117 protein-coding genes, 3 pseudogenes and 3 riboswitches (1 of these 123 cut by a window edge) are annotated in these 115,343 nt (G+C 35.4%); of the genes and pseudogenes, 35 read left to right on the forward strand and 85 right to left on the reverse strand.

What is annotated here, in order from left to right:
- Window positions 1-621, reverse strand: a 621-nt coding sequence (locus tag ACIP9G_RS09010) for an NEAT domain-containing protein (RefSeq protein WP_401018859.1), incomplete at its 3' end; no start/stop codon positions are given.
- 615 nt (window positions 622-1,236) lie between these two features.
- Between ACIP9G_RS09010 and ACIP9G_RS09015 the strand changes: the two genes are divergently transcribed.
- From ACIP9G_RS09015 to ACIP9G_RS09025, 3 genes and pseudogenes are all read left to right on the forward strand, one after another.
- A complete protein-coding gene (locus ACIP9G_RS09015; protein WP_340825388.1) occupies window positions 1,237-1,812 on the forward strand; it encodes a LysE family translocator in 576 nt (191 codons plus the stop codon).
- 25 nt (window positions 1,813-1,837) lie between these two features.
- Window positions 1,838-2,614, forward strand: coding sequence for an AraC family transcriptional regulator (locus tag ACIP9G_RS09020; RefSeq protein WP_401018861.1), 777 nt, complete (start codon window positions 1,838-1,840; stop codon window positions 2,612-2,614).
- 104 nt (window positions 2,615-2,718) lie between these two features.
- A pseudogene (locus tag ACIP9G_RS09025) lies at window positions 2,719-3,126 on the forward strand (DUF2000 family protein).
- Window positions 3,127-3,450: 324 nt separating this feature from the next.
- On the opposite strand, the gene ACIP9G_RS09030 reads toward ACIP9G_RS09025, so the two are convergent.
- From ACIP9G_RS09030 to ACIP9G_RS09040, 3 genes are all read right to left on the reverse strand, one after another.
- Entirely contained in the window at window positions 3,451-3,681 is a 231-nt protein-coding gene (locus tag ACIP9G_RS09030) for a hypothetical protein (protein WP_340825392.1), read from the reverse strand.
- A gap of 24 nt (window positions 3,682-3,705) precedes the next feature.
- Window positions 3,706-4,170, reverse strand: a complete 465-nt coding sequence (locus ACIP9G_RS09035; RefSeq protein ID WP_340825394.1) for a hypothetical protein — start codon at window positions 4,168-4,170, stop codon at window positions 3,706-3,708.
- Between the two features lie 690 nt (window positions 4,171-4,860).
- Window positions 4,861-5,223 (reverse strand): hypothetical protein, encoded by a 363-nt coding sequence (locus tag ACIP9G_RS09040; protein ID WP_340825396.1) that lies wholly within the window; start codon window positions 5,221-5,223, stop codon window positions 4,861-4,863.
- 390 nt (window positions 5,224-5,613) lie between these two features.
- Between ACIP9G_RS09040 and ACIP9G_RS09045 the strand changes: the two genes are divergently transcribed.
- On the forward strand, window positions 5,614-6,903 hold the full coding sequence (locus tag ACIP9G_RS09045; RefSeq protein ID WP_401018864.1) for a hypothetical protein: 1,290 nt from the start codon (window positions 5,614-5,616) through the stop codon (window positions 6,901-6,903).
- Between the two features lie 148 nt (window positions 6,904-7,051).
- Here ACIP9G_RS09045 and ACIP9G_RS09050 read toward each other — a convergent pair whose 3' ends face one another.
- The 3 genes from ACIP9G_RS09050 to ACIP9G_RS09060 all read right to left on the reverse strand — a co-directional run bounded on the left by ACIP9G_RS09050 (window position 7,052) and on the right by ACIP9G_RS09060 (window position 8,642).
- A complete protein-coding gene (locus ACIP9G_RS09050) occupies window positions 7,052-7,435 on the reverse strand; it encodes a type II toxin-antitoxin system HicB family antitoxin (RefSeq protein WP_340825400.1) in 384 nt (127 codons plus the stop codon).
- Between the two features lie 50 nt (window positions 7,436-7,485).
- Window positions 7,486-7,659 carry a type II toxin-antitoxin system HicA family toxin gene (locus ACIP9G_RS09055; RefSeq protein WP_401018867.1) on the reverse strand — a complete coding sequence of 58 codons (174 nt, stop codon included), beginning with the start codon at window positions 7,657-7,659 and terminating at the stop codon, window positions 7,486-7,488.
- Window positions 7,660-7,907: 248 nt separating this feature from the next.
- A complete protein-coding gene (locus ACIP9G_RS09060) occupies window positions 7,908-8,642 on the reverse strand; it encodes a hypothetical protein (RefSeq protein ID WP_401018869.1) in 735 nt (244 codons plus the stop codon).
- Window positions 8,643-9,296: 654 nt separating this feature from the next.
- Between ACIP9G_RS09060 and ACIP9G_RS22695 the strand changes: the two are divergent.
- Window positions 9,297-9,623, forward strand: a pseudogene (locus ACIP9G_RS22695) (Ltp family lipoprotein); the annotation flags it as partial.
- A 321-nt stretch (window positions 9,624-9,944) separates the two neighbouring features.
- Here the strand turns inward: ACIP9G_RS22695 and ACIP9G_RS09070 are convergent.
- A complete protein-coding gene (locus ACIP9G_RS09070; protein WP_401018872.1) occupies window positions 9,945-10,685 on the reverse strand; it encodes a hypothetical protein in 741 nt (246 codons plus the stop codon).
- Between the two features lie 373 nt (window positions 10,686-11,058).
- On the opposite strand from ACIP9G_RS09070, the gene ACIP9G_RS09075 reads away from it, so the two are divergent.
- The gene (locus tag ACIP9G_RS09075; protein WP_401018873.1) at window positions 11,059-11,721 is read left to right on the forward strand and encodes a CatB-related O-acetyltransferase; all 663 of its coding nucleotides are present in this window, start codon (window positions 11,059-11,061) and stop codon (window positions 11,719-11,721) included.
- A 335-nt stretch (window positions 11,722-12,056) separates the two neighbouring features.
- Complete coding sequence (locus ACIP9G_RS09080; RefSeq protein WP_401018875.1) at window positions 12,057-12,872, forward strand: hypothetical protein; 816 nt, start codon at window positions 12,057-12,059, stop codon at window positions 12,870-12,872.
- 87 nt (window positions 12,873-12,959) lie between these two features.
- On the opposite strand, the gene ACIP9G_RS09085 is transcribed toward ACIP9G_RS09080, so the two are convergent.
- The gene (locus ACIP9G_RS09085) at window positions 12,960-13,109 is read right to left on the reverse strand and encodes a hypothetical protein (RefSeq protein ID WP_401018876.1); all 150 of its coding nucleotides are present in this window, start codon (window positions 13,107-13,109) and stop codon (window positions 12,960-12,962) included.
- Between the two features lie 280 nt (window positions 13,110-13,389).
- Between ACIP9G_RS09085 and ACIP9G_RS09090 the strand changes: the two genes are divergently transcribed.
- The 5 genes from ACIP9G_RS09090 to ACIP9G_RS09110 all read left to right on the forward strand — a co-directional run bounded on the left by ACIP9G_RS09090 (window position 13,390) and on the right by ACIP9G_RS09110 (window position 17,747).
- Window positions 13,390-13,983, forward strand: coding sequence for a hypothetical protein (locus tag ACIP9G_RS09090; RefSeq protein WP_401018877.1), 594 nt, complete (start codon window positions 13,390-13,392; stop codon window positions 13,981-13,983).
- A 343-nt stretch (window positions 13,984-14,326) separates the two neighbouring features.
- Window positions 14,327-15,754 carry a recombinase family protein gene (locus ACIP9G_RS09095; RefSeq protein ID WP_401018878.1) on the forward strand — a complete coding sequence of 476 codons (1,428 nt, stop codon included), beginning with the start codon at window positions 14,327-14,329 and terminating at the stop codon, window positions 15,752-15,754.
- Window positions 15,738-15,911, forward strand: a complete 174-nt coding sequence (locus ACIP9G_RS09100) for a hypothetical protein (protein WP_340826544.1) — start codon at window positions 15,738-15,740, stop codon at window positions 15,909-15,911. The genes ACIP9G_RS09095 and ACIP9G_RS09100 overlap by 17 nt, the downstream gene beginning before the upstream one ends.
- 381 nt (window positions 15,912-16,292) lie before the next feature.
- Complete coding sequence (locus ACIP9G_RS09105; protein WP_340825417.1) at window positions 16,293-16,829, forward strand: helix-turn-helix domain-containing protein; 537 nt, start codon at window positions 16,293-16,295, stop codon at window positions 16,827-16,829.
- A 57-nt stretch (window positions 16,830-16,886) separates the two neighbouring features.
- On the forward strand, window positions 16,887-17,747 hold the full coding sequence (locus ACIP9G_RS09110; protein WP_401018880.1) for a YitT family protein: 861 nt from the start codon (window positions 16,887-16,889) through the stop codon (window positions 17,745-17,747).
- A gap of 51 nt (window positions 17,748-17,798) precedes the next feature.
- Here the strand turns inward: ACIP9G_RS09110 and ACIP9G_RS09115 are convergent, their stop codons facing one another.
- Window positions 17,799-18,977, reverse strand: a complete 1,179-nt coding sequence (locus ACIP9G_RS09115; protein WP_401018882.1) for a YbfB/YjiJ family MFS transporter — start codon at window positions 18,975-18,977, stop codon at window positions 17,799-17,801.
- Window positions 18,978-19,082: 105 nt separating this feature from the next.
- Here ACIP9G_RS09115 and ACIP9G_RS09120 point away from each other — a divergent pair, with 105 nt between their 5' ends.
- A complete protein-coding gene (locus ACIP9G_RS09120; protein ID WP_401018883.1) occupies window positions 19,083-19,997 on the forward strand; it encodes a LysR family transcriptional regulator in 915 nt (304 codons plus the stop codon).
- A gap of 170 nt (window positions 19,998-20,167) precedes the next feature.
- The gene (locus ACIP9G_RS09125) at window positions 20,168-20,479 is read left to right on the forward strand and encodes a hypothetical protein (RefSeq protein ID WP_401018884.1); all 312 of its coding nucleotides are present in this window, start codon (window positions 20,168-20,170) and stop codon (window positions 20,477-20,479) included.
- A gap of 30 nt (window positions 20,480-20,509) precedes the next feature.
- Here the strand turns inward: ACIP9G_RS09125 and ACIP9G_RS09130 are convergent, their stop codons facing one another.
- On the reverse strand, window positions 20,510-21,004 hold the full coding sequence (locus ACIP9G_RS09130) for an NUDIX domain-containing protein (RefSeq protein ID WP_401018885.1): 495 nt from the start codon (window positions 21,002-21,004) through the stop codon (window positions 20,510-20,512).
- A 284-nt stretch (window positions 21,005-21,288) separates the two neighbouring features.
- Between ACIP9G_RS09130 and ACIP9G_RS09135 the strand changes: the two genes are divergently transcribed.
- The 5 genes from ACIP9G_RS09135 to ACIP9G_RS09155 all read left to right on the forward strand — a co-directional run bounded on the left by ACIP9G_RS09135 (window position 21,289) and on the right by ACIP9G_RS09155 (window position 25,725).
- Window positions 21,289-22,185 (forward strand): hypothetical protein, encoded by an 897-nt coding sequence (locus ACIP9G_RS09135; protein WP_340825428.1) that lies wholly within the window; start codon window positions 21,289-21,291, stop codon window positions 22,183-22,185.
- Between the two features lie 55 nt (window positions 22,186-22,240).
- The gene (locus tag ACIP9G_RS09140) at window positions 22,241-22,969 is read left to right on the forward strand and encodes an ABC transporter ATP-binding protein (RefSeq protein WP_401018887.1); all 729 of its coding nucleotides are present in this window, start codon (window positions 22,241-22,243) and stop codon (window positions 22,967-22,969) included.
- Window positions 22,966-23,982 carry an ABC transporter permease gene (locus tag ACIP9G_RS09145; protein WP_401018889.1) on the forward strand — a complete coding sequence of 339 codons (1,017 nt, stop codon included), beginning with the start codon at window positions 22,966-22,968 and terminating at the stop codon, window positions 23,980-23,982. Before ACIP9G_RS09140 ends, ACIP9G_RS09145 begins: the two co-directional genes overlap by 4 nt.
- 146 nt (window positions 23,983-24,128) lie before the next feature.
- Entirely contained in the window at window positions 24,129-25,007 is an 879-nt protein-coding gene (locus ACIP9G_RS09150) for an ABC transporter ATP-binding protein (RefSeq protein ID WP_401018890.1), read from the forward strand.
- A gap of 16 nt (window positions 25,008-25,023) precedes the next feature.
- Window positions 25,024-25,725: an ABC transporter permease gene (locus ACIP9G_RS09155; protein WP_401018891.1), complete on the forward strand. Its 702-nt coding sequence runs from the start codon at window positions 25,024-25,026 to the stop codon at window positions 25,723-25,725.
- Between the two features lie 56 nt (window positions 25,726-25,781).
- Here the strand turns inward: ACIP9G_RS09155 and ACIP9G_RS09160 are convergent, their stop codons facing one another.
- Both ACIP9G_RS09160 and ACIP9G_RS09165 read right to left on the reverse strand, forming a co-directional pair.
- Window positions 25,782-26,855: an Rpn family recombination-promoting nuclease/putative transposase gene (locus tag ACIP9G_RS09160; RefSeq protein ID WP_401018892.1), complete on the reverse strand. Its 1,074-nt coding sequence runs from the start codon at window positions 26,853-26,855 to the stop codon at window positions 25,782-25,784.
- 115 nt (window positions 26,856-26,970) lie between these two features.
- Window positions 26,971-28,164, reverse strand: coding sequence for a YbfB/YjiJ family MFS transporter (locus ACIP9G_RS09165; protein ID WP_401018893.1), 1,194 nt, complete (start codon window positions 28,162-28,164; stop codon window positions 26,971-26,973).
- Between the two features lie 692 nt (window positions 28,165-28,856).
- On the opposite strand from ACIP9G_RS09165, the gene guaD reads away from it, so the two are divergent.
- Together guaD and ACIP9G_RS09175 are read left to right on the forward strand one after the other, a co-directional pair.
- Window positions 28,857-30,227 carry a guanine deaminase gene (guaD, locus tag ACIP9G_RS09170; protein WP_401018894.1) on the forward strand — a complete coding sequence of 457 codons (1,371 nt, stop codon included), beginning with the start codon at window positions 28,857-28,859 and terminating at the stop codon, window positions 30,225-30,227.
- Between the two features lie 111 nt (window positions 30,228-30,338).
- Window positions 30,339-31,691 (forward strand): uracil-xanthine permease family protein, encoded by a 1,353-nt coding sequence (locus tag ACIP9G_RS09175; RefSeq protein ID WP_340825447.1) that lies wholly within the window; start codon window positions 30,339-30,341, stop codon window positions 31,689-31,691.
- A gap of 454 nt (window positions 31,692-32,145) precedes the next feature.
- Here ACIP9G_RS09175 and ACIP9G_RS09180 read toward each other — a convergent pair whose 3' ends face one another.
- Window positions 32,146-32,490: a winged helix-turn-helix transcriptional regulator gene (locus ACIP9G_RS09180; protein ID WP_340825448.1), complete on the reverse strand. Its 345-nt coding sequence runs from the start codon at window positions 32,488-32,490 to the stop codon at window positions 32,146-32,148.
- A 136-nt stretch (window positions 32,491-32,626) separates the two neighbouring features.
- On the opposite strand from ACIP9G_RS09180, the gene ACIP9G_RS09185 reads away from it, so the two are divergent.
- Window positions 32,627-33,253: a nitroreductase family protein gene (locus tag ACIP9G_RS09185; RefSeq protein ID WP_401019087.1), complete on the forward strand. Its 627-nt coding sequence runs from the start codon at window positions 32,627-32,629 to the stop codon at window positions 33,251-33,253.
- Between the two features lie 266 nt (window positions 33,254-33,519).
- Here the strand turns inward: ACIP9G_RS09185 and ACIP9G_RS09190 are convergent, their stop codons facing one another.
- The 8 genes from ACIP9G_RS09190 to ACIP9G_RS09225 form a co-directional block, all read right to left on the reverse strand.
- Window positions 33,520-33,891: a hypothetical protein gene (locus tag ACIP9G_RS09190; RefSeq protein WP_401018895.1), complete on the reverse strand. Its 372-nt coding sequence runs from the start codon at window positions 33,889-33,891 to the stop codon at window positions 33,520-33,522.
- Window positions 33,892-33,920: 29 nt separating this feature from the next.
- Window positions 33,921-34,355 (reverse strand): hypothetical protein, encoded by a 435-nt coding sequence (locus ACIP9G_RS09195; RefSeq protein WP_401018896.1) that lies wholly within the window; start codon window positions 34,353-34,355, stop codon window positions 33,921-33,923.
- Between the two features lie 133 nt (window positions 34,356-34,488).
- Window positions 34,489-35,844 carry a sensor histidine kinase gene (locus tag ACIP9G_RS09200; protein ID WP_401018897.1) on the reverse strand — a complete coding sequence of 452 codons (1,356 nt, stop codon included), beginning with the start codon at window positions 35,842-35,844 and terminating at the stop codon, window positions 34,489-34,491.
- Entirely contained in the window at window positions 35,841-36,548 is a 708-nt protein-coding gene (locus tag ACIP9G_RS09205; RefSeq protein WP_401018899.1) for a LytR/AlgR family response regulator transcription factor, read from the reverse strand. The genes ACIP9G_RS09200 and ACIP9G_RS09205 overlap by 4 nt, the downstream gene beginning before the upstream one ends.
- Before the next feature lie 171 nt (window positions 36,549-36,719).
- On the reverse strand, window positions 36,720-37,283 hold the full coding sequence (locus tag ACIP9G_RS09210; RefSeq protein WP_401018900.1) for a 5' nucleotidase, NT5C type: 564 nt from the start codon (window positions 37,281-37,283) through the stop codon (window positions 36,720-36,722).
- Window positions 37,284-37,299: 16 nt separating this feature from the next.
- A complete protein-coding gene (locus ACIP9G_RS09215) occupies window positions 37,300-38,385 on the reverse strand; it encodes an FAD-dependent monooxygenase (RefSeq protein ID WP_401018901.1) in 1,086 nt (361 codons plus the stop codon).
- Entirely contained in the window at window positions 38,382-39,491 is a 1,110-nt protein-coding gene (ribD, locus tag ACIP9G_RS09220) for a bifunctional diaminohydroxyphosphoribosylaminopyrimidine deaminase/5-amino-6-(5-phosphoribosylamino)uracil reductase RibD (protein ID WP_401018903.1), read from the reverse strand. The genes ACIP9G_RS09215 and ribD overlap by 4 nt, the downstream gene beginning before the upstream one ends.
- Window positions 39,492-39,511: 20 nt before the next feature.
- Window positions 39,512-40,237, reverse strand: a complete 726-nt coding sequence (locus ACIP9G_RS09225; RefSeq protein ID WP_340825460.1) for a GTP cyclohydrolase II — start codon at window positions 40,235-40,237, stop codon at window positions 39,512-39,514.
- A gap of 272 nt (window positions 40,238-40,509) precedes the next feature.
- Between ACIP9G_RS09225 and ACIP9G_RS09230 the strand changes: the two genes are divergently transcribed.
- From ACIP9G_RS09230 to ACIP9G_RS09245, 4 genes are all read left to right on the forward strand, one after another.
- Complete coding sequence (locus ACIP9G_RS09230) at window positions 40,510-41,145, forward strand: GntR family transcriptional regulator (RefSeq protein ID WP_401019088.1); 636 nt, start codon at window positions 40,510-40,512, stop codon at window positions 41,143-41,145.
- Window positions 41,146-41,420: 275 nt separating this feature from the next.
- The gene (locus ACIP9G_RS09235; RefSeq protein WP_340825463.1) at window positions 41,421-42,620 is read left to right on the forward strand and encodes a quaternary amine ABC transporter ATP-binding protein; all 1,200 of its coding nucleotides are present in this window, start codon (window positions 41,421-41,423) and stop codon (window positions 42,618-42,620) included.
- Window positions 42,613-43,467, forward strand: coding sequence for an ABC transporter permease (locus tag ACIP9G_RS09240; RefSeq protein ID WP_340825464.1), 855 nt, complete (start codon window positions 42,613-42,615; stop codon window positions 43,465-43,467). Before ACIP9G_RS09235 ends, ACIP9G_RS09240 begins: the two co-directional genes overlap by 8 nt.
- Before the next feature lie 89 nt (window positions 43,468-43,556).
- Entirely contained in the window at window positions 43,557-44,432 is an 876-nt protein-coding gene (locus ACIP9G_RS09245; protein ID WP_401018904.1) for a glycine betaine ABC transporter substrate-binding protein, read from the forward strand.
- Window positions 44,433-44,657: 225 nt separating this feature from the next.
- Here ACIP9G_RS09245 and ACIP9G_RS09250 read toward each other — a convergent pair whose 3' ends face one another.
- The 14 genes from ACIP9G_RS09250 to ACIP9G_RS09315 form a co-directional block, all read right to left on the reverse strand.
- Complete coding sequence (locus tag ACIP9G_RS09250) at window positions 44,658-44,972, reverse strand: DMT family transporter (protein WP_401018905.1); 315 nt, start codon at window positions 44,970-44,972, stop codon at window positions 44,658-44,660.
- A complete protein-coding gene (locus ACIP9G_RS09255; protein ID WP_173478319.1) occupies window positions 44,972-45,313 on the reverse strand; it encodes a DMT family transporter in 342 nt (113 codons plus the stop codon). Before ACIP9G_RS09255 ends, ACIP9G_RS09250 begins: the two co-directional genes overlap by 1 nt.
- Window positions 45,314-45,412: 99 nt before the next feature.
- Window positions 45,413-45,510: riboswitch (guanidine-I (ykkC/yxkD leader) on the reverse strand.
- 31 nt (window positions 45,511-45,541) lie between these two features.
- Window positions 45,542-46,687, reverse strand: a complete 1,146-nt coding sequence (locus ACIP9G_RS09260; RefSeq protein WP_401018908.1) for a PstS family phosphate ABC transporter substrate-binding protein — start codon at window positions 46,685-46,687, stop codon at window positions 45,542-45,544.
- A 194-nt stretch (window positions 46,688-46,881) separates the two neighbouring features.
- Window positions 46,882-47,322 (reverse strand): cell wall hydrolase, encoded by a 441-nt coding sequence (locus ACIP9G_RS09265; protein ID WP_340825471.1) that lies wholly within the window; start codon window positions 47,320-47,322, stop codon window positions 46,882-46,884.
- Between the two features lie 77 nt (window positions 47,323-47,399).
- Window positions 47,400-48,188, reverse strand: a complete 789-nt coding sequence (locus tag ACIP9G_RS09270) for a GNAT family N-acetyltransferase (protein ID WP_401018910.1) — start codon at window positions 48,186-48,188, stop codon at window positions 47,400-47,402.
- Between the two features lie 508 nt (window positions 48,189-48,696).
- Window positions 48,697-48,960 carry a DUF3953 domain-containing protein gene (locus ACIP9G_RS09275; protein ID WP_401018912.1) on the reverse strand — a complete coding sequence of 88 codons (264 nt, stop codon included), beginning with the start codon at window positions 48,958-48,960 and terminating at the stop codon, window positions 48,697-48,699.
- Window positions 48,961-49,349: 389 nt separating this feature from the next.
- Window positions 49,350-49,592, reverse strand: coding sequence for a hypothetical protein (locus tag ACIP9G_RS09280; RefSeq protein ID WP_401018913.1), 243 nt, complete (start codon window positions 49,590-49,592; stop codon window positions 49,350-49,352).
- A 174-nt stretch (window positions 49,593-49,766) separates the two neighbouring features.
- Window positions 49,767-50,420 (reverse strand): hypothetical protein, encoded by a 654-nt coding sequence (locus ACIP9G_RS09285; protein ID WP_401018914.1) that lies wholly within the window; start codon window positions 50,418-50,420, stop codon window positions 49,767-49,769.
- A 167-nt stretch (window positions 50,421-50,587) separates the two neighbouring features.
- Window positions 50,588-51,352, reverse strand: a complete 765-nt coding sequence (locus ACIP9G_RS09290) for a DUF4085 family protein (RefSeq protein ID WP_401018915.1) — start codon at window positions 51,350-51,352, stop codon at window positions 50,588-50,590.
- Between the two features lie 59 nt (window positions 51,353-51,411).
- Window positions 51,412-52,041: a class I SAM-dependent methyltransferase gene (locus tag ACIP9G_RS09295; protein ID WP_401018917.1), complete on the reverse strand. Its 630-nt coding sequence runs from the start codon at window positions 52,039-52,041 to the stop codon at window positions 51,412-51,414.
- Between the two features lie 143 nt (window positions 52,042-52,184).
- Entirely contained in the window at window positions 52,185-52,433 is a 249-nt protein-coding gene (locus tag ACIP9G_RS09300) for a hypothetical protein (protein WP_401018918.1), read from the reverse strand.
- 27 nt (window positions 52,434-52,460) lie between these two features.
- Window positions 52,461-53,006 carry a hypothetical protein gene (locus tag ACIP9G_RS09305; protein ID WP_401018920.1) on the reverse strand — a complete coding sequence of 182 codons (546 nt, stop codon included), beginning with the start codon at window positions 53,004-53,006 and terminating at the stop codon, window positions 52,461-52,463.
- Window positions 53,007-53,024: 18 nt separating this feature from the next.
- A complete protein-coding gene (locus ACIP9G_RS09310) occupies window positions 53,025-53,495 on the reverse strand; it encodes a DinB family protein (protein WP_401018921.1) in 471 nt (156 codons plus the stop codon).
- Window positions 53,496-53,987: a GNAT family N-acetyltransferase gene (locus ACIP9G_RS09315; protein ID WP_401018923.1), complete on the reverse strand. Its 492-nt coding sequence runs from the start codon at window positions 53,985-53,987 to the stop codon at window positions 53,496-53,498. It abuts the gene before it with no gap.
- A 330-nt stretch (window positions 53,988-54,317) separates the two neighbouring features.
- On the opposite strand from ACIP9G_RS09315, the gene ACIP9G_RS09320 reads away from it, so the two are divergent.
- The gene (locus ACIP9G_RS09320; protein WP_401018925.1) at window positions 54,318-55,190 is read left to right on the forward strand and encodes a DMT family transporter; all 873 of its coding nucleotides are present in this window, start codon (window positions 54,318-54,320) and stop codon (window positions 55,188-55,190) included.
- Window positions 55,191-55,242: 52 nt separating this feature from the next.
- Here ACIP9G_RS09320 and ACIP9G_RS09325 read toward each other — a convergent pair whose 3' ends face one another.
- From ACIP9G_RS09325 to ACIP9G_RS09370, 10 genes are all read right to left on the reverse strand, one after another.
- On the reverse strand, window positions 55,243-55,983 hold the full coding sequence (locus ACIP9G_RS09325) for an alpha/beta hydrolase (protein ID WP_401018927.1): 741 nt from the start codon (window positions 55,981-55,983) through the stop codon (window positions 55,243-55,245).
- Window positions 55,984-56,129: 146 nt separating this feature from the next.
- The gene (locus ACIP9G_RS09330; RefSeq protein WP_401018928.1) at window positions 56,130-57,041 is read right to left on the reverse strand and encodes a glycine betaine ABC transporter substrate-binding protein; all 912 of its coding nucleotides are present in this window, start codon (window positions 57,039-57,041) and stop codon (window positions 56,130-56,132) included.
- 872 nt (window positions 57,042-57,913) lie between these two features.
- Entirely contained in the window at window positions 57,914-58,369 is a 456-nt protein-coding gene (locus tag ACIP9G_RS09335; protein WP_401018930.1) for a GNAT family N-acetyltransferase, read from the reverse strand.
- 311 nt (window positions 58,370-58,680) lie between these two features.
- The gene (locus ACIP9G_RS09340; protein ID WP_401018932.1) at window positions 58,681-59,118 is read right to left on the reverse strand and encodes a DnaD domain protein; all 438 of its coding nucleotides are present in this window, start codon (window positions 59,116-59,118) and stop codon (window positions 58,681-58,683) included.
- A gap of 122 nt (window positions 59,119-59,240) precedes the next feature.
- Window positions 59,241-59,414: a hypothetical protein gene (locus tag ACIP9G_RS09345; protein WP_401018934.1), complete on the reverse strand. Its 174-nt coding sequence runs from the start codon at window positions 59,412-59,414 to the stop codon at window positions 59,241-59,243.
- Window positions 59,415-59,454: 40 nt separating this feature from the next.
- Window positions 59,455-59,886, reverse strand: coding sequence for a hypothetical protein (locus ACIP9G_RS09350; RefSeq protein ID WP_401018935.1), 432 nt, complete (start codon window positions 59,884-59,886; stop codon window positions 59,455-59,457).
- A gap of 151 nt (window positions 59,887-60,037) precedes the next feature.
- Window positions 60,038-60,901, reverse strand: coding sequence for a hypothetical protein (locus ACIP9G_RS09355; protein WP_401018936.1), 864 nt, complete (start codon window positions 60,899-60,901; stop codon window positions 60,038-60,040).
- A 10-nt stretch (window positions 60,902-60,911) separates the two neighbouring features.
- Entirely contained in the window at window positions 60,912-61,865 is a 954-nt protein-coding gene (locus tag ACIP9G_RS09360; RefSeq protein WP_401018937.1) for a DUF2268 domain-containing putative Zn-dependent protease, read from the reverse strand.
- An 81-nt stretch (window positions 61,866-61,946) separates the two neighbouring features.
- Entirely contained in the window at window positions 61,947-62,468 is a 522-nt protein-coding gene (locus ACIP9G_RS09365) for a GNAT family N-acetyltransferase (RefSeq protein ID WP_401018939.1), read from the reverse strand.
- 212 nt (window positions 62,469-62,680) lie between these two features.
- On the reverse strand, window positions 62,681-63,046 hold the full coding sequence (locus ACIP9G_RS09370) for a cupin domain-containing protein (RefSeq protein WP_401018940.1): 366 nt from the start codon (window positions 63,044-63,046) through the stop codon (window positions 62,681-62,683).
- Window positions 63,047-63,198: 152 nt separating this feature from the next.
- On the opposite strand from ACIP9G_RS09370, the gene ACIP9G_RS09375 reads away from it, so the two are divergent.
- Complete coding sequence (locus ACIP9G_RS09375; protein ID WP_401018942.1) at window positions 63,199-63,672, forward strand: YbaK/EbsC family protein; 474 nt, start codon at window positions 63,199-63,201, stop codon at window positions 63,670-63,672.
- Between the two features lie 157 nt (window positions 63,673-63,829).
- Here the strand turns inward: ACIP9G_RS09375 and ACIP9G_RS09380 are convergent, their stop codons facing one another.
- The 7 genes from ACIP9G_RS09380 to ACIP9G_RS09410 form a co-directional block, all read right to left on the reverse strand.
- Window positions 63,830-64,525, reverse strand: coding sequence for an ECF transporter S component (locus tag ACIP9G_RS09380; protein WP_340825500.1), 696 nt, complete (start codon window positions 64,523-64,525; stop codon window positions 63,830-63,832).
- A complete protein-coding gene (locus tag ACIP9G_RS09385) occupies window positions 64,504-66,156 on the reverse strand; it encodes an ABC transporter ATP-binding protein (protein ID WP_401018943.1) in 1,653 nt (550 codons plus the stop codon). Before ACIP9G_RS09385 ends, ACIP9G_RS09380 begins: the two co-directional genes overlap by 22 nt.
- Entirely contained in the window at window positions 66,129-67,010 is an 882-nt protein-coding gene (locus tag ACIP9G_RS09390; protein ID WP_401018944.1) for an energy-coupling factor transporter transmembrane component T, read from the reverse strand. The genes ACIP9G_RS09385 and ACIP9G_RS09390 overlap by 28 nt, the downstream gene beginning before the upstream one ends.
- Complete coding sequence (locus ACIP9G_RS09395) at window positions 67,010-67,864, reverse strand: DUF4430 domain-containing protein (protein WP_401018945.1); 855 nt, start codon at window positions 67,862-67,864, stop codon at window positions 67,010-67,012. Before ACIP9G_RS09395 ends, ACIP9G_RS09390 begins: the two co-directional genes overlap by 1 nt.
- Before the next feature lies 1 nt (window position 67,865).
- Window positions 67,866-69,404 (reverse strand): S-layer homology domain-containing protein, encoded by a 1,539-nt coding sequence (locus ACIP9G_RS09400; protein ID WP_401018946.1) that lies wholly within the window; start codon window positions 69,402-69,404, stop codon window positions 67,866-67,868.
- Between the two features lie 68 nt (window positions 69,405-69,472).
- A complete protein-coding gene (locus ACIP9G_RS09405) occupies window positions 69,473-75,355 on the reverse strand; it encodes an S-layer homology domain-containing protein (protein WP_401018947.1) in 5,883 nt (1,960 codons plus the stop codon).
- A gap of 168 nt (window positions 75,356-75,523) precedes the next feature.
- A riboswitch (cobalamin riboswitch) is annotated at window positions 75,524-75,720 on the reverse strand.
- Between the two features lie 214 nt (window positions 75,721-75,934).
- On the reverse strand, window positions 75,935-76,978 hold the full coding sequence (locus tag ACIP9G_RS09410; RefSeq protein WP_401018948.1) for a DUF418 domain-containing protein: 1,044 nt from the start codon (window positions 76,976-76,978) through the stop codon (window positions 75,935-75,937).
- 359 nt (window positions 76,979-77,337) lie between these two features.
- On the opposite strand from ACIP9G_RS09410, the gene ACIP9G_RS09415 reads away from it, so the two are divergent.
- Window positions 77,338-77,601, forward strand: coding sequence for a Parvovirus coat protein VP1-like protein (locus ACIP9G_RS09415; RefSeq protein ID WP_401018950.1), 264 nt, complete (start codon window positions 77,338-77,340; stop codon window positions 77,599-77,601).
- Window positions 77,602-77,737: 136 nt separating this feature from the next.
- Here ACIP9G_RS09415 and ACIP9G_RS09420 read toward each other — a convergent pair whose 3' ends face one another.
- Window positions 77,738-78,604, reverse strand: a complete 867-nt coding sequence (locus ACIP9G_RS09420) for an AraC family transcriptional regulator (RefSeq protein WP_340826507.1) — start codon at window positions 78,602-78,604, stop codon at window positions 77,738-77,740.
- A gap of 416 nt (window positions 78,605-79,020) precedes the next feature.
- Here ACIP9G_RS09420 and ACIP9G_RS09425 point away from each other — a divergent pair, with 416 nt between their 5' ends.
- On the forward strand, window positions 79,021-80,085 hold the full coding sequence (locus ACIP9G_RS09425; RefSeq protein WP_401018951.1) for a branched-chain amino acid aminotransferase: 1,065 nt from the start codon (window positions 79,021-79,023) through the stop codon (window positions 80,083-80,085).
- Window positions 80,086-80,197: 112 nt separating this feature from the next.
- On the opposite strand, the gene ACIP9G_RS09430 is transcribed toward ACIP9G_RS09425, so the two are convergent.
- Complete coding sequence (locus ACIP9G_RS09430; protein ID WP_401018952.1) at window positions 80,198-80,554, reverse strand: hypothetical protein; 357 nt, start codon at window positions 80,552-80,554, stop codon at window positions 80,198-80,200.
- A gap of 41 nt (window positions 80,555-80,595) precedes the next feature.
- Window positions 80,596-80,985 (reverse strand): tautomerase family protein, encoded by a 390-nt coding sequence (locus ACIP9G_RS09435; protein ID WP_340826508.1) that lies wholly within the window; start codon window positions 80,983-80,985, stop codon window positions 80,596-80,598.
- A 215-nt stretch (window positions 80,986-81,200) separates the two neighbouring features.
- On the opposite strand from ACIP9G_RS09435, the gene ACIP9G_RS09440 reads away from it, so the two are divergent.
- Window positions 81,201-81,368, forward strand: a complete 168-nt coding sequence (locus ACIP9G_RS09440; RefSeq protein ID WP_401018953.1) for a hypothetical protein — start codon at window positions 81,201-81,203, stop codon at window positions 81,366-81,368.
- 359 nt (window positions 81,369-81,727) lie between these two features.
- On the opposite strand, the gene ACIP9G_RS09445 is transcribed toward ACIP9G_RS09440, so the two are convergent.
- From ACIP9G_RS09445 to glnA, 3 genes are all read right to left on the reverse strand, one after another.
- A complete protein-coding gene (locus ACIP9G_RS09445) occupies window positions 81,728-82,609 on the reverse strand; it encodes a type 1 glutamine amidotransferase family protein (protein WP_340825511.1) in 882 nt (293 codons plus the stop codon).
- 53 nt (window positions 82,610-82,662) lie between these two features.
- A complete protein-coding gene (locus tag ACIP9G_RS09450) occupies window positions 82,663-83,031 on the reverse strand; it encodes a hypothetical protein (protein WP_401018954.1) in 369 nt (122 codons plus the stop codon).
- Between the two features lie 361 nt (window positions 83,032-83,392).
- Window positions 83,393-84,727 carry a type I glutamate--ammonia ligase gene (glnA, locus tag ACIP9G_RS09455; protein ID WP_340825515.1) on the reverse strand — a complete coding sequence of 445 codons (1,335 nt, stop codon included), beginning with the start codon at window positions 84,725-84,727 and terminating at the stop codon, window positions 83,393-83,395.
- A gap of 897 nt (window positions 84,728-85,624) precedes the next feature.
- Between glnA and ACIP9G_RS09460 the strand changes: the two genes are divergently transcribed.
- From ACIP9G_RS09460 to ACIP9G_RS09470, 3 genes are read left to right on the forward strand one after another with little or no spacing between them, the layout of a single operon-like run.
- Window positions 85,625-86,053, forward strand: a complete 429-nt coding sequence (locus tag ACIP9G_RS09460) for an ATP-binding protein (protein ID WP_340825516.1) — start codon at window positions 85,625-85,627, stop codon at window positions 86,051-86,053.
- Window positions 86,054-86,082: 29 nt separating this feature from the next.
- Window positions 86,083-87,777: a methyl-accepting chemotaxis protein gene (locus tag ACIP9G_RS09465; protein WP_401018956.1), complete on the forward strand. Its 1,695-nt coding sequence runs from the start codon at window positions 86,083-86,085 to the stop codon at window positions 87,775-87,777.
- 33 nt (window positions 87,778-87,810) lie between these two features.
- Window positions 87,811-88,197, forward strand: coding sequence for an STAS domain-containing protein (locus ACIP9G_RS09470; RefSeq protein ID WP_401018958.1), 387 nt, complete (start codon window positions 87,811-87,813; stop codon window positions 88,195-88,197).
- Window positions 88,198-88,370: 173 nt separating this feature from the next.
- Here ACIP9G_RS09470 and ACIP9G_RS09475 read toward each other — a convergent pair whose 3' ends face one another.
- The 17 genes and pseudogenes from ACIP9G_RS09475 to ACIP9G_RS09555 all read right to left on the reverse strand — a co-directional run bounded on the left by ACIP9G_RS09475 (window position 88,371) and on the right by ACIP9G_RS09555 (window position 106,144).
- Window positions 88,371-89,717, reverse strand: a complete 1,347-nt coding sequence (locus ACIP9G_RS09475; RefSeq protein ID WP_401018959.1) for a sodium-dependent transporter — start codon at window positions 89,715-89,717, stop codon at window positions 88,371-88,373.
- Between the two features lie 147 nt (window positions 89,718-89,864).
- Window positions 89,865-90,110 (reverse strand): hypothetical protein, encoded by a 246-nt coding sequence (locus ACIP9G_RS09480; RefSeq protein WP_401018961.1) that lies wholly within the window; start codon window positions 90,108-90,110, stop codon window positions 89,865-89,867.
- 107 nt (window positions 90,111-90,217) lie between these two features.
- Window positions 90,218-90,955 carry a hypothetical protein gene (locus tag ACIP9G_RS09485; RefSeq protein WP_401018963.1) on the reverse strand — a complete coding sequence of 246 codons (738 nt, stop codon included), beginning with the start codon at window positions 90,953-90,955 and terminating at the stop codon, window positions 90,218-90,220.
- A 370-nt stretch (window positions 90,956-91,325) separates the two neighbouring features.
- Window positions 91,326-91,926 (reverse strand): annotated as a pseudogene (locus ACIP9G_RS09490) (recombinase family protein).
- A 268-nt stretch (window positions 91,927-92,194) separates the two neighbouring features.
- Window positions 92,195-92,782, reverse strand: coding sequence for an ECF transporter S component (locus tag ACIP9G_RS09495; protein ID WP_340825522.1), 588 nt, complete (start codon window positions 92,780-92,782; stop codon window positions 92,195-92,197).
- A 227-nt stretch (window positions 92,783-93,009) separates the two neighbouring features.
- Window positions 93,010-93,206, reverse strand: a riboswitch (FMN riboswitch).
- Window positions 93,207-93,502: 296 nt separating this feature from the next.
- On the reverse strand, window positions 93,503-94,801 hold the full coding sequence (locus tag ACIP9G_RS09500; protein ID WP_401018965.1) for an RNA polymerase subunit sigma: 1,299 nt from the start codon (window positions 94,799-94,801) through the stop codon (window positions 93,503-93,505).
- Window positions 94,798-95,331: an RNA polymerase sigma factor SigX gene (gene sigX, locus ACIP9G_RS09505; protein WP_340825524.1), complete on the reverse strand. Its 534-nt coding sequence runs from the start codon at window positions 95,329-95,331 to the stop codon at window positions 94,798-94,800. The genes ACIP9G_RS09500 and sigX overlap by 4 nt, the downstream gene beginning before the upstream one ends.
- A gap of 183 nt (window positions 95,332-95,514) precedes the next feature.
- The gene (locus ACIP9G_RS09510) at window positions 95,515-97,290 is read right to left on the reverse strand and encodes an ATP-binding protein (protein ID WP_340825526.1); all 1,776 of its coding nucleotides are present in this window, start codon (window positions 97,288-97,290) and stop codon (window positions 95,515-95,517) included.
- The gene (locus ACIP9G_RS09515) at window positions 97,283-97,999 is read right to left on the reverse strand and encodes a response regulator transcription factor (protein WP_024361488.1); all 717 of its coding nucleotides are present in this window, start codon (window positions 97,997-97,999) and stop codon (window positions 97,283-97,285) included. The genes ACIP9G_RS09510 and ACIP9G_RS09515 overlap by 8 nt, the downstream gene beginning before the upstream one ends.
- A 116-nt stretch (window positions 98,000-98,115) precedes the next feature.
- The gene (gene ccsB / locus ACIP9G_RS09520; RefSeq protein ID WP_340825527.1) at window positions 98,116-99,297 is read right to left on the reverse strand and encodes a c-type cytochrome biogenesis protein CcsB; all 1,182 of its coding nucleotides are present in this window, start codon (window positions 99,295-99,297) and stop codon (window positions 98,116-98,118) included.
- The gene (resB, locus tag ACIP9G_RS09525) at window positions 99,294-100,967 is read right to left on the reverse strand and encodes a cytochrome c biogenesis protein ResB (RefSeq protein WP_401018966.1); all 1,674 of its coding nucleotides are present in this window, start codon (window positions 100,965-100,967) and stop codon (window positions 99,294-99,296) included. Before resB ends, ccsB begins: the two co-directional genes overlap by 4 nt.
- 13 nt (window positions 100,968-100,980) lie before the next feature.
- Window positions 100,981-101,514 carry a thiol-disulfide oxidoreductase ResA gene (gene resA / locus ACIP9G_RS09530; RefSeq protein WP_340825529.1) on the reverse strand — a complete coding sequence of 178 codons (534 nt, stop codon included), beginning with the start codon at window positions 101,512-101,514 and terminating at the stop codon, window positions 100,981-100,983.
- A gap of 275 nt (window positions 101,515-101,789) precedes the next feature.
- The gene (locus tag ACIP9G_RS09535) at window positions 101,790-102,521 is read right to left on the reverse strand and encodes a pseudouridine synthase (protein ID WP_401018967.1); all 732 of its coding nucleotides are present in this window, start codon (window positions 102,519-102,521) and stop codon (window positions 101,790-101,792) included.
- 409 nt (window positions 102,522-102,930) lie between these two features.
- Window positions 102,931-103,521, reverse strand: a complete 591-nt coding sequence (locus tag ACIP9G_RS09540; protein WP_401018968.1) for a hypothetical protein — start codon at window positions 103,519-103,521, stop codon at window positions 102,931-102,933.
- A 128-nt stretch (window positions 103,522-103,649) separates the two neighbouring features.
- Window positions 103,650-104,720, reverse strand: coding sequence for a D-alanyl-D-alanine carboxypeptidase family protein (locus ACIP9G_RS09545; RefSeq protein WP_340825532.1), 1,071 nt, complete (start codon window positions 104,718-104,720; stop codon window positions 103,650-103,652).
- Between the two features lie 79 nt (window positions 104,721-104,799).
- Complete coding sequence (gene scpB / locus ACIP9G_RS09550; protein WP_340826510.1) at window positions 104,800-105,393, reverse strand: SMC-Scp complex subunit ScpB; 594 nt, start codon at window positions 105,391-105,393, stop codon at window positions 104,800-104,802.
- The gene (locus ACIP9G_RS09555) at window positions 105,365-106,144 is read right to left on the reverse strand and encodes a segregation/condensation protein A (protein ID WP_340825533.1); all 780 of its coding nucleotides are present in this window, start codon (window positions 106,142-106,144) and stop codon (window positions 105,365-105,367) included. Before ACIP9G_RS09555 ends, scpB begins: the two co-directional genes overlap by 29 nt.
- Window positions 106,145-106,199: 55 nt before the next feature.
- Between ACIP9G_RS09555 and ACIP9G_RS09560 the strand changes: the two genes are divergently transcribed.
- Entirely contained in the window at window positions 106,200-106,703 is a 504-nt protein-coding gene (locus ACIP9G_RS09560) for a DUF309 domain-containing protein (protein ID WP_340825534.1), read from the forward strand.
- On the opposite strand, the gene ACIP9G_RS09565 is transcribed toward ACIP9G_RS09560, so the two are convergent.
- The 9 genes from ACIP9G_RS09565 to xerD form a co-directional block, all read right to left on the reverse strand.
- Complete coding sequence (locus tag ACIP9G_RS09565) at window positions 106,700-107,071, reverse strand: GNAT family N-acetyltransferase (protein WP_340825536.1); 372 nt, start codon at window positions 107,069-107,071, stop codon at window positions 106,700-106,702. The two genes, ACIP9G_RS09560 and ACIP9G_RS09565, sit on opposite strands and share 4 nt — an antisense overlap.
- A gap of 199 nt (window positions 107,072-107,270) precedes the next feature.
- The gene (lysA, locus tag ACIP9G_RS09570; RefSeq protein WP_340825537.1) at window positions 107,271-108,590 is read right to left on the reverse strand and encodes a diaminopimelate decarboxylase; all 1,320 of its coding nucleotides are present in this window, start codon (window positions 108,588-108,590) and stop codon (window positions 107,271-107,273) included.
- 224 nt (window positions 108,591-108,814) lie between these two features.
- On the reverse strand, window positions 108,815-110,257 hold the full coding sequence (locus ACIP9G_RS09575) for a spore germination protein (RefSeq protein ID WP_401018971.1): 1,443 nt from the start codon (window positions 110,255-110,257) through the stop codon (window positions 108,815-108,817).
- 15 nt (window positions 110,258-110,272) lie between these two features.
- Entirely contained in the window at window positions 110,273-111,061 is a 789-nt protein-coding gene (locus tag ACIP9G_RS09580; RefSeq protein WP_337981793.1) for a SigF/SigG family RNA polymerase sporulation sigma factor, read from the reverse strand.
- Between the two features lie 10 nt (window positions 111,062-111,071).
- Window positions 111,072-111,512: an anti-sigma F factor gene (spoIIAB, locus tag ACIP9G_RS09585; protein ID WP_340825539.1), complete on the reverse strand. Its 441-nt coding sequence runs from the start codon at window positions 111,510-111,512 to the stop codon at window positions 111,072-111,074.
- Window positions 111,505-111,858 (reverse strand): anti-sigma F factor antagonist, encoded by a 354-nt coding sequence (gene spoIIAA, locus ACIP9G_RS09590; protein WP_024361503.1) that lies wholly within the window; start codon window positions 111,856-111,858, stop codon window positions 111,505-111,507. The genes spoIIAB and spoIIAA overlap by 8 nt, the downstream gene beginning before the upstream one ends.
- A 429-nt stretch (window positions 111,859-112,287) precedes the next feature.
- Window positions 112,288-113,538, reverse strand: a complete 1,251-nt coding sequence (locus ACIP9G_RS09595) for a thymidine phosphorylase (protein WP_401018974.1) — start codon at window positions 113,536-113,538, stop codon at window positions 112,288-112,290.
- 13 nt (window positions 113,539-113,551) lie between these two features.
- A complete protein-coding gene (gene deoB, locus ACIP9G_RS09600) occupies window positions 113,552-114,733 on the reverse strand; it encodes a phosphopentomutase (RefSeq protein ID WP_401018976.1) in 1,182 nt (393 codons plus the stop codon).
- Between the two features lie 133 nt (window positions 114,734-114,866).
- Window positions 114,867-115,343 carry the 3' portion of a site-specific tyrosine recombinase XerD gene (gene xerD / locus ACIP9G_RS09605; RefSeq protein WP_340825542.1) on the reverse strand. Its footprint extends 426 nt past the window's final position, so only the last 477 of its 903 coding nucleotides appear in the window; its start codon lies beyond the right edge, outside the window; the stop codon is at window positions 114,867-114,869.

The following is a 115,343-nucleotide window of genomic DNA, read 5'->3' on the forward strand; positions in this document are numbered from 1 at the left end:
CTGTTCTTTTACCTCAGTTTGTTTTGTTTGCTGAGACTGTTCTTTTTGCTCAGTTTGGCCTGTTTGCTGAGACTGTTCTTTTTGCTTAGGTTGTGGTGTTTCTTCACAAACCCGTTTGCTCTCCGTAACATTTGAAAGTACTAGGTAAACAGTGTACCTATTGTCATATGTGAAAGGTATAGGTTTTTCCAATTTAACGTATATGTCAACCCAAGCTCGGATGGGGTTATTATATTGGTCGATTGCGAATGTATATACTTCGTTTTCTTCTTTATCTTTTTGCCTTTTAATAGCTTCTTTTAACTCACCACCCGACTCAACTTTAAAACCTCTGTACCATGTTGTAAACGCTTTTGGCACCGTAATATCTACCGTATAGCGACCATCTTGTTTTTTAATAGTAGCCTCTTTCTTTACATAGCCACTCTTAACCATTACTGAGTCTTCTTCCGTTACTGAATTATCTTGCGGATTAGCTTTTAAAACATTAAAATTTGCTGAGTAGTCAATTGTGCAACTAGCTTCGGTATTCTCTTCCGCCTTTACTTCCATGCCAAGGTAAGGTAATACTGCACCAAAAATGAGCAATACCATTGCTACATATTGTATAAATTTCTTCATACCTACTCTGCCCTCCTGAATATTAAAATTATTTTCAATCACTAGGAATCCAGAATTTTTGATTAGTTAAACCTATCTTGAGCGTTTCTACCTCCTTTTAAAGCTTTTACTAGTACTACCCCTAAATGATTACCATTCTCAATTAAGAACAAAAGAAAACATCTATGGTTAATTTCATAAATGTTTAAAAGTATACAACTTCCTCTAATTGATAATGATTCTCATTATAATTTTATTATATATTTCTCATTATTCTTGTCAAGAAAGTTAAAATATTTGGTTAGATATATTTTTGTGTCATTAAACTGTCACTTAAATATAAATTATAAAATCCATAAATCATGTAACTAGTTATATTTCTATTATGCCCTCAATCATTACCTTAAATCTTCAGTAGAATTATGTAGGTACTAATACTTTCATGCATTCGAATAATCACTGTTACTTCATATATTTACTCCATTTTTTTGTAGGAGAGCCTTCGCAAGCTATTTTGACATATTCCATTAATACTTAAAATTGTAGTGCTGTATTAAAGAATAAAAGCGCAATAACGTACTATATGTATTTTAGTATATATGATTATATGAGGATATCTTGAAAGGAGTGGTCCTCTTGAACATTACATCTTTTGTCTTTTACTGTTTTATTGTTACATTTACACCAGGGCCAACTAATATTGTTATATTATCTACTGTGCATAATTCTGGGACAAAAAAAGCAATGGAATATACTTATGGAGCAACGATTGCATTCGGTTTCTTACTTGCTATTTCTGCAATGTTAAATACGATATTGGCAACGATTATTCCTAAAATTTTAATTGTTATGCAGATCATTGGAAGCTTTTATATGTTGTATCTTGCTTATCAAGTTTATAAAATGGATTCATCAAAAACTAATGTAAACAAAACGGGTACCTTTATGTCAGGGTTCCTTACGCAGTTTTTAAATCCTAAAGTAGTGCTATTTACAATGACTGTCATTCCTACCTACATTATGCCCTATTATGTTTCAATACCTGCTGTTACAGTAGGTGTTCTCACTGTAACTGTTATTGGATTTTTAGCATTTATTACATGGGTACTTTTCGGCACAATCTTTAAGGAGTTTTTACAAAAGCATAAGAAAATAGTGAATTTATTGATGGCATTATTTTTACTTTATGCTGCAATCATGATATGGATATAGCTAAGCTATTTGAGAGGTGAATTACATGGATAAATTTATCTATAAAAAATCGGCAGGTATTACCGCTTTATCAGCAAGTATGACTGACTTTTCATATAAAAAGCACTCTCACAAAGAGTATGCAATCGGTGTTACATTACGTGGTATTCAACACTATAACTTAGAGGGCAGTTTACAATTGTCCTATCAAAACGGCATTATGATTTTTAATCCTGAACAGGTTCATGATGGAATGGCACATGACAAAACAGGTCTTGATTATATAATGCTATATATTGAGCCGGAATTGCTTTTAGAGGTTATTGAGAAAAAAGATTTCGTTCGTTTTTCAAACCCTATTGTTTATGATTATAGACTTCAATATAGAATAGTAAGTCTTGCTAATGCAATATTAAACGATAAAGATGAGGCATTGTGTAGTGAATTACTATTATCTCTCACAGATAACCTTGTTGAGACTGATTTTTCTACAGAATGGAAGAAAGATGACACTCTAATAAATAAAGCAAAGGATATGCTTCATACCGACTCAGAAAAAATACCTAGACTTGATGAAATTTGTAGAGAACTTGAATTATCGAAATTTAAGTTTATTCGATCTTTCAAGGCTCACACTGGCATTTCACCATACCAATATTTTCTTAACTGTAAGATAGAACGTGCAAAGCAGCTAATAGAAAAAAATAGAGATATTTATTCAGTTGTCGCTGAATGTGGTTTTGTTGATTTAACCCATCTAAATAAACATTTTAAAGGTGTTTATGGAACGACAGCGTTTGAGTATTTTTCATATGTAAATTGAACGTATTATCTTTCTTATTAGTATTTCGGATATCTCCGATTTTAATTACTCGATGCATTAGGTGGGAGATAATTTTCAGCATAAAAAAGAAAGGTGATGAGTTCATGGAATTTGATACAAAAATTAAAATTGTTTTAAAAGATGACCTTGAAATGTGGCAAAAATTGAACGTAACAGCATTCCTAATGAGTGGAATTGCGGGAACTCAAAACATTATTGGACAACTCTATTTAGATAAGGATAATGCTCAATATTTACCTATGTCACAGCAACCAGTTATGATCCATTCTTCTAGTGGTGAACGTTTGAATGAGCTTTTACAATAGGCTCTAACAAAAGATGTCGTTATTACAATTTACACTGAAGAATTGTTTAATACATATAATGACGAGGATAATCGTGCAATGGTCGCAAAATTCAAGACGAATGAACTAAATCTTGTTGGAGTCGGAATACGAGGCAAGAAAAATCATGTAGATAAATTACTAAAAGGCTATGATTTGCATAAATAAAAGAAACTAGATCTCAGTGACTCGGAAGATAATGTTTTTTATTTCGATAAGATTAGAGGCGCATGATGAAATAAAACGGTAGCCAATGCATTTTTCCACTGGCAACCGTTTATATTTTAATTAGTTATTTTCTATTTAGCAACTATTAAAACAATCGTTGATAAGAAGTTTAAAATCGGAATCTACTCATTCTGTTTCTTCCAAATACTTAAAAATTCAAAATATAAGATCAATGCAATTATAGGAAAGAAAAATATAAAAAGATTATGTTTTTTGATTTATTATAACACCTAGAACAATAGAACCTGTAGTCATTTTAGGTATTTACGGTATAGTTACCCATACTTTGTATCTACTTTCCCAGATTTCTGTATGAACTCTAAACTCTTTTATTTCTGCCAATCTAAATGCTAAAGAATATGCTATTTTATAATCTGGTGTATCATATCCATTATAAATTCTCCCATAAATCTCATTTGCTATTGAATCAGCCCACGTATCAGCCTCGTACATCGTATCAAAAATAACTTCTTCAACATTCCACTTAATTGTCATTTTCCCCACCCTTATCTTAAAGATTTAGTCCAGTGTACACGAAATCACAAGTTTATCGGAAGCTTTTGTGTTCATTGAGACAATTCCAAATTCTAATAGAATCCTATCACCTTTTTTAAGAATTCCACCACCTGGTTGACCTATAAACTGATAGTTTTTTAAATGACCATGAAAATTATAGTCTGGAGCTTGAATATGTGTTTTATATGGAGGATTTATAGCGTAGAAATTAACCCTTGATCTATTTAAGGTTACTCTTACCTTTGGACCATATTTTATTCTAGCTTCTTCATTTATGACTAATCCCCATGCTATAGAGCGCTCATTAGTATTGGGATATTTAGTTGTTTGAACTGTTGCATATGTATCTCCTTTGTTTCCGTAATAATACTTTGTGCAACTTTCGTCTGCTGAAATTAGTGAAGCGAAGCAGAAAAACAAAAGAAAAGATAACAATAATGTATAGTTAATTACTCTCTTACTAATCATTATATATACCTCCTTTTTTTCACAAAAATTTATGATTTTTTTCTTGCCTTCTGAAGAAAAATACTGTGAATTTTCAAATGCTTCAGTTATTAAAATGCAGGCTGTACAATAAAAGACTGAATAAATTTCTCACTCATTTACCTCATAGTTGATTTCATATATTAATTCACATGAGCACACATCCTTTCAAATAAAAATAAATTATTTTATAAAAGGTAGTATAAAATGATATAACCAAAGAGAAAAGTACGAATTTTTTTAATACTTTGTGAACAAGTGGTGTTCCACCTATTTATTGATTTCTTACTAATGATTTGATTTTCTTTCTAATAGGGCACTTTCCATTGTTGCGGCATTAAAGAAAACAATAATCTTTCTTAACTTTGAAAGAAAATAGCTTTAAAGCGTCCAACTAGTAGCTGTATTGACTACGTAAAAAATATATTAAATTAAAAACGGTCGATAAAAAGGTATTAGCACAACCTTTTTATCGACTTTTCTTATGCTTTATCTAATTCAGATACAACTTTTTCATCGTCCGTGTTGTGCTCTCCCTGTATGGGGTGTTTGAATAGCTGTACATAAAATTGCCTCTCTGCCCTATGTATAATTCAACGTTTCTACTTTTTTAATTCATTCCTCAGTTAGTCTATTTTAAAGACAATTTTGACTTAACTGTTTCTCTTAGTATTAATTTAACGGAATTGCTAATACATCTTGGTTTGCGTTAGGAATTGGTTGAGGATAGAATTCAACGCTTTCTCCAGTAAATTGATTTATATACTTTTCTGCTTCTTTGTATTGTTGTCTTAATCTTTTTTCAAATTCTTGTAGTGTCATATCTTGGACGCTATTTAAAAATTTATCTTTGTTTTTTTCTGGAATATACATTCTTACCCCATATTCATTACTTAAGTTTTCTAATATTTTTTTGTAAGGTATGAGTAATAGGTCAGGATCGTTGTCATATGTTGACTCAGCACGATAATGAGAAGTTGAACAAAAAACAGAAACCATTAGACAAATCAGTGTTATATTTATTACCTTTTTCATTTCTGTTCTCTCCTTTGTGTTCCTTTCCTTAATTTATCTGTCAAACTTAGTGAAGCCTATCACCTTTTACATTTTCACTCGCAGAAACATAGGTGATTAACAATAAGGAAATGATTAAACATTAAAAAGATATAAATCGTAACATCACAATTTTTTCCTTAACATTCCCCCTATATTCAGATTTACCTATATTAAAACATTAATTATGTAGTTTTGAACTTTAATATTTTACTTAAATTCTTGAAATATTTACGATTTAAAAATGGTAATTAATTCTTTTTTTATCAATTCTGATGCTATTCTACTTCAATCAAAATTTTTCAAAATCATCACCAACTTTTATTCCCTTCATATCCTATAGCATCAGGACGAATTTTGAGGGGGAACTATATGGGGATTGAACTTACTGCTCTCCATTGGATTTATGTTGTTTTTATTGTCTTAATTATTGGCTTTATGGTTAAACGACGGGATACTACCCTCATTTGCATTTTGGGCATATTCCTACTTGCGATTGTCGCTACTGGTGATCTCACTTCTTCAATAAGTGGTGTTTTTAACAGCTTTATTTACGCTATTACCGAGCTGTTATCTACCATTCTAATTATTTCCATTATTGTTGCGATGAGTCGTGTATTAATGACATCAGGTATTAATGAGGTCATGGTTGCACCATTTACAAAAATTATTAAAACACCGACACTTGCCTATTGGACGATTGGTATTTTAATGATGATTATTTCTTGGTTTTTCTGGCCATCTCCTGCTGTTGCACTATTAGGTGCTGTGCTTTTACCTGTAGCCATTCGTGCAGGCTTACCAGCGTTAGGTGTAGCAATGGCAATGAATTTATTTGGTCACGGAATTGCACTTTCTAGTGATTTTGTTATTCAAGGGGCTCCGAAGCTAACTGCTGATGCTGCGGGTATTCCAGTTGGAGACGTTATATCAGCCAGCATTCCACTCGTAATTACGATGGGGCTTGTTACAACAATTGTGGCTTTTTACTTATTAAAACGTGATATGAAACGTGGGACACTTCATTTTAAGACAGCACACGAAACAACAGATGGTATAGAGCAAGTGAAAGATGAACATTTATTAACATCCGGACAAAAACGATTTTTTGCCATCCTTATTCCAATCACTTTTTTACTCGATGTTATCGCCATGTCTGTATTGAAATTACAAGGCGGTGATGCCACTGCCCTTATTGGTGGAACAGCTGTCTTTATTTTATTAGTGCTCTGTCTTGTAGCACACAAAAAACAAGGATTTGAAAAATCGACAAGTTATTTAATTCAAGGATTCCAATTTGGATTTAGAGTATTTGGACCCGTTATCCCAATAGCAGCCTTCTTTTATCTTGGTGACTCAGGATTTACCAAAATTATTGGTGACTTTCTCCCTGCCGCTTCACATGGCATTGTGAATGATCTAGGCGTCGGCTTAGCCGCTGTTGTACCCTTAACGAAGGAAATTGCGGTCATTACCCTTGCAATCGTAGGTGCCATTACAGGTTTAGATGGCTCTGGCTTCTCTGGCATTTCGTTAGCTGGTTCTGTCGGTAGTTTATTCGGCAATGCTATTGGCGGAGGTACAGCAACCCTTACCGCACTCGGACAAATCACTGGCATTTGGGTGGGTGGCGGTACACCGTCACCAATGGAAGACATATGATAATGAGGCTTCTTATACAAGGCGTCAATTTAAGACAAAACGCAAAGAGTTCGAATAAAATAAAAAAACGGCTTGAAATTATCAAGCCGAAAATAAAAAGAGAGAGGTTAAATTATTAGTTAATTTATTATGTTACTTTGTATATTTATTATACTAATTTATCTTTTAAAGCATCCGTTAAAGTTTGGGAAAAGTTTATACCTTGTTTCATACCTAAATCATTTAAATAGCTAGGAATAGTTAAAGTTTTTTTAACTGGTGTTAAATCTAAAGCTTTCTTATGTGCCTCTATATCAACATCTACAAGTGTTACAATATCTTCTTCTTTTGGAGTAAAAGAAACAGTATACGGTTTATTTATTGGTTCATCTGCGAAAGCTATGGCATTACCTATATAATCCCTTGCATATTCAATAGCTTCAGCAATAGTTTCCCCTTGTGTAATCCCTTCAATATCAGGAATTGTCACTAAGTGAAATCCGTCTGCTGATAGGGGGGAAATAACCACAGGATATACTACAACATTTTTCATTTTCTACCTTCTTTCGTATCTATATTTAATGGGCTTGAAAGCCAACCCTTTTACAGTTTGTGCTTTTTGATTAGCCCTTTTGCTAAATCTTCATTAACTTCTCTATGCCTTGGGATTTGTTCTTTCTTGCCTGTTGGTGATACCCAAATATCATGTTTACCGCCATGGGTTAAGAATTTCCACCCTTTAGCCGTGAAGCGTTTCTCTAACTCTCTCTTTTTCATTTTTTAACCCCTTTCCGCTATACGTATATTATACGTATAGAAAAGAAAAGAATCAATGAATTTATACGTATTGTTTACGTATAACTAAAATATTATGCAGCACATAATTTATATATGAAATTGACAATTTCCCTTTATGTACCCTTTATTATCACAACCCAACGGATTCAACAATAAAGCCCAGGCTCAAATTCCAAGTCCCTGGGCTTTAAACTATATAAGCATGTATTTTCTACTATTTTAGCACGTTAATAAATCGGTTTTAAAATACCTATTGGAAGCCATTTGCATTGTTCGTCTTTTGCATCCAGGTCTTCTTTTACACATAGAAATGCATTAATGGAATCACTTACTGAATAAACTATGCTGCCTTTTGGCATCGCTTTTTCCGTTTTGGAACCTTCTAATGGATAGGTTTTCGCTTCAGAGTCTTCCGTTACCTCATAACGAACACCGGCTTTTTTAAATTTTGTATCAAGAACTTTCATATCTGAACCAGGATAATGCTTTTCGCACTTCAAGCCATTTCCAGTGTCCCTACAATATCTCAACATTTGATCACCATTCATATCTGTGATGGATGTATCTCGCCATTCCGTAAAGAGCTTGCCGTATTCTCCGCTATTACGATTGATATTGATATACGTTACATTTGCATAGAAAGATGCGCGAATTTTCATCGGTATCTCTTTAAAAACTACTAGATTTGTTGCTTGTACACGATATGGCCCCATTTGATAAAATGTTTTGCCATCATATTTTTCAATTTCATACGTTTTAAAATAATTATTACGCTTCACCACTAACGAATCAAATGTACCATCTTCATTTTTCTTATATATCTTAATATCTTTTGTAAAAGTCATTTTCCCCGTTTGGTCTTTATGCACCTCGGCTCCATCAAACCTAATAGCCTCTGATTTTGTTGGATTCACGATTACAAATACAAATGCTGCTAATAACACGATAAATAATTTTTTCATTATGCTCCTCCTACTCATTTTTGTAGCTCATTTCTTTGCCTACTAATATCGTATTATTTTATCAATAGAATACCCATTCTTTAGCAAATATTTTAAAACCAATATCAATAATAGGCTTTAATAATATAAAATCGTTTATTTTTATATATACTTTTTCCAATTTTACCAATAAAATAGTTAATAAGGAGCGTGGATATATTCATGGATAATTTATTATTAATTGTAGCAATGTTAAGTTTTTTAGCTGTTATAGTTTTTGCAATTATGGCTATTGTTCAATTTATTAAAAAAGATGTTTCAAAAGCTAAAAAGCAAATTAAGTTTACTGGAATATCAGTAGCGGTAATGATTGTATCCTTTATTGGTTTTGGCATGACAGCAGATCCAGTAGAAATAACAGAAAAAGAAGATACACAAAAACAAGTAGAAACTGTAGCGAAAGTGGAAGAAACGCCAGAAGAAAAAGCTGCCCGTGAGGCGAAGGAAGTAGAAGAAAAAGCGTTAGCAGAACAAAAAGCTAAAGAGAAAGCAGAAGCACAAGCTAAAGCAGATGCAGAGGCTAAAGCTAAGGCAGATGCAGAAGCTAAAGCAGAGGCCAAAGCTAAAGCAGAGGCCAAAGCTAAAGCAGAAGCTAAGGCAAAAGCAGAAGCAGAAGCTAAGGCAAAAGAGGCAAGTGTCCCACGTGAGCATAAGTCGGCGTTAAAAAAAGCAGAGCAATATGCTAAAACGATGCATATGTCAAAGGCAGGGATTTACGATCAATTAACATCGGAATATGGGGAGAATTTCCCGGCGGATGCTGCTCAATACGCTATAAATAATATTGTATTTGATTGGAAAGAAAATGCATTGAAAAAAGCTAAATCGTACGCAGATATGATGAATATGTCAAATTCGGCTATTTACGATCAATTAATATCTGAATACGGAGAAAAATTCACCAAAGAAGAAGCTCAATATGCTATTGATAATTTAGAATAAACACAACCGCATGTAACTGTGTAAGACACAATACAAGTCACTCACCCGAGTGGCTTTTTGTAATAAGAAGATGAATCATTGAGATATATTACTGGATTAATTGGACTTATTTTAGTCTTCTTCGGCAATTTATTAATGAGTATAACCGATAGTGACATAACCACATATAACTTTAAAGACATTTGGGTTTATTTATTTTATAATCGGATTAAAAATTTTATTTCCTAACTTAAACTTTTTAAAGAAAAATAATAACCAAGATGATGATTAAGCTATCTTGGTTATTTTAAAGCAACTCCTAAAGTTATTTAAAAGAGAGCTTTATTTATCTCCGACTAACTTTAATACATTATCAGGTAGCCAAACATAATAGTCTTTTTCCGTTACAAAGACTAATACATACCCGTTAATAATTAACCCACCTGTGACAAAAATGCTTCCCTTTTCATACATGACATCTGGTTGCGATTCTTTTAATGGATCGCGTTTTCCTATTGTATTTTCTATTAGCTCATAACGCTTTTCTTCTCCTAGTATCGTGTCAGCAATTTTAAGATCTGTACCAAGATAACGTCTACAAGAATCGTAAGTCCCATCATTAATGTCATCGCAATATTCCACTATTTGTCCATTTGGGGTATCCTTAAAATAAATAGACAAGGAGTCCTCTTTTCTGAAGTACCTTCCATAATTTCCATTCTCACGATTTATATTAATATACGATGGATTTTGATAGAAGGAAGCACGAATTTTTAATGGGACTTCTTTGAACACTACTAAATCTGTGGCTTGTACCCGATATTGCCCCATCTGATAAAAAGTTTTACCATCATATTTTTCAATATCATATGTTCTAAAGAAGTTATTTCGCTTTACTACTAACGAATCAAATGTGCCGTTTGGATTTTTCTTATATACCTTGATATCCTTTGTAAAAGTCATTTTCCCTGTTTGACCTTTGACAACTTCTGCTCCATCATGCATTACTTTTGCTTCTGTTATTGTCGGATGAATTACTGCTACTACTAGTGCAGCTAAAAACACCATAATTAATTTTTTCATTATTCTCCTCCTTCACAGCTTTATGTTAATTTCCATATACTAACATTGTAATATTTTATCAATAGCAATGAAGTGTGTCAAAAAAATAACAAAATTAACGAGTTTTTCCACAAAATATTTTCATCCATCTACCCTTCTCGTTAATTTTCTAAACGCTATTTCACGTTGTACTATTTGTAGAAGACTACAGAAGAAATAGTATTAACCTATACCTTTCATTGACACAATAATTATTTTAAGTTACTATTTCCTCATTAAATGTGAGAGGTTGAGGACGATGATCCGTCGTTTAAGAAAACTTAAAAACGTCGCTGTGCGATTAAGCTTCTAGGTAGATAAATTAAACTAATTACTTAGAAGCGAGGTACGCATAATGAACAATCAAAAATATAATCATTGGTCAGAAATTAAATATATTAAAGATTTAGTGACAAATCCGCTCATTGAAGTTGGAGACTATTCATACTACTCGGGTTATTATGGAAATCAAAATTTTGAGGACGGGTGTGTCAGATACCTTTGGGGTGACAATAAATCTCGTGAGTTATTTAATCCTATTAATGATTTTGGTTGGCATTTAGACAAACTGATTATCGGAAACTACGTTTGTATTGCAAGTGGTGTCATCATTTTAATGGGTGGTAATCATAATCACCATTCAGAATGGATAACAGTGTATCCTTTTACGGAACAAATAGAACGTTCTTATGAGCCAAAAGGAGATACGGTTATTAAAAGTGATGCCTGGATTGGAATGAACGCAATGATAATGCCTGGGGTTACTATCGGTGAGGGTGCGATTATTGCTGCAGGATCTGTTGTATTAAAAGATGTTCCGCCTTATACGATTGTCGGTGGAAATCCAGCTAAAGAAATACGAAAACGTTTTTCAGATTTAGAAATAGATAAATTATTAGAAATGCGTTGGTTTGATTGGGAACGAGAGAAAATTGAAAAGGCTATTCCTTTGTTATCAAATGGTTCCATCGATCAATTGTATGATTTCTATTTAAATGAAGTAAAATCTACTAAATAGTGAGGTCTATCACACCGTAAGCGCGGAGTGACCACGTATTCCAAGTCGCTGACATTCGCTCCAATCAACAGTATAAAAAGTATCTAGAGTAAAACTACTTGGTACTTTTTTTCAATACGCTATAACTACATCTAAATTAGATGTAGTTATAGCGTATTTCTAATTTTTAATTAAAAAACCAAATACTCTTTTAAAATGTCTATCTAACATGGCTCTATATTGAATAGAAAAATCTCGCATTATGAAATACCCTTTTTCTTCATTATTTTATTAACAAATACCTCTTTTAAACATCTAAAATATGGTATAATTTTTAATAAAAGGAGGTTTTATTAATGAAAAGACTATCATTACCTTTAGTTACAAGCAGTTTTCTTATATCAATGTTATTTACCCCCGTACTAACGGAAACTGTAAACGCTAAAGAAGTTGATCAGAAAGTAGAATCTACAGTTAAGTTTAATAAAAACCAAAAGAAAAAAGATAACACTAATGAAATGGAAGCTAAAAAAGTTGAGACTAAAATTGAATCAGCTAGTCAGTTAAAATCATATTTAAAAGAAAAGTACCCAGAATTAATAACCGAAATTGTTACTGTAAAATTTGAATACAAGGTGATTGAAAATGATGATTTAAAATTGCCATATGATTATTTTATAAACTATCATTTGTCTCTTTCGCCGTGGGAATTAAATTTTGAATCTGCAATGAATAAACACTTAAGATCCATTAAATATCAAGATACTGCCAAAGAGGATGTAGCTAAAGCGAGACAACAGCTAAATGATTTTATAGAAACAATGGCTAAAGATGTAATAGAAAAAATGCCAAACAAAAAAATACTAGGGCAAAATTACGAGGATTGGTATACATACCCTAATATAAAAATAGGTTTGCAGTCATTAAAACAATATAGCTGGACTAATTATGAACCACTTAGTATGAATCATGTTTGGGTTGAACGACCAGAAGATTATGATAATATAATGCGACCAAGCCGTGATCCGTCTTCCCCAACAGTAATTCAATATGCTCGTGAAGAACAAGAAAGATACAACTATACTATTGATTATTTTCTTCTAAAATATAATGACTTCAAAATTACTGAATTTGGTTGGAGGAAATTTTTAGATGGCTATAATAAATATTAATAGTTTAGTTATTAATTAGCACCTAATTAGGTGCTTTTATTTTTTTAATAAAAGTATTTAAACTTGTACTAAAATCTTTAAACTTCGCTATTTCGCGCAATCGTCTTTATAAACCGTAATGCCACCCACTGTTAGGTCCTTTAGTGTTACCTTCCTTCCGTATTCACGAGACAGAATGCTTTCAATTATTGGAAATAATTTCCTCACTTTATCTTCTGTCATTTTGACTATCGTCATTCCCCACACTCCTTTTTATCAGAATATGTCGAATAGGCTTGTCACTTTCGTTAAGACAAATTTCAAATTAGATACTTGGCAAGCGCTCCTTCTTTCTTAATCATTTCAGGGCAGTTTCTCCTCAACATACAATTTCCCCGATGTAGTTACTGCCAGACAATATTGAATACCAACTAAATCCAATGTACTATCTCCATTCGATTCACTTTCTGTTAAAATGATTTTAGAAAGGGAGTGATTGAAAATAACGACAGTGGAAAAGGAGAAATTGTCTGTCGGTTTGACACAATTTATTGATTTCACAGTTAGGCAAACAATGTTAGCAAAGATGAATAAAATTACTGAAATTAAAAATCAAGGGGATTATCATCCAGTAAAAGATCATTGGAAACAATTAAGAGAACGAATTAAATTATGCTATGAGAAAAATCAATCTCTAGAAAATTTAGATTCGTTGCTGACTGAAGTTCATGAGAGAAAAATTAATTCCTATACCCAAGCAATAAAGGCATTTAAAAAATTTACTCGTAAAAAGGAAATTGAATGGTTTGATCCACCTAAATCAATGTGGACATCTACTAATGGTTTAGTTGTTCGTTCGTCTCCCGAATTAGGTTTAATTATTGATGGCATACCTCACTTAATAAAATTGTTTTTTAAAGGGAACACTGAAAAAATTAATGAACGGAACATTCAACCAATTCTCACTTTAATGTTAGAAGCACAATGTAATGACCCTACCCCATCAAATATTGTATATGCTGTGTTAAACGTTAAAACAGCTAAATTACATGTAGCTACTCAAACAGACCCGAAAATTCTTCAAGCACTCCAGCTAGAAGCACAAACATACGAAAATATTTGGAGAAATTAAGCGTCTAATCCATTTCATTTTTTAAAACATATATAATTTGTGCGCATTGCATTGCTTACACTTCCCTCACTACACCCATTACCCAATTTAACAAATGCTATAATCCAACCTTTTTTCATGCTTGCTGAAGCTGGTGCCATTACCATACGACTGTTGTTTAATTGACTAAAGGCTAGAGCCTGAACATATAACAGGCTCTTCCTGTCATAAAAATTCATATCCGCTACTTGAAATGATAAAAATTTTTATTCTAAATCCAAACATCCATATACATATAAAAGTATTATTTCTATAGCTAGCAAAATATATAAAAGAAAGGAAGCTTAGAAGGAGTGAAATACTTATGAAATGCGTCATCTATGTTCGAGTCAGCACGGAAGAACAGGCTAAACATGGGTTTTCAATCGCTGCGCAAATTGAAAAATTGGAAGCTTATTGTGTTTCACAAGGATGGGAAATTGTTGAGGAGCCCTACATCGATGATGGGTATTCTGCTAAAGATTTAAATAGGCCATATTTTCAGGCTATGGTTGAGCGCATTCAGCAAGGCGGTATTGATGTCCTTCTTGTATATAAGCTTGATCGCTTAACTCGCTCTGTCCCTGATCTTCATACAATTTTAGCTGAGTTAGAGCAATACGAATGTAAATTTAAATCCGCTACAGAAGTTTACGATACGACAAATGCAATGGGACGTTTATTTATTACACTTGTTGCTGCAATTGCGCAGTGGGAGCGAGAAAATACAGCAGAACGTGTGCGTTTTGGAATGGAGAAGAAAGTGAAGTTAGGTCACTGGAAAGGTGGCACGCCCCCCCTCGGCTACCAAGTAGTAGATGGTGAATTAGTTATCGATGAAGCAGAGGCTCAAATTGTGAAGGATATATTTAAGTTAGCAAGATCATTAGGGTTTTACTCCCTTGCCCGTCAATTAACGAATAAAGGAATCCCCACTCGAAAAGGCGGACAATGGCATGTCGATAGTGTGCGAGATATTGCCAATAATCCGACGTACGCTGGTTATTTAATGTTTAGCTCTAATCCGAAAGACATAAAAAAGCCTCCTCGTGAACGGGTACTATTTGAAGGCAATCATAAACGCATTATAGATCGCGATGAATTTTGGGAGTTACAAGATTTGTTAGAAAAGCGCAAAATCTTAGGAGGGAAACGAGAATCGAGCAATTACTATTTTTCCTCGCTATTAAAATGTGCACGGTGTGGGCATGCGATGTCGGGGCACAAAGCCGGTAAGAAAAAAACGTATCGATGTTCCGGAAAGAAAGCTGGAAAAGCTTGTACCAGTCATATGATTTTAGAAAGCAATTTAGTGCAAACCCTTTTAGCAAAATGGGATGACTTAGTAGGTGGACATTTTCAAAGTAATGAAGGAGACGCCACATTTCCTATGGCACAACTTACCGCATTACAACAAGAATTATCCATTGTTCAAAAACTCTCTCACAAGAAAAAGACAATGTTTGAGCATGATGTTATCGGGATTGATGAGTTAATTCATGAAAGTGAAAAGCTTCGTAACAAAGAAAAAGAGATTCAAGAAAAGCTAAAAAAATTACAGCACCAGGATCAGCGTCAACATATAGAAATCCGGACTGTTATCCGCAATATTGATACACTATGGTTGAATGCCGATGATAACGAACGTAAACAATTAATGACCACCATCTTTGAGCAAATTATCGTTGATACAAAGGATGATTATACGAGCAGTAAACAAGCAAGAGAAATTATAATTGTTGCAGCTAAATAATATGTCTTTTATTGGTGGCAGTACACTTATACCATGGGCGCTCATTCCCGCAGCTGCTATTTGTAACGTCAGTCCATTTGAGCTTGCACGGCGTAATTTATTGCCTGTAGCGATAGGACTTCTTGTCACAACCATTGTTGCGTTATTTTTAATTTAATATCATCTGAGAATAAAATAAAAACTGATTATATGTTTTTCGGCACAAGGCATCGAGAAGTTTAACTTGATGCCTTTTATTCTGTTTATTTGAGTGTAGGCTACGTTACTGTCTAAAGTTGCCTGCACAGTAAATCCCCTCACGGAAATCAACAGCAATTCACCTTACATAATTCTTCGTAGTGAAAAATATTGATTTCATCTAAATCGCCTTTTTACTTAACAAACGAATAATATTATCATATTCATATAATAATTTCCTTAGCTTTTTACTGTACATCTGTTTAAAAATATATTATATTTTTTGATAATGTTCTCACATTGATAACATTTGATTTTTTCCATTGATACCATCTCTTTTCTTCAGATAGGGGGCTCGATTATGCTTAATAAAGCGGAGGTTTTAATGCATCCTGTAAGAATGAAAATTTTACAGGCACTGATGCATAATACAGAAGAAGGTTTAAGTACGTTAGAGATGATTTCTTTAATTAAAGATGTACCGCAAGCTACTTTATATCGCCATATTCAAATATTAATGGATGAAAACATTATTCAAATTGTAAAAGAACGCAAAGTACGTTCTGTTACGGAAAAATTTTATGCTTTAAATGAGGGAGCAGCAAAAATAGATGCAGAGGAGTGGTCCAAGCTAACGAAAAAGCAAAAACTCAACTATATTTCCTACTATCAACTAGCATTACTGTCTCAATATCAAAATTATTTAAACTTATTTGAAGAAGATTGCGTCGAGGATACAGCTACTTTTTCATTACTTGACTTATCTTTAACAAAGGAACAGTTTAACAACTTTCAAAATGATTTAAATGATTTATTAACGAGATACTATAATATGTCCGATTCAAGCAATAAGACTGAAACAAAAACAATTGCATTAAATATTATTCCAAAATCTTAAGTAACAATTTCTAGGCAAGATAACTGGATTTAAATTGTAAAGAAATGGAGAAGATTTATGAAAAAAGGCAAGTCAGTTGAAAATAAAAGAAAATTTATCATGATTATTATAGGCGCAATCATCGCAGCATATGGACTGGAAGCGGTATTAATACCGAACAATGTTATTGATGGCGGCGTAACAGGTATTAGTATTATGGGTGCCCACTTATTCGGCATTCCGTTAGGGGTGCTACTCTTTGTACTTAATATCCCGTTTATTTATATTGGCTACAAACAAGTAGGAAAAACATTTGCATTAATGAGTAGTACTGGGATAGCTGCTTTATCGATTTCCACAGTTCTTTTACATGATGTTAAAACAATTTTAGGTCCAGAAGATCCTTTATTAATTGTCTTATCAGGTGGTATGTTACTCGGAATTGGAATAGGTATTGTCTTACGTAACGGTGGTGCATTAGATGGCTCTGAAGTGTTAGCCGTACTATTATCACGTAAAATTCCGTTTTCAGTCGGAGATATTATATTATTTATTAATGCCTTTATCTTCTTAGGTGCAAGCTTTATTTTCGGATTAGAAAGTGCATTATATTCAGCCTTAACGTACTATATTGCGAAAAACGTTATTGATATTATTCAAGTTGGTTTAGAAAAATCAAAAGATGTCCGCGTTGTCAGTGCCAAATCTGAGGAGATTGGTGATGCCATTCAAGCTCGTCTAGGTCGTGGTGTAACTTATACACAAGGGCGCGGCGGCTTTTCAAACGAACCAACCGAAATTTTAAACTGTGTCATTAACCGTATGGAAGAAAATAAGCTTGTGACAATTATTAAAGATATTGATAGCAGTGCTTTTGTCGTTATTTCTGATGTTTCAGAAGTTCGCGGTGGGAATTTCAAAAAACGAGATATTCACTAATACTAGAAGTAAGCAAGTGTTTTACTTGCTTACTTCTTTTTATTAATTGCATTAAAGTGAGTTCGCTATTACTTTTTCATATTTTATACCTTTTATTAGGCATAACGCACCTACTAATACAACAGCTGATGCACCTATTAACGCATATTGATAACTGTCTGTATAGTTGGCCAATGTTCCTGCGAGTGAAGGTCCAAGCAATTGCCCTAGCGCATAGCCTGCTGTTAAAAAACCTAATATTTTATGACTATTTATAGGGACAATTTGCTTTGCTAAAGTAGTTGCTACTGTTGTAATCCCCATAAATGTAGCACCGAACACAAAAGCACTTATATAAAGTGTAACAGTATTTGTTGTAAATGCTGGTAGGACAATGCCAAATGTCTGCAACAACATAGCTATGAATAATGTTTTTACATAACCCCAACGTTGTGCGAGTTTTGACCAAATAAAGCAAGATGGAATTGCTGCAATCCCAACGACAAACCACACAAAGACTGCATCGCCCTGAAAGCTTGTTGATTCTTTTGCAATGGATACAATGAAAGTTCCAGTAATAATATAGCCGAGTCCTTCTAGACTATAGGCAAGTACTAGCCATTTTATCCAACTTGTCGGTATGGATGTTCGTATTACAGTAGCTTCACTAGGTTCCTGTTGTGTGTTAGGTATAATTGGCTTTATAAAAGCTACAATGAAGATTAGCAAGATACTACTGAATAAGGCTAAGGCAATCCAAGTACCATACCAGTTAAATAAAGCATATATTGGTGATACAATTAAAGCACTTAAGGCAATCCCTATCCCAACACCACTATAAAAAATACCTGATAAGTGTGATTTCCTGCTATTAGCTAATTGATCAAGCACTAGACTTGCAGCAACGACAAAAATAAAGGCACTCATTACCCCAGAAATAAACCGAAGCACATACCAAACAAAAATTGCATCAGTGCACCCCATTAAACCAGTTGTTACAATACTCATAACTAATGCTAGTTGTAAGAAGGGAATCCGTTTCTCTTGTATTTGTAGACGGCCAACAATAATTGCACCTACAAAATAGCCTAAATAGTTGCTCGTAGCTAAAAAACCTGCAGTTGCTCGACTAAATGCAAATGCTTCCTGCATGTACGGTAAAATGACCGTATACGAAAAGCGACTAATGCCCATTGCAACAATGAATGCAAATACTCCTCCTATTAAATAATGAATTGTTTGCTTGTTCATATTTCCCCTCCCTCTCACATTCACTATAACTAATATTTTGGTATCACAAATAGAGCAGATTATTTATAATAGATATCAAATAAATTGATAGCTGGAGGAAATATCTTGAATTTTAATGATTTATTTATTTTTCGGACAGTCGTACAAGCGGGAAGTTTTTCTAAGGCAGCCGCAGAACTCAATTACTCACAATCTAATATTTCAATGAAAATACAAAATCTTGAAGAATTATATAATGTAACATTTTTTTATCGTGGGCATCGTGGGACTCGTTTAACACCTAAAGGAGAACACTTTTATGAAATCGTCTTAAAAATGTTACATCTGTATGATAAATCCTTTGAAATGCTCCATGATACGGGAGAACAAAAAGGATTTCTGCGTATTGGTTCAATGGAAACTACTGCTGCACTACATTTACCAACACTTTTAACTAAATTTCATAAGTCATATGCACAGATAGAGTTAACAATTTTAACGAGTACATCGATGGAGAATATTAAACGATTAGAAAATTATGAGTTAGATGGTGCATTTGTTACAGGGCCTGTTTATAAAGAGCATATTTTAGCAAAGGAATTTATTAATGAGGAGCTTGTAATCATTTCGTCAAACGTGCATAAACGAATTGAAAAATTGCGCGATATAGAAAATTGCACACTTATTACTTTCCGTCACGGCTGCTCTTATCGGGCTATTTTAGAACATTGGTTACATGAAGACGGTGTGCAACCACAGAAAAGAATGGAGTTTGGAACACTTGATGGAATTATAGGCTGTGTAGCTGCCGGACTTGGGGTAACGCTCCTGCCACGTGCGATTGCAGAAAAACATCTGGCTACGCAGCCACTCGCCATTCATGTACTGGCAACAAAGCAAACACAAATCCCTACTTGGTTCATTTATCGTCAAGATGATTTTCAACCACCTGCGCTAACAAATTTCATTGAATCGATTGGAGCGTACCAACAGCTTAGACAGCTGTATAAATTGCCGATAATGACAGCCTTCAAAGACTGAGAAATAATAGATGAAGATACTATTTTTAACAGGCTAAACTATACCAAACATCATGCGATTGCTAGCTATGATATCAATTCCCAAGGCTACTTCACGACAATTTAAGCGGAAAAAGCTATACTAAATATAGTTATGAAACATTTTGAATTTACGTTATGAAGGAGAACTAAATGGACTTATTTATAGCTAGTGATCGCCAATTGCCAATCCGTTATTATGTAAATGAAGCTATTTGGATTCGCCGTGGTTGTTTTTCACCACCGCAATTAACATTGCCCTTTTTTGTGGAAGTTGAAATTAAGAACAGCTACAATTTACCAATTATCACTCAATATATTCGAGAATTCCAATGTCAATATAAGTACACTGAAATGCAAATTTTAATTAAGGACCAAACTATATTTGCTGAAATGCATGATATGCTCACTGACCAGTTACTGAGCAATCACATGGTTTCCATACACCCACTTTTACCTAAGTAATTATTGAAAAGGTAACTTATCGATTTTCGTTCAACATGAACCTATAGCTACTGCGTCGATTAAAATTAATTTAGAAAGTGCATGGTCATTAATTACAAATGGTACTTCAGATGGTTCAACCCAAATTCTAGTACACGATTCATGTTCTCGGAGAAAAGGCAAGCATTCAAGAACATCCATTCTAAAAAATGCCTGATAACCAATTACGGGATATTTACCTTTTGAATTAAACAATGGATTTTCTTTATGACTCACTTCGATTGCACCTATGTATTGGATTGTTCCCTTTACATATCCCTCTTCATAGGACTCACGAAGTATAGCTTCTTCTATATTCTCTCCAGTTTCTACGTGACCACCTGGATAATTAAAACCACGATGTTTAATATGGGATAATAATACCTTCCCATCTTTCATACACACGGCATGAACACTTGTCACAATTAATGAATTATTTAATTTCATTCGAGGCATCCAAGTTAGTTTTACTTTGCCTCCATCCCAGTCAACAATAATAGTCTTCATGTATTTCCCCCGCTTTGTATAGTTACTTTTTAATAAATATCCTTATATTTCCTTTCTATAACCTTTCACAAATCCCTCTTAATCAACAATCTTTTTTTCGTTAGCTACATTAAATTTGAAATAGTGATTTGGATTTCATTAAATTACAATGATTTTGAGAAACATTAAAAACATAAAATTATCCTTCTCTAAATATGCATACAATTGGGTTAAGAAGAATAGAAACCTAATAGAGAGATAATGCAAAATTTAGCAAATGAAAAATAAAGTGGGGTGTAGAAGAAATGCTTGAAATAAGTGATGCAAAAGAATTAGTACTCGGAATTGTGCAGCATGATCCATTGTTTATCGTTCTACAACATACACCATTAGAAGAAACACTTTATGGTGATGCCTATTTAACACACATCCATGAAAAAAAATATTATAGTATTTCAGAAGTTGCAGGTTGGTTTGAAATAACGGATGCTATGCTTCGTTACTACATTAAACCTTTTGACCAGTATATTTTTGATAGCGCCTCTAATCATCAAATCACGAATATTCGGTTGGACCTCCCTGCCATTTTACGACTTCGGATGATACTACTTTTAAAGGACGAACACCGTGTAAAGGGCTTAAAACTTCTTCTAGGAATTGACGATAGCGGTCAGCAAATTAAACATCAAATTACGGCTACCACTCTTGCTTCATCAGATGATTTAGCCCATAAAGTCGATGTTTTAGGAAGTGTCCTACAGCAAATGATACAAACCGGTTTATTTCATATGGAACCTAATGAAAAGCAAGGAACATTGCACATTACGATTAACGAAGATTTTTTAGCCCAAAATGTTCTTTCTTCCGAATCGAACCGCAAAATTGAAGACATCCAAAATGAAACAAATGAACTGAAACATATAAATGAACATCTCCAAAAACAAATGCTAGAATTACAAGAAGGTAGCGTAAAGGATATCGTAAAAAAAATCCGTGAACGTCATATTGAAAATGAAATCGTTTCAACATTACGCACAGAAGCACTGCAACAATTTTCACTAGAGAATAAGTCAGGATTTTTCGCAAAAATTTTTAGATCCTCACAAATTGAGATGGAAAAAGAGCAGTTTGTTTTTAGCTATATTTCACAACATTTAGAAGAACGCTTGGAAGCAGCACTCAATACGTATTACGGTGCCTGACACACAAACAATTCTGAATTGTTTGTGTGCCAGGCACCTCAAAGGAGTTGGTTTTTTGAAAGAACATGCAATTACATTAAATGCTGTCGAAAAACGTTTTCATCATAAACAAGTCATAGCACCATTATCTTTCGACATTCCAACAGGTCAGTTAATTGGCTTACTTGGTCCTTCTGGCTGTGGGAAAACGACATTGATAAAATTAATAATGGGAATGTTACAGCCTGATAATGGTACTATTCATGTATTTGAGTACACCGTTCCCCATAAGCAGTTGTTAATGGATATAGGGTACATGGCGCAATCTGATGCTCTTTATTCAGATTTAACAGGTGCCGAAAATCTGCATTTTTTTGCAAAACTTTATCGATTATCAAAAAAAGAACGGCTTGAGCGTGTGACGTACGCTGCAAATCTTGTTCGTTTAACTGACGAATTAAATAGTAAAGTAATGCATTATTCAGGGGGGATGAAAAGGAGGTTGTCACTGGCAATTGCCCTTATTCAAAATCCAAAGCTATTAATTTTGGATGAACCTACAGTAGGGATTGATCCTGTATTAAAACATGAAATTTGGCAGGAGCTGACGCGTCTAAAAGAGCAAGAACATAAAACTATTTTAGTAACTACACATGCAATGGACGAGGCTGAACGCTGTGATCAATTAGCTATACTACGTAACGGCCACATTCTAGCTCAAGGTACACCGTTTGAATTGAAAACAAAATATAAAGCAAAAGATTTTGATGAAGTGTTTATAAAAGCTGGGGGTACAATACAATGAGAATTGTCGCACTAGTTACAAGAATTATTCAGCAAATGCGACGCGATAAACGCACACTTGCACTGCTATTTCTTGCCCCCCTCCTCGTGCTTTCATTAATGTATTTTATTTTTAATAGTAATGAGCAAGTTGTCACACTTGTTGTCTCACATGTTCCTACAGAGCTTATTGAAAAACTGGAAGCTGCTGATTTTGAAGTTACAGAAAATAATGATGTTACTATAGCCAAACTAAAAAAACAAAAATATGATGGTTGGTTAGCACTTCACAACAATCAAATAAAGCTCACCTTATTAAATGATGATCCTACTACTACTAAAGCCGTTATGATGAAGTTGTCACAAGTATTACAACCTGAGCAAGCTTCTAACATGACGATCACAACCGACTATGTATATGGTAACAAAGATACGGCTATTTTTGATATTTTCAGCCCAATGCTTATCGGCTTCTTTGTTTTCTTTTTTGTTTTTTTAATTACTGGTATAGCCTTATTAAAGGAACGTACTTCAGGAACACTAGAGCGATTACTAGCAACACCAATTAAACGTTCAGAAATTGTCGTAGGTTATCTGATTGGTTACGGATTGTTTGCCTTTATGCAGACAATTATTATTGTCCTATTTGGAATTTATATCCTCAATATTGTCCATGTTGGTTCTATTTGGCTCGTGTTCTTTATTAATATTTTAATTGCACTAGTATCGTTATCATTAGGCGCACTTTTATCTAGCTTTGCTGCCTCAGAGTTTCAAATGATGCAATTTATACCGATTGTTATTGTGCCACAAGTATTTTTTTCTGGTATTTTCCCACTTGACAATATGGCGGAATGGTTACAAAGCATTGGTCACATCATGCCATTGTATTATGCAGCCGATGCATTAAATGGCGTTATGTATAAAGGATATTCCTTTAATGAAATTGTAGTAAATTTAGTGATTCTAGCTTGCTTTGCTATGATCTTTATTATGCTAAATATTATTAGCTTAAAAAAATATCGTTCATTATGACATTCTCTGCCTGCGATTATTGGCAGAGTTTTTTTGTTACGCGCACAAACAAAATAGGAAATAAAACCATTTTAAAGGAGTATTTTTCGGTAAATTTATTTATAATAGATTCAATAGAATTATCACTAACAAAAAGGTGTGACCTTATGAGTGCAATAATGGAAGTACAAAAAATTTCTAAACAATATAAAGCCAAGAAAGTTTTAGACAATATTTCTTTCTCCATTTATTCCGAGGAAATTGTAGCGGTTGTAGGGAAAAATGGCTCAGGTAAGAGCACGCTACTAAAAATTATTGGGGGCATAGTGGATTGTGATTTTGGAGAAGTGAACAAACATGTACCATCTTTAAAAATTGGGTACGTACCAGAAGTTACTCCTTCTCAGCTATTCTTTACGCCAGAAGAGTATCTTTTTCATATGGGCAAAATTAGCGCCATACCTAAAAAAACATTACAACAAAAAATAGACGACTTACTCAAAATGTTTAAAATGCAAGAAGCTCGTTCGACAAGAATGATTAATTTTTCAAAAGGGATGAAGCAAAAAATTATGATCATGCAGGCGATGCTTGAAGAAACACATCTTCTCATCTTGGATGAGCCCCTATCTGGACTTGATCCTCGCGCCCAAATTGATTTAGAAAACATCCTTTTATCCTTAAAAGAAAACGGCTACAGTATCGTTTTAACTTGTCATGAAACAAAATTACTAGAAAATCTTGTGGATCGTGTCTTATTAATTCAAGATGGCCAAGTGATGCAAATAGAGGCATTAACGGAAGCCACTATTCCAAGCAATCAATTAGTTTTTGAGTTTCCCAGCCAAAGTTCGCTGGAGGATTTCCTACCTCTTATTCAAATCAAACAAATGCGCACATTAACTAATGGCTATCAAGAGGTAATGGTAACGGTTAGTCAGGAGAATACAAATAAGATTTTATTGGCATTACTCCATCGTAATGCTGCCATTAGACAGCTTATCCCTATAAATCATAAGAAGAACCAATTTTATAACCATTTTTAGGAGGTTTACTAAGTAAATGATGAGTTTATTGCACTATCAATTGATAAATTATCTAAGGACTTATAAATATATCCCCCCTTTTTTTATTTTCATTTTATGTACGGTAGTCAATTATGCATTTGTGCCAAACCCAATTTTAGATAGTTACTCATTTACTTCAACTCTGCTCTTCTTGTTAATGGGATGGTTTACAGTAACAATATTTCATGCGGAGGATGAAGGGCAAAAAGTCATAACTATACTTCATTCTAAAGGGGAAAAAGCGTATTTTGGAGCGCTTTATTTGATTTGTATGGCGATTGGTTTTTGTCTCAGCTGGGTGTCAGTAATGTACCCTATTTTGATAGATGCATTTGGTGAGAAACCAAGAACTTTACATATAGTATTGGGCTTCTTAGCTCACTTTAGCCTATCAATTCTTGCGATTGGACTCTCTGCTCTTTTTACAAGGGAACTGGTGAAAAATAAGCAAAATTCTTGGTGGGGTGTTCTTAGTATTCTAATCATTTCAATAGCAATTGTCTCCTTGAAACATGAAGTAAAGGGTTTTATATGGCTATTCCCCCCTGTACATCTTTCTTTAGAAATGATGAGTTCAGATGATAGCCTTCGAGCAATTCCAGCCATCTTTTATTGGCAATTTATTTGGATTTTTATTTATAGCTTGCTACTAATACGTCTATTCTTCTTTATGTTGAATCGTAAAAAGAAAATATAATAAGTGCCTGGCACCCAAACAATTCTAAAAATTGCGAGTGCCTGGCACCTAAAATTTTAATCGTGTAATCCTTTTAACTGCTCAATTTCAGTAACAGTTAGCTCTGTTAATTCTGCGATTGTTTCAATATCGGTGTTTCTTTTTAATAATTTCAATGCAATTTCCGTCTGCATCTTTTTTTCTCCGTGTTTGATACCTTGTTCAATGCCCTGCTCTATACCTTGTTCTATTCCTTGCTCTATTCCTTGTTCTATTCCTTTTTCTATTCCTTTTTCTATTCCTTGTTTTAATCCTTGTTCTATACCCCGTTCTAATCCTTTTAATAGCCCTTCTTGCTCCGCTATATGTTTTGTATCTTCTAGCTTCGCCGCTTCATCAAGGATATATTTCAAACGAGATTGGTAAGCATAATAATCTTCAGGTGACTGACTTAAATCTTGCCAAACATTAAAAGCATTGAATAACTCCTCATCTTTCATGGCGAGCGCCTCCAATTCCAAATAGATTTCTTCATAGACTTTCTCTTTGCGTACATCGACCATTCCTAGTAGCATTAACCATTTCGCAAGTACATTTTCCCACGAATTTAATTGCTTTGCATACCATTGCTTTATAAATTTATTCATGTCGATAAAATGTATTTCCAGCACATCATCCATTTTAAACTTCCCCTGATTGTCGTAAAGTTGGAAAATAGAATGATAATCTTCTGTTTGTTCAAATAAACTAAAATTACAAATATTGACAGTAATTGTTGGTCGTAGTTTGTGGTACCCCATCCCCTTACGAAGCTGTGAAGTATAAATTCTTGACCAATAATACAGTGTTCTTTTCATCATATCGTATTCATTTGTTAGTTGAATTTCTACATTAATAAATAAATCTTCTTGTGTTTTAACTAAAATATCCAAACGTGATTGCTTATCATCTACATGCTCGTTACCAAATTCTTGCCTCATAAAAGAAATCTCATTAACAGCGTTACGACCAGTGCGATCTAAAATAGCATTTAGGAAAGCCACAGTAATGTTTTTATTCTGCTCAGTGCCAAAAAATTGTTTAAATGCATAATCTACCTTTAAATCTACAAATCTCTCAAGTGGGATTTTACGTAAAGTCTTTACACTCATTCGCATCACTCCAATTGATTTTCCTCAATTATAACATTTTGTCGATTTAGGAAAAAATGATAAGAGTGCCAGACACACAAACAATTCTGAATATTTCGGGTGCCTGGCACCGTAATTAAGGTGTAGATTGTATGTTTAAATTTGCTATTTTTTCTTGTTGTTTCATGACGATCCATTTACCGCATAACATCACTAACAATGCTAAGAATACAATAACTCCAGCAAATATGAGTGCTGCTTTATAGCTGTTGTATATTACTACAAGCTGTCCAGCAATTATTGGCCCGATTATTTGTCCGAATGCATAAAATGTTGTTAATACTGACACGACTGGACCACTCTGGGTTGGAAAAAGCTGTCTAGCATATGCGGTTGTTAATGTTACAATGCCAACGAATGTTAAGCCAAATAAAAATGAAGACAATAAGACACTCCACACTGTTTGTGAAAATACCGGCAACAAAATCCCTAGCACTTGTAATATGTATGCCACAAACAATATTTTAATTGCGGAAAACTTTTCTAATAAAACTGTCCAAACTGGGGCAGATGGAATTGCCGCTACACCAACAATGACCCAGCTATAAGAAGAGTACGCTTGGAGCGATGGAATATTATGAATAATATCTACTAAAAATGTCCCTGTAATAATATAGCCAAGCCCTTCAAGCCCATATGCAGCAATAAGCCAAGGCATAAAACCTCGCGACATTTTTGTATCAGACGATTTAGTAACTTTCACGCTATCGTGAACTTGTAAATTTCTCCATAAGATCAATGTAATAATTAATAAAAGTGCTGATAAAATTCCTAAGCCAATCCAAGTACCTTGCCACGCAAAACGTACTTCAATGAAAGGTACGAACAAGCCAGATATGGCAATGCCAAGCCCTATACCGCTAAATAAATAACCTGACCACTTTGTCAGTGACTGTTTAGCTAAATAATCCATAATAATACTAGATGTTAAAACAAATATAAGCCCTCCTGTAATCCCTGCAATTAAGCGCAGGACAAGCCAAACACTATAAATTTCAATTAGCCCCATAAGGACAACAGAAATGACGTTTAACACAACACTCAACAGTAAAAAATTTTTCTTTTGTCGATAGATAAATCCAGCCCACAATGCCCCAATAAAATAACCAATATAATTACTGGATGCTAAAAAGCCGGCAACATTAAATGAAAAACCGACATCCTCCCGCATAAATGGCAAAATAGGTGTAAAAGCAAAACGGCTAATGCCCATTGCTACTACGAGCAACAATACTCCTCCAAATAATACCCCTATATGTTGACGATTCATCGCATCCCCTCCCCTTTTTATTGTTAATAAAAGGATACTTAATGAATATTAATAAAGCAAACATATAATTTATAAAATTTTTCCAGTAATCAATTTATAAAACAATATTTTATATATGTTGCACCGATTTTTTTTCACAAAAAAGACTCAAGTATTTACACTTGAGTCTTTTGGTAAATCTATTTAATTAATAATTGGCTCTTAAACTAATAATGGTAAATAAAATGATCAAAAAAACGAGAAGACATAATCCCACTATAATAATAACCTTTTTACCATACATACTTAATCACATTCCCTCTAAAAAAATTAATTGAATGTTAATAGTGATTGGTATTTTACAACTTTACTAGTTGATTTAATTACCTTTTTCTAGGAAACTTCTACTTTATTTAATACAGCAACATTAATTTCCAAGCGTCTTCGATAGTCTACACCACCTTTAATTGATAATAGTTCTCACTTATATTTTATTTAAAAATCCCTAGGATGCCAACCCCTCATTCCTTTTCCGCCTCACTATATATTTCCATTCCATAAAATTGTTGTAAAACTCTTTTCATTTTATGTTAATTCCCCTTTAATCTCTATTAAATCAAAAAGCTTTTATTCGTTTTTTTATAGACTTTACAGTTTAATTGTCCTATAATATTCCCTGCTGATACTAAAATACGAACGTTGAGGTGTAAACCATGAGTGAATATACGCAAATTTTTAAAGGGACTGCTTTTTCAAGTAAGTCTTCAAAAGAAGTACAAATATTAAAAGATTATCTTTTTTGCATTAACGCAGACGGCATGATAGAAAAAACTATTGCACCGGAACATCCTGAATATCAAACCTTACTAAATACATACGAAGGGAAAGACAATTTCCATCAATTAACTGACGGACAGTATTTTTTCCCAGGCTTTGTCGACTTGCATGTACATGCACCCCAATGGGCTCAAGCTGGAACGGCTTTAGACATTCCTCTAAATGACTGGCTAAACACATATACCTTTCCAATCGAATCTAAGTTCTCTGATTTAGCATTTGCCAAAGAGGTCTATGAAGATTTAGTTAGTACCCTACTTGCCAATGGCACAACTACATCGTTATACTTTGCAACTGTCCATAAAGAGGCGAGCTTATTGTTAGCTGAAATATGTGCTACAAAAGGACAACGTGGTCTAGTTGGGAAAGTTGTCATGGATGACCCTGAACAAAACCCAGAATTTTATCGTGATGCAAACACAGATACAGCATTAGCAGACACAGAAGAATTTATTTTAGCTGTTAAAGAATTAGCAAAAACTACAAAACAAGGTGTATATCCCGTTGTAACGCCTCGCTTTATTCCAAGTTGTACAGATAGTGCATTAAAAGGTTTAGGTGAATTGGCTGCTAAATATGATACTCATATCCAATCTCACTGTAGTGAGAGCGATTGGGAGCATGGTTATGTACAGGACCGCTTCAACAAAAATGACGCCTATGCGTTACATGACTTCGGTTTATTAGGTGATAAGTCTGTTATGGCACATTGCAATTTTTTAAACGATGAAGATGCAGAATTATTTGCTGAAACAGGTACAGCGATCGGTCATTGTCCAATCTCAAATGCTTATTTTGCAAACAGTGTCATTCCAATTGCACGTTTCCATTCAAAAGGGGTGGATATTGGTTTAGGATCAGATATTTCGGGTGGCTTCTCTCCGAGTCTTTTCGATAATGCAAAACAAGCTGTTATGTCATCTAGAATGTTGGAAGATGGTGTTGATACAGCGCTACCTGCAGACAAACGTGGCGTGCCAGATTCACGCATTACAATTAATGAAGCATTTTATTTAGCAACAGCTGGCGGTGGTGAAAGTTTAAGCCTACCAGTTGGTCGCTTACAAGAAAACTTTACGTGGGATGTTCAAGTAATCGATACAAAAATAGCATCTGCCAAACTTCCAATCTACGATAAAAATGAAGAATTGATCGATATCTTCCAAAAAATCATGTATCTTGTTCGTCCTGAAAATATTCGTGAAGTGTGGGTGCAAGGAACGAAAGTTCATGAAAGAAGCAAATAACTAAACACAAACAATACTCTCCCCTTTGCTGTAGCAGCAGGTGGAGGTCATGAACAAAGATAAAAATACTAATCATTATATAAAAACTTAAACTTTGAGGTGTACATCTTAGTGGAAACGCAAAAAAACAATCTAGCAAACGATAAAAGTAATACCACGCATTTAACCGTTTTACCCGATGAAAAAGTGCCATTTAGCCAATCAGTTCTTCTAGGTTTACAGCATGTTATGGCAATGGACGTCTATGTAGTTCCCTTCCTTATTGCGATGTTAATTGGTTTGCAATCAGGTCAATCAAGTGCATTGATACAATCGACTTTTATTGCAGCAGGGATTGCGACAATTGTTCAAACTCATTTCTGCATGAAGCTACCGATCGCACAAGGGCCGTCTTATGTACCACTAGGTGCGATTGTAGGTATTTATGCCGCTAGTGGCAGTGGCGAACTTGGTTGGAGCTCTGTGTTAGGAGCAAGCTTAATTGGTGCAATTTTTGTCATTATTTTAGGCTATACAGGTATTTTCAATAAAATTGTTAAAACTTTTATTCCTCCAATTGTAGGAGGTACAATTATTTTCGTTGTTGGATTATCGCTAATGCCAGTTGGTTTAAGTAGTAATATTTTTGAAGGTGCTGGTGCTACGATTAACCAAAATATTTATTTAGCTCTTATTTCAGCTATCGTATTAATTGTTTGTGTAATGCTAGGCTCTGTGTTCCGTCAAAAAGGTCGTGCATTTCGTATCGCATCTGTCATTATAGCGTTACTTATAGGTTGTATCGCTGCTAATATAATGGGTGTATTAGATTTATCAGCAGTTGGAAAGGCAAAGTGGTTTAGCTTACCACAAATTCCTTTCGCAGATTTTGGCTTTACATTTAACTTTTCAGCTATTTTGACAATGATCATTATTTATATTGTATTAATGGCTGAAACAACAGGTACATGGTTTGCGGTTAGTAATGTTATTGAAAAACCATTGACAGATAAACAAATAAATCGTGGGGTAATCGGAGAAGGTATCGGCTGTTTCATCGCCTCATTATTAGGTTCGACACCAGTAACAGGCTATTCAACGAATGCAGGTGTTATTTCCATTACAGGTATTGCAAGTCGTCGTGTCTTTATTGCTGCAGGTGCTTGGTTTATTTTGTTCGGTTTTTCTGGTAAATTAGCGGCATTAATTTCTGCTATTCCATCGGCAGTTATCGGTGGTGTCTTCGTTATCGTTTGTGGCATCATTGCGATTAGTGGGTTACAAGTAATGAAAAATGAACGCATCGGCGAAAAAGAAATGTACGTCATCGCTGTACCAGTCATTTTAACATTAGCGTTAACATTACTACCGAAAGATTTCTTATATTCTTTACCAACAACGGTTCAATATTTATTTGGCTCACCAGTAGCAACCGCTGCTCTAGCTGCCATTCTTTTAAATAAAATATTACCGAACGTTAAATAGATTACTAAAGTATGAGATTGTAGATAAACTTACAATGTGAGTTTGCCTACAGTCTCTTTTGTTTGTTCAACGTAGTCCATTGAAAATAGTAAAATTCGACAAAACGATGCTATGATGGATTTACTGCATTCATCAGGATTGGTGAACAGATGCAATGTATTTCCAAAAGATGTTCATAAACAACCAGAATGCCACGCATGTTGAAATTGAAGAGGAAAAAATAACGATGCCATCTAACGACGGATATTATATGAAATCAATGCTTTATGGAACAACGGAAAGGAATTATTTGTATTGTATATGAATGTAGAATAATTAGGATCATCTAAATTACAAAGCAACCTACCTTGGACTTCAATTGCTTTGAGTAAGATGTATAGGAAAACTCAAATAATTTCTATAAAAAAAGACAAAATACCTTAAGAGTGCACCCTCTTAAGGTATTTTGTCTTTTTTATGTTGACTCTTTCGTAGTTTGTTCAAAATCACATAAATCAATCCATTTTTGAATAGACAGGATGACTTCCTGAAATGCTAAGCCGTTCGGTGTTAACGCATATTCTACTTTTTTTATCGATGAATCAATATATTTTTTCTCGATTAGTCCTGCTTGAACAAGCTCATTTAGACGTTCTGTTAGCAAACGATCAGAAATGCCAGGGATAGTGGCATGTATTTCATGATACCTTTTTGGACCAGGCAATAACGTATAGATGATCATGCCCATCCAACGTTTTCCTATAAATTCAATTGCCTGATGGTAGCTACTACATATATGTGAACAATTAGATTTAGTCATATAATAACCTCCCATTTTTAAATTCCGTATTTCTATTGTAACACACAAAATTTTTTATTTGACGTATAAACTTACTAATGGTAAGATTCTAATTATCAACTTACCATTAGTAAGTTTTAAGGAGGACATTATGTCAATAACAAATAACAAAGCGAATCTATATACAATTATGGAGGATCGAAAATCAGTGCGTGTTTATGATCCTACTTTTAAAATACCTCAAGCAGAGCTTGAAGAAATCATTCAAGAAGCAACAAGTGCACCGTCCTCTAGCAATCTACAAGCATGGAGATTTCTTGTTATTCAAGATGAAGCAGTGAAAACAGAGCTTCGTGCTATTGCCAATAACCAAGAACAAGTTGAAACATCATCAGCAGTTATTGCGGTGTTAGGAAATGCCGAAATGTATCAACAAGTTGAACAAATTTATACACAAAATGTCGCAGAAGGTCATATGGGTGATGCACAGAAGGATTTAATGATTGCGAATACCCTACGCACTTACCCATCTGCCCCATTAGAAGTACGAAAAAATATTGCTACATTTGATGCAGGTCTTATTTCAATGCAACTTATGCTTATCGCCAAAGAAAAAGGCTATGATACTGTGACAATGGGCGGTTTTGATAAAGCGAAATTTGCTGAACGATTTGAATTACCAGAGCATATTTTCCCTGTAGTCCTTATTGCTATCGGTAAAGGTGCTGCACCTGCTTATGGCTCGTCTCGTTTACCGTTAAAAGATATTGCTCGTTTTATTTAAACAAACGAAGAGGCTGAGATATAACTAGCTTATATTAAGAAAAAGAGAAATCGATGACATCCGATTTCTCTTTTTTTCTTTGGTAGTCCCTTTTCTCCTATATCCTTGTAAACGTCCAAGTATCTTCAAAAATTTGCTGGCAGTAATGTAAAACCTATTTCGTTTCAACCTTTGATTCTCCACAAACAGGAAAATAGAAACGCAAATTAGCCCTTAGAAAACTAAAAACTGGTTCCTTATTTTATTGAGGCTGATTTCCAGCCTCCCTATAATTGAGAACGAAGAAGTTCGAATTTATGCATTGCAGCGCTTTGTCTGACATCCACTTGCTCGTTTAATTTCGCGAGATTATTAAATGTATGAAATTTGCTTGTAGAATTGGCTTTAAACATAACGTCCGCTGAGTAGTTATATGGATTCGCTGGCTCATTTACACCGTAAAATGGATTATAAGGATTAGCCGTAAGTGAAGAAAGCGAGGCAGCTTTTGTATAAGTTTCTGATTTTTGCGGGTCGTGCTTTTTTACGATTGCCTCCACATCTGACTTTTGTTGTTCAGATAATTGGAGTTTTGGATTGGATAATATGGATTGTGCATATTTAGCAACAGTTGCGCCATGGTTTGATGTAATATACATAGAATACATTCCTTTCGTAAATAATGAATTTAAAATTTGTTACTAATTTCATTTAATTTACTATAAATATTATAGAAGTTAGCATTGTTACTTGACTTATTTTTTGGGTAATAAAAGTTACTTAGATAATTTGATGAATTAAATGTACTTAGATTAAACCCATTTGTTAAATTATCTAAAGGATTAGAGGAAGTTCCTAAAAAACTATTATTGATACCTGACATTAATAAATCACTAAAGCCTGCACTATTCATACTAGCAGCCCCAATTAATTTCCACATTTGACTGTTTTGCATAGTCAGAGCATCTGTTTTAGCCGCTTCTTTAGTAAAATGTTGCGTCGTCTCATTTAAAACTTCTTGGAAAGTCTTTTTTTGTTGCGCAGACAAATTTAATTTTGGATTACTTACGACTTTCGCTAAATAATTTTGGATAGGTAAATAACTATTAGTATAGATGGACATACAATCACCTCGAATTAAAATCTTACTTTTTATTTCGACGCAACTAGTCTGAAATGTTTAAATGTGTCATGAAAAACGTTTTACATGTCATGAATGAAAATACTCCCTATGCTTAGCATAGAGAGTAAAAGGATTATAATTGTGCATGAAAATGTAGCAAAACATGTAATTCAAACACTTGATGGTCTGTATTGATTTGAATGTCCCCATTATATTTTTTGGCGATATCTTGTATAATTTGAAGACCAAGTCCACCCTGATAGTTGTTTTCATTCACAAAAGCGGGTATTGGGTTTTTAATTGTTAAAATATACGTACATTTATGTTGTATCGAATGAATACTAATCGAAGCACTAGGGCGATCTTTTGTAGCAGTCAGTGCGTTGTCTAGTGCGTTATGAAGAATAATACACAAATCATATACATCGCAATGTACATAGCTTGGATACGTGAACGTAGACTCAATCACAACAGATTGTGCCTGCGCTTTTTTTATTTTTTCTTGAATTAATAAGTCAACAATCGCATGACCAGTAACAGATTGCGTCACTTTTGAATCCATCTGCTGTTGCATACTGTTTAAATAAATACTAGCTTCTGTTAATTGTTTCGTTTCAATAAGCCTCTCTACTGTGGCCGAATGGTTTTTTACATCATGTTTTAACAGTTGCATGTCTTTGTATAGGGCATCGATACTTTGAAGATGGGCTTGTAGCTGCTGGGATTGATTTACAAGTACTAGCTGCTTTTGCTGTTGTACACGTTGTAAGTCCAGTTTTTGCACTAAAATAAGCACACCAAACATTGCTGCTATTATGATGCAATTATGGACTCCCCAATATTTTAAAAACTGATCAATAACGTCTGGGTCGATTGGGTCGCCTATGACCTGATGATATTTGTTCATCATAAAATAGCTCGACATTCCAATAAGTGGTGGAAGAATAAGTAGTAAAATTTCCCGATTTTCAAAAATACGTGGATGCATATGTATACATTTTTCGTAAAAATGAATGACACACCATAAACCAATGATGTATAAAGCAAGTAGCACAAGCATCATCCAAATTGTATAGCTAAAGTACCCTATTGTTACATCGAACAGGTGGGGAATAATCCATTTTTCTACTAAGTAAAGCGATAGATCACTAATTGGGCGGTACAAAATAATGACAATCGTTGGTGCCATCCACCGTATTGAAAAATAAGTAATGACAATGAAGAACTTTAAATAGACAGAGTTATTTTTTAGTGGTAGTAATAATAAAAAAGCAGTTAATGATGCAAATAAATAGACGCCAAAATTTGAAATATCACCTATAAACCATTCTAGTACTATAACCGTGATAAAATAGCCGATTGAAATAATTAGTAAATACGAATGCTGAATAAAAATTCGACAAAAACGGTAGAAAAAATAGGCGGTACAAAATTGCATAGACCAATTAAATATATTGTTTACCATTTCAAAGTAACTATAACTAATCATGTATGTATATATCCTTTTTGCTGTATGTAATCCATATAAGTTTGAATGAACTGTGTATATTTCTTTTGCGAAAGTTTTAATATAGTTCCATTATCTAGTATAATTTGTTGCTTAGTATAGCTTGTAATATAGTCGAGGTTGACTAAATAAGAGCGATTGATTCGGAAAAAGCTGTTGCCAAGATTTTCTTCATACTGTTTGAGTCGCCCTATAAATGTGTATGAGCTATTTTCTTTATGCACTGTAAGTTTACGACCGAATACTTCAATGTAGTAGATTTCGTGGTAAAAAACTTTTTTTAAGTCAAAGCCAGATTTAATAACAAGATATGGGGAATCTATAGATTGACTAGAACGGTTTTCAAGTGCTGTATGTAATACCTCGTAAAATTTTTTCGTGTCAAATGGTTTCAATAAATAATGAAATGCTTGAACATCAAATGCTTGGAAAACATATTGTTCAAAGGCAGTTACAAAAATAATTGGGTTTAGCTGCTGGCGAGCTCTTAATTTTTCAGCTACGGTTATACCTTTGATATCAGGCATTTCGATATCTAAAAATAATACATCAAAAGAACCGACTTGATTTAATAATTCAAGCCCATTTTGGAATTGTTTAATTTGGGCGTTAGGGTAACGTAGTTTAATTTTAGATGCAATCGCATTCGTTATTGCTTTTTCGTCATCGCATATCCAAATATTCAAAGAAATCACCTCTCTTGTTCGAAAGTCTATCATTAAAATGTGGAAAGTCAAACGGGCCCAGGCTACATCCAAAGAAAACATCCGCTGAGACGAACATTAACGTGAACAGCAAAAAAGTGTTAGATTGATCGTAGTCAATCTAACACTTTTCTTCGTTTGTCCATGCACATTTCAGTCATTGATTATGCTTAAAAACTCATGCCAATGATGCAATCGCGGCAATGCTACAAGCTGATTATACGATTGATTTTTTAATATTACTTTCGTCTTAATACCTTGTAACGTTTCTAACACTGCCGGTTTATCATCAACGTAAACATCTAAATCAAGCTCTTTAATAATAGCTACTTTCTCCACATCCTGCATACCACAATAGAAATGACCCTCTTCTACAGGGAAACCTTGCGCTTTCATCCATTGTTGCGTTTGTTGACAATATTGTTTTGGACGTGACGTAATATAATAAATTTCATGTCCTTGCTGATGTAATGCTTGCAATGTTTCAAGGGCCGCTTCGAAAATTGGACAATCTGTAAAATAGATTTCATCCAATGAACTGTTCCACATTGCTGAGCCCTCTGCATCTGTTAATCCAAAGGGCTCATGAATCTCTACTCTTTGCAAAGCTTGAAAGGTTTCGTCTGCTATATTTTTGCCTAGCTTTTTATTATAAAGCAAAAAGGCATGTGCACGTAAATCGATCAACGTATCATCTATATCAAAGCCAAATTTCATCTATATTTTCTTCCTTTCAAGATGCCTGGTCTATAAAGTGAAAGGCAAAAGTTTGTTCTTTTTCAATTTGCTGCGCCAATACTTCTTCAATGGCCTGTTCTCGCAGTTGCTGAAAATCTCTCACATTAAATTGTTGAATAGTGTCCTTATTGAGTAATGAAGCAAGACAATCAGCGTCCTTTAGCGCGCTATTTAAGCCGAATGCGCCAGTAGGTGTCATCGTATGAACGGCATCGCCTAAAAGGACAAGTCCTTGTGTCCCCCAACAGTCACAATGACTACTAAACACATCAAGTAAGACAAAATCTTGCCATGAACGAATATGGTGAGTAACGGTTTCCTCTAATTCAGGAAAAGCTTTTATAAGCTGGCTAATAAACGGAGTAATTGCCTGTTTTCTAAGCTGCGGAAAATCACCCTGTTTAATATTCCAACCAATTTGAATATTGCCCCCTGTCTGTGAGAAAAGCGACAATTGCATATCATCAATGAGCGCCATTTTAATTGCCGGCTCCCAACCTTGTGGTGCAGGAATTTTTGCCCATAGTAAATCAAAACCATGCTTATGCTTTTGAATAGCAATATGTGCTCGCTTGCGAATTGTAGAATATCGGCCATCTGCTCCTATTATAAGCTGGCTCTTAATTTCAATCGTTTCTTCGTCCTTTGTCGCGATAACGCCGACATATCGTCCTGAAGAATCTGTCTTTAGTGTTGTCACCTTTGTATTTAGGAAACACTTAAAATTTTGGAAGTGAATTGTATGTTGGAGTATTCCTTTAAGCAAATGTGCTTGAGGAACGTGAATACCTAAATGTCCTACAGAAGCATCTGGAAAAATTGTTTTAAACGCTTCGCCCTTCGCATAATATTCTAGTTTTTCCATTCGTAATAAACCGAGCGCTTCTATCGCTTCAAAAAGATGATGATTTTTGAGAACCGTCTCGCCCTCTTCATTTAAATGTTCACCGCGAAAAGCCTGCCCAAGTGCGGAGCTTTGCTCTAGCAGTATCACGGACAGACCCTTTTTCGCTAGCAAATGCGCAAGAAGTGCACCACTTGGTCCAGCCCCTACTATACATACATCTGCATGAAATTTCACTTACCTTCACCTTTTTTCGGATAAGCAATAATGCGTAAATCTTGCCCCACCTTATCGAAAGAAGCAAATTCTACATCCCACGCTTCATCCATTGTGGCTGCATTATAGCCCGCAATTGGCGTTAAAGATAAACTTCCACCTAAAACCTTAGGCGCTACGTAAATAACGTATTTATCGATGGCCGCATTTTGTAAAAATGAAGCATTAATCGCACTTCCACCCTCGACTAAAATATCAGTAATTCCAAGTACATAAAGCTTTTCTAACATATCATCAATATGAAGACCTTCATTACTTTTTCGAACAGGTAGAACAGTGACACCTTTAGCCTCTAAAATGTCGATTTGCTCTTGCATAACATCCTCACTGCATACAATAATCGTTTTCGCTTCTTCTACATTTAGAACATTGGCATGTGCAGGTGTGCGAAGAGAGCTATCCATAATGATGCGTATAGGATTTTTGCCGTGGCGATCTTTTAGTCTCGTTGTTAAAGATGGATTATCAGCAATCACTGTTCCAACGCCGACTAATATTGCATCTACTTCGTGACGAATATGGTGGACATCCTCTCGAGCTTCTGCACCAGTTACCCATTTAGAATGCCCCGTATGTGCTGCGATTTTCCCATCTAATGTCATAGCGTATTTTGAGATAATAAAAGGTCGTTTTGTTATCATATTGTGTATGAAGCGTTCGTTTAAACGTCGTGATTTTTCTTCTAACACACCTACCTCAACCTCAATACCTGCATCACGCAATAATTGAATACCATTACCTGCTACAGCTGGATTAGGATCTTGCATCGCTACTACAACGCGGCTCACTTCTGATTCCTTGACTAAATTAGCACAAGGGGGCGTTTTACCGTAATGTGAACATGGCTCTAGCGTTACATAAAGAGTAGCACCTTTTGCATGCTCTCCTGCCATACGAAAGGCATGCACTTCCGCATGCGGTTCCCCCGCTTTTCGATGTAAGCCCGTGCCTACGATAACACCATCTTTTACAATAACAGCTCCTACAAGAGGATTGGGGTTCGTATTCCCTCTTGCACTCGCTGCCAAATCTAATGCTAACTGCATGTATTTTTCATCTGTCGTCATCTTTGTACCCTCCACTTACTTCACTTCCGAATATGACCAGATTTTTCTACCTTAGTATCTAAATAAAAGCGATTTGTCTCAGTCAAACCTCCCCATAACGGGATATGTCCATCCGCTGCTAAACCGTGCATCTGTAAAGCAGATAGCTTCTTCGGATTGTTTGTAATCAATGTAACAGGCTTCGAACGAAGAGCCGTTAAAACTGTAACCGCTTCTTCATACGAACGCGTGTCATCTTGGAAGCCAAGTGCAAGGTTTGCTTCTACAGTATCTAAACCTTCTTCCTGTAATAAATAAGCAAGAGATTTAGAAAATAGACCGATGCCACGTCCTTCATGATCGGCTAAATAGAAAATCGCTCCGCATCCATGATCGACAATCATTTTCATAGATTCATGTAATTGATAACCACAGTCACAGCGTTGGCTACCAAATATATCGCCAGTATGGCAAATGCTATGCATGCGGATTAAAGCATTTTCTTCATGGGCGAAATCACCGTAAACTAGTACGGATGATTGCTGAGAAAATGCTAAATTTGCCGTTGCTAGCCCATCCATTATTTCTTCTTTTGACAAATTGCCATCAACCTTTAACCAGTTATACCATTGAAAAGTCGCTGAAAATTCACCTTGCTTAATAGGTAACTTTACTGGACCTACTAGACAAATATTTTCTGTCTCAGAATGCTTTACAATTGTCATTTTGTCTTTCACTATATCCACTACTTTAGTAGTAATTGTCATATTTATCGCCAACTTTCTATTCTAAACATTTAGTTGAATTTGCTAATTAAACGCTTCTACTTACATAACTTACTTAACGTAACTTAGTTTATAATAATAACTGAAAACTGTCAATCAACAGCCCTTTTTTATTAAAATATCATATCTTATTAAAAAGCTGTTAAATGATGCTTAAATCATATACTAATAGCTTATGGAGGTGCTATTTTTTCTGTGCAGGCTAGTCTATAATAAGCGGAGGTAGGTTTGTTATGACGAAAGGAAGTTTAAGCATGAACTTAGAAAAAAATGTTCAAGTAAGGCAGCCAAAATACCAGCAAATTGCGGTGGACCTTGCCTCAAAAATTGTAGAAAAAAAATATCAAATTGGTGATAAAATTTATGCAAGATCTTCATTAGCTAGCCAATACAATGTATCGGCTGAAACAGCAAGAAGAGCGATCGCAGTTTTGCAAGATTTAGAAATTGTGGAAGCTTCCAAAGGTAGTGGTGTCATCATTAAATCGTATGAAATGGCGGCACGCTTTGTCCGACAATTCCAAGATGTCCAATCCGTTCATGAGCTACAAAATGAGCTTTTAATAAGTATTCAAAAGCAACAACATGAATTGTTGCATTTACAAGAAAAAACGAAACAACTTATTAGTCGAACGGAACATTTCCGCTCGGTCAATCCCTTTATTCCATATCAAATTGAAATGACTGCTGAAAGTCCTTGTATTCATCAAACTTTGCAAGCATTAAATTTTTGGCAAAATACGTCTAGCACAATAGTCGGGATTCGCCGTGGAAATGAATTATTACTTTCACCTGGACCATATGCTTCATTTGAAGAAGGAGATATTATTTATTTTATTGGCAATGACGAAAGTTTAGGCCGCGTACAGAGTTTTTTATATCCAAATTAAAATCCGCATAAGCGCTGATATAACAGCGTTTATGCGGTTTTTTTCTTATTTAGCGATTTGACAAAAGTAACAACCTTTTGTTAGTGTTAAGTTGTTACTTGTTTATTTTTGGTTATCATTATCCTCAAATAGTGTAATGAAAACGAAACAATTGTCATATGGATTTTCTTTATCCGCTTGATAGTTCGTTTTATAAAAGTAACATCTTCCTACTATTTGAGATTGATATCTCACTGCTTATACAAGTGGGATTAGCGCACGAAAGGAGTGGTTCTATGGAAAAAATAAAAGTAGAACATGTTTCTAAAGTATTTGGTAAACATATTCCCCAAGCTTTAGAACTCGTCAAACAACAAAAAAGCAAGACAGATATTTTAAAAGAAACAGGTGCAACAGTTGGTGTATATGATGCCAGCTTTACTGTAAATGAAGGGGAAATTTTCGTTATCATGGGCTTATCAGGTAGCGGTAAATCAACGCTGATTAGACTGTTAAATCGACTTATCGAACCTACAAGCGGCAATATTTTTATCGATGGAGAAAATATTTCTAAAATGGGGAAAGAAAGCTTACGAACCGCACGACGAAGCAAAATGAGTATGGTTTTTCAAAACTTCGGTTTATTCCCTCACCGTACACTTCTACAAAATACCGAATACGGCCTTGAAGTTAGAGGCATTTCAAAAGAAGAGCGCAAAGCAAAAGCGGAACAAGCTCTTGCAAATGCAGGCTTACTTGCCTATAAAGATCAATATCCAAACCAACTATCAGGCGGGATGCAGCAACGTGTAGGCTTAGCACGTGCACTCGCAAATGACCCAGAGATTTTATTAATGGATGAAGCATTTTCCGCTCTCGATCCTTTGATTCGTAAAGAAATGCAAGATGAATTACTAGATTTACAACGAACATTGAAAAAAACAATTTTATTTATCACGCATGATTTAAATGAGGCGCTTCGCATAGGTGATCGTATTGCCATAATGAAAGATGGTTCCATTATTCAAATCGGGACTGGTGAAGAAATTTTAACGAATCCAGCAAATGATTACGTAAAAACGTTCGTTGAAGATGTCGATCGCTCTAAAGTATTAACAGCTGAAAACGTGATGGTTCGACCTGTCTATGTCAATGTCGATCTTGATGGACCTACAGTAGCGCTGAAAAGAATGCGCCAAGAAACTGTTAGTTTACTGATAGCAGTTGATAAAAATCGACACTTGAAAGGCTTTATTACCGCAGATGACGCACTAGCGGCTGCTAAAAAACAGGAACAAACGGTACATTCGATTGTTCAATCCGAGATGATAACCGTTCCACCAGATATGCTTTTACAGGATATTTTAGGTTTGATTCATAATTCCCCTACTCCTATTGCAGTTGTTAAAGATGAACGCTTACTTGGTGTTCTTATCCGAGGTGTTGTTATCGAAGCACTTTCAACATTCACTGAGGAGGAAGTAACACATGAATAATTTTTTAGACAAAATTCCAACCTTACCACTTGCCCCATGGGTAGAGTCAGCTATGGACTGGTTGACGAGTAATTTTTCAGCGTTCTTTGATGTGATTCAAAAATACGGAAAACTACTCATGAACCAGGTCACTGATTTATTAATTGGCATTCCCGCTATTATTCTCATTTTACTTGTCGTTATTTTAGCGTTTTTCGCTGTAGGCAAAAAATTTGGGCTCGCAAGCTTTACACTAATAGGCCTTTTATTTATTTATAACCAAGGCTTATGGGAACATCTCATGGAAACCACAACGCTTGTTTTATTTTCTAGTATAATTTCTATCATCATTGGTATACCACTTGGTATTTTAATGTCCAAGTCAAGCGTTGCCGAAAATATTATTAAACCGATTCTTGATTTCATGCAAACGATGCCTGGCTTCGTTTACTTAATTCCGGCAGTTGCCTTTTTCGGAATTGGCATTGTGCCAGGTGTATTTGCATCCGTTATTTTTGCCTTACCTCCTACTGTACGTATGACAAATCTAGGGATTCGACAAGTACCAAAAGAATTAGTGGAAGCTGCGGATTCATACGGCAGTACTGCAGGGCAAAAGTTGTTTAAGGTGGAAATTCCGCTTGCTAAATCAACAATTATGGCCGGCATTAACCAAACCGTTATGCTATCACTTTCAATGGTAGTTATCGCTTCTATGATTGGAGCACCAGGACTTGGTCGTGAAGTATTAACAGCATTGCAACGTACACAAGTAGGGAATGGTTTCGTTGCAGGTTTAGGACTCGTGATTTTCGCGATTATTATCGATCGCTTAACTCAAAGCTTTAATAGAAAGAAAGAGCTCTAAAAGAGCATATAGGCAAATACACATAGCGCACTACAGACGTTTTGTGTTTTGCTAGAATGCTAAATATTGAGGAAAGAAAGGAAGATTCGATGAAACTGAAAACATTATCAAAATTAGGGATGGCTTTAGGGCTTGGCTTTATGCTAGCTGCATGTAGTGAGAGCGATTCGACTAAGAATGAGGATTCGAAAGATGTAAATTTAGCCTACGTTGAGTGGGATACAGAAATCGCTTCGACTAACGTTGTCGGTCAAGTTTTAGAAGACTTAGGGTATGACGTTACATTAACACCACTAGATAACGCAATTATGTGGGAAGCTGTTTCAAAAGGTGAAGCTGATGGCATGGTCGCTGCTTGGCTTCCACATACACATGGAACACAATACGAAAAATATAAAAAAGATTTAGACGAGCTAGGTGAAAACCTTGCTGGTGCAAAAATTGGCTTAGTTGTCCCAAGCTATATGGATGTAAATTCAATTGAAGATTTAACAAATGAAGCAGATCATACAATTACAGGAATTGAGCCTGGTGCAGGTATTACGGCGGCAACTGAAAAAGCACAAGAGGAATATGATAACCTTGCAGATTGGAATCTATTAACTTCATCTTCAGGTGCTATGACAACTGCGCTTTCAAAAGCAATTAAAAATAAAGAAGAAATTATCGTTACTGGCTGGTCTCCACACTGGAAATTCGCAAAATATGATTTGAAATATTTAGATGATCCAAAAGGTGTTTATGGCGGCGAAGAAACGATTAATACATTTGTTCGTAAAGGATTAAAAGAAGATCAACCAGACGTATATTCAGTTTTAGATAATTTCCACTGGACATCAGAAGATTTAGAAGCTGTTATGCTAGACATTTTAAATGGTGATGATCCTAAAGATGCAGCAAAAGAATGGATTAAAAATAATCCAGATAAAGTTGCTGAATGGACGAAAGATGTAAAAGAACAATAAGCAAAATTGTTTTTGTGCCTGGCACTTTGTATGGGCACCTAGCTAAATATAAGTTTTCTATTTAGTAAAAATCCACTTCGCTTTCTGCGGACACGATGTAAGCTGCAACCTTCGCTAGCGCGCGGTTTGTTGCGTCTTACATTTCGTGTATTCCCGCAGGAGGCTTCGTGGATTTTTACTTAGTTATACATAAAATAATTTTCAGAATTGTTTGGGTGACTGGCACTAAGATAATAATTTTAAGAAAATGGCGGCTCCTAAAACTAGGGCAATACAAACGATTCGTCGCCAATCTTTAGATTCGTTGAAAAAGAACATACCTAACAACGCTCCCCCTGCTGCCCCAATACCTGTCCAAATGGCATAAGCTGTCCCCATCGGTAATGTTTCCATTGCAAAGGCAAGCCCTAAAAAACTAACCGTAAAAGCCACAATCATTAATACTAAATTTTTTACCGATTTTACATCATTGTATTTACTAATCATAAAAACACCCATCATTTCACAGATTCCAGCGATAACTAATGCTACCCATGCCATTATGCTTTCACCTCTTTATCCTTTGGTTCACCTGTTACAAGCTTCAAACCTACAACACCAGCGAGCAACACGACAATACATAATATTTTAGCTAGCTTCCATGGTTCTCCAAACAGCAAGCTGTCTGCGCATACCGTACCGGCAGTTCCTAGTCCTACGAATACTGCATAGACCGTCCCTACAGGTAAATGCTCTCCAGCCTTAATTAATAAATAAAAGCTAATAAAAATGGCAATAGCTGTTCCAAGCCATTCTAGTATGCTTGTTGCATGCTTTAAGCCAATTACCCAGCCTACCTCAAAAAAAGCTGCAACAAGGACACTGATCCATTGTTTGTTCATTTGTATTCCTCCATTTCGTTATAGATATGAGACACAAAACAGCTTCAAAGTATTGAAGGCAAATTAAAAAAGCCTAAAGAAACACTGTTATTCAACAGTATCTCCCAGGCTTTTATCCTTCCGTGTCACAAAATACATTTTGTGGTTTTCTCTCGGACCAGACTAGCTATCGCTACGGAACCCTAGAAAACTATCATATCTAATTGTCATTTTAGTATAGCAAATAATTTAAAAACTTTCCACTGGTACATAGCCAACCTTTTCAACTAATGCCTGCCCTTCTGGTGACACAATCCATTCAATAAACTGCTTAACATTTTGGTTTTTTGTCCCAGTAGTCACTGCATAAAATTCCGACGTTAGTGGATATGTACCATTTCGAATATTTTCCTTCGTCGGCGCTATACCATCAATGGACAGTAATTGAATTTCTTTATTGCCGACCATTTCTGTCGAGTAATACCTAAACGTAAAACCAATTGCATTTTTATAATTGCGATATTGAGATACCTCATGGATAATACCGCCCATTCCAGATGCTACATCTTCTGCTGGAGCCTCCATTATAGTTTTATCACCCATCATTTTTTCTAATGTCGTCTGACTCCCACTATCAGCTGGTCGTTGGAATGCACGAATAGAATCATTGGCACCTCCAACTTCACGCCAGTTTGTTATTTCTCCAGCGTAAATTTGTTTGATTTGTTCAAGTGATAAATTTTCAACAATATTTTTATGATGGACAAAAAAGACAAATGCTTCTCGCCCTATCGGTGTCATATCAAATGTCAGCCCATTGATCTCCGCTGATTTAATTTGTGACTCAGATGGCGCCGCAGCAAATATGACATCAACATCACCTGAAATTAAATTTTGATAAGCCTCAGGCGTTCGACTTACCTTAACCTCACTATCATAATACGGGTAGTCCTTTTTTGGATATGTCGCTTCCACAAAAGCTGCATATAATGGATACATTGCCGTTGCGCCATCTAAGCGTGGAAGTGGTTCCGCCAATTGTAATGTTGCTTTTTTATCGTTCTTCACGACCTTATTCTGCTCTACGAATGGTTCATAGTTATACTCATTGATTTCTGCATCGACAGTAGCCATACTCATTTTATAGTGATACTTAATCGGTGCAACGGAAGCGAAAATAACAGCAACACCAATAATTGTCGAAAACAATACTTTCCGCTGCCTCGTCTTAAACCATTCAAAAATTAGACATGTAAAGAGTAAAAAAAAGCTAATCGATAGTACGAAAAGAAGATTCAAATAATGAATAGCACCATTTAATAAAAAAGTAAAAGCAATTATTCCAGTAAAAAATAACACACCTATAAACACGAATATGGTTTGCAAAACTCTCATTGCCTTGTCCTCCTCCTTCCTCGAAAGTGTAAAATTACACTATTTATATTTACCATATAAGATTTCAGAGAAAAAGGCAACAAAATTTTGGTAATTAATGTTGTACTCTTCAACGATGAAATAGCAAAAATGCACGAGCGTAATTTACAACAAAAAAAGGAGCTTGCAAAAGCTCCTCAATCCGAAATTGTTATCTATCCAGTGTAAACCCCTTCACATGTATCCGGTGCAGGTTCATAGAAACAATGATTTTTAAATTGACCAGTGAATGGTTGGCCATACCACGTTGGAGGGCACGGAGCATATGGATTAAAGTACCAGAGGGCAAATTTCGCTGGGTGCTGCCTCCAATAATCCAAATTCTGTTTCGCTAATCTTTTCTCAGTTTCCCTAGCTCGTTGATAAAACATATTCCCTTTTTGAACCGCTTCAAAAGAATAGTTTCCGCCCTGTACCTGATAAATAACATCGTCAATTGACCTTAAATCTTTAAAATCTAAACAATTTGATACTAGGCGATTAACAATGACATTTCCAACATACAACATCCCTTGTTTTCCTTCACCTTCAGCTTCTGCTCTCATCATCCTCGCCATTAAAGCGACATCTGCATCACGGTATTTTGCTCTTGGCAATTTAATCACCCCACGATTATTGTATGACAAGAAGGCGAAAATTGTGTCACTGTTAATTAAGAAGAATGCTTTTTAGCTTACCGTTGGACATTTTTGCTATTTTTAAAATAGATGCTATATTTCCTCGCATTTGTAAAACCTAATTTACTACCTAAATTAATGGAAGCACTATTATCAACATCACAATCCCAGCGTGGTTGAATTGTTTCAGCTAGGCAATAATCTATAAACTGTTCAGCTACAATACCCGCTAACCCTTTTCCCCTATAATTCAAGTCGGTCACGATATCTATTTCTGCATATTTTGAAGATTTAAAAATTGAAACGCATTCACTAATTATCTTCCCTCTATCCTTCACACAAAATCCAATTCCATTTTGAATAAAATTATCCGTAGAATCCCAATATTCATCGTAGTATTTTTTATCAAACTCCAAACAATGCTGAATATCCAATGGGTCTATTTTTGCTACATCATACTCGCAATTATCGATTCTTCTTCTACTTTTATATTTCATTGCATCAAAAGAATAAGCATACCTTTGAATTTTCCCTACATGCTTATTAAGGCATTTTTCAATTGCCTGATCCCAAGAAGAATTGCCAGAAAATAATGTAAAACGTTTCGCTTGATTTACAGATGCCTCAAAAAATTTAACAAGCTTCTGTATTAATAGCTCATCTATTGTATGCCCTGTAATATAGTACAATCCTGAATCGGTTTGAATAAGCAATGATTCGTAATCGGCACAATTTGCATAAACAGTTCCTTCTATAGTAGAATCCAACACACTAAATACAAACGTTGGTGCGTCTTCAAGTTTGTTCTTTATTAAACTATAATGCTCTTTTGGTACTAGAATCATTTTGCTATAACTCCTTAATGTATATTTCAAAATACGCAAATACATTTTTTCATAAGATATTTTATTGAATTAATAAACACGGTTAAATTCGAAGGTAAATTGTCCATTAATATAGCGTTAATACGAATAAAAGAATCGATAATGTAAAGCAAATACTCCATAACGAACCAAGTATTTTTTGATTTTTAATATTTCTATTTTGTTATAGTTTTTCTAATAACTGAACTAAATTAATAAACCATAAAAAAGAAAATAACAGCGGTAAAAAAATAAAAAATAAAAAATCCATTGCCTTTCCTCCATCAAACTATTAAAAGTTTCTTTAATTAATAGTTTTCTTTTTTATTCTTTTCCATACAAAGAATAAAATAATCACAACAACTAAAACTCCGATAATACCACACATAAACGGATCAATAACGAAAAAATGGCTATCATGTAACTGATATTGCTCACTCGCTAAATGCATTAAACCATTCCTTTGCTCTCTGTTATAGCAAATCCTCAATCAAACGTTATTATTTAAAATGCCTTGAATGGCAGCGAATAAGATGAATAATGCCGTACATAGAAAGAAGCCACCCCATAATAAATTCTTCGTTCTTTTATATTCTCGTAACCCTATTATTAGGAACATGACACCCATCAATGCGAACATCAATGGGAATAAGTGATAATTTTCCGTAACCTTGACGTAAATACTAATTACCATAACAAGGATTGCAAAAAAAAGTTGCATTAACATCAAAATATCAAACTTTTTTTCTTTCATTTTTTACCTCCCACTTTACTTCCTTCCTCAATATCATTTCATTTTTTACTTTAGTTGGTATTATATTTAGCGAACTTAAAAATTTCGTCCATAAAGGTGAAAAACTCAATTTATCCATTAGCAATATTGCTGACGTCTCAGAGGAATCCGATGCTAGTATAGAAGAGACGACTGCTTCAACAGAAGAAACAGCTAGTCAATTGACGTTGAGATGTGTACTGAAATCCATTTCCAGTACACATCTTTTTTTGTTCATTAGGAAGTATCGGCGATTCTGGCTGTTTTATCGGCGATTTCTCATGACTTACCGGCGATTCACACGGTTTTATCGGCGATTTCTCGTGATTTACCGGCGATTCACACGGTTTTACCGGCGATTCCCCATTCCGTTATTGACCCCAAGGTTGTTCGCCATATCTTTTAAGTGCTACAACTTCACCATCATTATTTTTCAATCGATTATAAACATACTTAATTTTGTATTCGTTGTATTTTTCTAATTCGAGTTTATCGTAATACTTCTTCGATAAAGACAACTCGCGATTATCAATTAACAAATAATGTTCGCCATTTCTTTCTATAATGCTTTGCTCATTAAGTTGATAGGTGCTTTCGATTTGTACATCATTCATAGTGTAAAAACCCACTACAATCAGTCCTACAAAGATGACTAAGAAAAAGATTGTGAATATTTTACTTCTACTCATGTGCATCCACCCCCCATTAACTTTTGTAGTTAATACTTTTACGATTCAACACATGATTAAGTTTCATAAAATAACCAACTATTTACAATTAAAATTGACCTATAGAGTTCGTTTTTTCTCTCCGTCAATTAAATTAACATGAACATTAAATGATGTTCCACTGTCAATATGTTTAGGAACGCCTGATAAATCAAGTAATTCCTTTAAATGAATTGATTTTTCTTGATTTGCTTCGATTGTTATACTATATGGGCCAGCTTCATTCATAAGTGACTCCATTCGTACTCCATCTTCCATGAAATAGGAATCTAAAAATTCTAATTCAAATGACACTGCTTTATTGCTTTTATTATGTAATACAAGGTTACATTCCCCTGTTATTATGTCTTCACTCACATTTTCAAAATTACACTTGCCATTCCCATCGTATGAAATTGCCATAATGCCACTCGCTAATGTTTCTTGGTAAGTCATAATGAGGAACTTCGGTAAAATTGTATATATTATTACGACTATTACTATAGTTCGGAAATGATATTTCTTCATGCCTATAACAAGTAAAATAATAGCAATTAGAAACATAGCAGAACCTATAATTCCAAGCACAATATATCCATCTTGATTGTGAGTAGGAAACGACATGAATGTAGAATAAGCATCTAACATTACATTGTTAGGAAACGGAAAATATAAGTACATGCATATACCTAAAATAACAATTGAACAAATAAGTGCGACTTTATTTCTTATCATTTTAACCCCTCCTTTTAAGACATCTTATCACGAGAAACAATTGCTCTCTTTTACTTTTATTTATTTCTAATTCTCCCCTGCACTATCAGCGATTTCCTTTAGACTGAAACAGTTTAATAAAAGAATATAAGGGCTCTTCTCTAAATCAGAGTAAAGCCCTCATCGAATTATTCATGATTTTTGTTACTTTTAAAGGAAACTTGATCTGCACATATAATAAAGTCAATTAACCCCATTTCGCTATTTTGAAGCAGGACGTGGAACTCGTAATTGTTATTTACTTTATATACTTCGTTATACAACCACCATGAGTCTTCCAATAAACCATCTTGTTTTGTGATTTGATAATTTTCAAAGGTGACTTCCTCTATATCTGTAAACCCACCTGAATTATCAAGGTGTAACGTTAATGACCTGTCATGCTGCACAGATTTTATAATCGTACAATCATGAAATCCAAAGTTTTCAACTATATCTTTTTCAAATGAACTAGAAGCTCCTTTGAAATATTTTCTATATTCGGCACTTGTAGCGGTAACTGACCTTTCATTTTCCTCAGAAAATTTAGTTACCGCGTTTATAACTGTACGAGTTGCTTTATATAAAGCAAAAACTCGTATATCAGCTATCTGATTTAAAATTGTTTCTGGTAATTCGTTTTTTAAACGATGTTGATTATAGATGAAACCATCATGAAATTGTTTAATGGCCAAATTTTTATTAAAAGGTTCATATACGTTTTGATCATCATCGTTTGATTCCAATATAGAAGAAATTTCTTCTTGTAAATTAAGCCAGCTGTTTAACTCGTTATTGTAGAGTTGTTGAAAATATTCTTCTGAAAACGTTTCAGCTTGTTTGTCTTCCTCTATATTCAAATGAAAACTTGTTTTTTGACACAGTTCATACCATTCTTTAGTAAAATATTTCATAGAATCTCGCCTCTCTATCTAATAAAATACGGGCAGCGATTTACAATTTTCTAATGTACTTATAATTCTTTCTCACATTTTATCATTATAAAATTTATAGGAGGTTTATTTTCCGCATGTTTGCTTGGCTCGTCAATTTCTGAAAACTCTACTAGCCCATACTGGCCAAATTCTTGTTTTATGGAGTCTGCATCATAAAAAAACATGTTGACGCCTTCCATTACTTCAAAATAGTCTTTAGCTAATTGTTTGCCCTTTCCAAACATAGGGGCATTTTGTGAAACTGTTGTAAAAATCATATACCCATTTGGCTTTAGCTGATTATAGCAACCTTTAATAAACTTCTCTCGCTCATGTTTATTCAATAGATGAATTAGTGCATAGCAAAATATACCGTCATAAAGTTTATTTTCGAAGGGCATATCGGTTACTGAACCGTGGAAAATATTAATATCAAGCCCATTTTGTCTTGCCAAGTCAATCGCTGTTTGTGAAATCTCGATGCCGGTTACATCGATTCCATTGTCAGTAAAAACCTTTGCATTTCTACCGTATCCAATACCTGGTATCAATATATCTTTAACATTTCTTTCAAGGAAAAAATCCTTTACTACAATTGCTGAGTCTGTCGGTTCAAATCCCCACATTGTTTGTTTTTCTATAAAGCTTGTTTCCCAAAATTCCGTCATATCGTATCTCCTAGCTAGTTTAATTTAGTAAAATTAAGTTTCTCTCAGCTACCACATTAATTCAACTAATTAGCTTTGCTTTACCGTAATCGCTATTGTTCCCCGTTCTTTTTCTTGTTCAGATGAGTAAATTTCATATGTATTCAATAAGATACATTCTTCTTTTTATTTTTGATTAGATAAACAGCCCACCAAACAAATAAATAAAAGAATCCTACAATTACATAAATAGGCCAGTTGAAGCCTTGTTGTAACTGCGTAATAAAATGTTCGAACTCATCCACCCCTTTTTCTCTCCCAATGCTATTGATCATACTAATTATCGGTATAGTCATAGCTAGAATTATCGTAATAATCGATACAATCACTAATTTCTTTTTTACTATACTCAATATTGCCACACCCAATGTTGGCATCAATCAGTTATGTTTAAGTCTGAATTTAAAACGTTTTGTCTTGTAAATATACTTAAGTTGACATACAGTCCAAAGTACAAATAACGCTGCACTTACAGTGAAAAATACAATTGGGAATGCATAAAACCAATCTGGAAAATAGCGATTTACAATATAATATTCCACTGCTTTAAATCCTTCAGTTACATAAAAGAATGTAGTGAGCAAATTCTCTTTATTATCCGCATTGAACGGAAACACATGTTTAGCCTCTTTAAAATCCAAATTTAAATATTGTACATCATGGATGCCGCCTTTTTTGTCAAAAATCGCAATGCTCTCTGACGTATGAAATCGTTCATTAATGGCTTCCAGCGTATGTTCGATGTTTTTAATATCATTGTCGCTAAGGTTTTTTCCATTAAACTCACTAATAAAGTTATTACGAGCATCTCTATAGTTCAATTTAGCAGAATCAGCCAAATTAATACTTATTAATCCCAAAACTAAAAACAACATGAAACCCCAAAATAAATGCTTCGTTTTCTTATTTAAGATAATAAATTTCATATTCATCCCTCCGCTTCACTATTCAAACAATGAAACCTTTAGATCGATTCCATAGCAATGTACAAGCATAGCATGTAATTGTCCTCGGTGATGGTAAATGTGCGCAACGATCTCTAACAACCATTCATAGCGTGAGTATGTTACACCCCAATAAGAGGTCACTTCCTCCTGAAGTTCATCTTCTGTATAATGCATATATTTATCTTCTAAAAAAAGATAATTTTTTATTAACCCCTCTTTCATGTCAGCTAAGTTGTTATAGGTGACACTAGCATAATATTCATCCATCTTTTCTTTGGAAGACCCGTCTGCAATAAGGGCATCTGCTTCACATATCATTGCAATATGCTCTACTAACTCGCCAATGGAATGTTTATTCGGTGTAGGCCTTTTATGCAATTCTTGTTCTGCTAACTTTTCTATCATTTGAACAATTGACGTTACAGCGACTTTGATTTGATGTAGTGCGCTCTTACAATAAATATTCATCTAATCTTCCTTAACTCTAAACACCATTGTCATAGATGTTCCGGATACTTCATATTCTTCAAAACCTAATTTTTTATAAATGTGAATTGCATGGCTATTTTCAAGATCTACACTTAAAGAGATAGATTTATATCCTTCATTAATTGCTTGATCAATTATTGCCTTCATCAACAACGTTCCTATTCCTTTTTCCCTAACCTCTTCAGCTACAGCTATTCCTAATTCAGGCGTATGCCTATCTACAAAGCCATATCCTTTATTACTTTCATTAAACAAGCGATACCAAACAGCACCCACAGGCTGGTTATCCGTATTGAATGCAATTAATGCTGTATCTCCATTTCGCCCCCAGCCTTCATGATATTTTTTAATATGACTTGAGTTAATTAAATCCTCTTTTTTAGGTTTGTTCTCAAAAATATGGATCGATTCATAAAGCATATCGGTCAAAAAATCCAATTCATTTTTTTCAAAAGTTCTAATTGTGACCATGAATATTTCACCCCTGATATTTTTTATATTTTATTTACTTCTATTTATAATGGCTGTTTCCCTTTTATAAATAGAAGAAGTGGTTACTAAGAACATTTATAAATATGCATCAGCATATATATTGTAATATGTATTTAAAAAATTTTAATTATATCGGGAGGGATTTTTTTATGTCATTATCGAAAACAAATATTTGCATTTGGAAGCCATTTTCAACATCACCACCACCGTTTACTCCAGCTGCTCAAGCAGCATTGAACAAGCTTATATACAAAATAGAATAAGAATCTGCGAGATATAAGCTGTTTCGCAGATTCGAAGGAGTAAACGATGAAATCTAAATTTCAGTTTATTTTATCAATGATCATTTTCGGTACAATCGGTTTAATTGTTCGAAAAATTGATCTTGCTTCGAGCGAAAGAGCTTTACTAAGCAGTTTTATAGGTTGCTTATTTTTAACGGTACTCTTCTTTATGATGAAGAAAAAAATATCATGGCATTTAGTGATGGCGAATGCTTCCATATTGCTTTTCTCCAGTATTGCATTAGGTGGAAATTGGATTTTTCTTTACCAATCCTATGACCATACGACAATTGCCAACGCAACACTCGGCTATTACTTTGCACCGGTGTTTGTAATGCTCCTATCCCCAATTATCCTTAAAGAACAATTGTCATTAAAAAAAGTAGTTTGTATTATTGTCGCGATTATGGGATTACTTTTGATTGTAGGTGAAGGTCTGAGTGCATCTAAAACGGATGATCTCCTCGGACTTTTTTATGGATTAATTGCCGCTGCATTTTATGCTACATTATTGTTATTAAATAAATTTATTAAAGAGATGGAAAAACTGGAGCTGACAATTATTCAGCTCGGCACAACTGCTATTTTCCTTATGCCATATGTTTTCTTAACTTCTGGCTTTAGATTGTTTAGTGTAGCGAGTTCTTCCATTCCTTTTATTTTAATTTTAGGGATCTTTAATACGGGGATTGGGTTTTGGTTATTCTTTGCTGGCATGGAGAAACTTAAAGGGCAAAGTATTGCCATGTTAAGCTATGTTGATCCATTTGTAGCTATATTAGTTTCGGCTTTAATACTGCAAGAGCAAATGACGGTGCTTCAAATGCTCGGTGGTACGTTACTGTTAGCCTCAACATTTGTTAGCGAAATAAAATTACTTAAATTTTTAAAACATTAAATATCGTCATACACAGTGGGAAGTATTTATTCCCACTGTTTTTTATTATGAATTACCAAAGTAAATCATTTAAAAATGTAAGAATATCTTTGTTCACTTCATTTTTGTCTATGCCCAATGTCATTAAATGCTTAGAGTTCGGATACCCTTTCATTGTTTTATGCTGTGTCCCGACGTTGTGAAAAATTACATCTGCACTGTCTTTATATAACGGATCATCTAATCCACCATATAAAATACTGATTGGTGACGTTATTAGTGCTAATTTATCCATCGTTTTTTGAATGAGGTGTTGAAACTCCACTAATGAATCGATAGACATATTTTGCAAACGTGTTATTTCTACGTTTATTTGGTCTTCATTTTTTCCTTCAAGTTGTTTATAACCTTTTGCATAATGAAAGACACGCTTTTGGAGAAAAACAGCTTCTCTATGTATTGGCACTGACATTGTCACAACACCAGTTACCTCCAGCTCTTGCGCAACTTTTAATGCAAGTACACCACCAAGAGAAAGGCCAACAACGGCTATTTTTTCATAGCCTTCATCCTTCAACAACTGGTAACCGTCTAGTACATCTTGCCACCAATTTGTCGGTCTAAATGTGAGTAGCTCTTCTGCTGCTAAACCATGTCCTCTGTATAAGGGTGCATAGCAAGTATAATTGTGCTGTTGCAAATACTTCCCTAACTTTTTCATATCAATTGTATTGCTTGTAAAAGAGTGTAATAGTAAAACAGCCTTATCGCCACCTTTATAGAAAAATGGCTTAGGGGGTACTATTTTCATCATTATTTTGAATACCTCACTAACGTAAGCTTAGACTTTCATTAATTAAATTAGAGTATAACATCTATTGTTGATTTAACGACAAGATGAGATAAAAATGAAAAAGGAGAATTCCCTCTTTAGTAGGAAATCCCCCTTTCGTATTGGTGTTATTTCTTCGGCTGTAAATCCTCAATGGAGTCTATATCCATATATTCAGGAACGACAAATCCATTTTTTGTTCCTTTTAAGTTCTCACCTAAATCATCGAAATCATCTTTATATTTTTCATAAAAAGAGCTATGTGTTGTTGGTAACCAAGCGGCTACTGTTGCATCAGCTACGCCTGTAGCTATAGCTTGAAACATAATGGCAGGATCTACTGGTGTAATTGTGACAGTGTATCCGAGTTCTTCAAATACTGCCTGTAGTACACTACTTGAAGCTCTTTCTGAATCCCACGGAGTAGAAGCTAATTCAATTTCTTTTCCACTTACTTTTTTCGCATCTTTTGTCCATTCATTTACCTTTTCTTGGTTTTCTTCTATCCATTTGTCTGCTGCTTCTTCAAATGAACTTGTTTGTGCTTCAAACATTACAGCTTCCATATCTTCTGGTTCCCAGTAAAATCTATCCAGTATTGTATACGCATCAGGTAGGTCTTTTTCTAAGTCTTTACGCGCAAGTGTATTAATATTTTCCGATCCACCTAATGTCCCTTGAGGATCTTCTAAAAATTTTAAATCATAAGATGAAAACATCCAATGTGGTGTCCATCCAGTAATAATAATTGGCTCTTCATTTCGAATAGCCTGCTCTAAAGAACCTAACATCCCAGGTGTTGAACTTTGTTCAAGTTCCCAACCTTTTAAATTATCATATTTCTCTATAGTTTTTTCCGCAAGCTCAGTCAACCCAGCTCCTGGTTCAATTCCAATAATCTTATAATCTACTTGTTCACCTATGCTTGGCGTATTTTCTGATGAATTGCCATTTTCTTGTTTGCTATCTCCATCACCACACCCTGTTAAAAGTAGCATAGTGGCTAGCCCTAAAGTGAGTCCTACCGATTTCAATTTCATCTTTTTCCATCCCCCTAGTTTAAAAACTTAGCGTTTCATCGTCTTCCTAAGAAACCCTTTATTTAATTATTTTTACTCGGCTACCAAAAGTAACAACTTGATTTTATCAACAGGTTGTTACTTTTGTCAAACGACTCCCTTACTAGACATACCCATTTTTGCACATTCACTAACATAATTCTTGACAAAAAGAGCCCTTTAATTGGCTCTCATTTCTTTATTCCAAAAAAATAATAATAGTACATTTATAAGAATCGTTTTTCATAGTATATTTCCATAATTTATTTAATAAATGAAATGAATGAATTAAAATAAAGGTAAAAGTTGGCGAAAAGATTATTCGTTAGGAGAAGTGAGATGTGGAAAGATTTGAATAGAAATTTAATAGCAAATATATTTTTATTTATGGGAAGCATTTTATTATTATTAAAATTAATATTTGTAATGGGGTATTTTCACGAGGTTCGAGTAAACTATGGTACTTATATTGATGTATATATAATTTTCTTTTTCATAGGTGTCATCTTGAAATCAATAGGAAAGAAGAAAGTGAAATCACGATAGAATTATCCTTTAAATTTTACAGTAATCTCACCCACTAGTAATCGTTTAAACTAGAAAGAATATGATCATTAGTATTAATTATCTTTCCAAATGATATTGTTGATAGATAGAAGTCATCCACTTCGTGAGCAGGAAAGATTTTTTTAAGTACTTTAAAGCACTGTTAAGAAGTTGATGTAGTTGATTGAATATTGTTGCCAACGTAAGCAACGGAAAAACACTACTCCTTTTGTTCTTTTAACTTCTATTGGCACAATAAGAAAGGACCAATAAATGGTCCTTTCTTATTGCAATATTTAATTAACCTGTCACTCGGTAAGATATTTTATTACTGCCATTTCCTTACCGAACCGGTGACCTTCATTAATAAATCCTATACTCGCATATAAATTATGTGCACCCAAATTTTCAGGATGATAACCTACAATAACTTTTTTTGAATTAGGTAATTTAGCCATCTCTGTAAGCATTAATTGAGTTGCTGCTTTACCGATACCCTTGCCTTGGAATTTCTTATCCACCATTATTCTATACACCCAATAACCATCAAGTTCTTCTTGAACAGCATTATACATTAAAAAGCCGACTACTTTTTCATTTAAATAAATAGCATATGGCTTTAAAGTAGGCTCAAACTTTGACTGAGCTATTGATATGGCATTGGATTCGATGTATTTTTTTTGTTCTGTTGCTATCTCTAATTCACAGCAGTCGTACCAGTTTTCTGCATTTAATTCTACGATTTTCACATTTTCTTTAATCATAATTTTCCCCTTTCAAAATGCGGGGAAACGCCAATGTTAATAAGTCGTTATCCCCTTATAGCCATTAATTTTATAAAATCTCGTATTTGTCATAATGAACGCCTCCTCTAACTACGACTACCTAAAATTATAACTATAAATTTTCGGCTTTTTTATTATACCATTTTTTTCAAAAAAATCCTTTTTAGCATAAATTGTAGAAATAAACTACGTTACACATTAAAATAGAGCCAGCTAATTTGCTCAACAGTTTTTAAGTAAGAACCCTGTTAATTCAAAATGGATATGTTGGAGAAAATATTTTGAGGACTTTAGTTTTTCCATTCTTTCCTAACAAATGCCATTGCGCTTTCAATCGTTGAGACATTCTTCTTGAGCCAACTTTCACCCATTTCTCTTACTAATGAGTGAATAAACCCTATTTTACTAACAATTTTTACATAATCCAGTAATACATTTATAACACCATCATTTAACCCCAACTCTTGTAAATCCTTAACCAGTTCTATATCATCCTGAGAAACAACACCATTGAGATTTTTAAGATAATCAATTGGTGTCGAAGAAAGAATCTTTTTAATATACCATTCTTCGTAACTCATTCCTGTTTTAGCTTTAAATCTTTCTTCGCCTTTTGCATTCCATTCCTCAATTGTTATCCCATGTACTTCTTTAAATCGTTCTTCAGTAGTCGTGCCGTATATTTCTTTGCTAATTATTTTCTTATATCGTTTTTTATCATTACTCATCTATTTCACCCCATTTCGACCGTATTTTCTTCTTAAGCTAGCCCACTCGTTAGTTCAAGCAAGAAAAAAGAGCTGCCGTAGCAACCCAATAAACTATCATTAACGCCCCTTGATTGAAAAGCTTATTTTCCTTTTAATTGTTTGGCATTGATAAAAAAGGTAGATCCAATTAAAAATAGGCCTAAACAAACGAACATCGATATTCCCGAATATTTATCATTAAATATTGTAGTGTTTACCAAAATAACTACCATCATTAGTACCAGTGTTACATATAAGCCTTTAATGTGTTTCACAAGTAAAACCTCCTCATAGTTAAAGAGAGCTCGCATATTGTTAAAGATTTTTTCTAGATTGCGTAAAGATAATAAAACCTACAATTAAAATCGCAAAAATCCCTAAACCTTTATAAGCATATTGGTTGTAACTTTTACGGTAAGTATACTCGCCTTCTCTAATTGCTTTTAAATATTGACCATTCCCTATGTGGATTGCAATTGCAGTATCTGTATCTATTCCATCAATTGAATAATATTTCGTTCCTTTTGGATATGCATTTGAAAAGTTGCCTTCATATTGTTCCATATCTGAATACTTTGTAACTTCACCAATTTCTTTATTAATCTTTTCTACATATTCATCACTAATTACATAAATATAATCATCCCAAACAACGAAAGGATATGCCCAGCTTGTTGCCTTTGCTTTACACGGAAAAAATGAAAAGACCACTATCGCAGTAAATAATATAAGTTTTGAATACCTCAAGTATTACACTCCCTCAATATATTTACTGATTTGACGATTAAAACTTAATTTAGTTACAAATAATTCCAAAAACACAAATGTTCATCACTCAGCCTTCTATTAGTAAAAAAGAGCTGCCGTAGCAACTCATTTGTCGTTAAATACACAATTATTATAAGTATTTTCTCCACTCTTGCCATGCTCCTAAGTAAGCATCTAGGTCGTGTGGATGTACTTGAATACATACGCCAATACGTGTGTATAACTGAAAAAGCACCTCGTCCACAAGTCGTTCCTTCGAAAATGAAGAATCGCTATTCCACAACGCAAACGATGACAAAAGTGTATTCATAGTTAAGCTATCCGGTGAAGAGCAAAAAGCATAGGTAAAATCATAAATTTTTGGTCCAATTAGCGGTGACGGATCTATAACACCGTTGATTTTATTATTCAAAAATACAAAATTGTGAACACCCGTATCTCCATGTAAATAATACTTCTCTTCTTGGGTATGATGAGCACTTAATTTTTTTACCAACATCCCTACTCTTATATGGTCATGTATTGGTAGTTTGTCTTCTATGCTCTTTTGAGCAAATGCTAAACTTCTCTCATTAAATTCTGACCAATATTTTCTATGTAGTCCATTGACCCTTCCCCATGGAATGTCTTTGTTTACTCGTTGGTATGTATTAAATAACTCTTTTATTAAAACTTCCATCCATTTCAATTTAGACCCTCGATTAACATGTGTTTCTCCAGAAATATAAGAGTAGACAATAAATTCTTTGTTTACGTCTGTATAAAGAACATCAGGCAATAGCTTTACATCACGATATGCGGATAGAAAATCATTAGTTGCAGTAATAATGGCTGGGTTATCTATTTTTATTACAAAGGTCGGCGTATTGTTAATGCTGAGCGTAAATAATACGCCATTCGTCGTTCCGCTTTTTAACGTTTTTAATGTTAGACGATCGTTACTTATCAAACCTTTATTTATTAGTATTTCAATGACTTCATTTATTTTCTCCATCTTCGATCCCTCATTGATAATGTTCGAGGTAATTGCCCTTTTCAAATATTTCCTTTGCGCTTAGGGCAGTCCATTCCTCAGGTGTTACATCTGGGTGTAATTTAAGATAGGATTTAACCATTTTATAGCCCTCACTGTAACCATATGAAGATGGTAGGTCATCCCCTCCAAAAATAATTTCTTGTGACCGCTTAAAGTTAGTACTATCTAAATCTCCTACAACTTTTGACCAATTTTCACTGTCGTATGCAGAGTACAATATATTATCATAATAATCATTAGGATAAACTAATTTACTAAACATAACTGCCTTTCCTTCAAATATTAGGTTATCCAAAATAGTAAAACGTGCATCTTTAGGTAGGTACTTCTCAGTCCAAATACTATGATGATATTCGTGAGATATGCTAATTCTCATATCTTCTTCGGTATAATTTTTATTGTATAGCACTATAATTTTCCCCGCCCCCACCGTTACCATATATGCGTATACATTAGTGGCAGGAAAAACACATACATTCGTTTCTTTTTCGGACGGAATAAGGTCTGAAGATTTGAAAAGAGCTTCTTTTATAAGCTTTTCTGTTTCTTCCCTATTAATTTTTTTACTTAATAATTGATTTTCCGTTAATTGGTCTGGCGCTACATTAAGTGCATAATGTGCCATATGAAGATATTCGCCATTGTCAAAACAATCACTATAGATTGGTTCAATAACCTCTTCTTTATAAATTTCTTGTTTTGATTGGTTTGGGTTACTTTCAACCTTATCTTGATAGTTGTCATAAAGTTTATAGGCATTGATTATTTTATACTTTTGCTTTGTTTGAGGGTGTTCAAAAGATGTAACGATACTTTCAATATCTTCTTTTTTATGTGATTCCTCTGTTTGTGTACAGGAAGCAAGCGTTAGAATTGTGCATATTAGTATAAATGCTGTAACTATTTTCGGTAATTTTATCAATAAAACACAGCCTTCCTAAAAACTTATATTTTAAATAAAGTTTACCATATTTTTCATACTTAAGAAAATCTTGTGTGGAAATTAAAATATGTTCCGAATATCTGCCCACCCGTAAACAAGTTCATCTAGTTTTTTGCCAGCAATCTGAATTTTAACAGTATCTATTTTTTTCCCGCCAAGTGCTTCATAAAATCGATGAAAACTATTATCTTTCAAGACAAGCACAAGCATAGAACGCAATCCCATTGCTTTAATTTCTTCTACGATCGCTGTAACAAGTGCTTTCCCAATCCCTTGCCCTTGGCATTCTTTCAAAAGATAAATGGCATATAGCTCCCCTTCAAACTCAATATATTTACCGCTTCTTTCTTTACCGCCAGAAGAAAAACCAATAATTTGTCCTTCATTATTTTCCGCTACAAATACAGCGTCATTTGAAATATTCTTTATCCATAGCTGTTCTCGATTTTCATACGATAAATTTATTAAGTATTCGTCAGGAACGATGTTAGCATATGTTGTTCTCCAACTGTCTACATGTACTTTTGCTATTGCTTTCGCATCTGGTTCGGTTGCTTTTCTAATTGTAAAATTTTTATCCATACGATACGTTCACTCCAATGGAGGTTGATATGTTCTCATAGTAGTGATTTGCACAGGTTTTGTGGCGATTTGACCACGGTTATTGGCGATTCCCTGGGTTTTATCGGCGATTTGCTCCCGGCTATCGGCGATTCCCTGGGTTTTATCAGCGATTTGCTCCCGGCTATCGGCGATTCCCTGGGTTTATCGGCGATTTCCTCCGAGCTATCACTTTAAATCCACACATCGTTTTCTGCCGTCATTCCGCTATTTGTTTCACCTGTATTAACAACGCCTCTAGGTTCCACTAGCATTATTTGGCATTCCTGTTCAGCATAAGGCTTATGCTCCACGCCCTTTGGAATTACATACATTTCTCCTTTAGATAGTTTGACCTCTCCATCACGAAATGCGATCACCATTTCCCCATCCAGTACAATAAATACCTCATCTGTCTCACGATGTTGATGCCATACAAAATCACCTTGAATCTTAACTAATTTAAACTGGTAGTCATTCATTTCACCAATAACTTTAGGGGACCACTGCTCATTAAACTTTGATAACTTTTCACTTAAATTAATAGGTTGATACTCCATGTAATTACCTCCTTTTTTTCCTTATATTATATTTTAGCAGATATTCCCGAATTTTAATTTCGAATTTTCAATCTTTTTAACATTAGCAATTCGCGTCCTTAAATTCTGAAAATTATGTTAAAATAAATTAAACTGCAAGGAGGTTTTTATATATGGCAATTGAAAAAGTACGCGAGCATTTCGCACAATGGAATTTACAGCATAAAATACAGGAACTGAATGAAAGCTCTGCAACTGTTGAAATGGCAGCACAGGCACTTGGCTGTGAACCAGAACGAATCGCTAAAACACTATCGTTTCTAGTGAATGATGGTGCCATTTTGATTGTAGCTGCGGGTGATGCCAAAATTGACAATGCGAAATATAAAGCTATGTTTGAAACGAAAGCGAAAATGCTTGCAAAGGAAGAAGTCAACGAACGAATTGGGCATGATATCGGAGGGGTTTGCCCGTTCGGTATTAATGAAGGGGTTGCTGTTTATTTAGATGAATCACTCAAACGTTTTGCAACGGTATTTCCAGCTTGCGGCAGCAGCAATTCCGCAATTGAACTTACCATTCAGGAGCTAGAAGCGTATACACCTTATCAGCAATGGATTGATGTTTGTAAAGGTTGGAACGATTAATAAACTAAATACTGAAACTAAAAATCCACAAAGTCTCCTGCATAAAAGGAAACTTTGTGGATTTTTTTAATTTAGCCTACTGACAGCTAGCAAAAAAGAAATCAAATATTGAATCTTAATACCGTCATACCTCTAGGCTACTTTTGAATATAAAAGTCTATTGTAATATCCCATATTTATTTTTTATCCGCTCTAGCTTTTCAGTAATCGGTTTAGCTAATAATAGTAGAAAAATTACATTAGAAATAGCATAAATTATTGTAAAAGGAATTGCAGAAGTCAATGCCAGTGAGTAGGCTTCCCAGCTGAAAACACCATATATTGATACAGTTCCCCAAATATCCATTCCAAACGAAAAAAATATCCCCGCTGAAATACCAAATATAATAAGGGGGATTTTTTTATGCATTACACCCGTTTTGCCTAACAAGCCCGCAATAAACCCAATCATTCCCCACATAAACATTTGGAACGGTGTCCAAGGACCTTGTCCAAAAAACATATTCGACACTAATGCAGAAATGGCCCCTGTTAAAAAACCTGCTTCTGCTCCTAGTGAAAAACCAGTAATAGCTGTAATAGCTGCAACAGGTTTAAATCCAGGGGTAACAACAAATAAGGCACGTCCTGCCACAGATATAGCAGACATTACTGCAATGATTAAAATTTCACGCGGCTGAGGCTTTCTACGTTCAAAAGATAGAAAAAATGGAATACACGCCAAAATCATAATAACCAACGAAATAAAATAATATTTTCGGTCAGCCATTACCGTAATACCAGCAAGTAACGTTAGTGGAATTAAAATAAAAATAACAATGAGTGAAATAGTTATACGTATGTTTTTTGGCATAAAGTTACTACATCCTCACATGTAATGGCATTGCTCAATAAATCTCTTGATATTCGATGAGCAGCAGTCGTATAAAAATTATTTCCACTGTAAAACTCTCGCGGTTCCCCCTCAGATACAATACTGCCATCAAAAAATAGAGCGCATCTATTGCTGTGTTGTGCAGAAAATTCAATATCATGTGTCACCATAATAATTGTCATACCTTTAGCTTGTAAACCTTTTAATAAATCTGCGAGTTCTTCTTTTGCATGTGCATCCAGCCCCTTGGTCGGCTCATCTAGCAACAGAATTTTTGGTTCTATTAATAAAAGTTTTGCGAGAGCTAGTTTTTGCTGTTCGCCCCCACTTAAATCATATGGATGTCGATTTAATAAATGAGTTAATCGAAACATTTGGATAGTTTCCTGAACTTTATCATCTGTAACCTTATGTAAATGCGCCATATCATCTAACTCTTGATGTACAGTTTTTTGTACAAATAGTGTCTTTGGATCTTGGGGTAGTAAAGTCAAATATTGGTGATACAATTGTTTATTACTATATTTTTTTAAAGCTTTATTTAATAACATTACTTTGCCATGATAAGGCTTTTGTAGTCCAGATAGAATAGAAAGAACTGTAGATTTTCCTGTTCCATTCCCACCTATTATAGTTAAAAATTCGCCTTCCCCCACTTGTAAATTAAAATGATGAACAATATCAATATGATTCTTTTCATAGCGAAATGCAACATCGTTTGCTTCTAAAACAATATCCGTTTTATTTTGGGATTTTGTCGGAATAGTAATCAACTGAGATAAATTGTATTGCTGGCTCTGAAGCCAACGTTGGCCTTCGCGAATAGTAAGTGGGATATGCCCTGTACCATTTAACAAGTGAAAAATTTTAGTAGCAGCTGGCAATGCCGTTATCATTGCGTGTTTCTCTGGTAGAGAATTTAAAATTTCCTTAGGTGGACCGTCAAATAAAATGCTACCTTCATCCATAATAAATACTCGATCAGCAAGGGGTAACACTTCTTCAAGACGATGCTCAATTAATATAATTGTAATACCTAGTTCTCTATTTAAACGATGCAGTGTCTGGATAAACTCCAATGCAGCTATTGGGTCTAATTGCGATGTTGGTTCATCTAACAGCAGTAGCTTCGGCTGCATAACCATAATGGATGCTAAATTTAAAAGTTGCTTTTGGCCACCAGAAAGCTCGGTCGTTTTATGATGAAACCATTTCTGAATACCAAAGAAGTTTGCCATTTCAGCTACTTTCCTGCGAATTGTTGATGTATCGACACCTAGGCTTTCAAGTCCAAAAGCAAGCTCATGCCATACTTTATCAGTAACAATTTGGTTATCAGGATTTTGAAATACATAGCCTATATCCGCTGCAGCCACTTCAGCAGTTAACTGTTCTAAGTCACAATCTTGATAAAAAATATTACCTGTCATTGAACCATGCGGTCGCAATTCTCGTTTGAAATGGCGAAGCAAAGTACTTTTTCCACAGCCTGATTGTCCTATGAGCACGATAAATTCACCTTGCTGAATATTTAAGTTAATATTTTTTAATATAGGATTGGCTTCATTAGGGTAAGTAAAACTTACATTGTCGATTTTAACGATCGCCACTTTAATGCCCCCCTTATTTCGATTGCTAATGGAATAGCTAGCAAAATGCAATAGCTAGTATAAAACAAGATACTAGTGATTTCCCATTTAAATATCCCGAAAGTGGGATAATAATCAAATGTTGTTACACCAATGAAACTTGCAACTAAATTACTAATAAAGAGCAATGTAATTATTGTCAAAACGTAGCCATCTCTACGTTCGAAAATAAATATAGAAAAAGCAGTCCTCTTAGTAACGCCATAGCCACGAGCTTTCATTGAATCGGCAGTATCAATGGCATTTTCTAACGCCCAAGTAATTAAAATAGATAAGATACGAATTATACATTTGATGCGATGCCATAGAGAGCCTGAAGTATAATCCATTCCGATTACTTTTTGCGCTAGTACAATTTGCTTTAATTGCCGCCTAAAACGGGGCACTAATCGCAATGAAATTGACAATGTTAGTGAAATTACTGGTGACACTTTTCCAAATAAATAAATAAATTTATCTGACGTCATTAGGACATTATAACAGCTAAACCATAGCATAATAGAGACAATCATTGTGGAAATTGCGATACCATATGTAATCGCCTCTAACGTAAGTGGGTTGCCATTTATATAAAGTAATACAAGTTGACCATTATGGCTAATCAAAGGGTTAATAATTGCCATTATGAAAAATAGAGGTACATATATTTTCCAGTCCTTAAAAAAAGACCGCCTGCGTAAAGCAAAATTTAAGCTTATTGCAAAGAAAATTGTAATAGCTAAATAGACTGGATGCATAAAAAACATGGATAAGGCAATAGTAGCGGCAAAAAAAGAGAAAAGAACAATAGGATGATATGTCTCAAATGCCTTCATTAGTTACCATCCCAATGATTTCCTAAGTCTCGCCCTAAATCAACTGTATAGTGCCATTCAATTACATCGCCATCCTTTAATACGTACTGACTGCAGCCATAATTGGGATAAACACCGTTTACTTTATACATCCAACCACTTAATTCCCCCGCACTAAATTCGTATAAATGATTAATTCCCTCCACATAGACACTATTATAAATATTTTCGTTTGCTCCTTGGTATTCCATCTGAATTTTATACTCCTTTGTTGCACGCTGTAATACATCCCACACAGTATCCTTCTCTGAAAGAAGTTCGTATGTTGTTGGCTTCAAAATAATACCATTCTTAGGTACATATTTCTCACTTTGGAGGTTCGAATCTAACTTATCCCAATGCTTTAGTAACGTATCAACGCGAATCGCAATGGTTACAGTGCGTTTTTGGGTAGCTGGCTGTTGCTGAACTTCATTTGGTGGCATAACTGTATTTGTTTTTTCTTTATCGCCAGTTTTATTAGTAGCTGTTTGTTCAGTTTTTGTATTTGGGGCTTTTGTGACTTCTTGCTTTTTCTCAGCTTCCTTTTTTGGTTGTTCCACTACTTCTTGGTTTTCTTGCTGTACTTCTTGCTGAGGTTTGTCCTGCTTCTCATTTTTGGAATTCTCATCGATTCCAGACTTCATTTCAGCTTGTTTCTCTTCCTCAACTGAAGGAGTTTCTTCTGTTGCTTCATGTTGTTCAGTAGTAGATTTGGGCTCAACGCTCCGTTCCTGCTCTTGCATTTGCTCAAATTTCTCTACCGTTTGAATATTACATGCTGTTAAAAAGATAGTGAGTAATACTAATAGTAATAAGGGTAATTTTATTTTCATATTACTCCTCTACTACCTTTAAGAAATTGACATACATTTTAGACGCATGGGCGCGTGTTATAAAGTTTTTTGGATTATACGCACCATTGGAGCCTTGCGCAACTCCAAAATCATATAAAAATGTAATTGCTTGTTGCGATTCCTTTGATAACTTCGCAATATCATTTAAAGGTGCATTTACATTGGATACATACGGATTTCCTGTTTTATGTGTATATGCATTTGCTAGAATTACTGCTAATTCCTCACGAGTAATTGGTGAGGAAGGTAGAAATTTATTTGACGTAATCGCTAATAAATTAGCCTCGTAAGCAGCAGCAATTTCTTGTTTTGTTTCAGTATTATACGAGTTTATATCCGTGAAAGGGGCATTTCCGGAACTTGTTAGATGCAGAGCTCGAACTAAAATCGATACTGCCTGTACACGAGTTAAATTGTTATCTGGTCTGAATGTATTGTCTTCATAACCTTTTAATAAGCCCTTGTCTACTGCAGCTTCAATATCAGTCTTCGCCCAATGCGATTGAATATCCTTAAAACTCACCTTAGTCGGAGGAGCTGTAGGTTGGCTTGGCTTGCCTGGTGTTGACGTATTACTTGGCTTTTTATCAGATGTATCATATAGCTTTGTTTTGCTTAAAAGCAGACGGTTATATGCTGCCAATGTATAAGAGGCCTGCTCTGTTGCCATACCATTGGCTACTGATTCAGTTAATACATGTTTAAATCCACCATCTTGGGCATTGTAAAAAGTAAAAAAGCTTGTAAATAACTTATTAAAGCGTTGGTCTTTGTTCGGATCAATATTTAAGCTAGCAAGTGCTGTAATTACTTGGGCAACACTTTCTAAATTTGTAGTTCCCCAGCTTTGGTAACTTCCATTAGCTCCTTGCAAGTTTTTTAAAGTATCAAGTGCTTTATTAATAGAAACCTTAACATCTGATCTGTCTTTATAAGTGGAGAGCGCTTGAATAGCCATAGCTGTCATATCAGGATCTGCTTTCACACCAGATAAATCCCAACCGCCGTCAGGCAATTGCTTTGATAAAATATGCTGGATAAGTTTTTCTCGTGTAGTTGTTGCTGTTTTGGAAAGCTCAAAGCTCCATGTATCTAAAGCGATTAGTGCAAAAAAAGCCCCATTCGGACCTTGCCATACAACTTTATCAAAGTCGCTTAATTTTTCCACTAAATTGTAGCCACCTACATTAGTAGGGTCTTTTCCAATGGCAGTGAGTGCAATAATTAAACGTGAGTACTCCGTATATTTACGGTTGTGTAATTCTCCTTTTACAGTTTTTACATGCTTCTCGACGTTTTCATAATATTTTTCAAAATAGCCTTTTGGAACATTGTATTCTCCCCTTGCAAGCGCAATAACAAACCACTCATCACCAAAAGAAGGATTAGGTGCTTTGTTAACTAAAAACTGACCAGTTATTTTATAACTATCCATTGTTGATACTTGCTGTGCGGAGACTGGTGCCGCCATAGTAAGCAACAAAACAAGTACCATTATAAACTTAGATATTCTTTTCATTAGAGTAACCTCCATCAATAAAAGGGTACTAACCCAAATACAAAATGCATTTGGGTTAGTGAAGAAATTTACATAATGCCTGAGATATTTAACGTCCGTTTTAAAATTTTTGCTGTTTGTCCACGTGTAATTGGCGAGCTAGGGTCAAATGAACCATCCAGCTTACCTGTCATAATATCAAGGCTATTTAATAGCTTAATATAAGGTAAGTATTCAGCGCTAATATGACTAGCATCATTGAAATTAATCTCTCCTGCGGTTTTCACATCAGTATTTAAATATTCTAGAATGCGTGCCATAAATGCAGCAGCTTGCTGACGTGTAATAGGCGCATCAGGTTTAAATGTTGAAGCAGTTGATCCTTTTGTAATACCTGCCTCATATAGAGCTTGAATATCTGCCTCATACCATTTTCCTTTTGTATCATTAAATGGGTTTTCACCTATAGTTTGTAAACCAAGGGCACGGCTAATTAATACTGCAAACTGGGCACGCGTAATTGGTTTATTTGGCTCAAACGTCTCTGGTGTAGTTCCTTGGATTACGTGACGACTCGCTAAAAATTCAATTTCTTCTTTGTTTGCTAACTGTGCAATATCCTTAAATGTTACTGTATTTTCTGTTAAAACGAATGTACCGCTTATTTTTGTGAACAAAACAATTTCACCATTCACTATTTTATGTGGAACAGGTTTATATTCCCCATCAACAAGCTGTAAAACGACTGTATTTGATTTGATTTCGCTATCCAATAGTGTAACTTTCAAATATTCTTTTCCTAAAGTAATTGGCTTTGTTTTACCGTTTGTAGACTCAATACCGAATGAAACAGAGAATTTTTTATCTTTAGTATCCTTTGTTACTTCGACTGTTAACTCCTCGTTTTCAGCAAGTTTAATGCTATTAAAAATTGAAGTAGGGACTTCTATCTTGAAATTCTGTTTGCTTTGAATAACTATCTTTTGAATGTTCTTTTTAATATAATCTTGAATATTTTCAGATTTAATAATTGCTTTGTTACTACCATCTTCAATAGTAATCTCAGCTAATGAACTATCTTTATTTGGTTCTTCAGACACTGCATCATCGTCTTTATTATCTTTTTCTGTTTCTTCAGTACATTGTTTATCATCGGCCTTACATTTTACTTCTTCTTTACATTTATCTGTTTCTTTCTCTTTACATTCTTTATTTTCTTCACCTTCACCTTTACCTCCACTTTCGATACCATCAACATATCCACCGATATCTTTACCTAAATCAAGTGTGTATAGCCATTCCACAGAATCCCCAGGTGATAATTTATAGAGTCCTGCAGAATAAGAAGGGAATTGACCATTTACACGATACATCCAACCACTTAAAGGACCGCGGTCGAATTCATAAAGACCCGCAATACCATCGATATATGTGCCATATTGTGTTTCTCGATAGCTTAAATCGATACCATTTTCAGTTGTCACACGTTTTAATGCATCGAATACTGTATCTCCGGTATTTAGTTGAACAGTAGTTGTTCTTAATGGAATCTCGGAAGAAGAAATTCTAATTAAAAATGTTGCATAACCACTTGGGATACTTCCCCCTGGGTTAGATGGATTTCCACCTTCTCCCGGGTTTGAAGGGTTTCCACCTTCTCCTGGGTTAGACGGGTTCCCCCCTTCTCCTGGATTAGATGGATTATTAGACTTCGTATCGGACGTATCATAAAGTGCTGTTTGACCGTTTAGCAGACGATGATAGGCTGCTAATGTATAGCCAACCTGCTCGGTAGCCATTCCGTTTGCTTGCTTTTCGTTTAAATCGTGTTTAAAGCCACCGTCTTCTGGACTGTAATAAGTCATAATATTAGCAATTACTTTATTAAAGCGAGGATCTTTATTCGCATCAATGCCTACGCTTGCAAGTGCAGTAACAACCTGAGCAGCGCTTTCAACATTTTCTACACCCCATGATTTATAGCCACCATTCTCTAATTGCATAGCAGCCAACGTATCTAATGCATTATTAACAGCTATCTTAACTTTTGAATTGTTGTTATAGTATGGAGCTAGTGCTTGTATAGCCATAGCTGTCATATCTGGATCAGACTTTGTTCCTGATAAAGCCCAGCCGCCATCAGCTAATTGCTTGCTTAAAATGTGCTCCATCAGCTTTTCAGGTGTTGTTGTAGCTGTTGTTGGTAGCTCAAAGTTCCATGTGTTAAGAGCAATTAATCCAAAATACGCACCATTTACACCTTGCCAAATTACTTGGTCAAAATCAGATAGTTTTTCAACTAAGTTATAACCACCGACATTTGTTGGATCTTTACCAATTGCAGTAAGGGCAATAATTAAACGTGAGTATTCTGTATATTTCCGTTTATCGAGTACGCCATTTTTTGCAACAACATGGTCAACGACGTTTTTATAATACGTTTCGTAATATTCTTTCGGTACTTCATAGCCTCCGCGTGCTAATGAAATTATCCACCACTCATTATCGAATTTAGGGTTAGGTAGTTTATCTACCATGTATTGACCAACAGTTTTATAAGCCTTCAAAGTTGTTGTATCAGCATTAGTTTTTGTTCCAACTTTTTTCGCTTCATTAAATATCGTTGTGGCCTGATTTAGTGCTAAAACTTTCGCATCAATGCCATCTTGTTCCGCTGTATTATCTGCTATTAGTTGTTGGGCAGATAAAATTATATTTGTATAGGCATCTTGTACAGCTTGAGTAACCCAAAAATCAGCAGGGTCTATATTTTTTCCATCAGTACTTATTTTTACAGAACCCTTGTTTTGTTCTGCTTTCTCAATTGCACTTTGTAATACTGATTTATCAATGACTACTTTTTCATCTGAAATAATCGAAATCTCTGGGAAGATGCTGTAGTAGCCTTCTCGAGCTGATGCATTAAGGTTAGGACTCGCTCCAGTTATTGGATTAATATTGTGGTGTTCACCTATTGGACTTCCAAAATAACTCAGACGAATATGCCCATCTGTTAACTTGTATTCACCCTTGTGTTCTTGTGGAATTGTAAATGTAACACTGTTTGCCTGCGTTGCCATATTGTATTGTCTTGCATCGCCCGAAACAAGAGTATTTTCAGGACCAGCGAAAAATCTCAGCTGACCTTGGAAGTTATATATACCAGAAAGTTTATTCGCAGGGAAAGACAAGCCTTTTAAAGTAACTTTAACTTTATCTCCAGGTACTATTTTTTCATTTGCTGCTGTTAAGTTTTCAATCGTTACATCAAGTGGACGTGCTGTCATCACGTGATACTCAGCTTTTCCATCTTTTTCAACCTTAACTATATTACGTCCTTCAGTTAATAAAACTGTGAAAGAGCCATTTCCACTAGATTGAACACTTTCTGTTGAAAATTCACCATTTCCATAGGATGCTGTTCCTATACTATGATTAATTTCCGGACGCAAAACGCTTACTGAGCTTCCAGAAGTCGGAGTAAAAGTATAATATGCTCCTTGTTCGCCTTGAACATAGTAAACACTATCAATATCAGCATCAAAAACACCATTTTGTAAGTTTAGAAGGTCCCCACCTTTTTTACCTTCATTAATTTTTTGATTACGTTCTTTGTTACTTTCTATACCTGTAGAAATACCTGTTTCACCTTGACCAACAGTCACAACAAAGAGACCGACATTTTCTGGCCAAATAGCACTAAATGCATCATTCGCATCACTAATGTATCCGGAACCATTAACCTTCAATGCGTCATACGTCACTTTTACAACAGCTGTACCATTTTTCAATGCTTTGACTGTCGAATAACTTCCTGGCTTACCAGGATCAATTTGAATTACATCATCGCCTGTTATGATTTCATAATGGAAATCAGGCTCAAAGAAATAGTTGTTAATTCCTTCTATTAATGCTTGCCAGCTTCGTAATGTTAGTAAATTGAAGCTTTCTCCTTGGTTTAACTTCAAATGATTTTGCTCATTAATATTTAAATAAATATTACCTTCAAGATATGTTCCTTTATTTAAAATTGCTGTTGGCGATTGAATTGAGAGCTGTTGTTTTGTAATTGCCAATGTTGCATTTTGAGCATTTGCTTTAAATGTACCTACATTTGTAAGTTTTCCTGCTTGGCTAACTCGGTAGTTATAATCACCATTGTTTATTAACTTGAAAGAAAAAGTTTTTGTACCATCCGGGTTAATCGTAGCTACCCCTTCAGGCAGGACTTCTTCAAATGCAATAAAGTGTTTGATTTTTTTTCCTACAAATAATTCAGCATCTTCAGGGACTGTAAACTTAATATCACCAGAAAACGGAATAGCTGCACTAATTGTTTGAGCTGAAGCCGAAAGTGTTACTGTAGTGCTATTACTAACTGGAACATATTGTGTATGCTTTGCATCTGGCTCAAATGTATAGTAGATTTTTCCCCCTACTAGAGCTAGTACTGGAGTCTGTCCTTGTGTAGTTACTTTACCTAGTTTTAATGACGTATCGTTCGGTATTTCTTGCCCAACTTTTACAGTGTAATCACTATTAACATTCCAACTTGTATTACTAGCTTTAAAATTAAGCTGGCGGAATTGAAATTCTTGATTTGATTCTGCTTTTACTGTTAGCTGACCACCGCCAACACTGTTATGATTGCTATCAAATCCTTCGTAGCGATAACTTCCTACTGGTATAGTTGCTGTATAAACATTGTATGTCCCTTCAACACCAGAGCCTATGTTTATTTCTTGCTCATTCGTATCATAAAGCTTTAACATCACAGCTTTAGGTGCGACAGTAAATTTCACTGTGCTAGTAATATCCGTTTGTAAACCAGGTTTTTTACTAAATGCATTTGTGGCTTGATTTAGCGCTAAAACTTTTGCATCTATTTCTTCTTGACTGGCATTTTCATCTGCGATTAGTTCCTGTGCGTCTATAATTTCATTTGTATATGCATCTATTTCAGCTTGAGTAACCCAGTAATCAGTAGGAGCTACATCTTTTCCATCTAAACTTACTTTCACAGAAGCTTTTGTTTGTTCAGCTTGTTGAACCGCTGTTTGCAAAGCTGTTTTATCAGCTTTAACGATTTCTTCCCCTTCTCCATTTAAAGCAGCATTTAAATGGAGAAGTGCTGCATCCACATTTGTTTGACTACTCTCCATATTTTTAAGCTGCACGTAGGCGGCGTCATAAGAAGACTTTACTTGTTCATTTGCTAAAATTTCGTTTTTAGTTGGCGAGCTATTAATTTCGGCAATTTTCGCTGTTAACTCGTCTTTATTCGCTGGAGTAATTAAACTACTTCCCTCTAAGCCACCACCTAAATCTGCTCCATACCCCCATACTGTAAACTGCCATCTAATGATATCACCATCTTCTGGGAACCATTCAGAAGCACCTCGAGGAATAAAGTTATTATTTACAGCTACCATCCAGCCCGACATAGTTGTATAGTCCATTTGATTTAACCAGTCGGATTCTATTCTTCCATCAACTGGACCAGATTCATCAAGAATGTATTTTGGGACGCTCACTTCTCCAGGATCAGGATCAAAGACACCTGATAAGTAGAAGCTTTCTTCTACAGACCCTGTAATGTCATAGTTGCCTTCTCCTAACAGGTTAACTATAACCTTAGCTATATTATCCCCTTCATAAAAAGGAACACGAACAGGCTCCTTTATGTAGCCCTGCCCCAGTGTAAACTTCTCTACGGAAACCGTCACATAACCTTTAGGTTCCGTATTATTAAATATCGTCGCACTATCATTACTGGTAATAGGAGATAGTTCGCTTTCCGTTTGCTCGGTCATTTCTTTCTCTAATGATTCTTCATTAGTTTGAATACTAGAATCTGTTTCTAACTCACTAGCATCATTTTGTTGTGTCTCAGCGAATGCAACGGGTGATAATAACGAAAATGATAAGATAAAGACAATCGCTATATTCAACCATTTTTTATAAAAGTCCATTTCTTTCCCCCCAATTTTTTATAGATGAATGCGCTTGCAATAACTAGAAAATAAAAAAGATGCTTCTCTAATAAAAGAGAGAGCATCCAAGGAAAACAGAAAAAGGCTCAAAATACTATTTGCCTGTCCATCTATTTGCCGTAAATTCTCCTAGCTTCCGAAGAGATTTAATACGATGAAATAAAGGCAGGTCTCCTGGCTTGTGTACCCTAATCAGAACCTTCCCATCTACTTGAGGCATTTTTCCTCGTTTGACAGTGGTATTTTCTGGAGTCATCTACACATACAGTTGCGGAAACAGCTTCGGATTTGCACCGAATTCCCTATTAAGCTCTTAAAAGAGCACCTTTATTCTGCATTCGCTATTCACTTAATGCTAAGTTTAGCATAGTTTCCATTTTTTCAAAATAGTTTTAAAAAACAATCATTAATAATTATCTAAAAATTATGAAGTTGAATCTGCTTATATTTGCATTGATATCGCATATTACGTTCTTCTTATTTGCAATTCTATATTTAAGCACAAAAGTATTGTCAATAAAAAAACGCCAGAGCAATAATACTCTGACGTTGAAATCATTATTTTGTCGTTACTTTTCTTCCGTACGTCATCCATCTCCACACTTTTTCCAATGGCCCAATTTTGAAAAATTTAAAATAAATGATACTAAAGATGATTTGAATTACAAAAATCATAATGGCAATGATGACAATATAGGAAGTCGAAAGTACTTCGAGTCCCATGAGCGATATAATTGCTAATCCTATAAAACTCTGAGCTAAGTAATTTGTAAATGCCATCTGACCTACCCGTCCAATTGGCTGTAGCATTTTTACAACATTTTTGTGTTCTAGAATCAGGAATAAACTCGCTAAATAAAAATATGTAGTCGGGATTACACCTAAACCTAGTACTAATTGAAGCTTTTGATCATCATTTTGAGATGCAAACCAAATCCAACTAGATATAGCTACAAATATTGGAGCTGTTACATATAAGACCAACTTTATTTGTTTGGTAAGTTGTCTCACATTTCTTATCCAGTCAGCTTTTGCTACTAGAAAACCTGTTAAAAACATAATAAAAATAGTTATTGTATCATTCCCTAGTATATTGAAAACTGTTGAAAGGATAGCTAAGTTTGGCAAAAACATTTGCCCAAGTATGCTTACAATGTGAACAGTAATTATACCAATAAGCCAGTTACGAATTGTATCAATCTGCGCTCGATAAAATGGTAGTAAGAACAAACCTATTACTGCATATGCAGAAAGGATGGAACCCCAGAAAAAAAATATGTGCACAATCCCAATAACAAATAATGCTAGTAAACGTCTTGCAAAACGCCATCGAGGCTTATCACCTCTTGCTTCAGCGCGTGAAGCAAAAATATAAAAACCGACACCGAAAAGAAATGAAAAAATGGAAAAGAATTTTTTCTCAATGAATATATCAATTAGTGTATCAATCACACTATTGAATTTACTATAGGCTGGCACCGGTCCTCCTTCAACTACTATTTGATAAGCACCTACATTAATAAATAAAATACCAAATAACGCTAATCCCCGAATAATATCTAAGGACACAATTCTTTCTTTTTGTGTAACGGATGGATTCATGCTTTCAACTCCTTATCTTCAATACTGCATTTCATGCTCCTTGGCTATTATATCTAGGCAACCTTACAGCAGTTTGTTGATTAGCTTACAAAAACCTTAACTGAAGGATTTCATTTATCTTAACGATTTATTTAAGATTGCAGTTTCTTAGTCAAACACTAAAAAAAGGTCTGGATTAATTTCCAAGACCCTTCTTTTATTCATATTATTATCAAGCGTAGTCTAATGCATTAGTGGCTAATGAAATGTGAAATTTCGTCTCAATATTTTTCATGTTTTCCTTAGTTTTTCATCCCTTTTCAAAAGTTAAGACAACATATTTTATAGTATGAAGACTATTTTGAAAAGAGGTGACCAAGGTGAATAGGCATAGAAGATTAAGATTTTGTTATCCTGGCTATAAATATTGTGGACCTGGATGTTCAGGACCTGGTTCACCAACAAATGCTGTTGATTCTTGTTGTAAGAAGCATGATGATTGTTATTCAAAATATGGTAGAACAAAAAATTGCGATGAATTATTTCAGCAATGTTTATTAGCACAAATGAATACCAATAGCAAAATGGGCAGAGATGCTAGACTGTTCTACAAAGTTTTTGATTTGCGTAATAATTTCTTTTAAACGTCAAAAGCCAAGAATGAACAACAAGTTTCATTCTTGGCTTCAAAGAAATATAAATGTCTATTGCCGTTGATTTCCGCTACGGGCGGCACTTTTCACAAAATTGTTTGAGTGCCTGGCACTTTTATGGGCACTTTTACTTAATTGGAATCCAAATTTCCGAATAGAGATTTTCGCTTGTAGGATCTTCCTCTGTATAAACCTCTAATTCAGGTGTTCCAGCAGGCTCATATGGATTCGAAGGGAACCATTCGGAGAAAATTTGCTTCCATGCATTTTGCATCGCATCCGGCATTGGGCCATGTACTTCAAACACAACCCATTTTGATGCTGGCACTTCCATCGCTAATAAATTTTCCGGTACATCCGCCCCTACGTGATCTGTTCCAATCCAATAATCGATTAAATTATTTTCTTTATAGTTTTCGTCTGGTACACAAACACCCAGTACCCCTTTAATTTGTCCATCATTTAATGCAAATAGTTGCTCGTCCATTCCTTGACGATTTACTTCATCCCAAAATACAGGAATACCTTGCAAATTCTCGCCTTTTTGGCAATTATACGTTCTTTTTACTCCTACAACTTGGAACTTTTCTTTTTCTACAATGTTATACTTCATTGGTTCTGCTCCCTTCAGACTCACCTGGATTACAAGGCGGTTATATGATTGTAATGGTCCTTGCTGTTTTCGTGCTTCACTCGGCGTTACGTTATGTTGCTTTCGGAATGCTTTTGTAAAAGCTTCGGGAGAGTCGTAGCCATATTTGAAGGCGAGATCGATTACTTTTATATCTGTATTGATTAATTCCTGTGCTGCTAAAGTCAATCTTCTTCGTCTTATATAATCCGCAATTGACATATCCGTTAAAATAGAAAATGTTCGTTGAAAATGAAATACGGATGCATTCACTTCGTTTGCGATTTGCTCCATTGTAATCGTTTCTTGCAAATGCTCTTCTATATAATTTATTGCTTTTTGAATCGACTCAATCCAACTCAAACTCAAATGCCCTCACTCCTTGCTTAAAGATTAACGTATTCTAGTTTTTTCTTCCTGTCTTTTTATGCTATCTTTGGACTGGTCCACTCAGTTGTATGCATAGTCTACTACATATCGACAATTTTCCAATCCTTTACTTAAAAGTACTACTACTTCAATAATAATCATTTATACAAAGCAATAACATAAAAATTTCAAGAAGTATCATGAACATTTAAGTGAGCGAAAAGCATCAACGGTAGCGTAACGCTACGAATAAAATCTTTGCAATAAGTGTTATTTGTTGCTGAAAGTAAATAAATCAGCAATTTTATTAATTATTAGTAGATTCTTAGTATTTAATTAATTTAAAATAAACAGTATTATTAAGTATTATAGATATTTCATCTAATGACACAATACGCGGAGGATATGACATGTTAGAGATAACAAAAGAGATAACAACAAACCCAAAAGAAAAACCTGCAGCAGACCAATTAGGTTTTGGACAATTTTTTACAGATCATATGTTTATAGTCGATTACACAGAAGGCATGGGTTGGCATGATCCACGTATTATCCCGTATCAGCCGCTTTCACTAGATCCTTCGGCAGCAGTTTTCCATTATGGACAAGCTGTATTTGAAGGATTAAAAGCTTATGCAACAGTGGATAATAGGGTCCTTTTATTCCGTCCTGACCGTAATTTTAACCGCTTAAATCATTCGAATGAGCGTATTGTCATACCAGCAATTGATGAAGAATTGGCGTTAGAGGCGTTAAAGCAGTTAGTAACATTGGATCGTGAATGGGTTCCAAAGGCACCTGGAACATCTCTTTATATCCGTCCATTTATTATTGCTACTGAGCCACACTTAGGTGTACACCCTTCTAAAAACTATAAATTTATCATCATTATGTCTCCATCAGGCTCGTACTACAAAGAGGGCATTAATCCAGTAAAAATCATGGTGGAACAACATTTTGTAAGAGCTGTAGTTGGCGGCACCGGCGAAGCAAAAACTGCTGGTAACTATGCGAGCGCCTTAAAAGGACAAGAAATTGCGAATAAGGAAGGCTACTCTCAAACTTTATGGCTAGACGGTAAAGAACACCGTTACATCGAAGAAGTAGGTAGCATGAATATATTCTTCAAAATAAACGGAACAGTCATCACACCAGCATTAAATGGTAGCATCTTACCTGGAATTACACGTAATTCAATGCTTCAAGTATTAAAGGCGAAAAACATTCCAGTCGAAGAACGTCGTATTTCAATTGATGAAGTGGTAGAGGCTTATCATAATGGCACTTTGGAAGAAGCATTTGGTACAGGAACAGCTGCGGTTATTTCACCTGTTGGAGAATTAAAATGGCAAGATGAAAAAATAGTGATTAATAACGGTGAGATTGGTGAAATTTCACAAATGCTTTACGAAACATTAACAGGCATTCAAAATGGAACGCTTGAAGATACATTTGGTTGGACGATTAAATTATAAAAATATACAAAAAAGTGTTAGATTGATCGCAATCAATCTAACACTTTTTTACTGTGATCGTTTTTGTAGCACAACATAAGCCACTAATATAATCGTCTCCGCTTTTTGTCGTTTAATGATATTGGAATAACACCAAAATAGTTGGACCTTTTCCGCTTTCCCAAAGCTCAACAAAAAAACAATATCCATTTGGGAAATCATTTAAATATGCCTCATCATCAAGGCAAATGTTATTTTTATACTTAGTATCCCATTGTGACTTAACATCATGTATTAATAAACACTCTAATGTACTTTTTCGTTCCGTTTGATAGTTACAGATAAATACTTCTTCTACTTCGCCATTAAAAATCATTTGTCCAAGTTCCTTTAACGTAAAATTATTAGAGTAGATTTTACTTGCCACTACTACTTCATTGTTATAAATCTGATTTTTTTCCTTGTCTATGAAGTAGCCTTTTTTTATCACAATAGTTCACCTCCTCTAGTTTATTAATCGTCTAAAAAAGCTCAAACATTTACTTTATAATTCAATGCTAACTCATCCCCAGGTAGTCCTCGTATCCCCCAGTTATGCTTAGGTGTTTCAAAAATAGTAATTTCTATATCCTGAGGAGCTATACTTAATTGACTGTTAATTTTTTCAAACAGCAATGCGAGTAATTGTTTTTTCGTTTCTATCGTACGACCTTCGAACATACTAATTTCAATAATGGTATATGCTTCAGTTCTTTCACTAGGAAAATAAAAATCTTCTTTATTCATTGGGAAAAAACGATGAAATTTCTTATCGGATGGCAATCCCAGTGCCTCCATCATACAAGAATGAATAATAGTCGATAATGCTGCCTTAATGGGATCTAAACTGTCCTTAATACCATATATTTTAATTTGACTCATGCTCATCTCACCTTTCTCTTCTAACCACCCATTCTATTCTAAAATGTATGACCTTTTTTATCCGCATCAATATCTTAACATATATATCCATTTTGGTTAAAAATACCACTGAGAAGAAGTATTTTTAAATTGGGCAAACTTTAATAAATGAACGATGTATGAAGTCCAAAATAAGGGCAAGAATAAAAGTATAAAATTCCATTATGAGGTGAAGTATGAAAAAATTAATTATCGGTACTTTTACAGCAATCCTAACAACAGGATTATTATTTGGGTGTGGTAATGCGAAAGAAAAAACGGAGCCTAACGATACTGAATCACCTTCAACACACAAAGAACATATGGATGATCAAAACAAAACTGATGACAAATCTAAGGAGTAAGTCTCCCTTAAATTCATCAGACATAAAAAAACCAGCTCTAATCTAATAGAGCTGGTTTTATCATTAAATTTATTATCGGAATGTGTGAATTTTATCTTAAAATTAATTGATATTATCCTCAAGCCTCTAATAACCCGCAACAATCTGAGTTATTTTCTGAAACTGTAGTTGTTCAAGCGTTGACCATTCAACAAATTTTTTAAATTCGCTTCCAATAAAAACACATACCGAGCGACTTCTAATCGCCATCCATTACCTTAAAATCATACAATGTAGTTTTGGTTCAAAAAAAGTTGTTGAATTATTTGGAAGTGGAGTCTTATCTCTTCTATCAAAGGTGTTATAATTTTAATAGGAGACTAATGAATACTAGTAACATTCTCTTTTTTTACTAAACGAACTAATAATTTCTTTTGTATTACACATTCTTTAAAACGTCTATTAATAATATTTTGCATTGATGTATTATCTACATCAGTAAAAAATGTCACGAACATATTCTCTTCTATCGCTCTTTTGACAACGGGGGCATACACTAACATCCCCCCTCCTCCCAATCTGGTAGCGGGCAAACGCTTCACATAAGAATGGGGTAAAAGTATCATGTTCTGTGCAACTCTCTCAGCAATGCACCACCCCACTAAATCTCCTTCAAGAAATAAAGCAAAGCTAAATTCTTCATCGACAACGCCTAAATTCTGAACAAAAGGATAGACATGATCATCAAACTTATTCTTATTAGAAATTGCTTCTCTAAATATCTCACTCACATGCTGACTCCAAGGTACTACTGTTAAACTAGTAGGTATTTTTAAATTCCATAACCATTCATTTTGTTGTATTCGATTAAAATCCAGCACATATTTTTCTATGCCTTGTACATTCCCACTCCAACCTTGATTGGTTAATATATTTATGAAGTCATCAGATTTACTGTTCATAGTAAGCGTTATTTCTGTTATTAAAAAGCCGATCTTTTCAAAATAATTTTCCGCTTCATTATATAGTTGCATAACAAAATGATGGGCATTCTCCTCATCATTTACAACTAAATGTGTAATCGCTGCTGACTTATTATCAAAATTGATGTCTGCAATAAGGATACCTATTGGACGTGTATGATCAACTAAACCTATTCCCCATAAACTTGCGTCCATTAATTGCAACCTTTTAAAATGATTAGGATTCAAAAAAGTTAAAAACATACTATAATTACTTGAAGTAAGATTTAAAATTTCCATTAATTTCACCTCTTAAAAATAAGTAGCCTAAGTTATTAGGCTACTTGGAAATACTACACTTCGTCAAATGACTCTGTTACCGGATTAAATACAAGGTTGGCAAAGTGGGTATTTTTGTAATTTTTAGTTAAAGCATACTTATTCTCAGTAGTTCTTAATTCATAACCTGCAGTTACAGCCGTTTCTACACCATTAGTTGCTTCAATGAAATAATAATATGTCGTAAATGGTGTTGCTGTATCATCATTCCAGCGTTGTGTACCACTCGCAATGCTTGATTGTAAAACAATTGCCCCTACTAAACTATTGCTTGTGTTGCGTTTTATCGTATAAGTAACCGTTCCTGCAGATGATTGATTATCTGTCCAAGTAATTGTATTTCTAACGCCACCCGGTGATAAATCTATTGAACTTCCACTCACATTTGTTACAGGTAAAAATACGCTATTCTCGTTTTATCCTTCTCTATATCTCGGTTTTATAACGAGCCTTCACCGTGCAGGCAACTTTCATCGCACACGGCGATCCGTCAGCGATAGATCTTTAAGTTTTATTTCCCCGTAGTTAATTATAAATTAATTATAGTAATGACAATACTGACGAATGTTAATATTAATGTTAATTCTTGAAAATTTATTCACTTCTAAAACTTATAATATTATGCCGTTTGCTGAAGATTAACTCTGTAATTTTTGTCTTAACAGTATTAGTCTCTAGAAAAAAACTTAAATTAATACTGTCTCTTTCTTCTTACTCTTACTTGCAACACCCAACACTTCTTTTCTAATACATTGTCAAATATTCATCACGTTCCCAGTCGTGGACGCGTGTGCGGTATTTGTTCCATTCAATTTCCTTCGCTTCTGTGAACTTCTCAAAAATATGATTGCCAAGTGCGTCACGTACAATATGATCCATCTCTAGCTCGATTAGTGCGTATTCTAAAGAAGAGGGTAAACTATCAATGCCATTTAATTCACGATCCGCGCGGTTCATTTTATAAATATTTCGATCTACAGCATCTGGTGGTGTTAAACCTTTACGTATCCCATCAAGGCCAGATGCTAAAATAACAGCCATCGCTAAGTATGGGTTAGCCGCTGGATCAACAGAACGTAACTCAATACGAGTTGAAAGACCTCTTGCAGCCGGGATGCGAATAAGTGGTGAGCGGTTTTGGGCTGACCAAGCTACATAGCACGGTGCTTCATAGCCTGGAACTAAACGTTTATAAGAATTTACTAAAGGGTTTGTCACCGCTGTAAAGCCGTGAACATGCTTCATAACCCCTGCCATAAAGCTGCGAGCAGTTTCGCTCAATTGTATTTCTGCATGTTCATCATAGAAGGCATTTTTATCACCTTCAAACAATGAAAGATTGAAATGCATCCCTGAGCCATTAACGCCAAATAACGGTTTTGGCATAAAGGTTGCATGTAAACCGTGCTGTGCTGCGACTGTCTTAACGACGAGTTTGAACGTTTGTATATTATCGCACGCTTCAATAGCACTTGCATATTTAAAATCAATTTCATGCTGACCAGGTGCAACTTCGTGATGCGACGCTTCAATTTCAAAGCCCATGCCCTCTAGCTCAAGCACAATATCACGTCGACAGTTCTCGCCTAAATCAGTGGGCGCTAAATCGAAATACCCACCACTATCATTTAATTCAAGTGTTGGATGCCCTTTATCATCTAGTTTAAATAAGAAAAATTCTGGCTCTGGACCAAGGTTAAACGAGCTAAAACCTAAATCTTCCATTTCCTTTAATACCCGCTTAAGGTTGGAACGTGGATCACCTTCAAATGCTGTACCATCTGGTCGTGCAATATCACAGATAAAACGTGCTACCTTACCTCTTTCCGCTGTCCATGGAAAGATAACGAATGTATCTAAGTCGGGACGTAAATACATATCAGACTCCTCAATACGAACAAACCCCTCAATCGATGAACCATCAAACATGACCTTATTGTCTAATGCCTTCGCTAATTGACTAACTGGTATTTCCACATTTTTTATTGAGCCCAATATATCAGTAAATTGTAGGCGAATAAATTTCACATTTTCTTCTTTCACCATGCGGATAATATCATCTCTTGTATGATGTTTCATTCTTCACCACTCCAATTTGTCATTTTTCTTAACGTGTTTTTTTGTAACTGCTTTTAAATTACACTAAAACAACAAACAAGCGCAATGGGCATGTCATGTTTTCTTACATATGTTTTTTCGAATAAATTTATCTTTATTTTAGATGTATACTTACATTAGGTTGGACCTATATATTGACATCAACTAAAATAAAACTTAATGATTACTCAAAACTTTCTTTTGTAGAACATTAGTCTTGCATTATTTATATTTTACTGGTACATTATAAACTAAATATAAATTCAATAGTACTTAATAGGATATTTTTACTATTCTATATACCAATCACTATTAAAGTAATTGAATAATTCGAAAGTAGCTTTTATAATAATGACGTCGGTGGATAAAGGCCTTTTGATTCCATCCAGTACCAAACAAAACTCCCTTTCAAATGGTCTAAACTACCAAATTGAAGAAAACTTCGCAAACTCCAGGCAAATGATTTAGCATCGCCTTAAAAATTCTTATATAACACTTTGTCACCAATATTAAGTATCCATATTCAAAAGATACATAGACTTACAAGCTTTTTACTGCTATAGGGGTGACAAAAACCATAGGGTGAAAACTGTATTAGTCAACGATATTCATTCCTTTATCACACATAACTATATTTATAGAAATGACATTAATTCTCTGCGTTTAAATGTTAGTAATCTTAAAATACATGAATTTCTTAAACACCGCTAAAGTATAGAAAACACAATACCTATTATACTGGATAGGTTTAGACATGCGTTTTCATTCCTATTCTTCCTCAATATAATGGCGATGACCTATTTAACTTTACTTACATTTTACTGGATATCACTAGCGAAAATGTAAATGTAATTTCACGTACAAGATAGGTGATTGGTAATGAAATTTACACTGCGAGTTCAAGCAAATCGACAAGCAGTTCATTTTATAGATAATGTGATGGAAAACTATACAAATATTTATAGTATACCCTTCAGTAAAGAATTGAGATTTGTTTTACACGAATTAGTAATTAATGCTATTGAAGCAATGGAAAAAATCGATACACCCTCTTCCTACGGCAAAATTCAAATACAAGTTTTGCAAAACGATGAGGAGATTACGTTAACAGTCATCGATGAAGCACAAGGCATTACTGAAAATGATTTAAAGAAGGCTTTACAATTCGATCCTAACGAACACTATTATAATTATACAGATCGAGGTCGAGGATTATTTTTTGTCAAAAATATGGTTGATTCTATTTGGTTTAAACATATTTCAAGAACCAAATTTTTAGTCGGTGTTTCCAAGAAAATTCATGAATAAAGTACATCTGTAATTAGGAGGGACTTTTTGTGAAATGGACAATCCGTAAAAAAATGAACTTACTTATTCTTACCTGTATTTTGTTAATGGTTTCTCTTATAGCGATAATTGATTTTTTTGAAGCTAAAAAGAATTTTTTAGAAAGTGCAAATGCCAAACTTTTATCGGATTTACAATTAAGTTATCAATATTTTGATGTTAAAATCCCTGGAGATTGGGACATTAAAAATAATGAATTGTATAAAGGCGATGTTAAAATTGCTGGCAATTTCGATATTGTAGATGAGATTGGCAATCTAGCAGACGGTAATTTTGTGACAATCTTTCAGCACGATACACGCATTAACACAACTATTGTGGAAAACGGTATACGACAAGTGAACACGAAGGCTCCTAAAGAGCTTACTACTGCTGTGTTAGAGCAAAAAGAACGTTTTATCGGTACAGCAAATGTATTAGGTAGTATGTATCAAGTTGCGACAGAGCCAATTTTCAATAGCAAAGGCGACATCATCGGTATGTGGTCGACAGGCACACCATCAGCGCCCTATATTAACATTGCTACAAAATATGTCCTTGAGAATGTTGCCATTTCATTAGGAATAGCGATTTTGATGTTTGTTAGCATTAGTTGGTTTTTACAGCGCCAAATTATTGGACCAATTAATCAATTAAGTTTAAATGCTAAAGAACTTGCTAATTTAAATTTAAACGTAAAAATATTAAACCCTAAAGGAAAAGATGAAATCGCCAATTTAGCACAAGCATTTAATAGTATGAAGCAGCGTTTAACAGAAACAATGACCATTGTCTCGAATAGCGCAAATCAAATAGCTAGATCCTCGCAGACATTAGCCGAATCATCACACCAAACAAGTGAAGCCTCAAACCAAATTGCCTTAACAATGAACGACATTTCAAATGGTACCACCATTCAATCAGACCAGGCTGAACGTATTGTTATGATGATGAAAACAACGATTGAGGAAGTAACCAATAGTTTAGAAAAAGCAGAAGCAACTTTAAATAGAGCAATTCAATCTACCTATATCGCCCGCAAAGGAGAAGATGCTATTAGTGAAGCAATTAAACATTTAAACACAGTCACTCATACGGTTTCTTATGCAACCGATTCGATTCAAAAACTAGGCAAACGTTCCGAAGAAATAGGTGGAATTATTACTGTCATAACGGGTATTGCGGAGCAAACAAATTTATTAGCTTTAAACGCAGCCATCGAAGCTGCTCGAGCCGGAGATCAAGGAAAGGGCTTTGCTGTAGTCGCATCAGAAGTTCGTCAGCTTGCTGAGCAGTCAAGTTTGGCTTCTGGTCAAATTACAGATTTAATTAAAAACATACAAGCCGAAACTGCTGTGACCGTCCGAACTATGGAAAGTAATTTACTAGCAGTAGAAGAACAGGTGAACATCATTAGTAAAGGCGGACATGCCTTACAAGAAATCGTTGAACATGTTGTTGAAACAGAACAAGGTGTGAAACAAATGAAATCTGCATTCACGCATGTCAATGACAATTCATTAGGTGTTCAACAGGCAATACATGATATCTCACGCATTTTAGAAGATTCTGCGGCAGCTTCCGAAGAAATGGCAGCTACGTCTGAAGAACAACATGCAACTGTAGCTGAGATTTCACATAAATCAGAGGAGTTAGCGGAAATTTCTACTAAACTACAAAACGAAGTAAATAAATTTAAATTTTAATCTTTTAACTAAATGACACGGAGGAGCACTGAAATGAGTAAGAATAACATGATAAATATTGATTCAAAGACTGATTATATTTCAATCGCCTTTACAGGGAATTTAGAATATGGATTAATCGATGAGTTAAAAGAGGAGCTACATGCTATTAGTTTAGATACAAAGCATGGCTATGTAATTGATATGCAAAGGGTAACGAATATTGATAGTACTGGTTTTGGTATGATTATTAATTTCGCAAAGAAAGTTACGATTGCCGAAAAGAAAATCGCCATCATTGTGACAGATGATTTTATTCGTAAACTGTTCGCGATCTCACAATGTGACAAAGTATTCCCCATTGCAAAAAGTGAACTTCAAGCACAGCAAATGATTAAAGAAAAAAGCTGGTTAGGTGAGCTTGCCCTAAGTGAATATTAAGTGCCAATATTAAGTGCCAGGCACTCAAACAATTTTGAATTCTCCCAGAAGTAAAAAACTACCTAGCCTGCTGTGAGAACGTATAAACGAAGCCGCAACAATCGTGCGATAGCGAGTGTTGCGGCTTATATTGTGTCTGCAAGTGCCAGGCACTCAAACAATTTCATTCAATATTATTTTTGTAAAAGCATATTTAATAAAACAACGATAATAACAATTGGAACGACTACTAACATTAGCACGCGATAAGTCTTATAAAATCCCTGCCCCATTTGACTTCCCATGAGCAATTCCTTCTTCACAAAGCTTTTATCTACTACATAGGCAATAAAGATCGCAATCAATAAATTGCCCAATGGTAGCATTAAATTGGACACTAAATAATCAGTAGCATCAAAAATCGACTTTCCGAAAATGGATACATCCGCTAACAAGCTAGATGATAATGCCGATGGAATGGCAGCAATAAAAACGATAACTCCTAGCAACATCGTTAAGGCTGAACGTGACATATGCCACTTCTCCATAAATGCTGCAACAATGATTTCATATAAACTAAATGATGACGTTAACGTCGCAAATAAAAATAGTAATAAAAACAGCGCTAAAAATAGTTCACCAAAAGGCATTTGACTAAATGCTGTCGGTAGCACCATAAATAATAAGCCAGGCCCAGCTTGTGGCTCTAAATCAAAGGCAAACACTACAGGGAAAATAGCTAGTCCTGCTAAAAATGACACGAGCACAGTCAGTAAAACTACTGAGCCTGCAGAGTTTGGTAAACTAACATCCTTTTTCAAATACGAACTATATGTAACCAAACAAGAGAACCCTACTGCCAAACCGAAAAATGACTGCCCTAACGCCTCTAATAACGCTTTACCCGTTATATTTGAAAAGTCTGGCCATAAGAAGAATTTCACACCTTCCATTGCCCCATCTAATGTTAACGCACGAACAACAAGAACGATAAACATAACAAATAATAATGGCATCATCCACTTATTTGCTTTTTCAATGCCGTTTTGTACACCTAGTGAAATGACAAGTACATTTGCCAGTGTAAATAACGCTAAACCTAGTAACGTAATCCACGGAGCACTAATAATTTTTCCAAATAACTCACTTGGATTAACCGTTGAATCAATAACAGCCCCAGATACACCTAGGCCACTATAAATAAATATCCAGCCCCCTACAACACTGTAAAAGGTTAATAATAGAAAACAGCCAAGTACACCCATGCGTCCAACCCAAGCCCAAGCAGGTTTCGTTGGAACAACCTTTTTATAGGCTGTGATCGCCTCTGATTGCGTACCACGCCCTAAAATATACTCGGATAATAACATCGGTAGGCCAATTAACAAAGTGAACACCACAAATATAAGGAAAAATGCGCCGCCACCACTTTGCCCTGTGACATATGGTAGCTTCCATATTGCCCCTAGTCCAATCGCAGCACCCGCCGATGCTAAAATAAACCCTAACTTACCGGACCATTGTCCATTGTTTTCACTCATCTCTTCAATCTCCTCAAATCTAACTAATCTCACATTAATTGTACATTAAAATAGTAATTTAGACTAGTCAATTCCTGAAGATTCCAGTATGCTATTAGATCTATACACAAAAAACCCCGAGTAAGAATAAACTCGAGGCTTAATTTATTATTTTGATAAATACATTGTACGCTGTTGTTCAATCCATCTACGCATCGTTGTGAACAGTAACACCATGATAGCTGTTAATAGAACACCTTTTACGATATTAAATGGCAAAATACCTGCAATAATCATTTTATATAATGAATCGCCAACTACTGGCTCCATACCTAAGAAATTGGCTATGTGGTAAATTGACGTAAAAAGTAGAAGTATCAATAGTTTATAAGTAATGTACACTAATTTACTCAATTGTTAGTATCTATTGTAAAGATGTTGTTATTTAATTGCAAGTATATTCAGTAATTCTTGTTTAATGTCAGAAGGTAAATAAAAAGAGGACGTTCCCCCTCTAATTGCTAGTTTTGGATTGTAGTTAAAATCCCGTCCTCAAAATATAAGTAGTTAAAATCTCTGTAGACCCACTGCTCGCTTGTTCCATAGGCATTTGTTGTTTTATTAATATCTAAAGGTTTCCCCCAGTTACTTAATAGCACTTCTTCTTGTGTCATACCAATTCTTACACCTTGTTGTGAGCGTTCATACTTTTCCCTTTCTGCTGCATATTCTTTCCTTTTCACTTCATATTCCGCTTTTCTTTCTGCTTCCGCTTGCTCCTGTTTTTTCTCCCATTCTGCATTTTCTTTCTCACTTCTAGCGATTTCTTTACTAAATTTACTCTTATACAAAGCAAGTACATCTTCATTCAATAAATCTGAATATATATAGCTACTAACTAAAGAGTAATCATCTGATTTTTCAATCATATCTTTTGCTAATTCATTTAATACTTCAAGGGTTTTTCGAGTAGGTTTAATTTTGTTTACAGTTAGAATAAACATTTGTTTATAATAAAAAATTAAAGTATCATAATCACCTGCTTCATAAAATTCAATAATTCTCCCTTCTATTTGTTGCGCTTTTTCGTAGTCCTCTATACTTTTGTAATTCAAAGATTCATCTTCATTTTCATTTTCAATTGTTCTATTTCCTTGTTCGGCATCATCCACTTCATTTTCTATTGATGCGCACCCTATCAATATCAATAATCCAAGTGTAACGAACATTATTTTAAATTTACCTTTGATAGTTTCCATGAATATATTCACCCCATATTCTATATTTTAACATCAAACACAATATAAAACATCTATGTTTTTCCTTGCCGAGTGTGAGTGAAACAGGTAGACAAGATTTTTCTATCTCTGAAATCAGTCAAAATATAAACATACCGTGGGTAGTTTATTAAATTGTATAAGCTTGTAATTGATTGAGATGATACAACCCTTTAGAACATATTAGAATGCTTAAAATCAATTGGATATAATACTAAAATTGTTGTCAAAAGCTTAAATATATCTAACTCCTTTTATAAAATCCATCTATTAATAGAACAAAAAACGGCTACATTTTGCAGTAACCGCTTAGATTTTACTCTATAAAGTTGCTTCGTATTCTTTTACAACCTTAGCTATTCTTTTTCAATTTTAATATTTCAGCAAACCGCCACTTATTTCTTTATCTTTCAATACCTGATAATTTGTTTCTATGTCTGTACGTTGCTGCTTACTAAGCGTATCAAGGTTTAATTGTGGTCTACCTAGATGCTTACCTTGTTTCTTTGCTTCTGCAATACCTTCTGCTTGTCGTTTGAGTAGCTTTTGTCGTTCTTAGTCTGAAGCATATGAAAGCAATGAGAGAAACTGATCTTCCATTAACTTATCCTTTCGCCCATCCCATCCCTTTAAATTTACGACTATCAAATAGTGTTTCATTTTCCAATACAACTATATTTGCATTAATTTCTCTAATAATATGCTTCCACTCTTTAGTAATTTCATCATAGTTACGTCCTAGACAATCCAATGCATCTATATAAACTAAATAGCCTTCACGAATAACTTGTTTTAAAGCTTGATAAAATGGTCTATTAAAGTCCTTACCGCTCGCTTTATCAATGAATGTGTCTCTCTCTGCTATATCAAGTGCTTGCATATTTATTAATTGTCGTTCAATGTTTCGCTCCGTAGTTGATATTTCGAATGTAACCGAATGTCTTTGTATTCATCTTATCCAACCCCTTTAATTACCATTTTTTACATTTATAAATCATCGATAACTTTGTCTGTCAATGGCACGGTTTCCTGCTTTTTGTTCTTTCCGTATGAGAGAACATTGTATAGCCATCTAATGTATTTTGCTTAAATTCTGTAACTCTTTTTCTGAAAGGAAATCTGAAATTGCAAATTTAATCAACAAAAAACACCTCCATAGACATAACAGTCCAGAAGGTGTCATTACTTGAACACTATCCTAAATCATACTTTTTTTCCATATTATTTTGATAAATACATTGTACGTTGTTGTTCAATCCATCTACGCATCGTTGTGAACAGTAACACCATGATAGCTGTTAATAGAACACCTTTTACGATATTAAACGGCAAAATACCTGCAATAATCATTTTATATAATGAATCGCCAACTACTGGCTCCATACCTAAGAAATAAGTGTACATCGGTAAAAATACTGCGTAATTTAAAAAGCTCATCCCTACTGCCATAACGATCGTTCCTGTCGCCAAACCTCCGACAAGACCCGCAATTGTTTTAAAACGGTTAAAAACAAATGATACTGGTAAAATAAATAATATACCTGTCACAAAGTTTGCAATATGTCCAACCGGAACCCCTGTAGGCGTACCCGAGAAAATCCAATCCAGTATATTTTTAAATAGTTCTACTAAAATACCCGCAACTGGACCCATTGTGATAGCTGCAAGTAAAGCTGGCATATCACTGAAATCCACCTCTAAAAATGCTGGGAACGGCGGAATCGGGAAATTAAAAAGCATTAATAAAAACGAAATACTACTTAGCATACCAATCGTAATAAACGATTGCAGTTTGATATTTTTCTTCATTGAAAACTCTCTCCTCTTTGCTGATTCAATCTTGCAAGAAGAAAGGTTACGACGTAATCGATTGTTTTTTCACGAAAAAACCCTTATGCACATCAGCATAAGGGAGAAAAGGCATGATTAAATAACGCCATTACTAGCTATTTTTTGTGCATACAGTGTAATTAGTAGACACACTGAAAAAAACGCTCGCACATAGCTTAATTCGTAACAACGAATGACGATCGTACCTTCATCTTCTCCCATCCAGACTATACTGTCGGCCTTGGAATCGCACCAAGTCAGCCATGCAAAAAAAACTTTGCACAGGTCGCGGGCTGAAGAGCCATTTAGTAAATCATGCGAGCTAATGTAGTTTAGTACAACACTAGCGATTTACAACTCTATTACCGCCGGTCGGGATTTTCACCCTGCCCCGAAGATGAATCAATATTATTTTATAAATTAACTATAATGTTTTATCACATAAAAGTAAATACTTCTGCTTAAAAAATTCCGATTAAATTTGTATGTTTTAATGAATGCTTCTATAAAAGGGCCATTTGATTTTCGAGTTCAGGTAATTCGAATTCAGCCATGAACGACGAATTCCGCGTTTTAGCACTGTGATTCCGCGTTTCAACAGCCGGATTCCGCGCTTCAGCACCCGATTTCCGCGTTTTCTCCATCAGACAACTCATACAAAAAAACAGCTACCTCATAAAAGATAGCTGTTTTTCTTTGTTACTGCATTGTTTGTTTATTTGCACCTACAGGTATCGGTAAAAAATTTGTTAAATCAAAGCCTTCCCAACTATCCTGTACGACGTTATCTAAGCGTAGCTTTTTATCAAAGCTTGAAGCTGTCAGCATCATGGCCTCGATTAATTGCGTTGCCCGCACAGCATCCATTGTCATTAAATCCAGCGGTGCGTCAAAGGTGATGACAACACCACTCTCTTCTTCTTTCACTGTGTACGTTACATTTTCAGGGATGACAGGTACATAAATATCATCTTTTTTATCACGCATTGCGATAAGTGCCTCTGTAACAGTAGGATATGTTTGGTGGAAGTCTGGCGATAAATATTCAGTACCATTTTCTTCTGTATATAAATAATAGTTGTAATGATTATCTTTCGTTAACTGTATAGGCTCACTTGGCTCACCAACCTGCGAAAATTCATAAGGAGTACCATCTGCATTTTTTAACGCAATCGCTTTATATTCAGAGTCGGAAAAAGTATCTTTTAACGAGCTTAAATATTTTGTTACGGAAGCTGAAGCTACATCGTAATCATTTTTTTTAGGTAAGACGTGAACTAGCGTCTCACCCTCTTCCTTCAACTCACCTTTGTATGGATGATAATTAGCAAAACCAAGTGCTTCCTCATCAATTTGTGGTGCGTATTTTTCATACATTTGTAGAGTTGTCGGCTTTTTCTTTCCAAAATCAGCCGTTAATTTTTCGTTCGGGATTACATAGGTCATTGGTATGCTATCAGCATTGCCACCTGGTAAGCCGATTCTAAATACTACTGCATTTGCTAAATCGTCTTCGTAAACTGATGTCCGAAGCGATAGCATTCGTGCATGTTCGGCACCGATATTCGCTTTCATCACACCATCTGCATTTTCATTTTCTTGTATAGCTCGATCCTCTTGCATCGTAGAAAAATTTTCAGGAGGGGCATTTGCCTCATCCTTAACTGGATTATTATTTGTTAAAAACACGTACCCTGCTATTGATAGTACAAAAACAGCTGCAATACTACTAAAAATAGGTAACTTACTCTTTTTACGCTTTTGCATCGGCTTGATGCTTTCATTCTCATGAGCAGCAATAGACTGCTCTTGCTCTTCAAGCACTTTTGAATCTGTTGGTTGTTGCATTGCTTCTTGAAGATGTATATTATCTTGCAGACGTGAATCTGCTAGCAATCGTTTCAACACTTCTTCTTTCGAACGGTTATCAGTCAGCTTCGGGGCATTCTTCAACATTTGTTCTAGTTGTTCATCGTCGTCAAATTGTTTATGAGTCATTGCCTTTTCGCCTCCTGTTCCCTAACCTGTTGTAGCTGTTGCCTTAAAAATTTAATGGCTCGATGTTGCGTCGTCTTAACCTTTGCTTCTGTCCAATCAAGTATTTGCGCTGTTTCAGCAATCGATAAATCTTGGAAAAAGCGCATAATAATCACCATTTTTTGATCCCCTGTACAATTTTCAAGTGCAGACTCTATTTGCATTAATTCATCACTGGCCTGTAGCATATCTTCCGGTGATGGTGTGGTTGAATGTAGTTGTTCCGTTTCCCAGTCAAAAAAATCGAGCGAATGTTTTTTCCGCACTGCCTGCTTTCTAAAATGATCTATTGCGACATTTTTAGCAATAGCAAAAAGCCATGTTTTTTCACTGCTATTTCCTGCGAATTGTTCATACGATCGCAGAACACGAACGTACACCTCATGTGATAAATCCTCAGCAAGTGTACGATTTTTCACTAGATAAATAAGAAACTGGAACACGTCTTGATGGTATGAATCGTATAATCGATGGAACACGGAGTCATTCAAAGCACTCCACCCCCGTTCTCATAGTATTTGTCGTCTAACGCTCGCACAAGTTACATCTTAATTAATGATTTTTTGCTCAAAATTTCGCTATGTGCCATTCCCTGCACTAAAACTACATACAATCAGCTAACAGACTTTGGCATTAAGTTTTCGAATCAATGGGCTTCTAACGGACAATGTTAGTTAGTCGAAGGGTAAATAGAAAGTAAAGGTTGTTCCTTCTTTTAATACACTATCGACCATAATATTTCCAGAATGTGCCTTTACAATGTTTCGAGCAATAGCAAGCCCTAAACCTGTTCCCCCTTTAGAACGTGTACGCGCTTTATCAGCCTTGTAAAAACGCTCAAAAACATATGGTAAATCTTCCTGTGGAATACCATGTCCTGTATCCTGAACAGAGATTTTAGCAAATGTCGGTTCCTTCTCTACTTTCACAAAGACAGAACCTTCATCTGTATGACGCAGTGCATTATCAACTAAGTTCGTTAACACTTGTTCAATACGATCCTCATCCATGCTTATGACCGCATCTTCCTCAAACTCACTATTAAATAGGAGCTGTACATGCTTCTCTTTTGCTACTTGTGCAAATTTTTGCGTAATGCGCTCAAATGTCGCATTAATCGGTACTTCATCTTTGTATAATGTCATATGTCCAGATTCCATCCGTGCTAAATCCAATAAATCTGTAACTAAACGTCCCATACGCTTTGATTCATCATAAATAATTTTAGTAATCTCATTGCGCTCTTCTTGATCTTGTATAAAATCATCATCCATTAGCGCTTCTGAGTAGCCCTGAAGCATTGAAATAGGTGTCCGTAGCTCATGTGATACATTGGCAATAAAGTCTGAGCGAAGCTTTTCTAGACGATGCTGTTCTGTCATATCACGGATAACAGCAACAGCTCCTCGTATCAATTCCCCACTATAGAGCGGGCTAATCGTAAATGTATAATAATTTCCATCCATCTCAATTTCTTCTTCCAGCTTATCTTCAAACATTAATACATGATCAAGCATATGATATAGTTCAGGTGGAATAGGCTTTGCACTTTGCGAGCCTTTATTGACAAACCATTTTTGCATTAAGCGTTCCGCAGGTGGATTGCTGAGTAAAATAGTACGATCACGATTAAACGTTATAACAGCATCAGTCATAGAAGTTAAAATATTGGATAATTGCTCATTTTCTTGATTGATTACCTCTAGATTGTGCTTTAACTGGCGCCCCATTTGGTTGAATGCAACCGCAAGCTGTCCAATTTCATCGTTTTGCGTTGTCGGCATTTTTGCCTCGAAATTACCTTTTGCAATTTCAAATGCTAGCTCGCGCATTTTTCGTAGCGGTGAAGTAATACGTGATGAAAGGAAAAATGCAAAGAATGTCGTTAACACAAAGGCAATGAATGCCGCTAAAAAGACAATTTTCGTAGTCTCTTTGGACGTTTTATGTAACGCATCTGGACTTTGGTAAATAAATACAGCACCATGCACTTCATTTTCTACGTTTAGTGGGAAACCTAACACGACATACGATTCCATTTTTTCTTTATCAGTCGACGATGGCATCATCATTTCCTTAATGATCGGATCATCTGATTTGAAAACTTCATGGAATGCTTTATTCGCTAAAATTGCGCCTTGAATTTCTTTTTTGTTAACGCCTTCCTGCATCGCAAATGTTACTTCTAGATGATTAATGGCGATAAGCGCATTTGTACCATCAGGTAAAATATCTGTTAATAGTTGCGAAGTCGATTCGGCTGTTTCATTGTCATCCACTATACTCGCTATTGTTGCAGCCGTTTGACGCAACGAAATCTCGGCTTGCTGCATATGATAGTTTTGAAGGAATTCGAGCATTAAAACCGTGAAAACAAATAATACAAATGAAACGAGAAGCAATATGGTTACCCATAGCTTCCCGACAACACTGTTCCATATTCTATTCATTGACAACCTCAAATTTGTAACCAACGCCCCAAACAGTGACAATCATTTTTGCAGCGTTTTCTGATACACGATTGAGCTTCTCACGTAATCGCTTAACATGTGTATCTACTGTACGTAGATCCCCAAAGAAATCGTAATGCCAAACCTCTTTTAGTAATTGTTCACGGTCAAATACTTTGTCTGGAGATTTTGCAAGGAAATACAATAATTCATACTCTTTCGGTGTTAAATTTACTTCGATTCCCTCTGCAGTTACACGGTGTGCATCATGATCAATCATCAAGTGTTGGAATACCACTAAATCTTTTGATGAAGATGCATTTGTTGTAGGTGAAAATGCTTGTGAGCGACGTAAAATAGCTTTTACACGTAGCACTACTTCACGCGGACTAAATGGTTTTACAATATAATCATCTGCCCCAAGCTCGAAGCCTTGTACACGGTTCGCTTCCTCACCTTTTGCAGTTAATAAAATAATTGGAGTTGCAGCACGTTCTCTAATTTCTGCACAAACTTCTAGCCCATCTTTTTCAGGCATCATAATATCTAGTAAAATACAGTGATACTCTTTTTCTAAAGATTTCTCGATCGCTTCTTCACCATTCTCTGCTTCGTCGACTTGGTACCCTTCGCGCTCCAAATACATTTTTAATAAGCGGCGAATGCGATCCTCATCGTCTACTACTAATACTGAAATATTCTCTGACACTTTCACGATCCCTCTCTTCCAAACTTTCTCTATCCTCTATTGTACATGGTACACAACGTCTTGAAAAGAAAAGAAAGCCCTTTCGCCGCAGCGAAAAGGCTTTTCGTTTCCCATTGTTACGCGTAGGAGTGTAAACCTGCAAGAATTAAGTTAACAGCTATTAGGTTAAATAAAATAATACCAAAACCAATTAGTGCTAACCAAGCAGATTTTTCACCTTCCCAGCCCTTAGATAGACGTAGATGTAGGAATGCTGCATAGAATAACCATGTAATAAGGGCCCATACTTCTTTCGGGTCCCATCCCCAGAAACGACTCCACGCAAGTTGTGCCCAAATCATCGCAAAGATGAGTGCACCTAACGTGAAAACAGGGAAACCAATAATAACAGATCGATAACCAATTTCATCTAATAATTGCAGATTTACACGTTTAACAAGCGGCTGGAACAATGCGCTAATTCGACGACGTGCAATAAGACGAATTAATAAGTATAGTAATGACCCTACTAGTAAAGACCAAACAACTGTTGTTAATTTTTTCGCATTAATGAGTGCAGGCATTTCTACTAATGGAGACATGCCATGCTCCTCAACTGCCTCATAATCGTGCATGCCAAAAATTGGTGGTAAATTATAAGTAATTTGACGAGATACACCTTCTTTATCAAGATACGTGTATTTTGATTCGTAATCCATAACACTAAATGTAGATGAAACAGCAACAAAGCCAATTACAACAACTAAACAGTACATAACGGCTTCAAGCCAAAAACGTTGCTTTGAAGGCTTCTTTAAATCAACAACTTTTAATAAGTAAATTAAACCTGCAACTGCACTAATTGCTAAAATGGATTGACCCATGGCAGCTGTAATAACGTGAATTGTTAACCAATAACTTTGTAATGAAGGTACTAATGGACTTACTTCGCTCGGGAACATCGACGCATATGCAATAATTAAAAGCGCTACAGGTAACGCTACAAATCCTAATGCTGTCAGACGATAAATAAAGTAGATTAAAATGAATGCTGCAACGATAAACATCCCGAAAGCAGTTGTAAATTCAAACATATTACTTACAGGAGCGTGCCCTGTATGAATCCAACGTGTAATAAAATAACCAAGTTGTGCAAGGAAACCAACAATCGTCACTGTAATTGCAAGTTTACCCCATTTATCAGTATTTTTACCGGAAGCATTGGATTGTTTAATTGCACCGCCAAATAATAAGGTTGCTACTAGATAGGCTACAAATGCTACAAATAATAGATTCCCACTTAAGTCAATCAAACTCATAAGGTGTTGTCACCTTCCTTTTTATTATTGCCATGGCTTGTGGACTTTTCATCCTCTTCTGCTATATCTAACTGGTCATTATATTGTGGTAGACCAGCAAATGCAGTCACGGCATCTAAATCTTTTTTCATGCTAAACATATTTTTGTTTACGTGGGCAGCCATCAGTAATTTACCATCTGGCTCTACTTGTAACCAAAGACGACGGTGATTCCAATATGAACCAATCGCAACGCCAATCATGAAAATAATACCACCAACAAATAAAATAGGGATTGTGCGGTCTTTACGTATCGTAAAGCCTGACATATCTCGTGTTTCCACACTTGCAAATTTCATTTTGTATTGATTTTCGCCTAGTGGCTCTAGTGTTTGTTTAATAGCAACAAAGCTTGTTTCACCCTCTGGTGTTTCTGGTGTTGTCATTTTAAATAGAAATGCTGGATTATTAGGAACGGACGTCGCAGTTTGCGGTACACCATTTTCAAACCCAGAGAAGTCTGGCGTGTAGACAAGTAGTTTAACAGATGTACCATTTCCTAAATCATAGTCCTTTTTAGGGTTTGTTAAATCGATTTCTACTTTACCAAGTGATTGCTCAGTTGTTTTATTTACTAGTTCAAAATTCATTTGCTTTAATTCATTTAAACGATAATCCATTTGATATAATGCGTAGCCATCTTCTTTTAACGGATGGTTAACTCGAATTGAATAATCTCTAACCTTTTCTAGATTATCCGTATCACCAGCAATTGCATCTTCAGGCTGTTTGTATAACGTAACATTAGTTTGGAAGTTTTTTGCAACGACGTTCACGCCTTGTTTCAGCTGTTCGCCTTGTGGTGTATTATCATGTGTTTCTAAAATAAATTCATGATTTTCAATAAAATAACCTTCCATACCTGTTATTGCACGTGTTTCACCTTCACGTACCCATATCGATTCATCGACATAAAAACCAGGAACTAAACGCAACATAACCCCTGCTAAAAAGATAATGAGGCCTACATGATTTATGTACGGACCGTATCGAGCGAAACGCCCTTTTTCTGCTAACAAAGCACTTCCATCTCGACGAACATTATATTTCATCTCAGTCATTTTCTTTTCAACTTTATTAAGCGTCTCTTCAGGACTTCCAGTTACTTGTCCTTCCGCAACAATACGTTGGCGCTTCATAAAGCTTTCATGGCGCTTTACTCGTTGATTTTTCAATGATTTATAAAGTGGTATACCACGGTCAAGACTTGCAACAATAATCGATACCGCAAGCATCCCAACTAAAATTTGGAACCACCAAGAGCTATATAAATCTGAAAGACCTAATGTATAATAGATTTTCCCCACGAAACCATAAACATCCTCGTAATATGCTCCCTTTTCAATGTCAGAAGCTTTTACGTAAAACTCTTGCGGTAATAAGGTTCCAATTGAAGCTGCTATTAATGTGATAATAATTAAAGCGATTCCAACTTTAACACTAGAGAAAAAATTCCAAATTTTATCGACAATTGTTTTGTTGTACGTTTTTGAGCGAATAGCCGTACCATCATAGCGCATATCGACAACTTTATTCTGTTTTTCTTCTTCGGTTAAAGGACGACCACATTTCTCACAGAGCTTCGTGCCAAACGGATTACTATGTCCACAAGCACAAATGATATTCTCCATCGTCAATTACCCCTCATTTTGGCTTTATTAATTCCATGTAAGAAGCGATATTCGCCTCTGTCATTTCTCCAGTCGTAATTTTAACTACCTTACCATCTGGATCAATTAAAACAGTTGCAGGTAAATTCCCAACATTATAGGCAGTCATAACACTTTTTGTTTTGTCAATTACTACAGGAAATGTAAGATCGTACTTATCGACAAAATTTTGCACTTCAAAATCTGTTTGTGCAATGTTGACAGCCAATGTTTGAACACCTAGGTCTTTAAAGACTTGATACTGGTTGTTCATAGCTGGCATTTCCTTCTCACATGGCTTACACCAAGTTCCCCAGAAATTCAAAAATACCCCCTGCCCTCTATAATCAGACAGTTTGTGTTTCTCTCCATTTAAATCTACTAACGTGAAGTTCGGTGCTTCAGAGCCAACTGCTACTAACTCTACCTTATCCTTTGTCGCTGTCCCGTAAACAGTGTACCCTATGGCAAGCGCCAAAATAACTAAAATAATGGTACGGGTTACAAGACGTTTTTTCTTTTTCTCCAAGTTAATAAACCCCCTACTCAAATACGCCTCGAGGCAATTATGTCGATATTTCGCATTTGAACAAGAAACATCTGTTAGATCTCCCCGAGACTTACTTTGTTCAGCGTCTGCTGGATAAATTTAAAACTGGTGTACTATTCTCACCTATTATAGCAAAATGATACAAATTAACTTAGTTATTAATTATGAATGATTTATGAACGTTTTCACACGAGGAAAGTGAAAAACTCACTATACGTATAACGGTATGTTCACCTTCCATCGCTAATGTCTGTTTAGCCGAGTTTTCCCGTTTCAGCTAACACGCGTAATTGCTTGACTTCATGCTTCGACAATTCACGGTATTCTCCTGGTGTTAAACCATATAAATCTAAAAACGCAAAACGTTCACGTTTCAGTTTAACTACTGGTGTACCGATTGCCTCAAACATACGACGCACTTGACGATTTCGCCCTTCGTGAATAGTAATTTCACAAATCGCTTTGCCCGCTTGCTCATCAAAAGAAGTCATACTCACTTTTGCTGGTGCTGTTTTGCCATCTTCTAGTTTAATACCACGTTGTAGCATTTTTAGACCCTCAATTGTAGGTATACCTTTTACTCGCGCAATGTACGTTTTATCAATTTTAAATTTCGGATGCGTCAACATAAAAGAAAACTCTCCATCATTTGTCAGTAATAATAATCCAGATGTATCATAATCTAGACGACCAACAGGGAAAATACGTTGCGGAATATGCTTAAATAAATCTGTGACAGTTTTGCGTCCTTTATCGTCCGTTACAGCAGAAATTGTTCCACGTGGTTTATATAGTAAGTAGTAGACTTTATCTTCTTTCTCAAGTTTGACACCCTCTACTTCAATTGTATCCGAGTTGGAAACTTTTGTTCCTAGCTCACGTACAACAACACCGTTTACCTTTACTTTACCTTCTACAATCAATTGCTCTGCTTTACGCCTTGAAGCGACACCCGCATAAGCAATAACTTTTTGTAATCTTTCCATTCTTTCACCTCTAGTTAAAAATGTAACCTTTTTAAGGTTATTTTTCCCGTCAATCTGTGAAAATTATGTCATACTTTTGTGTAATATAAAAGAGAAACTAATTTTGTACTAGTAATACGATAATTCTAAATAGTGTATTATTTGCTAGTTTATCGATTATTTGTCTTAGCGTAACATAAAGATTCATCGATTTTGCTATTTATTTCTAATATGGACGAATCAACAAAATGCAAATCGCATTTAGAAAAGATATTTTATAAAGTGTCAGGCACTCAAACAATTCTGAATATTCACAACCCTATTCAAGTAAAAATCCACTTACACTTCTGTGGGAACGCACACAAAGGTCCGTCTTAGTGCCAGGCACTCAAACAATAAAAAAAGCTGCCCTCTTTAGGCAGCTTTTTTATTATTCATTTTCACTATATACATTTTCGATTGTAATGCCACTTTTACTTAATTCATAATTGATAAATGCCTTCGCTTTTGCTAACTTCGCCGTTAAAGATTGTTCGATTGTCGAACCATCATTTAATGTGAATATAAGCTTATCTGGTTTAGTTACGCCATCTTTCTGCACATTTGTTTGTTCGACTTTAACAATCTCTTCCCAGCTTGTCGAGTCTTCTTGCAAACTAAAAAAATTATTCGTATGTAACCCTTTTTCATCAATAATTTGATAATGATTGATACATAAAAATAAAATCGCAAGAACGAGCAGCCATGATGTACCAACGATTGTTCGTTGGACATTTCTCCCCTTTTTTGTAGTGGGAGTAATCAATAAATTTATTAATAAAATTATTGCCATGGCAATTAAGACAAACATCAAAATAATATATGCTTTAAAAATGGTCTCAAAAAGATAATAATCGTGCGGTCGGTAAAGAAGCTCTTGAATGGGAAATAGCAAAATAAATGGTGCTGTAAAGCTTGAAAGAAATAAAATAATGATAATAGCGATTTGAGTTTGCTTACGGGTATTTTCACTAGTAGCCATAATAGTATACCTCCTAATGCTTCCATATTATAACTCTCATTATTTTACACCATTTACAATAAATATAAAATAGTTTCTAGTAAACAATATACCATATTATTCATTATAAAAAAATCAGCGCATCGCTTTTAACGATCCGCTGATTCTACTTTAACAGGCGTTGCATAAATACGCTCTTCCCCAATAAATATCGAAAGTACGGCTTCCTTTCTTTTTCTGGACACTTGAAGTACTTGCCTAACTGTCTTTTTTTCCTCTTTGTTTAATTGCAATTGAATTGGTTGCTCTAAACGGATAGCCAGTTTATCGTTGACATTGTATTTCCCCTTTTTCACAACCGTCTCCATATTATAATTTTTCCAAACCTCATTTGCTAAACCTCGATGCATATTCCAGTCATCAGATTCATTTAAAGTGACAACAATACATGTTTGCCCATCTTTATGAAAAGCTGTTGCCAATGTTCTTCCAGCAACCTTTGTAAAACCAGTCTTTCCAGCAAAAGCAGTACCTGTTGCTGATTTTAATGAACTTACAGGTTGCTCCGTCTCATCATCTACATCAGCTGCGACTCCTGAGCCTTCTCGTAATAAGCGGTGTTTATTTTCCCACAGCATGCCGTTTTCTGTATTGGCACGATAAAGGACAGTAGATGCAATTTTTTCAAAGGTTTTATTTTGGAGCGCTAACCTCAACATCTCCGCTGTATCTCTTGCAGAAGATAAATGCTCGTCATGATGCAAGCCAGACGGGTTCATAAAAACTGTATTTGTGAGGCCAGCAATCACCGCTCGTTCATTCATTAATTTGACAAAACCTTCAACTGAACCACCTGCATGCTCAGCTAATGCAGTTGCAGCATCATTGCCAGATCGGAGCATTAAGCCATAAAGCAAGGTTTCAACTGTTACCGTCTCACCAGCTTGCAAATAAATAGACGAACCTTCAGCCATTGCAGCCCTTGGAGAAATGACTACTTCATCTTGTAGATCACTGTTTTCAATGGCGACGAGAGCTGTCCAAATTTTTGTTAAACTTGCGATTGGGAGCCTTGCATCACTATTAGTACCTGATAATACGCGGCCTGTGTCGCCGTCTAACACAACATATCCGCTTCCGCCTCTTGCCAAACCATTTTGTGGAAAAACTAAAATTCCAACTACTACCATGAACAACATTACTCGTAGTAACCGTAGCAACAAGCCACTCCTTATTATAAGTGATAGATAAGTAAAAACTATTAAACTAAAAAGGAAAGCGACGAGCACATTTCCTCTATTACTTAACGCCGTTAAAAGTTTCTTGGAATTTGGTCATAAATAAATCCGTTTCTTGCTCTGTATCTCCATTTTCCTCCTCAGGTAATGGAGGCATTTCTTCAATACTATTTAAACCAAAGTAATTTAAGAACTCTTTTGTTGTGCCATATAAAATAGCACGTCCAGTTCCCTCTGAACGGCCAACCTCTTTCACTAGCCCTCTGGAAGCCAGTGTTTGCAGTGGCCGTTCACATTTTACGCCTCGTAAATCTTCAATCGCTACCCTTGTAATAGGTTGTTTATACGCCACTATAGCCAATACTTCTAAGGATGCCTGAGATAATGATTGTGCTGTCGGATTCTCTACTAATTTTTGTATCGTATCTGCAAGCTCATGCTTTGTAATTAATTGGTAAACACCAGCCATTTCTTTAATTGTAATTCCTCTATTTTCATCTTCGTCAAATGCTGTACGTAATGCATCCATAGCTTGTGCAACAACTTCTTCTGCATCACCAAGCAAGTGTGCCAATTGCTTAATCGTTAAGCCATCATCTCCCACAACAAATAATAAAGCTTCAATTCTACTTTGTAGGATCATTGTTTTCGTCATCATCCCATTCCTCCTTCTGTAATGTGACCGTTAGTTCTTCAAAATTACCGTCTTGCTCTACAATGACAATCTGACGTTTCATCAGTTCCAGCAGTGATAGAAACGTTAAAATCAGTGTTGGTTTATCTTCATAGGGAAAAAGCTCGAAAAATGATGCACGTCCACCTGTGGAACGTAAAGAATTCACAACCGAACGCATTTGATCTTTAACCGAGCGTTCCTGTCTCGTGACAGTTGTTTTTAATGGCTTTTTTAATTTTTTTCTGCGCATCAGCTTTTGGAAGGCACCAAGCATATCATATATATTGACATTCATATCGAACAACGCCATTTGCTCATCTGATGCCAATCCCGATAAATCTGTTGGTGGTCTCGTAAACACCTGCGCTCTATCTGATTCAAGCTCCTGTAGGTTGCCTGCCGCTTCTTTATATTTTTTATACTCTATTAAACGTTGAACCAGTTCCTCACGAGGGTCAGGTCCATCGACTTCAATTTCCGCATCCTCTAGCTCTCCTTCATGTATCGGTAAGAGCATACGACTTTTTATGGCTAAGAGTGTAGCAGCCATCACTAAATACTCACTCGCCTCATTTAATTCCAGTACCTGCATCGCATGGATATGATCTATATATTGTTGCGTAATTTCAGCCATTGGAATATCATAGATATCAATTTCCAATCTGTGAATTAAGTGCAATAATAAATCAAGAGGTCCTGAAAAGGCTTCTAATTTTACTTCATAAGACATTATTTTACCACCCTGATCTTCAATGTTCTTTTAGTATAGTGGAAAGGAGTCCAAAATGCATCCACAGCACCATACTTTATTTATTGATTACTGTGCCTATTTCAATGGCAATGGGGATTTTTTTGAATGCCATGAAGTACTCGAGGAATATTGGAAGGACATCGCGCCTGGCAATAAAAATCATCCTCTTGTAGGTTATGTTCAATTAGCGACAGGATTATATCATTGGCGTCGCGGCAACGCAACTGGTGCTTTCAAAATCCTACATAAAGCACTCAATAATTTTCAACTCAATAAAGGAAATGTGTTTTTTCATGAAATAGACTACACAATTCTTATCACAAAATTAACCGAAACGCTCAACAACATTCGAATGGGCAAGTCCTTTCAAGCGTTTCAATTACCACTAATGCCCGCTTTACATGATTTAGTGATGGCGCGCATACTACTTTTACCGGAAAGTAGCGCTGATTATCTTCTTCATAAACATATGCTCCGTGATCGCTCACATATTCTTGCTGAACGACAAGAAAGCAAACAAAGAAAAAGCAGACGTTAATTTTCGTCTGCTTTTTCTTCATTACATTGTATACATTTTTGAACAAATTCACGCGTTTCATCCGTTGCACGCACATGTTCGTATTGGCCAAGTTCTGCTACTTCTTGTAGCATTTCTTTTGCCACACCTTCACCTCTATAAGATGGAACTACAGAAACGTGCTGAATAGTTGCTGTGTTATTGTCTACTACAAGCCCGACGATACCAACATACTCATCGTTCTTTTTCCATAAATATAATACCCAATTCTCATCATTTTCATAAGATTGGATTGTCTCTGTGAGCTTTTTAATGTCTTTTTCGTTAGGCATAAACGAGAGTAGCCCCATCGCTATTTTCTCGAAAGCTTTTTTATATCGAATTAACATATTTGTCTATTCCCTCTTTTTCTAGCTGTACATAATCTTTGACTATCCTACACGATTTGTACTATTACCGCAAGCCAATTTCTGTCTTACGAACCAGGGCCGAGAATACCTTTTGATGCTAACACCCAATAGACAACGCCCCACAATAAAATAAAAGTCGTCATGGACGCTAATAATACCCATTTATTTTTTCTCAAATTCATTCACCCTTTTTTAACGTTAACGGGAGATCATTTTGTACAATATCTTCATAACTTTCACGTTTAATGGCTAATTGGTGCTGTCCATTTTCTACAAATACCACTGCTGGACGTGGTACACGATTGTAGTTGCTCGCCATCGAATAGCCATATGCCCCTGTACAGAAGATTGCTAGTACATCACCTGAAGCTGCTTCTTGTAATTTTGCATCGATAATCAATTTATCGCCCGATTCACAAAGTTTTCCAGCTACAGTGTACGTTTCTTCTTTAGGTGCATTGGCTTTACTCGCAATGACCGCCTCGTATTTCGCATCGTAAAGTGCAGGACGAATATTATCACTCATTCCACCATCAACTGCAATGTAGTTCCGTACATCTGGTACTGTTTTTTGAGAACCTATTGTATAAAGTGATGTTCCTGCATCGCCAACCAGTGAACGACCTGGTTCAATCCAGATTTCTGGCATCGTTAGCCCAAGTACCGTTGCTTTATTTTTCACAACTGTAATCATATCCTCAACATATACTTGCGGCTCAAGCGGTGCGTCTTCTTCTGTATAGCGAATACCAAAGCCCCCACCTAAGTTTAACACAGTGCACGTAAAACCGTGAGTCTTGTTCCAGTTAGAAATCTTGTCGATTAATTTTTCTCCCGCTAAACCAAAGCCAGCTGTATCAAAAATTTGAGAGCCTATATGGCAATGTAAGCCTAAAAGCTGTAAGTATTCATGTTTAAATGTTTGCTCGAATGCTTCATCTGCTTGGCCGTTGTTTAAGTCAAAGCCAAATTTAGAATCAGCTTGCCCTGTCGTAATGAAATCATGTGTATGTGCCTCAACACCTGGTGTAACACGTAACAAAATACGCATGTTTTGCTGACGGCGCTCTGAAATTTCTTTTAAAAGCTTAATTTCATAGAAGTTATCTACTACAATACAACCAATTTTTGAGTCAAAGGCTAGCTCTAATTCGGCAATACTTTTATTATTGCCATGGAAGTGAATGCGCTCTGCAGGGAATCCAGCTTTTAATGCTGTAAATAGCTCCCCTCCAGAGACAACATCCAATGATAGATTTTCCTCTGCTGCTAATTGATACACCGCTACACATGCAAATGCTTTTGAAGCATAAGCTACTTCTGCTTTTACACCTAGTTTTTTAAATGTATCGATAAAGCTGCGTGCACGCTTCCGAATAAGCGCCGTATCGTACACAAAAAGTGGTGTACCGTATACTTTTGCAAGCTCTAATGTGTCTACTTGTCCTATTGTTAAATGTCCATCTTCAGAAATCGCTTGTGTTCCATATAAATGCATTTGCATCTCTCCCTTTTCACGTCTCCATTTTGTAACAATTGCACCTCATGGTGTAACCCAAAAACTTAGTTTTGAAAACATCCAATCGAGGCATTATCTTTTACGAGCATGTAAATGGCTCATTGCTCATACCATTTGGGCATGCTAACAAAAATAATTTTTGCAAAAATCACAAAATACTATAGGTGAACTTTATCACATGAAAAAAGTGAGTGCAACGGCTCCTATGATCTTTTTCGCTGTTTGGAATCGACAACAAAAGGTCTTAATGCATCCGATGTCATTGGGAAACGGATAATTACCCGAAGCATTGCTGTTGGGAAAAATGGTACGAGCGGCCACAAATACGGCGCTTGTAACGGACGTAATGAACATAAATACGTAAATAATATAAATACCCCAATGAATAATCCATCCGCCCCCCAAATGCCTGTCATAAGGAGCAAGAAAATTCTAAAGAGCTTAATGGAAATACTTAGCTCATACGATGGAATAATAAATGTAAATATCGCTCCTACTGCTGTATATAACACAACTTCTGATGAGAAAACGCCAACATCAATCGCGATTTGTCCAATAATTACCCCTGCTACTAATCCCATTGCAGTGGACAATGGCGTAGGGGTATGAATGGCGGCCATCCTTAAAAATTCAATCCCTATATCAGCTATTAGAATTTGCAGTAATATTGGAATATGTGATTTTTCCTGACTACCTAAAAAGGACAAGGTGTCAGGTAATAACGATTCGTTCGTTACAAATAAGTACCATAATGGCAGTAATAGTAACCCCATAATCGTTCCGAAATAACGCATAAAACGAACAAATGTCCCAACAATTGGCGCTTGTCTGTATTCTTCAGCGTGCTGCAATAAATGGAAAATTGTAATAGGTACTAAAATAACTGAAGGTGAAGTATCCACCATAATGGCCACATGGCCCTCTAATAAATGAGCAGCGACAATATCGGGTCGTTCTGTATAACGTACAAATGGTATTGGGTGAAACTTTTGCTTAAATAGCCACTCCTCTAGAGATTTATCGGCCATTGTCAAACCATCATGGTTAATTTGACCAAGACGCTGTCGCAATTTATCGAGCATTTCCTCATTTGCAATATCCTTCATAAACGCAATTGCGACATCGGTTTGACCGATTTTGGATATTTTATGTAGCTCGAAACGTAAATTACTGTTGCGAATGCGTCGACGCACTAAAGCTGTATTTTGTGAAATTCCTTCCGTAAAGCCATCCCTTGAACCACGTATTACCTTTTCATTATCAGGCTCTTCTGGTGATCGCCCTGGATAATTTCGTAGCTCAGCAACATAACAGTAACCACCTTTAGTGATAAATGTTACTTGTCCACTTAAAATGGCGAGCAAATAGGCTTTACGCTCTGTTTCTTCAGAACGACCATGAAAATTGAAAATTGTTTCAAAATATTCTTTCTCATCGTCAATATCGATGTCTTCTTCAGGTAACATACTAGATAGTAGCTGCGTTAGGGCTTCCCCATCTACAAGCCCACTAATATATGCACAAAGAACCGGCAAATCTTTGACAAATAAATGCTTAATTCCAACGTCAAATGATTCGCCGTCCCCAAATTGCTCTTTAAGAAAATCTTCGGCTTCTTCTAAGCTGTTAAATAGTTTATTTGTCATGGTGTCACCATTTTCTTAGATGTCTTTTTCTACTCCATGTTCGACTGTGGCACTCGTGGCCATCCAGCTTTTTAACTGCGCTAAAATCTTTTTCTCTAAACGAGATACTTGTACTTGTGAAATACCAAGCCTATTGGCAATTTCAGTTTGTGTACAGTCTGAAAAATATCGTAAATAAATAATGGATTGCTCTCTGGGGTCTAATCTTGTTAGCACTTCTTTAAGCGGAATATACTCAAATGGTTGCTCAGATTTTTCATCCTTCATTTGGTCCATTAACGTAATAGAATCCCCTTCACTTTCATACAATTGCTCATGTAAAGAAGCAGGATCCCTTAAAGCATCCGATGCCGTTACGATTTCCTCTGTCGTAACACCAAGTACTTGTGCTAAATCTTGAATGGTCGGTGGATGCTCATTGTTCTTAATAAATTCGTCAGTTGCATGGCGTATTTTAAAGTTAAGCTCACGAATCGAGCGGCTCACCTTCACCATGCCATCATCCCTTAAGAAGCGCTGTATTTCGCCGATAATCATCGGCACCGCATATGTGGAAAACTTCACATCGTATGCTAGATCAAACTTATCTACAGATTTCATAAGCCCTATACAGCCAATTTGAAATAAATCTTCGAGCTCCACGCCCCTTGTAGTAAAGCGTTGGACGATGGACCATACAAGTCTCGTATTCCCCTCAATCATTCGTTTACGAGCTTCATGGTCGCCCTGTTGTGAACGCGCAATTAAATCACGCATTTCCTCCTGTGACAAAAGCTTATCGGACGACTGTTCTATCGGCTTCACGATAGCAACCTCACATTACCGCCGTGCGAACCGAGTAAAATTTTTTCGTAAACGTTACTGTTGTACCTTGTTGCCATTTAGACATTACTGTCAGTTGATCTGAAAAGCTATCCATAATTGTAAAGCCCATTCCGGAACGTTCCATTGCACTTTTCGTTGTAAACAAAGGTTCCATTGCTTGACTCACATCTGCAATACCAACCCCGTTATCCATTACAGATACGGTTACAATATCATCTTCGCGCTTTGCATGAACTGTAACAACACCTTTGCCATCCTCTTCGTAACCGTGGATAATGGCATTGGAAACAGCTTCCGAGACAACTGTTTTAAATTCTGATAGTTCATCAATTGTTGGGTCTAATTGTGCGATAAAGCCCGTAATAGCCACACGTGCCAAAGCTTCATTTTCGCTAATTGCTAAAAAAGTTAATGTCATTTCGTTATCCATTTACAATCCCCCTAACTCGATCAATCGCTTCTTCCTCTGTTGCATCCATCATCCACGGACCTAAACCTGAAAATTGAAATACTTTTCGCATTGTCGGCGATGGATTCAATAAAATTGTTCTTCCAGCCACTGCCTCTAATTCACGCATTCGACCAAGCACAAGGCCTACACCCGAACTATCCATAAACGATAGTCGCTCGAAATTCCAAATGATGGTCGTTACAGCGCCTTGAAAAATTGCTGTAGAAATTTTAGCCCGAATTTGCTCAACTGCATGATGATCGAGCTCACCAAATAAACGTATAACCACTGTCTCTCTCGTTACCATTTCTAATTGAAAATGCATGAACATCGCCTCCTCCTCGTGCAATTCCACATTCCATATAACAAATCCTTGCTGTTGACATAACTAGTGCCAAGTCCCTCGAAATAGTGTAAAATCGACATTCTTATTGCTTTTAGGTTAAGTGCAGTATGGGATAATTAAGAAAGTTTTAAACGTGGTCTACATTTTTTGTAAGTGTAACTGCGTAGGAGGCTTTTATATGTAGGTAATTGGTAAAATAGTTGCCGAACAACAAAAGAAAAAAGTGTTAGATTGACTGCAGTCAATCTAACACTTTTTTGCAATATCGTTGATGTTTACTAAGGAGGACGCTTTCCACGGGCACACTGTAAGCCACAACCGTCACTATCGCGTCACCAGTTGCAACTTGTATGCTCCCGCAGAAGTATACGCCTCCGCTACCATCAACTAGCGTATTCTATTTTTTATTTATGCAATTGTATAAGCTTGCTGTACTTTATCGACTGTTTCCTCATTGATTTCACTGTTTGAATACAGATAAGCAATCGTTTCACCAGCCGTTACACGGTCACCTTTTTTTGCGACTAGTTGAATACCCGCATCATAATCTAGTGCGGATTCCTTCGTTAAGCGACCTGCACCAAGACTAACGCTTGCCTCACCAATCATTAATGCATTAATAGACTCTACAACGCCTTCTGACGCTGCTGTTACCGCAATCTTATGAGCCGTATCATTTTGCACAATATCCGCTAAATCTCCGCTTTGTGCCACTATAAATTCCTCAAACTTAGCGGCTGCAGAACCGTCCTCTAACACTTTCTTAACTGCCGCTACAGCTGTTGTTTCATCCACTCCAGCTGCAATCTGATACATAAGTGAAGAAATAATGATGCACTCCTCAAATAAATCAGCGTGTGTCTCCTCTAAACGACCACTTAGTAAGGCATATGCCTCCACTACTTCAAGCTTATTACCAATCATTTTTCCGAGTGGATTATCCATATCACTAATATGTGCGACTACTTTACGTCCTAGTTTTTCACCAATCGCTGTCATCGCCTCAGCTAATTTTTTAGCTTCTTCTTCAGTTTTCATAAATGCGCCAGAACCACATTTGACATCTAACACAATGCCATCTGCACCACTTGCAATTTTTTTACTCATAATAGACGCAGCAATTAACGGAATAGAATCGACAGTACCCGTTACATCACGCAATGCATAAAGTTTTTTGTCTGCTGGCACGAGATTACCCGTTTGACCAGCAACAGCAATTTTATGTTTATTGACATTATCAATAAATTCTTGTGAAGACAGCTCTGTTTTTAAGCCTCGAATCGATTCTAGTTTGTCAATTGTACCACCTGTAATACCAAGGCCTTTACCACTAAACTTCGCCACTGGAATGCCTAGTGAAGCAATAATCGGTGTTACGATTAACGTTACTTTGTCACCGACACCACCTGTTGAATGTTTATCAATTTTAAAGCCTTCAATCGAAGTTAAATCAATGACATCTCCTGATTCAATCATTGCCTTCGTTAAATAAAAAGTTTCTTCATCTGTCATGCCAATTAAGCGAATGGCCATTAGCAAAGAGCTTGCCTGATAATCTGGAATAGAACCTGTTGTATAGCCTTCAACAAAGTATTGAATTTCTGCCTGTGAAAGCTCCTTACCTTGTTTTTTCTTTTCAAATAGTTGCACCATATTCATGGAAAATTCCTCCTTATTTTAAATCATTTAAGAAACTTTTACCGAATGGTGGTGCTTCTACATTGAAGTTTTCAGCGACAGTTGCGGCAATATCTGCAAAAGTCTCACGTAGAGCTAGCTCGCTACCACCTTTAAAACGTGGTGAATAGTTAATTAGTGGTACGTATTCACGTGTATGATCTGTGCCAGGGAATGTCGGATCATTTCCGTGGTCAGCTGTAATCATAAGTAAGTCATCTTCTGTCATTGCCTCTAAAATTTCAGGAAGGCGTGCATCAAATTCTTGTAGGGCATTGCCATAGCCAAGTGGATCACGACGATGTCCAAAATTCGCATCAAAATCTACTAAATTTAAGAAGCTTATCCCGTGGAAATCACGTCGTGCAACCTCTGCAAATTGGTCCATGCCGTCCATATTATTTTTTGTACGAACTGCATCAGTAACCCCTTCACCATTGAAAATATCTGAAATTTTACCGATAGCGATTACATCTAATCCTGCATCCATTAATGCATTCATCGTTGTGCGACCAAATGGCTTTAACGCATAATCATGACGATTTGGCGTACGTGTAAAGTTACCTGGTGTACCGATAAATGGTCGTGCAATAACGCGTCCTACTAGGTACTCTGGCTGCAATGTTAATTCACGTGCAATTTCGCAAATTTTATAAAGTTCTTCAAGTGGAATGATTTCTTCATGTGCAGCAATCTGTAATACAGGATCAGCAGATGTGTAGACAATGATTGCCCCTGTGTCCATATGTTCTTGCCCAAAATCATCAATCACTTGTGTGCCACTTGCTGGCTTATTACATAGTACTTTTCGGCCTGTACGTTGTTCAAGCTCCGCAATAAGTTCAGCAGGAAATCCTTCTGGGTACACTTTAAATGGTTTATCGATGTTAAGTCCCATAATCTCCCAGTGACCTGTCATTGTGTCTTTCCCTACAGATGCTTCCTGCATTTTACCGTAGTATGCTTTTGGCGCATCCACTGCTTGCATTCCTTGAAGCGGCTCAATATTTGCTAAGCCAAACGATTCCATAACGGGCATTGTAAGCCCATTCATTTTTTCAGCGATATGGCCTAATGTATGTGCGCCTACATCTCCGAATTTAGCTGCGTCTGGTGCCTCACCAATCCCAACTGAATCCATTACAACGACATGGATTTTTTTAAATGGTTTATTCATAATTGTTGCCTCCTAATCTCACGACTCCATTTTACCAAAAACAAGCTAAAGGATAAAGGTCAGACATCCGACTAAGGTAAATATTTATTCTTTTATACGAAAAGAGACTCGATCCATCGCTTATTTTTCTATGTTAAGCACGTGGATGGTACTGCTTATATACCTCAGAAAGTCTCGTTTTACTAATATGCGTATAAATTTGGGTTGTAGAAATATCTGCATGACCTAGCATCTCCTGCACTGCACGTAAATCAGCTCCATTCTCTACTAAATGGGTAGCAAACGAATGGCGTAAAGTATGCGGTGTAAGCTCATGCTGGATGCCTGCCTTTAATGCGTGCTCCTTCATTAATTTCCAACAACCTTGTCTAGTTAAACGTTTTCCACGTTGATTTATAAAAAATGCATCTGTTTTTGGATATTTCCCTTGTAATGTTCCTCTTGCGCCATCTAAATAAACACTCAAAGCAGAAAGGGCGCTTTTTCCTAGTGGAATGATGCGTTCTTTGCCGCCCTTTCCAAATACACGTACAAAGCCCATTGTCAGATGAATATCAGCTAAATCAAGTGCAATCAGCTCACTAATACGCATACCAGAGCCATATAGCAG

It is taken from the genome of Lysinibacillus sp. NPDC093197, assembly GCF_044754025.1.
Taxonomy (GTDB): Bacteria; Bacillota; Bacilli; order Bacillales_A; family Planococcaceae; genus Lysinibacillus.

What these genes read in the sequence shown, in the direction of transcription:
- ACIP9G_RS09330 (WP_401018928.1), bottom strand. Translation starts at nt 57,041, where the DNA reads ATGAAATTGAAATCGGTAGGACTCACTTTAGGGCTAGCCACTATGCTA.
- ACIP9G_RS09370 (WP_401018940.1), bottom strand. Translation starts at nt 63,046, where the DNA reads ATGGAGTATCAACCTATTAATTTAAGTGAAAAGTTATCAAAGTTTAAT.
- ACIP9G_RS09105 (WP_340825417.1), top strand. Translation starts at nt 16,293, where the DNA reads ATGCTTAATAAAGCGGAGGTTTTAATGCATCCTGTAAGAATGAAAATT.
- ACIP9G_RS09340 (WP_401018932.1), bottom strand. Translation starts at nt 59,118, where the DNA reads ATGAGTAATGATAAAAAACGATATAAGAAAATAATTAGCAAAGAAATA.
- ACIP9G_RS09365 (WP_401018939.1), bottom strand. Translation starts at nt 62,468, where the DNA reads ATGGATAAAAATTTTACAATTAGAAAAGCAACCGAACCAGATGCGAAA.
- ACIP9G_RS09440 (WP_401018953.1), top strand. Translation starts at nt 81,201, where the DNA reads ATGAAAAAATTAATTATCGGTACTTTTACAGCAATCCTAACAACAGGA.
- ACIP9G_RS09245 (WP_401018904.1), top strand. Translation starts at nt 43,557, where the DNA reads ATGAAACTGAAAACATTATCAAAATTAGGGATGGCTTTAGGGCTTGGC.
- ACIP9G_RS09400 (WP_401018946.1), bottom strand. Translation starts at nt 69,404, where the DNA reads ATGAAAAGAATATCTAAGTTTATAATGGTACTTGTTTTGTTGCTTACT.
- lysA (WP_340825537.1), bottom strand. Translation starts at nt 108,590, where the DNA reads ATGCATTTATATGGAACACAAGCGATTTCTGAAGATGGACATTTAACA.
- ACIP9G_RS09155 (WP_401018891.1), top strand. Translation starts at nt 25,024, where the DNA reads ATGATGAGTTTATTGCACTATCAATTGATAAATTATCTAAGGACTTAT.
- ACIP9G_RS09500 (WP_401018965.1), bottom strand. Translation starts at nt 94,801, where the DNA reads ATGACTCATAAACAATTTGACGACGATGAACAACTAGAACAAATGTTG.
- ACIP9G_RS09560 (WP_340825534.1), top strand. Translation starts at nt 106,200, where the DNA reads ATGCATCCACAGCACCATACTTTATTTATTGATTACTGTGCCTATTTC.
- ACIP9G_RS09320 (WP_401018925.1), top strand. Translation starts at nt 54,318, where the DNA reads ATGAAATCTAAATTTCAGTTTATTTTATCAATGATCATTTTCGGTACA.
- ACIP9G_RS09050 (WP_340825400.1), bottom strand. Translation starts at nt 7,435, where the DNA reads ATGAAAAATGTTGTAGTATATCCTGTGGTTATTTCCCCCCTATCAGCA.
- spoIIAA (WP_024361503.1), bottom strand. Translation starts at nt 111,858, where the DNA reads ATGCATTTTCAATTAGAAATGGTAACGAGAGAGACAGTGGTTATACGT.
- ACIP9G_RS09115 (WP_401018882.1), bottom strand. Translation starts at nt 18,977, where the DNA reads ATGAACAAGCAAACAATTCATTATTTAATAGGAGGAGTATTTGCATTC.
- ACIP9G_RS09275 (WP_401018912.1), bottom strand. Translation starts at nt 48,960, where the DNA reads ATGAAAGAAAAAAAGTTTGATATTTTGATGTTAATGCAACTTTTTTTT.
- deoB (WP_401018976.1), bottom strand. Translation starts at nt 114,733, where the DNA reads ATGAATAAACCATTTAAAAAAATCCATGTCGTTGTAATGGATTCAGTT.
- ACIP9G_RS09325 (WP_401018927.1), bottom strand. Translation starts at nt 55,983, where the DNA reads ATGATGAAAATAGTACCCCCTAAGCCATTTTTCTATAAAGGTGGCGAT.
- guaD (WP_401018894.1), top strand. Translation starts at nt 28,857, where the DNA reads ATGAGTGAATATACGCAAATTTTTAAAGGGACTGCTTTTTCAAGTAAG.
- ACIP9G_RS09555 (WP_340825533.1), bottom strand. Translation starts at nt 106,144, where the DNA reads ATGTCTTATGAAGTAAAATTAGAAGCCTTTTCAGGACCTCTTGATTTA.
- ACIP9G_RS09435 (WP_340826508.1), bottom strand. Translation starts at nt 80,985, where the DNA reads ATGAGTCAAATTAAAATATATGGTATTAAGGACAGTTTAGATCCCATT.
- ACIP9G_RS09290 (WP_401018915.1), bottom strand. Translation starts at nt 51,352, where the DNA reads ATGAAATATTTTACTAAAGAATGGTATGAACTGTGTCAAAAAACAAGT.
- ACIP9G_RS09095 (WP_401018878.1), top strand. Translation starts at nt 14,327, where the DNA reads ATGAAATGCGTCATCTATGTTCGAGTCAGCACGGAAGAACAGGCTAAA.
- ACIP9G_RS09240 (WP_340825464.1), top strand. Translation starts at nt 42,613, where the DNA reads ATGAATAATTTTTTAGACAAAATTCCAACCTTACCACTTGCCCCATGG.
- ACIP9G_RS09305 (WP_401018920.1), bottom strand. Translation starts at nt 53,006, where the DNA reads ATGAAATTTATTATCTTAAATAAGAAAACGAAGCATTTATTTTGGGGT.
- ACIP9G_RS09575 (WP_401018971.1), bottom strand. Translation starts at nt 110,257, where the DNA reads ATGACAAATAAACTATTTAACAGCTTAGAAGAAGCCGAAGATTTTCTT.
- ACIP9G_RS09295 (WP_401018917.1), bottom strand. Translation starts at nt 52,041, where the DNA reads ATGACGGAATTTTGGGAAACAAGCTTTATAGAAAAACAAACAATGTGG.
- ACIP9G_RS09210 (WP_401018900.1), bottom strand. Translation starts at nt 37,283, where the DNA reads ATGAAATTTGGCTTTGATATAGATGATACGTTGATCGATTTACGTGCA.
- ACIP9G_RS09595 (WP_401018974.1), bottom strand. Translation starts at nt 113,538, where the DNA reads ATGAATATGGTGCAACTATTTGAAAAGAAAAAACAAGGTAAGGAGCTT.
- ACIP9G_RS09190 (WP_401018895.1), bottom strand. Translation starts at nt 33,891, where the DNA reads ATGTATATTACATCAAACCATGGCGCAACTGTTGCTAAATATGCACAA.
- ACIP9G_RS09470 (WP_401018958.1), top strand. Translation starts at nt 87,811, where the DNA reads ATGAGTAAGAATAACATGATAAATATTGATTCAAAGACTGATTATATT.
- ACIP9G_RS09160 (WP_401018892.1), bottom strand. Translation starts at nt 26,855, where the DNA reads ATGAGTGTAAAGACTTTACGTAAAATCCCACTTGAGAGATTTGTAGAT.
- ACIP9G_RS09355 (WP_401018936.1), bottom strand. Translation starts at nt 60,901, where the DNA reads ATGGAGAAAATAAATGAAGTCATTGAAATACTAATAAATAAAGGTTTG.
- resB (WP_401018966.1), bottom strand. Translation starts at nt 100,967, where the DNA reads ATGGAGAATATCATTTGTGCTTGTGGACATAGTAATCCGTTTGGCACG.
- spoIIAB (WP_340825539.1), bottom strand. Translation starts at nt 111,512, where the DNA reads ATGGATAACGAAATGACATTAACTTTTTTAGCAATTAGCGAAAATGAA.
- ACIP9G_RS09230 (WP_401019088.1), top strand. Translation starts at nt 40,510, where the DNA reads ATGAACTTAGAAAAAAATGTTCAAGTAAGGCAGCCAAAATACCAGCAA.
- ACIP9G_RS09200 (WP_401018897.1), bottom strand. Translation starts at nt 35,844, where the DNA reads ATGATTAGTTATAGTTACTTTGAAATGGTAAACAATATATTTAATTGG.
- ACIP9G_RS09075 (WP_401018873.1), top strand. Translation starts at nt 11,059, where the DNA reads ATGAACAATCAAAAATATAATCATTGGTCAGAAATTAAATATATTAAA.
- ACIP9G_RS09535 (WP_401018967.1), bottom strand. Translation starts at nt 102,521, where the DNA reads ATGGAAAGATTACAAAAAGTTATTGCTTATGCGGGTGTCGCTTCAAGG.
- ACIP9G_RS09145 (WP_401018889.1), top strand. Translation starts at nt 22,966, where the DNA reads ATGAGAATTGTCGCACTAGTTACAAGAATTATTCAGCAAATGCGACGC.
- ACIP9G_RS09045 (WP_401018864.1), top strand. Translation starts at nt 5,614, where the DNA reads ATGGGGATTGAACTTACTGCTCTCCATTGGATTTATGTTGTTTTTATT.
- ACIP9G_RS09085 (WP_401018876.1), bottom strand. Translation starts at nt 13,109, where the DNA reads ATGACGATAGTCAAAATGACAGAAGATAAAGTGAGGAAATTATTTCCA.
- ACIP9G_RS09405 (WP_401018947.1), bottom strand. Translation starts at nt 75,355, where the DNA reads ATGGACTTTTATAAAAAATGGTTGAATATAGCGATTGTCTTTATCTTA.
- ACIP9G_RS09180 (WP_340825448.1), bottom strand. Translation starts at nt 32,490, where the DNA reads ATGACTAAATCTAATTGTTCACATATATGTAGTAGCTACCATCAGGCA.
- ACIP9G_RS09510 (WP_340825526.1), bottom strand. Translation starts at nt 97,290, where the DNA reads ATGAATAGAATATGGAACAGTGTTGTCGGGAAGCTATGGGTAACCATA.
- ribD (WP_401018903.1), bottom strand. Translation starts at nt 39,491, where the DNA reads ATGACGACAGATGAAAAATACATGCAGTTAGCATTAGATTTGGCAGCG.
- ACIP9G_RS09280 (WP_401018913.1), bottom strand. Translation starts at nt 49,592, where the DNA reads ATGAATGATGTACAAATCGAAAGCACCTATCAACTTAATGAGCAAAGC.
- ACIP9G_RS09195 (WP_401018896.1), bottom strand. Translation starts at nt 34,355, where the DNA reads ATGTCCATCTATACTAATAGTTATTTACCTATCCAAAATTATTTAGCG.
- ACIP9G_RS09135 (WP_340825428.1), top strand. Translation starts at nt 21,289, where the DNA reads ATGCTTGAAATAAGTGATGCAAAAGAATTAGTACTCGGAATTGTGCAG.
- ACIP9G_RS09150 (WP_401018890.1), top strand. Translation starts at nt 24,129, where the DNA reads ATGAGTGCAATAATGGAAGTACAAAAAATTTCTAAACAATATAAAGCC.
- ACIP9G_RS09380 (WP_340825500.1), bottom strand. Translation starts at nt 64,525, where the DNA reads ATGCCAAAAAACATACGTATAACTATTTCACTCATTGTTATTTTTATT.
- ACIP9G_RS09310 (WP_401018921.1), bottom strand. Translation starts at nt 53,495, where the DNA reads ATGAATATTTATTGTAAGAGCGCACTACATCAAATCAAAGTCGCTGTA.
- ACIP9G_RS09460 (WP_340825516.1), top strand. Translation starts at nt 85,625, where the DNA reads ATGAAATTTACACTGCGAGTTCAAGCAAATCGACAAGCAGTTCATTTT.
- ACIP9G_RS09035 (WP_340825394.1), bottom strand. Translation starts at nt 4,170, where the DNA reads ATGATTAGTAAGAGAGTAATTAACTATACATTATTGTTATCTTTTCTT.
- ACIP9G_RS09110 (WP_401018880.1), top strand. Translation starts at nt 16,887, where the DNA reads ATGAAAAAAGGCAAGTCAGTTGAAAATAAAAGAAAATTTATCATGATT.
- ACIP9G_RS09475 (WP_401018959.1), bottom strand. Translation starts at nt 89,717, where the DNA reads ATGAGTGAAAACAATGGACAATGGTCCGGTAAGTTAGGGTTTATTTTA.
- ccsB (WP_340825527.1), bottom strand. Translation starts at nt 99,297, where the DNA reads ATGAGTTTGATTGACTTAAGTGGGAATCTATTATTTGTAGCATTTGTA.
- ACIP9G_RS09080 (WP_401018875.1), top strand. Translation starts at nt 12,057, where the DNA reads ATGAAAAGACTATCATTACCTTTAGTTACAAGCAGTTTTCTTATATCA.
- ACIP9G_RS09395 (WP_401018945.1), bottom strand. Translation starts at nt 67,864, where the DNA reads ATGAAAATAAAATTACCCTTATTACTATTAGTATTACTCACTATCTTT.
- ACIP9G_RS09165 (WP_401018893.1), bottom strand. Translation starts at nt 28,164, where the DNA reads ATGAATCGTCAACATATAGGGGTATTATTTGGAGGAGTATTGTTGCTC.
- ACIP9G_RS09270 (WP_401018910.1), bottom strand. Translation starts at nt 48,188, where the DNA reads ATGATTCTAGTACCAAAAGAGCATTATAGTTTAATAAAGAACAAACTT.
- ACIP9G_RS09125 (WP_401018884.1), top strand. Translation starts at nt 20,168, where the DNA reads ATGGACTTATTTATAGCTAGTGATCGCCAATTGCCAATCCGTTATTAT.
- ACIP9G_RS09070 (WP_401018872.1), bottom strand. Translation starts at nt 10,685, where the DNA reads ATGAAAAAATTAATTATGGTGTTTTTAGCTGCACTAGTAGTAGCAGTA.
- ACIP9G_RS09410 (WP_401018948.1), bottom strand. Translation starts at nt 76,978, where the DNA reads ATGAATCCATCCGTTACACAAAAAGAAAGAATTGTGTCCTTAGATATT.
- ACIP9G_RS09445 (WP_340825511.1), bottom strand. Translation starts at nt 82,609, where the DNA reads ATGGAAATTTTAAATCTTACTTCAAGTAATTATAGTATGTTTTTAACT.
- ACIP9G_RS09375 (WP_401018942.1), top strand. Translation starts at nt 63,199, where the DNA reads ATGGCAATTGAAAAAGTACGCGAGCATTTCGCACAATGGAATTTACAG.
- ACIP9G_RS09130 (WP_401018885.1), bottom strand. Translation starts at nt 21,004, where the DNA reads ATGAAGACTATTATTGTTGACTGGGATGGAGGCAAAGTAAAACTAACT.
- ACIP9G_RS09030 (WP_340825392.1), bottom strand. Translation starts at nt 3,681, where the DNA reads ATGACAATTAAGTGGAATGTTGAAGAAGTTATTTTTGATACGATGTAC.
- scpB (WP_340826510.1), bottom strand. Translation starts at nt 105,393, where the DNA reads ATGACGAAAACAATGATCCTACAAAGTAGAATTGAAGCTTTATTATTT.
- ACIP9G_RS09055 (WP_401018867.1), bottom strand. Translation starts at nt 7,659, where the DNA reads ATGAAAAAGAGAGAGTTAGAGAAACGCTTCACGGCTAAAGGGTGGAAA.
- ACIP9G_RS09225 (WP_340825460.1), bottom strand. Translation starts at nt 40,237, where the DNA reads ATGACAATTACTACTAAAGTAGTGGATATAGTGAAAGACAAAATGACA.
- ACIP9G_RS09425 (WP_401018951.1), top strand. Translation starts at nt 79,021, where the DNA reads ATGTTAGAGATAACAAAAGAGATAACAACAAACCCAAAAGAAAAACCT.
- ACIP9G_RS09060 (WP_401018869.1), bottom strand. Translation starts at nt 8,642, where the DNA reads ATGAAAAAATTATTTATCGTGTTATTAGCAGCATTTGTATTTGTAATC.
- ACIP9G_RS09235 (WP_340825463.1), top strand. Translation starts at nt 41,421, where the DNA reads ATGGAAAAAATAAAAGTAGAACATGTTTCTAAAGTATTTGGTAAACAT.
- ACIP9G_RS09495 (WP_340825522.1), bottom strand. Translation starts at nt 92,782, where the DNA reads ATGAAGAAAAATATCAAACTGCAATCGTTTATTACGATTGGTATGCTA.
- ACIP9G_RS09540 (WP_401018968.1), bottom strand. Translation starts at nt 103,521, where the DNA reads ATGGCTACTAGTGAAAATACCCGTAAGCAAACTCAAATCGCTATTATC.
- ACIP9G_RS09250 (WP_401018905.1), bottom strand. Translation starts at nt 44,972, where the DNA reads ATGGCATGGGTAGCATTAGTTATCGCTGGAATCTGTGAAATGATGGGT.
- ACIP9G_RS09565 (WP_340825536.1), bottom strand. Translation starts at nt 107,071, where the DNA reads ATGTTAATTCGATATAAAAAAGCTTTCGAGAAAATAGCGATGGGGCTA.
- ACIP9G_RS09260 (WP_401018908.1), bottom strand. Translation starts at nt 46,687, where the DNA reads ATGAGAGTTTTGCAAACCATATTCGTGTTTATAGGTGTGTTATTTTTT.
- ACIP9G_RS09390 (WP_401018944.1), bottom strand. Translation starts at nt 67,010, where the DNA reads ATGAAGGCATTTGAGACATATCATCCTATTGTTCTTTTCTCTTTTTTT.
- ACIP9G_RS09335 (WP_401018930.1), bottom strand. Translation starts at nt 58,369, where the DNA reads ATGATTAAAGAAAATGTGAAAATCGTAGAATTAAATGCAGAAAACTGG.
- ACIP9G_RS09485 (WP_401018963.1), bottom strand. Translation starts at nt 90,955, where the DNA reads ATGGAAACTATCAAAGGTAAATTTAAAATAATGTTCGTTACACTTGGA.
- ACIP9G_RS09040 (WP_340825396.1), bottom strand. Translation starts at nt 5,223, where the DNA reads ATGAAAAAGGTAATAAATATAACACTGATTTGTCTAATGGTTTCTGTT.
- ACIP9G_RS09285 (WP_401018914.1), bottom strand. Translation starts at nt 50,420, where the DNA reads ATGATAAGAAATAAAGTCGCACTTATTTGTTCAATTGTTATTTTAGGT.
- ACIP9G_RS09315 (WP_401018923.1), bottom strand. Translation starts at nt 53,987, where the DNA reads ATGGTCACAATTAGAACTTTTGAAAAAAATGAATTGGATTTTTTGACC.
- ACIP9G_RS09255 (WP_173478319.1), bottom strand. Translation starts at nt 45,313, where the DNA reads ATGAACAAACAATGGATCAGTGTCCTTGTTGCAGCTTTTTTTGAGGTA.
- ACIP9G_RS09020 (WP_401018861.1), top strand. Translation starts at nt 1,838, where the DNA reads ATGGATAAATTTATCTATAAAAAATCGGCAGGTATTACCGCTTTATCA.
- glnA (WP_340825515.1), bottom strand. Translation starts at nt 84,727, where the DNA reads ATGAAACATCATACAAGAGATGATATTATCCGCATGGTGAAAGAAGAA.